This is a genomic window from Providencia sp. JUb39 (genome assembly GCF_012272845.1).
GTDB lineage: Bacteria > Pseudomonadota > Gammaproteobacteria > Enterobacterales > Enterobacteriaceae > Providencia > Providencia lanzhouensis.
The window spans coordinates 3,571,085-3,686,427 of record NZ_JAAWXD020000001.1; the positions used below are offsets into that span (position 1 = coordinate 3,571,085).

A 115,343-nucleotide genomic window follows, 5' to 3' on the forward strand; every position below is an offset into this window, starting at 1 on the left:
TAGTGTTATATTCCGGTTAAATTTGGCTTAATCCGAGGGAAACTCGGAAAATTCATCAATACCAAATTTTTCTCTTTGAAATTAAAAAATCGGTTACAGATCACTCTGCTGTTAGAATAGCGTGCAACATGCACCATGAAATGGATCAAAACAACATGAGACTTACCATCATCCCTCTGGTCAATCCTACTGAGCAACAATACATCGACTTATCGAAGATCTGGCTAGACCAGAATCGAACTCAACTCGAACAAAACCTTGAGTCTGGTGTACGTTTTTATGGAGCGCGTTTTAATGAGCGATTATTAGCGGCGGCTAAAGTGGTTATTTATCAACAACAAGGTACGATCTGTGATTTTAATGTCCGTGAAATCACTCGTCGTCGCGGCGTTGGGTTGTATCTTTTACAGGAAATTTTCTGTCAACAACCTGAAATCCGCCATTGGATCTTTGACTTGCAGGGCGTGGAACCGCAAAACAAAATCGCTTTGGAGAAATTTCTTGTTGCTTGTGGTTTTCAACCCGCCGAAGAAACTCATCATTGGCAGCTAAATATTGAGTCATTAGTATGAAACTTAATAAAATTCATCACGTTGCTATTATTTGCTCCGATTTTGCTAAGAGTAAGCATTTTTACTGTCAGATCCTTGGATTGCAGCTTCTCTCAGAATATTACCGTCCAGAGAATGACTCATGGAAAGCAGATTTAGCTTTTGGAGAGCATTATCAGATTGAGCTGTTTAGTTTCGCCAATCCGCCCAAAAGACCCAGTTACCCTGAAGCGACTGGGTTACGTCATTTAGCGTTTGAAGTGGATAATATCGAGGAATGGATTGCCTATTTGGCACAAAATCAGGTGGTGTGTGAGGGGGTAAGAATCGATCCGTATACTCAGAAGCGTTTTACCTTCTTTGCGGATCCGGATGGGCTACCTTTAGAACTTTATTCCCGTTAATTACTAGGGGAACGAGGGGAAAGGAACAAGTTATCTGCATCTATTTTCCAATCAAAGGAAATAAATGCAGATAACGTTGACGGGCAAGAGACATTACATCTCGTCGTCTTCATCTTCCATAGCAAGACGCAGCTTTTTCATGGCATTCTTTTCAAGCTGACGAACACGCTCGGCAGAAACACCGTATTTGTCGGCAAGCTCTTGCAGCGTCGTTTTGTTGTCATCATCCAACCAACGAGCGCGAATGATATCTTGGCTGCGCTCATCTAATGAGGCTAACGCATCAGCTAAACGGTCAGTTGCATGACTTTCCCAATTATCATCTTCAATGGTATTGGCAAAATCAGAAGACTTATCTTGAAGAAAAAGCACGGGTGCAACGGGACCACCGAAATCACCGCTATCATCGTCATCAGACATATCAAATGCCATGTCTTGCGCCGCCATTCGGGATTCCATTTCCAGCACGTCTTTGGTGCTCACGCCTAGCTCTTGCGCAACCATATCCACTTCTTCTTGGTTAAACCAACCAAGGCGTTTTTTATTCTTTCTTAAATTAAAGAATAACTTACGCTGGGATTTTGTTGTTGCGACTTTAACGATACGCCAGTTACGTAAAACGTATTCATGAATTTCCGCTTTGATCCAATGCACTGCGAAAGACACCAGACGCACACCCACCTCAGGATTAAAGCGACGCACAGCCTTCATCAGGCCGATATTGCCTTCCTGAATTAAGTCAGCTTGTGGTAAACCATAGCCTGCATAGCTACGCGCGATGTGAATAACAAAGCGCAAATGGGATAGAATCAGTTGCTTAGCAGCTTCGAGGTCACCATCGTAATGCAGCCTTTCTGCCAGTTCCTTTTCTTCCTCTGCGGTCAGCATCGGGTAAGCATTGGCAGCTCGCATGTAAGCTTCAATACTTCCTTGTGGAACAAGCGCTAATGATTGCATGTCTTTGGTCATTAAGATCCTCTATGAGTTGTACTGAAATGGGAGAAATTCGATACAGACAAACCGTAGTCTATCAGCTTAGCCGCGTTAAATAAATTATATACAAGAATAGTTAACCGCAGGTCAATATCTGACACATAATTAGAAAAGAAGTTCGCAGAAATTTATTTTTCCCATCGGTGCCAATAAGTTAGCACCGATGAGATCAATTAAATTATTCTGGTCTGAAATGGCGTAAATGTTGTAATGTTGCCAGCCATGCTGCTACCCAGCCCACAATTGCAGACATTAGAATAATCAACAGAGCCTCTTCCCACAACAGCCCTTCAATGTGGAATTGCGTACCAAATACGCTTGCTACTTGCGCCACTAAATCGGACAGCTGCCACACAAGTAAGAATGTCATAATGAGGGCGATCACCGCACCCAATGCGCCTAACACAACCCCGCCATTTAAGAACGGCCGCATGATAAAGCCATCTGTGGCACCAATCAGCTTCATCACATTGATGGTATCGCGACGGGCAAAGATATTTAACCGCACACTATTACCAATCACTAAGAACAATGAAACAATCATCAAAATGCCAATCACTGATGCCACTTGCCCTACCAACCGCGTTAATGCCGCTAGGCGTGAAAACCAGCTATCATCCATTCGAACTTCTTCAATGCCGTTAACTTGGCTAACACGGTCGCGCAGTGTTGCTAGAGCATTCGAACCTTCAAAATCCAGTTTCGGGGTGATAATTGCCACCGCTGGCAGTGGATTCTCTTCTAGCATATCTAATGCGGTGCTAAAGCCAGACCAGCTACGGAATTCAGATATCGCTTGGTCGCGAGATAAGTAATTCACATGAGCAACGCCATCAAGGGCTTCAAGCTGGGTCACCACATTTTGTCCACCTTGCTCATCGAGAGACTTATCCAGATAGACCGTCAACTGAGGCGTCGGGTACCACTGTTCAGCTGCTTGGGAAACGTTCTTCCAAACGATATAACACAGGCTTGGTAACGCTAATGAAATGGCAATGACCATCACGGTTAAAAAAGTTGCCAGCGGTTGACGTAGCATGTCAGCCAGCGCATTTAACCAAGAGTAGCGCCACTGCTCACGCCAGCCGCCTTTGAGTGCTTTGCTTTTTGATTGCATGGCACGTTCTGGCTTCGCTTTGCGGACATTCTTAGCCATGTTGACCTCCAAGCATCCGACCTTCGCTTAAGGTCAATACACGCAAATTACGGCGTTCAATCAACGCAATATCGTGGGTTGCCATTAATACAGTCACACCCACGCGGTTAAACTCTTCAAATAAACGCATAATGCCTTCAGATAACTCGTTATCAAGGTTACCTGTCGGCTCATCCGCGAGAAGCATCGTTGGCTTATTCACCACTGCGCGTGCAATTCCCACACGCTGCTGTTCACCACCAGACAGTTGGATTGGGAAGTTTCTCGCTTTATCCAACAAACCGACTTTATCCAATGCTGCGCTCACGCGTCGGCGAATATCTTCGCTACTTGCACCAGAAATAATCAGTGGCATCGCCACGTTGTCATAAACTGTGCGGTCAAATAACAGATGGTGATCTTGGAAAATCATGCCGATCTGTCTGCGCAGAAAAGGGATCTCTCTGTCTTTTAGTCGGCTGATATCGTGACCATTAAACAGAATATGACCCGCACTTGGGCGCTCAATACCACAAATCAGTTTAAGTAATGTACTTTTACCTGCGCCTGAGTGACCCGTTAAAAATGCCATTTCTCCAGGGCGTAGATGGAAATCTACCCCTTGGAGCGCTTGGCGGCCACCGCGATAAGCTTTACTCACATGTTCAAAGCGGATCATCGAAAATTATTCCTCTCGGGCAAATAGAGCCTCGATAAAGTCATCGGCTTTAAATGGGCGTAAATCTTCAATACCTTCACCAATCCCGATATAACGGATTGGAATACCGAATTGATCAGCGATTGAGAAGATTACGCCACCTTTTGCTGTACCATCGAGTTTTGTCAATGTAATACCAGTTAAACCTACGGCGTCATTGAAAATTTTAGCCTGACTAACCGCATTTTGTCCCGTGCTCGCATCGAGGGTCAGCATAATTTCATGAGGGGCTGACTCATCAAGCTTTTTCATCACGCGGACGATTTTTTTCAATTCTTCCATTAAGTGCGCTTTATTTTGTAAGCGCCCTGCGGTATCGGCGATCAACACATCGACACCTTTTGCTTGAGCTGATTGAATCGCATCAAAAATCACGGAAGCAGGATCAGCGCCAGTATGCTGAGCAACAACTGAAATATTGTTACGATCGCCCCACACTTGCAGTTGTTCAACTGCCGCGGCACGGAATGTATCACCCGCAGCCAACATGACGGACTTACCTTCTGATTGATACTGACGTGCTAATTTACCAATCGTTGTGGTTTTACCCACGCCATTAACACCAACCATCAGAATAACATAAGGTTTTTTACCTTCGATCTCTAATGGTTTGTCTACCGTGGCTAAAATATCAGACATTTCTTCACGCAGCTTACCGTACAACGCTTCGGCATCTTTTAGCTCTTTACGGGAAGCGTGCTGAGTCAAGTTATCAATGATTTTACGGGTAGTTTCAACACCGACATCTGCAATTAATAACTGTTCTTCTAACTCTTCAAAAAGGTCGTCATCGATTTTTTTACCCTTGAATAGACCAAGGAAACCCGAACCTAGATTTTGACGTGTTTTTAATAAGCCTTTCTTTAAACGGCTAAAAAAGCCTTCTTTTTTCGGTTTTTCTTGCTCAACTGGCTGAGCTTTAGCTGCTTCTTCCTCTGCTAAACGTGCCGCCTCGGCCTCTTCTTCTGCTATACGAGCAGCTTCTTCTTCCGCTAAGCGAGCCGCTTCCGCCTCTTGGCGTTCGCGTTCGGCTTTCTCTTCCGCTTCTTTGATAGCGGCGAGTTCAGCTTGGCGTTGACGCTCAGCTTCTTCTTCCGCTAAACGAGCAGCTTCCGCCTCTTGGCGTTCGCGTTCGGCTTTCTCTTCCGCTTCTTTGATAGCAGCGAGTTCAGCTTGGCGTTGACGCTCAGCCTCTTCTTCCGCCAGACGGGTGATTTCCGCCTCTTTGCGCTCTCGATCAGCTTGCTCTTGCGCTAAACGAGCTGCTTCCGCTGCTTGGTATTCACGTTCCGCTTTTTCTTCTGCGGCTTTGATAACGGCTAACTCAGCTTGATGCTGGCGTTCAACTTCTTCTTCGGCAGCTTTAATCGCAGCCTGCTCGATTTGATGTTGGCGTTCCGCTGCTTCTTCAGCTTGGCGTAAAGCCTGCGCTTCTAACGCTTCTCTAGCCGCTTTTTCTTCTGCTATACGCTTTTCTTCTGCCGCTTGACGCTCTTGCTCTGCATTTTCTGCCGCAATGCGCATCGCCTCTAATTGCGCTTTATGCTGGCGTTCAGCTTCTTCAGCAGCAGCCGTAATCGCATCTTGTTCAGCTTGATATTGGCGCTCTGCTTCATCTTCCGCCGCTTTAATTGCATCAAGCTCTGACTGATGTTGACGCTCAGCTTCTGCTGTGGCGGCATCCTGTTGCTCAGTATCATGAACAACATCATTTTTCAGTTCGACATCAGGTTGCTGAGTTTCTTCTTCATTCTTACGACCAAATCCCAACCATGAGAAAAAGCCTTTTTTCTTATCTTTAGCCATCAGCCACTACACTCCTCGCGGTAAAAACATGGCGTTTAAAAATTAAATCGCAATAAAATTACATGCAGTCTATCATTTCATCGCGCAGCAACACATATCTGAAAGAAAAATCGTGACAATTTATTCTTATTTTTCTGTTAAAACCGTGAAACCGAAGCGCTACAATAGTCCCCAATAATTTATACATTCCTCAATGAACTAAGCAACTATACATATTATGGCAAAAAAACCACAAACAGCCTCCTTGGGGCAAATTCGTATCATTGGTGGTAAGTGGCGTGGGCGAAAACTGCCTGTACGCGATAGTGAGGGCTTACGTCCCACCACAGATCGCATCAAAGAAACGCTCTTTAATTGGCTAATGCCAGTGATCCGTGATGCTCGCTGTCTTGATTGCTTCGCAGGTAGCGGTGCTTTAGGTTTTGAAGCCTTATCTCGCTTTGCCGAGCACGTCACGTTTATTGAACTTGATAAACAAAATGCCAAGCTTCTTAGTGAGAACAAAGTTCGCTTAGAAGCTGATAATGCGACCGTTATTAATAACAGCAGCCTCAGCGTTTTCAGCCAAATAGGAACGCCTTATGATGTGGTATTTATCGACCCTCCTTTTCGTAAAGGGCTACTTGGAGAAACCATCACGCTCCTAGAAAAAAATCAGTGGTTAGCTGATGAAAGCTGGATTTATGTAGAGTCAGAAGCGGAGTTACCACTTACTGACATTCCCGCCAACTGGCAGCTACACCGTGAAAAAGTCGCTGGTCAAGTTGCGTATCGTCTGTTTATTCGTCAATCTGTTCATTCATCAAGTATGCAGGGAGAAAAAGATGCTGATTAATATCGGACGTCTGCTTATGATTTGTGTTTGGGGCTTTATGATCTTTAATATTGTGCATCCATTCCCTAAGCCATTGAAATATTTTATGGATGTCGCAATGGTGTTTATGATTTTCATGCATGCATTACAAACTATCTTCCTAAAAGCTAGCTTACCGAAAGATCAAAAGCTAACAGGGCTCCAACAAACAAAAATTTTCTTTTTTGGCGTATTTGAAATGCTCGCGATGCATAAGAAAACAAAAGCGGCTATTGAAGCCGCTAAAAAGAAATAACCGTTTATTCAGAGGGTTCGAAGCGAATAAATCGCGTACCTTGTAGGGTTAGCTTACCTTTAGCACCCAATTCAACACCTTGGTACTGCTCTTCGCTGACGATCACCTTAATCGTTTCTCCTGAAGCTTGAGTCTGAAAATAAAGTTCATAGCGAAAAGTTTCAGGGGATACCACATCGCGCTCCCGAGAACGCATATTTGGATAAGGGTAATCTTTTTTCTCTTTCACGAACACTAACTGGCTGACAGGCAATGAATTATCGTTAATTTCATTCTGTTTCTTTTGGTCAAAAAAACGCTTAGTGGCTAACACGGCGATAATCGCGAGAACAATAATTAAGAGAATTGGCTTATTCATAATTTATATATTTAGCTTAGAATTATCATAAGTATATACCCTCTATCGCTCAAATTGCAGATAAACGCCATACAATTTATGCGAGACGCGGTATAGTTCATTTATATTTAATCGCTCTTAGTGATTTCTCTTTTCCAGAAACTCTTAAGGATATGTGTATGATTAGTTGGCCATTCCTCGCTGTTTTATTTTCTGGCTGGCTGTACGTTGATGCAGCCTATCGTGGCCCTGAGTGGCAACGTTGGTTATTCCGCCCTATCACTTTACTTCTTCTACTATTCTGGGGATGGAGTTCTGACGACTTAAATGCGCAAACCTACCTAATTTTAGGCGGTTTGGTGCTTTCCTTAGTTGCCGACCTTTCGAGAATGTTTTCTAGTGAGCACTTGCTTACTTCTTTAGGGCTGATGTTCTTAAGCTATTTGGTCTACACCATTAGCTTTGGAATGCAATTCAACTTTGGTCTGTATCTGCCTTGGCTTATCGTCCCTATTGCTATCGCAGCCGTCACCTTGGTGCTGATTTGGGGAAAACTGGAAAGCCAACAGCCTGTAGTTTTCGCCTCTATTATTATGAGCATGATTATGATGTGGGTAGCTGGAGACCAATACTTTGGCTTAGGTCGAGAATTTAATTTCTCGATTATGGTGGGCGCTTCTATGCTGTTTTTATCTCACTGTATCTGGTTAATTGCTCATTTCCGCTTCCCATTCAAAGCCTCTAAAGCCGTCGTGGCAGCATTCTACTTCCTCGGTCAGTTCTTTATTGTTCGCGCCATTTACTTGTAATTCCCCGCCAATTGATAAAACGTGCTATTTGAGAATTTTATCAATTGGCTTCCCCTTTTTCATTTGACTCTAGAGTCTACTCCAAAGTGTAGACTTAACCTTAATTAGAGAACATGGTTAAAAACGCATCAAGAAAAAGGGGGCGCTTATGCACTCACACTCTCATAAAGATACCCATGCACACAGCACGTCTTGCTGCTCAGGAAACACTTGCTCATCCGCAGCTGTAGAGAATAGCAAAGCTGTGAGCCATGACGCATCATCCCATGAACATCATCATGGCGATGACAAAAATCATGCTCATGATGATGACGATGAAAAATCCCATCAACATGGTAGCTGCTGCAGCTCAACATCCGCTGCAAATGATGATGTAGAGCCTACCCAAACCGCTAAACAGCGTTTTAGCTGGATTGTACGCGGGATGGACTGCCCAAGCTGCGCGGCTAAAATCGAAAACGCGATTTCCCAAATTCGCGAAGTCGCTCAAGCCAAAGTCCTCTTTGCCACTGAAAAACTCGTCGTGGACGCTGACAAAGACGTTACTGCCGTCGTTCGTTCAACTGTCGAAGCCGCAGGTTACGAACTACATGATGTGGGTAGCGCGAGTGCAACATCAGCACCGCCACCCAGCTTATTGAGTGAAGCAAAACCCGTCATTATTTTAGCTATCCTGATGGCAATCAGCTGGGGACTTGAATTTGTTAATCCACAGTTAGGTAACGTGGCGTTTATCCTAACTACATTATTTGGGCTATACCCTATCGCGCGTAAATCATTACGTTTGATTCGTACCGGTACACCATTTGCAATTGAAACCTTGATGACCGTTGCCGCTGTAGGGGCGATTTTTATCCAAGCAACTGAAGAAGCCGCCATGGTTATCTTGCTGTTTATGCTGGGTGAAATGCTTGAATCCTACTCTGCGGGACGCGCTCGCCGAGGTGTTAGCGCACTCATGGCTTTAGTCCCTGAAGATGCCGTGCTTATCAAGGATGGACAAAAAACGTCAGTTCCTGTGGCACAGTTACGCCCTGGTGACATCATTGAAATTGCACCAGGTGGTCGATTACCAACCGATGCGGTGCTGGTTGCAGGATTTGCGAGTTTTGATGAAAGCGCATTAACCGGTGAATCCGTCCCTGTAGAACGCAGTGCTGGGGAAAAAGTGGCTGCGGGCTGTTTGTCTGTCGATAAAGCCGTACAAATGGAAGTGGTATCAGAGCAAGGTCAAAATGCTATCGACCGCATCTTGCAACTGATTGAAGAAGCAGAAGAGCGTCGTGCGCCAATTGAACGATTTATTGACCGCTTCAGCCGCATCTATACTCCAATTATCATGCTGATTTCGGCCTTAGTGATAGTGATCCCGCCAATGTTCTTCGGTGCAGCATGGGATACTTGGATTTACCGTGGTTTGACTCTGTTGTTAATTGGTTGCCCTTGCGCATTGGTTATCTCAACCCCTGCTGCAATCACCTCAGCACTGGCAACCGCCACTCGCCGTGGAGCTTTAATTAAAGGTGGTGCTGCATTAGAACAATTGGGAACTGTCACGACAATTGCACTGGATAAAACAGGCACACTAACGGAAGGTAAACCACACGTCACCGATATCGTCGCTGTTGAAGGTCTGAGTGAAAGCGAGTTAATTCGTATCACGGCATCGGTTGAAGTCGGCTCTCATCACCCACTGGCTAAAGCTATTGTCAACAAAGCTGAAGAGCTATCTATCACTGTTGAAGAAGCGTTAGAGCGTAAAGCACTCGCAGGTAAAGGGGTCGAAGGTTCTTTTAACGGTAAGCAAGTGTTAGTTAGCGCACCATCAAGGGTTGAGCCTCCATTAAGCAGCCAATGGCAAGCGAAAGTGGAAGCGCTAGAGGCGCAAGGTAAAACGGTTGTCGTCACGTTAGAAGATGACCAAGTTATCGGCTTAACCGCCCTGCAAGATACCTTACGTGGCGATGCTGCTGATGCAATGGCTATGTTGAAATCACTGAATGTTAATGCCGTGATGCTAACAGGCGATAACCCACGTGCCGCCAGCGCCATCGCAAATCAGCTAGGCATGGAGTTCCGTGCAGGATTATTACCGGAAGATAAAGTCACCGCGGTGATGGAGCTTAATCGCGATCACAACACCATGATGGTAGGTGACGGTATCAACGATGCCCCAGCCATGAAAGCGTCAAGCATTGGTGTTGCAATGGGTGGCGGTACTGACGTTGCTTTAGAAACTGCGGATGCCGCTTTAACCCATAACCGTTTGACTGGATTACCTGAAATCGTCGCATTATCCAGAGCCACACGGAAGATCATCCGCGAGAACATCACTATCGCCTTGGGCTTAAAAGCCGTTTTCTTGGTGACGAGTTTGTTAGGTATCACTGGTTTATGGGTTGCCGTGTTAGCGGATTCTGGCGCCACGGCATTAGTCACCGCCAACGCGGTTCGCTTACTGCGCGTTAAGCTACCCGAAATCAAAAAATAGCCTTTCTTTAGTTTGATATCTCAACGCCGTAATGGTCATCATTACGGCGTTTTTTTATGCGAAAGAAATCTAAAATAATCAGTTATAGCAAAGAGTTACACAAACCATTCACCAACTGAATTTAAGACTAACTTTTCTCCCGCACACAGAAATATTGGGTAATATCTCGGTCATCGACAACATTTGCTGAGCGTGGATATGGCTAATAATGCAAGTTCAATACCCCATGATGCCGCCTTTAAAGGCTTTATGACAAAGCAGAGTAATGCCCGAGATTTCTTTGAGCTTCATTTACCTGAACACATTGAACGCTTGTGTGATTTCGATACGCTTACCCTCATTAATTCAGCTTTTATTGATAGCAAATTGAGAACCCGGTTTTCCGATGTTCTCTATTCTGTTCAAACAAAAACGAGGGGTAGTTATATCTATCTGTTAGTCAAACATCAATCGACACCTGACAAACTTATGGGCTGGCGTTTAATGCACTACGCATTTATGGCAATGAATCAACATCTACAGCAAGGGCATAAAACCTTACCGCTCGTTGTCCCCATTTTGTTTTATCACGGGGAAACATCCCCCTATCCTTATGAAGGTACATGGACACAATGCTTGCCCCACGCTGAAATAGCTCATGATCTGTATAGCAGCCCTTTCCCGTTGGTGGACATCACCGTAGTTGAGGATACCGAAATAGTTAGTCACCGCAAAATCGCTGTGATGGAACTCGCAATGAAACACAAAAAACTACGAAATGACCACCAGAGAGTCACTGAGCACTTCGTTCAAATATTAAACAGCCACTATAATGACAAAGATGATGTGATCACTATCTTGAATTACTTATTTATCATCATGGATTCACCTTATTACACATACATTGTCGAGACATTAATCGACCAAGCCGAAAACCATCGAGGAACTATTATGAATATTGCACAGCGGTTAAAAAATGAAGGAATAGAGGAAGGAATAGAGAAAGGAGAAAAAAAGAATCAACTCAAAGTGGCATTGATGAGCTTACAACTTGGTTTAAGCATTGACGTTATCCGCAAACTCACTGGGTTATCAGACAGTGAAATTCAAGCCCTTAATTAAACAACAAATTATGTAAGTATCGGGATAAATAATTATGAATATTGCCACACGTTTAAGATATGAAGGATATAAGAAAGGATTTGCACAAGGATTTGTAGAAGGATTTGAGGAAGAATTCACAGTGGGACTACAAACAGCGCTCAAAGTAGGTAAAGCCATCTGCCAACAAGAGATAACCTTAAATGCACTACAACTTGGCTTAAACATAGAAACTATCAGTAAAATCACTGAATTATCACTCAATGAAATTCAAGCACTTATGGATCGCCCATCAACAATAGCCTCCTGCGAAGCAAAAAGGCTATCTATTATCAATACCGCTGGCTAGGCATTACAAGCCGCTGGATTTTTTGCGCAATAAATAACGATATGGCGCATTTTCCGCTTCAACCGCCAGCAGTTCGTGCTCCATAAAACGGCAAAAACCGGGAATATCGCGGGTGGTTGCGGGGTCATCTGCAATGATTAACAAAGTATCTCCGTCCGCCATATTACGCACGGTTTTACGCACCAGCATCACAGGTTCAGGGCAGCGTAGCCCTAACGTATCAAGGGTTTTCGTTGGATTAGAAAATAAGTCAGACATAACACCACATTCTCTTGGTCATCAATGCGCTTATTGTAAAGCTACGCGCAGTGGATGAACAGTTTTGATTTTGTTGCGCAACGAGAGTATGATGCGCTCTTCCCAATTTAGGGATGTTATTCATGGGTTCCCTCACCCCATTGCCACTAAAAAGGTACAATATGTTTACGTTTACTCCGCAGCAAAAAGCCACTGCGTTAATTTGGCTATCGTTGTTTCATATTTTAATTATTACATCCAGCAACTACTTGGTTCAGTTACCCATTAATATTTTTGGGTTTCATACCACTTGGGGTGCGTTTACCTTTCCCTTTATTTTCCTTGCTACGGACTTAACAGTTCGCATCTATGGTGCGCCATTAGCTCGTCGAATTATCACTGCGGTCATGTTACCGGCATTATTAATTTCGTATGTGATTTCTGCTCTGTTCTTCCAAGGAGAATGGCAAGGTTTCGCAGCTATCATGACATTTAACCTGTTTGTTGCGCGTATCGCGGCAGCAAGTTTTATGGCATATGTCCTCGGCCAAATCTTGGATGTCAGCGTATTTAACCGCCTGCGCCAAAACAAACGTTGGTTTGTGGCACCCGCCTGCGCCATGTTTTTTGGTAACTTGATTGATACTATCGCGTTCTTCTTTATCGCGTTTTATCAAAGCAGCGATCCGTTTATGGCAGCAAATTGGATGGAAATCGCTCTCGTTGATTATGTCTTCAAGCTATTAATTTGCATGCTGTTCTTCTTGCCAGCTTATGGTTTATTACTGAACTTTATTTTGAAGACGTTCTTCGCTACCGCCAGTAAGAAACAATTATCCCCGCAGCACTGAGATAAAAAAGGGAGATAAGCCATCACTTATCTCCCAAGGGGTTAACTTGATTAATACCTAACTACTTTTCACATTACTCAACACAACAATTGATTATTCGAGCGCGCGAGCCAGTAGTGAAATTGGGTGTTCACATTTCTTACTGGTGGACATTTCAATTTGCCATTTACAGGTTTCACAGTCAGTGATCACCATATCCGCGCCGCTCTCTTCAATTTGACGGAACAGCCCAGCCCCAATACCTTGGGAAACTTCGTAGTTCTCTTTTTTGAACCCGTAAGTTCCTGCAATACCACAACATTGTGAATCTAAAACAATCAGCTCAACACCCGGTACACGCTTAATCAGCTCAAGGGTGTAGGACGTCCACCCCATTTTTTCCATATGGCATGGTGTGTGATAAGCCACTTTTAATGGTGTGTGTTTCAGTTTCAGCTCTCGCCCTTCTTCCAGCAGACGATAAATATAGCGGGTCGCTAATTCAATGTTATCGCGCATCTCAGAGGTATCGACATCCAATACATGGGTATACTCATCACGAATGGTAAATGTACAGGTCGATGAGGTCGCCACGACAGGAATATGTTTCTCCAGAATCGTCTCTTGGAGTGACTCCAAATTCACATTCGCTTGGCGTTTCGCTTGCTTCATAAATCCGTTTGCGATCAGTGCCACACCGCAACATTTTTCACGTTTTAACAGCTGAACACCGATGTTCATCCCGTTGAAAACTTTGATTAAATCTTTACCCAGCTGTGGATGGTTATAGTTCACATAGCAGCCGTGGAAGAATGCTACCTGCTCCTCAAACTTCGCCTGCTCTGCGGCTTGTTTACTGTACCAACGACGGAAAGTCCCGAATGAGTATTTCGGCAGTTCACGACGATGGTCAATTTTCAGGGCTTTATCCAGAATTTGGCGAACGGGTTTTAAACCCGTAATCGTGTTGACTACAGGGGCAAATGGAGTCGATAAAGAACCCATAATGTCTGTATGGCTTAAGATCGCATCACGCAGTTTCGGTTTTTGCTGGCTATAGGTATTACGAGCGCGCGCGATAATGTCGCCAATCTTCACATCGGACGGGCACGCTACTTCACAACGCTTACAGTTGGTACAGAATTTCAATGCATCATCGTACATCATCGGGTCTTTTAAGCGTAAACGCTCACCATCAGGACCTGCTTGTTTTGGCCCCGGATACAGCGGGTTTGCCTTTGCCACTGGGCAATAGGTGGTACAAACGGTGCACTTTATACAGCTTTCAAAGCTTGCATCTTGAATACTCATTGCGCCACCTCCGCCTGCATGGCTTTATCTTTAGCAAATTCATTCACGATTTCATTCGCGGCATATAAGCCACTGACCAGTGAAACCCCTGCACCACAACCTTGAGTGAGCGGATCAAACCCGCTTAATACTGCACCCGCAACATACAGGTTTTCGATGGTTTCACCGTGCTTTTTACCGCGTAAATTTTCGTCGGTTTGTACACCAAATGCCATGTATGGCTGAGATGCGAAGAACTCTTTATTTGTCCATTTGGCGCGGTCGCCGATTTCGCCTAAATCCAAATGCATCAAGGGTTCATACACTTGGTCAAATTTCGCTACTAAGCCGTTATTAAAGAAACTTCCCGTCGCCAACACAAAATGTTTAGCTTTCAATGAAATATTGCCGTGATTACGGGTTTGCACAGATTCAATACGTGACCCCACAAAATTGACGGAAGTGACTTTATCACCCGGCATCATGATCCCACCTTGACGGCGGAACTGGCGTAATAGCATTTCATGAAGGCGAATACCTAATAAAGATGGCGGTAATGTTGGCAGTAAAAATAGCGGCTTACCTAAGCGTTTCTGTAGCTCTAACATTGGCTCTTCACTGTCGAGACCAATACACGCAGGCATAAACACCGCATCCGCATTGGCGACTAACGGTGCAATTTCTTCCACGATTTGCGCCATATTTTCAGGTCTATCTAACCAGCGTGCTACGTTAATCGCTCGGAACTCGCTTGGGTTTTCTCTTAAACGATCAAGCAGCGGCAAGTGAACATAGCACGCCTCAGCTTCTAATCCTTGACGATCCAACTCATCCGCCACCATTTGCGGTTGAAAATCGAGGAAACCTTCAATACCTACAACAGCAATTTTGCCTAATTCCATCGGTTGATGAAGTGCAGTTGTTGGCACCGACTCAGGGCTAAGCCATGTCATTCGCTTATGACCTAACGGCGTAATACGGTAATGGTTTTCTTCGCAAGAACCTTTTAGATGTAGCCCTGCTTGCTGTAGTGTAGTCTGTGCCAATTTAGCCAGCTCAGCGACTTTTTCTGCCCCAATCAAACTGTACGGATGACTCGGTGCTTGTTGTTTTAGCGCTTCCAACATGGATAGCGGTTGATCGACTTGAGTACCATCAGGAAGATGCGTTAATAAATCCAATGAACCCGACGAGAAATGCAGTGCGTTCTGCCCTGCACTCACGATGGCACAAGAAAGCCCTGATTGAGTCAGACGAATTCCACAGATAAGACCGGCAAGGCCTCCGCCCATCACTACTGCATCATATTTCATTCTCTGCCTCCTTTTGAGCAGGCTGGCTCAATGTACTTTCATTCATGCCACATAATCCGTGATACACCCAACTGGTAAACTCGCTTTCACGCAAAGCATCCCCCCAAGCAATTGGTCTCACCCCTTTCCAACGCTCATTTAAGAAGTGCCCCAGCTGCTGCTCGGTTTCATGTGGTGTAGTGACGTTAAAACGATTGAGTAATCCCGCCGCGCGGCAAGCGCAAAGTTCACCTTGGCACGTACCCATACCCACACGGGTACGACGACGTAAATCAAGTAAGTTGTTGACGGTTAAAGATTCCACTGCATAACGAACCTCACCCGCCGTCACCGCTTCGCACTCACACACTAAGCTTTTATCTAAACGATTAGCGCTGAGGATCGCAGACGCCCTATCACCATGTCGATAAACCGCAGAGCCACGAATAGGTGCAGGGATAGAGACCACATTACGCAGCGCTTCTTCTGCACTGTGTTGAGAGCCCGGCAGTGGTGCTTCCGCCGTCGTGCATGGGGTTGTGACACCCAATTTTTCACAGACTTTATTGGTCGCCCATTCTGCCATTAAGCGATAAGTCATTAACTTACCGCCCGTAATAGTAATGAAACCATCTAAACCATCGCGTTTTGCGTGGTCGAGTAACACGATACCGCGGCTTACGTTACGACCAGAAGGGTCATCATCGCTCGCCACTAATGGGCGAACACCCGCATACGCGCGTAAAATGCGCGTTGTCGCTAATGCTGGTGACAACATAGAACCTTCGCGGATCAAAATATCCACTTCTTCTGGTGTCACATACATATTATCGATTTGGTCATATTCGATATGCGTTGACGTAGTACCAATCAGAGAAATGGTATCCCCCGGAACCAGAATGTCCGCATCTGCTGGTTTACGGCAGCGGTTGATCACCATATTGTTAAGACGGTGACCTAAAATAAGTAATGCCCCTTTCGCTGGGAACATTTTGATTTTCAGATCGGCGTATTCGGCAATTTTCTGTCCCCAAATTCCGCCAGCATTCACCACGATTTGCGCATGAATATCATATTGGCGTTTAGCTTGATGGTCATAAACCGTCACACCGCGGACTTTATCCCCTTGGCGGATCAAGCCAATCACTTCATGGTAAGTCAGCACTTTAGCGCCATGTTCGCGCGCATCGAGCATATTTGCAGCGGTTAGACGGAATGGGTCGACAGTACCATCAGGCACGCGAACCGCACCAATTAAACGCGGGTTAACTGAAGGCTCTAAGCGAATAGCTTCCGCGGGATCAATCGCTTGAGCATCAATGCCAGCGGATTGGCAAGCGGTGATAAATTGCTGCTGATATTCGAGACTATCTTCAGGTAGGGTAATAAAGAGCCCATCGGTTTTTTCAACACAATGATGAGCAATACGCTTAAGAATTTTGTTTTCTTCTATACACTCTCTTGCCGATTCACTATCTGTCACGGCATAACGAGCACCACTGTGTAGCAAGCCATGGTTACGCCCTGTTGCACCTGTCGCAATATCATGCCGTTCTAGCAAAACTGCTTTTAATCCACGGCGAGCGCAGTCACGAGCGACACCTGCACCTGTTGCGCCACCACCGATAATGATGACATCCGTTTCAGTCACAGATGAGCCATTCATGTCGCATTCCTCACGTTAATCAATCTTCACTATTCGATAAGTATAGTTTCTATTTTTATAGTCTATAGTTAATATAAGCTCAAAAAAGCGCTCAATGTTTGATAAGGAACAAAAACGAAAGTCAAAAGTACAAATTAGGTACATCAAAGCGCGGAAGCGTGATAATCATCACAAAATAATTCACAATTTTAGTTCCATTCCATTCACAAATCGCATTAACTATGCAGCCAGATAAACAAAATCAATAATTGTGCGTTAGATTACAGATAAAATGTTTTTTAACGATTAAGATTTAGCGCAATTAGAAAATAAAAGCGCTTAAAGAAACTCGATTGTTTTCGTTTTTGTTACTTCTCCCATAATAAACGCTCAACAACTTCACAACATATGTGAAATGAAGAGCATATAACTACTGACATGCCATCGGAGGCTTTATGTTACGCATGTTTAAACCCGCCGCTCATATCGAGAGGCTGCCAGCGGATAAAATAGACCCCGTCTATCGTAAATTACGTTGGCAGATTTTCCTGGGGATTTTCTTCGGTTACGCAGCATACTACTTAGTTAGAAAGAACTTCGCCCTTGCAATGCCTTATCTTGTTGAACAAGGTTTCTCTAAAGGTGACCTTGGTTTCGCATTATCTGGGATTTCAATCGCCTATGGTTTCTCCAAATTTATCATGGGCTCATTTTCCGACCGTGCTAACCCTCGGTACTTCTTACCGGCAGGTTTGATCCTCGCTTCACTTGTCATGATATTCATGGGCTTCGTGCCATGGGCAACGTCTAGCATCATGATCATGTTCGTGTTGTTATTCTTATGTGGTTGGTTCCAAGGTATGGGTTGGCCTCCTTGCGGACGTACCATGGTTCACTGGTGGTCACAAAAAGAACGTGGCGGTATCGTCTCCGTTTGGAACTGTGCGCATAACGTCGGCGGTGGTCTGCCTCCATTACTGTTCCTGTTAGGTATGGCATGGTTTAACGACTGGAAAGCTGCGCTATATATGCCAGCATTCGCGGCTATTTTAGTGGCAATGATTGCCTTCGCATTAATGCGTGATACCCCGCAATCTTGTGGTCTGCCACCAATTGAAGAGTACAAAAACGACTATCCAACAGACTATAAAGCCTCTGATGAAGAAGAATTAACCGCTAAAGCTATCTTCATGAAGTATGTATTCCCTAACAAACTTCTGTGGATGATTGCTATCGCTAACGTGTTCGTATACTTACTGCGTTACGGTGTTCTGGACTGGTCACCAACTTACCTGCGTGAAGTTAAACACTTCACAATGGATAAATCTTCATGGGCTTACTTCCTGTATGAATATGCGGGTATTCCAGGAACGCTGCTGTGCGGTTGGATGTCGGATAAAGTCTTCCGTGGTAACCGTGGCGCGACAGGCGTGTTCTTCATGACCTTAGTGACTATTGCAACTATCGTCTTCTGGATGAACCCAGCGGGTAACCCAGGCGTTGATATGGCATGTATGTTGATTATCGGTTTCTTAATCTATGGCCCTGTCATGCTGATTGGTCTGCACGCTCTTGAACTTGCACCTAAGAAAGCAGCGGGTACCGCCGCAGGCTTCACCGGTTTATTCGGTTATCTTGGTGGTTCTGTTGCCGCAAGTGCTATCGTCGGTTATACCGTTGACTACTTCGGTTGGAACGGCGGTTTTGCTGTGATGATCGGTGGTTCTGCACTGGCCGTTGTTTTACTGTTCATCGTTATGCTGAGCGAAAGTAAACACAAACGCGAACTCGCTAAAAACCAATAAGCTACCGCTTATGTTGAGTTGATTCGCTAGATTGATGGGTTATATCAAGAAAAGGATATAGCCCATTTTTTTACCCAAAATTTGTTATCGGCACCATTTTTTATCTGTAAAAGTATTCATTTATAAATTTATTTACCTATAAAGCTTTTTACCTACAAGGTTTTTACCTACAAACAATGAGTACCAAGGAGATTTACTGATGAATTTTCAATTAAAAACATTAGTCGCAAGTATGGTCTTAGTGATGTCAGTCTCTGCCGCTGCCGAAACGGCAGGTAAAGTGGTGATTGCCCATCGTGGTGCAAGTGGTTATTTACCTGAACATACCCTCCCAGCGAAAGCGATGGCGTATGCGCAAGGCGCGGATTTCTTAGAACAAGATTTAGTGATGACCAAAGATAATGAACTGGTTGTTCTTCATGACCACTATCTGGATCGCGTCACTGACGTAGCGGATAAGTTTCCAAATCGCGCACGTAAAGATGGTCGCTACTATGCCATCGACTTTACCCTACCAGAAATTAAGTCTCTGAAATTCACGGAAGGTTTCGACATTGTTGATGGCAAAAAAGTCCAAAGCTATCCAAACCGTTTCCCTATGGGTAAATCTGATTTCCGCGTCCATACCTTCCAAGAAGAAATTGAATTTATTCAAGGTTTGAACAAATCAACGGGTAAAAATATCGGTATCTACCCTGAAATTAAAGCCCCTTGGTTCCATCAACAAGAAGGTAAGGACATCACCAAGAAAACCTTAGAAGTCCTGAAAGAGTATGGCTATACCAACAAAGATTCTAACGTTTATCTGCAATCTTTCGACCCAATTGACCTAAAACGCATCAAAACGAAACTGATGCCAGAAATGGGAATGGATTTAAAACTGATCCAATTAATCGCTTATACCGATTGGGAAGAAACGCAAGAGCAGAAGCCAGACGGTACTTGGGTGAACTATAACTATGATTGGATGATGAAGCCAGGTGCGATGAAAGAAATTGCAACCTACGCAGATGGTATTGGCCCTGACTATCATATGCTCATTAGCGAAGATTCTACGCCAACCAATATCAAAGTGAACGGTATGGTGAAGGAAGCTCACGCGAACCATATGGCGGTGCATCCATTTACTATCCGTGTGGACAAACTGCCTAAGTACGCGAAAGATGGTCAGCAGTTATATGACATTATTTATAACCAAGCGGACGTTGATGGTGCCTTTACAGACTTCCCAGATTTAGGAGTTAAGTTCTTAGAGCAGCAAAAGCAGAAGTAACTCTCCCTCACTCTCTCGAGTCAATTGCAAGTCAATGACTCGAGAGAGTCTTTTCAATCAGAATAACGACTCTCTTACTTAGACTTTAAACCTGAATTTGCTGCAATAAAAGTTGCGTTTCATGTTGCTGAGCGATCAGACTGTGGTGCGAATATTCACACGCTAGTGACAACGCCACTACATGACGCGCGATACCACCTTTACCTAAAAATGAATCGATATCATAAAGGTGTTCAGATAATTGAGGTACATTCTGTAGCGCATAACTTTCGATGTATTTCCCTTTATCACTCTCTTTCACGCCACTGTGCCAAACCCTATCCAGCTGCTCTCCTGAATATTGAAATTCACACTGTGTTTTTAATGCTTCAGGAAATGACGCTAAATCCGTGGATATTGGACGTAAAAGTTTCGCTTGAACTGGCGCTCGTAAACTCTCATAAACCCCTTGAGGGGCAAGTAACATACTGGCGGCTTCTTCACTCGCGGTCGAATCTAACTGAAACGCCAAAATAGCGTATAGCTTGGGTTCAAAGGCATTTTCATACAATGTTAATAACCATTGACTGAACGATTCTGAGGGTAATATCTCAACGGATTCCAGCGTCAATGACAAACGCGCAGCTTCCTGCTCAATCAGTTCCTGCCAATTAGACTCATTGTCTTCAGCTTGCCAATATAGGGTAATCGGCTGGGAGAGAGAATGTTGATGGTAATACTCAGCAATGGGTGCGAATAATTTTTGCACCACTATTTCTTGTTTTTCCCATGACGAAAGCGATTTCAATGATCTTAGCGTCAATACATTATCTTTATTGGGTGGCAATGAAGATAAAGAAATACCGTTTTGCTGCTCTTCATCGATTTGCGTTAATCGAGTATGCGTTAGCACCCCAAGGTGCTTGCCTGCCCAGTAACGCCATTCTCTGCGAGCATCATCTAACATATTGGTAAAAAGTTGATGGCGATAAGCAGCTATTGAGTAGATAAAAAAACGAATAAACCCCACCAACAGTGCGGGGCAAATAACGAATACAATCATCAGCATGGTGTTGCTGGTAGTTGGCGATAGCATTTCATTTGTGGATAAATAGAGGCTCAGCCCAAACCCAAGAGCCCCCACAATCAGCATAATCAAAAACCAAAGCATCCAACGGGGTACTTTAGGGGCTGAAGGGTGCTCTAATGATGGAGCTCTCCAGCTCATCATGATTGTTCACCCGACGATGATAAGCTCGCAATAAGCGTACAACCACATTCAGTTTGAAAACCATTGAGTGCCGCCTGACGACCGGATATTAAAATGCGCGTTGAACCGGGTAAAATGGCATTAACACCATGTCCTTTTTTAGGGCAATTCACTTTGTCTCCCACTAAAGCAATAGGTTTGCCATACATGACAGAACCAGATGCAGTAATCACTTCACCGCCATGAGTGGTTTTGTCACCTAAACGAACAAGTGCGCGCATATTAAGATCCTTTTATTGGTTATCCGGTTGTTTTGAATATTCAAACGTGCCATCCCATTCAGGGAGTTCAGCAGGTGGGAGCGGGACGATTTTATCGATATCGGGGAATTTAGCTGTTTCATCAGAAGCATCCATTTCTTTGACGATTGCATAATAACGTAATGAACGTTCTTTATCAGGTTTTACGCCAAGATAATCAATACTTCCTAATATTGTTTTTGGGTCAAAAGCACCAGTTAAAGTTGACGCTGAATGTCGATACCCATTTTTTGTAGATAGCTGATAATATTTTAATGTTCCACCAGTATCTTCTTCAACATTCCATAAGTAATTTGCCAGACGATATGCGGCTTCTCCATTACCTTGATTTGCAGAGCAATCCAACATTTTTTTCCCAATATCAGGGCGATAAGCTGGATTATCTCTATCCGATAAACGTTGAGATACAAAAATATCGCCAATTACATATTGGGCTTCGGGGCTACCTAAATCAGCCGCTTGACGAAAGTAAGTTAACGCTTTCGTTCTGTCAGCAGCTACGCCATAACCCGTGTCTAGATAATGCCCCATTTGGTAATAACCGTAGCTGATGTTCAACTTTGCCATTTTTTGGATAATGTCCCACACCTCTTGGGCGGGGCCTTTACCTTCAACCGGGGGGACTTTTCCATAACTGATTAAGTTACTGAGATTCAACATGGCTTTGGGGTGATTACGCTCTGCAGCTTTGCGGTAGAAATCACCGATTTGCTTATAATCTCGTTGATGTTTATTCACTTTTTCAAGTTCACGCGCCTGTTTAAACCAAATATCCGCTTCTGGATCAACTGGGGGTAGCGTGTCTTTTTCATACACACAAGTGAAGGCTAAGTCGGGTTCTGTTTTTTGAGCCGGCGGCGACTCTTCTTTTTTATCCATCGGGTTGCAAGCACTCAGTATCAACATGCTACAAGTCAATGCACCACATTTAAATATGCCGCGAGCAATGGATTGATGATGAAATAAAAAGGAGAGATTCATCTTGGTTATTGCCCCTCCGCCTGTTTTTTATATTCAAACGTACCATCCCATTCAGGGAGCTCTGCGGGTGGGAGTGGGACTATTTTATCGATATCGGGGAATTTAGCTGTTTCATCAGAAGCATCCATTTCTTTGACTATTGCATAATAACGTAATGAACGTTCTTTATCAGGTTTTACGCCAAGATAATCAATACTTCCTAATATTGTTTTTGGGTCAAAAGCGCCAGTTAAAGTTGATGCAGCATGTCGATACCCATTTTTCGTTGATAATTGATAATATTTTAATGAACCATGTAAGTCCTCATTTACATTTTTCAAATAACTTGCTAATCGGTACGCCGCTTCCCCATTACCTTGATTTGCTGCACAATCTAACATCTTTACCCCAATTTCAGGGCGATAGGCTGGGTTATCTCTATCCGATAAGCGTTGAGCAACAAAAATTCTCCCAAGGACATATTGGGCTTCAGGGCTACCTAAATCAGCTGCTTGACGAAAATAAGCTAAGGCTATGGTGCGGTCTGCAATAACTCCATAGCCCGTATCGAGATAGTGCCCCATCTGGTAATAACCGTAACTGATATTCAATTTAGCCATTTTTTGAATAATATCCCACACCTCTTGGGCTGGACCTTTACCTTCAATGGGGGAGACCTTGCCATAACTGATTAAGTTACTTAAGTTAAGCATGGCTTTGGGGTGATTACGCTCTGCCGCTTTACGGTAGAGAACACCAATTTGAGCATAATCCCGTTGAGATTTATTGACCTTTTCAAGTTCTCGCGCCTGCTTGAACCAAATGTCGGCTTCAGGATCAACGGGAGGTAGCGTGTCTTTTTCATACACACAGGTGAAGGCTAAATCGGATTCTATTTTTTGAGTCATTGCTTTCTCTTTTTCTTCTACAGGTTTGCAGCTAGCAAGTAGCACTAGAGCACACAGTAATAAACAAGGTTTAATTAGTGACATAATTTAATCCGAATTTTCTAACCCAATTGTTTTATCCTCAAAGGGAATTAAAGCACCTTGGGGCATTTTTTTATCTTCTTTATAACCAGAATTATCAGTTATAATTTTTTTCCAACTTTTAAATTCTTCTGCCAAATCATCAGAAACACTCCCCGTTCCTTTATGCATTCCCCACAATTTTTCGCGCAGTGGCTTCACGATAGGAAATATATCCGTATCTTGCAGTATCACCGCAATTTCAGTGTCAAATGCCATACTGCGTAAATTGATATTGGCAGAGCCTTGAATTAAAAAGGTGTCATCCACTAAGGTTAGCTTGCTGTGGACATACACCGACTGCCAGAGATCAGAATCAGGCGAAACCAAGGTACAAATCACGCTCTTAAACCCCTCAATGGTTTCTTCCTGAATATCATCAGGGTTAACGACATCAATGGGGGCTGACACCTGACCGTTTCGGGTCGATGCCATGACATTATTTACCGTATCTCGATACGCAGCATGCTCCCGCATCAAATCACGGCGCCCTAAGGTTTCCAGCATCTTGTAGGTTTGATATCCACCGACTTCATTCGAGTCACCCACCTCTGCTTTTGTGGTTGAATTTGTTAGCACAAATAAATAGAACGGTGGAATTTTTTGCCCTTGCAGTTTAGGGTCAGTGGCTGCCGCTTCTGCAAAACATTGATTGCGCACTTCCACCATATTGCGCACATCCTTAGCAATGGACGATAAACGAAAATATTGATTTTCAAAGTAGAGATAATTACGGGCATGTTTAACACCGTGGTCATAGGACTTTAAAATATCGTATTCATCATGCTCAGGATGGGTGCGACAAATTTTTCCCGCCGTCGGTGTTAATGGGTGTCGAGCTAAAAATGTATAGCGCTCATTTAAGGCTTCAACATGCTCTAAAGTGGGCGTGTATTGGCTGCGTGAAATTGCTTTACGTCTTTCTGTCAGCTGGACACCTTCACTACCGTGTGTAAACAAGCCTTCAGTTTCCTTCCAGGCCGTGACAAAATTATCGCTTAAATCACACAACACTTCGCCATACACACAGTTAGAGGTATCTTGCCATGCGGTGGGTCCATCACGTCCTAGCCATGACATCTCTTTATGTTGAATAATTGAGTGTTTATCATCATCCCAATACTGCGAATGCATGTTATGCCCCATCACAAAGCCAACCGCGAGAGTGGGTTCTTCATAATCAATCAACACCGCTTTTTGGTGATGGGTGGGAACCATCGCCAGAGCCGCCAAACGTAAACTGAGTTCGACATCATCACTGCCAAACTGGTGTTTGGTTAACTTCGCCACCTGACTCAAACGAGATGAGGGGCTATTTATTGCCATTGAGCGGGTACGCACCGACAAGTTTTTAATTTGATTGGTTTTTGCGCGATGTAACCACTCTTTATCAAATTGGTATTGTTTATCGGATTCATACTCTAATTTAGCCCCTGCCGCGAGAGCCTTCTCCATCGGCAGTTCAATTTTTTGCCTCGGCGTGTAATGGGTTGATAATCGCCAACCTGGCAAACTGGTTTCACCGAGTTTAGCTAGTTCATCAAACCATACTAGAATACGGACTTTCACCCCTTCTTTCGCTTTCTGTTCAAGAAGCTCTGCAATCGTCGGAAATGTTCCTTCATTAATCCCCCTTGAACGTTCAAAATACATGGAAGGCTGGAAACCCCATGTAATAATTTCAACGCTGTGCTTGGCATGCCGAATTGCCTCCGCAACTGCGGCAAAGGTTTGTTTCCCATTCACCAGTGGGGCATACACAAATAAGCTCATCGGGTATTTGGTACTCTCAGGGATCCAACTGGGTGTCATTTGCAGTACCATACACGTCGAGACGGGTAAACGTATTTTCTGCTCGGTTGCTGGTATGGGTAACTGCACAGAAGCGGGGAATCCCCCAGATTGATTTCCTGACATATTATTTTCTCTTATTCCATTCAGTAATAAACTGGGAAAGCCCTTCCCCCCACGCTTGGCCTATTCGCGAGCTTTCTCGCTCTTGGCTAGGCGCACTGGTTCGAAAACCAACATTAACGGGTTCGACGTTTTCTGCTTCTTGCGACTCCGCAGAAGGAACATCGATATCGTAACGATCCCCATTCAATAGACGCAGTTGGTAGCTGTCCGTCGGAATATCATGGTCAATTTGGATATTTCCTTGCGCATCACTCATGCCTTTTAGGATAAGCGCCCCATTGGCATACAATTCATACGGCTCAAACGCACGCGCCTTCATCGGGCTTTGCGGTGAGGAACTCAGTTGAAAACGCAAGGTTTGTTTTGGCATTGATTGTGGAAATTGTGGATGCGTGACATCCATAGACGCAGGGCCTTCAACCACCCAGTTGGTCGCTTTCACCATTTGGTTGCTGGGGCTGCCGTACTCAATTTGCCCGCCTTTTAAACGAATATAGGCGCCACCACAGGTCAGCAATAACTCATCTTTAGCGGCGACAACAGTTCTACCGCCTGTACTGGTGACCGTCATGTCCTTGAGTGAGGTAAGGTGCATTTCATCGCTTTGGGCTTGAATTTCTACCTTGCCTTTTGCCGCAAAGGCTTTGATACCTAAACTTTGGGCAAATAAACTAATTGCTTGGCCTGCCGCTAAGGTGATTTTTTTCCCCACTGAAATATCTGCCTGTTTATTAGCCGTCAGGGTAATGTTTTCACCGCTGTTCGCCTGTACGGTTTTGGGGGAGGTTAATGCGATACCCGCAGGGGAACTGAGTAACATTGCCGCTTGTTGCAGTTCTTGAATCGATTGGGTGAGTAAGGTTTGTTGGGCGTTTAAATCGGCCAGTTCGGCTTTCGCCACTTCGGCAGCCTCCCGTAAAGAACTCACCAAATTCAGCGCATCATCCAATTGCTGCTTGGCTTCGCGCATATCCAGTTGTTCAGAAGCGGCTTTCGTGCGCAAGTCGGTGCTGATAAACAGCCCTTTGCCTGCGCGTATTGCCCCCCAACTGTCGGTACGCAGTTCAAAACCATCACCGCGTTTTTCACGCCCTTGGTTAACCAAATGCCCTAAATTAAGTTGGGATTTACCGCCGTATTCGGTGCTGAGCTTGATGTGTTCTTCCCCGCGCTTATCTTCCATACGAAGCTTATTATTTGCCGGAGTCCGAATGACGTTGCGAGTATTATTTTTGTCAGTGATGTGGTCGGGGCGATGGGAATCATGCAAGGCATGGGCGATATACGGTCGGTCAGGATCCCCTTCATGGAAGGCAATCGCGACTTCAGCCCCTTGAATCAACGGGAAGTGTATTCCGTAGGTATCTCCTGCATAGGGTTTTGCCAGCCGCACGGGCATGCTTTCATACCCCGTCGGTTTTTCATCACGGTCTGCATCGAATTTCACCCAATAGAAACCGTGCTCATTTTGGTGGGCATAGATATCATGGGATTTAGCACTAGTGATGCGCGCCATTAATGTGCCTGCGATCACAGGGCGAGGCTTTAGAACAGGCCGCCAGCACAGTGCTTCGGTGTACGGCGCGGCATCAAACTGAATAGTTAATGCGCTACTGCGACTGCCTGAAAATCGTAATCGAGTGATTAAAATTTCGGATTGAAAATCCGTGGGTAAGGTGGACGATAATTGGTTATCGATGACTTTAAAAATCATCAACGGCGTTAAGCGCGGTGAATTGCTTTTGCCTCGCAGCAGTGTTTGACGTGCGAGAAAGCGTTCATGGTCTAGCCGTGACCAAAAATGGGCGGTTTCCGTTTCAGGTTGGTATTTCTCACCGCGCTCAAGATGGCGGGCTTTGTAGTGGTAAACGTCGCCATAGTTTATATCGTCCCCATCTCCGCGAGTCATGTCCGTTTCAATGGATAGCAACGTTTGCATCGCTTGCCGGTGATTATAATCTTTAGTCACGACGCTGCGTTCCACCACTTGGTGACGTAGCGATAGCCCCCACACGCTTTCAACGCCATTGTCATTCATGCCAGAAGGGCTATTGAGTGGCAGTTGTAAATCATACACATAGGCGCGCTGGCTATCCCCAAAGTGAATAATTTCCGTCTTCGTGTCGGTCTGGAGACTAAAGGAATAGAAAATGCCCACTTCACTGAGCAAACGCTCAATAAATTGCCAGTCACTCTCATTGATTTGGTTTATTTGCTCCCGCTTGGGATATTGTCGTTGCAGGTGAAACTCAAACTCCCAGCCCTGAATTTTGTGTTCACGCAAGATAAACTCAATCACTTCCGGTACAGATTTATTGAGGAAAAAGCGATGGGAACGCATCTGATGACGCAGCAACGAGACAAACGGCTCAATCACAATTTGGTACTGGGCTTCATCTGCTGAACCAGATAACCGCTTAAAATGTGTGACGACCCCATGAATTCGCTTTTGCGGTTCACTCAGTGAATCTAATGCCGCCAGCGGAATAGTGGGAGATGAAAAGGTAAAATGGGCGGTACGACGAAGAAACTGTTGGGCTAGTAGGTTTTGGGCTGAGGAGGTGAATGTTATCTGATAGCGATAGGTTTCACTAATGGCTTCTCGCCCAATGAAAGATTCAACATCCAATGGAACACTACAACCTTGAACGCCTAATTGATAGCGATTATGGAGTGGAGCGATTTTTAAAGCGAGATCCTGTAAGCCCATTCTATTCATGCTCCTTTTCTGCTTATTCCATAGCAACCTGTCATAGAAGCAAAGGCAGAAAGGTCACCAATCCAAATTCATTTTATTTAGCTTAAGTCAAACAGAAGACCAGCAAATGAACTTGAAATCAACCATAATTTTCAGGAATGGGACTTATAGAAGAATTATCCGAAAGCATTTAATCCGTTTTTGGTAGAACGGGCAGGAAAGAAAAAGCACCTTCGTCAATCAATGATCAACGTTCAAGGTGCTTTTTAATGTCATAGATAGAAACTGAGTTTTAAGCAATCGTCACAGGGAATGCAATCACATCACTGATTCGTTCGGCATTCAGTGCCAGCATGATTAAGCGATCAACACCAACAGCCACACCGGAACATGCCGGTAAACCGTGCTCAAGCGCTGCAAGCAAGTTTTCATCAATCGGCTGAACGGGTAAACCCATTGCAGCACGCTTGCGGTTATCTTGCTCAAAACGTTGGCGCTGTTCGCCCACATCAGTCAGTTCATGGAAGCCATTCGCCAGCTCCATGCCCTTAAAATAGACTTCAAAACGCTCTGCCACACGGTGATCTTCTGTGCTAATCACCGCTAATGACGCTTGCGTTGCAGGGAAGTGGTAAACCACCGCAGGCTTCTCTTTACCAATATGTGGCTCCACGCCCATGGTAAACAGTAGTTGTAACAAGGTGTCGCGGTCTTCTTCATTGTCCGCCACATTGCTTAAATCTAAGCGGGCAGCCACTTCGCGTAGCTCGCTTTTTTCCGCAGAAAGCGGGTCAATATCTAAGTGGCGTAAAAATGCTTGCTGATAAGAGAGTAGCTCAGCACTTTCGCATTCCAGCACTTGCTGTAGAAGGTCATCCACTTCATTGATTAAGCGATACATATCAAAGTGTGGGCGGTACCATTCCAGCATCGTAAATTCAGGGTTATGGTGTCTTCCCGCTTCTTCATTACGGAAACTGCGGCACATTTGATAGATAGGCCCACTTCCCGCTGCCAGTAAGCGCTTCATATGGTATTCAGGGCTAGTCATCAAATATAAATTGATGCCCTGAGCCGCGCCAGGTCCCACAAAGCGAGTTTCAAATGGAACAAGATGAATGTCAGTCACCGTGGCCTGACTCATTGCGGGTGTATCTACCTCAAGTACACAGCGATCAGCGAAAAAACGTCTGATTTCCGCAACAATTTTTGCGCGCTGTAACAGGTTAGCGATGGGGGCTGTAGGCAGCCAATTCGCTACTTCACTCATTAAAATAACTCCAAAATAAACTTAGTCGTGCAGTGTACTCACCTCCCCCTTAACACACAATGGAATATTGTGGATATTATGCGCTATCTGAGTATCGATAGGGGATATGATTCAAGGCGAGAAAAGATGATGTGATTATCTCCTGCTTTATACGATTAGGCAAAAAAGCTTTATTATTAACTTTTAACATTTGGTTAAAAAAAAACAAAAACATGATTTTTTCTTATCGCTTGTGATGCAAATGTTAAAACCAAACTTCACTACTCACCTTATTGATACAATTTAAATCTGTTTTTTAGCATTAAAAATTAAGCGACTTTCTAAACAGTGAACTCTTTCGCAATTTTATCTTCGATATGATTCTAGAATTTCCTCGAGGAACACCAGATTATCCACTGTTAGAAAGAAAAACCTGACGATTTTAGTTGGTTTTAAATGCTAGGAATTCCGTTAAATTTAATGATAATTATTTGAAATTCCTTTTTATTATTTTCGGTTTCTCTGCAATTTCTTGACACCCAAAAACAATTTACAAAAAGAAGACGCAGATCACACTTTAGGGGTAATATCACCCAAAACACCTTTCTATATCAAATTTATCCCCGCCACTATTCGTTATAATTCCCAACATAATAAGTCGTTATTAGCTATTATATATTTACGATTAAAAAAGATTCTTTGCAGATTTGCCTAAAGGCAAACCGAAACTGAAATAGCTAAGCACTAAAAGTATTTAAAAGAATTTATTAATTTAACACTTTACACTTGAACAATGGAGAAGCGCAGTGCAAACCTTCAATGCCGATTTAGCGATTATCGGGGCCGGGGGCGCAGGCTTACGTGCAGCAATTGCTGCTGCTGAAGCAAATCCCAATATCAAGATTGCTCTGGTCTCAAAAGTTTACCCAATGCGTAGTCACACCGTGGCCGCAGAGGGGGGATCAGCAGCAGTTACTCAAGCCCATGATTCCTATGACTATCATTTTAATGATACCGTTTCTGGTGGTGACTGGCTGTGTGAGCAAGATGTCGTCGATTATTTCGTCGAACACTGCCCAACAGAAATGACCCAACTGGAACAATGGGGATGCCCTTGGAGCCGTAAACCAGATGGTTCAGTTAACGTTCGCCGTTTCGGTGGGATGAAAATTGAACGTACTTGGTTCGCAGCCGATAAGACTGGCTTCCACATGCTGCATACCCTGTTCCAAACTTCATTAAAATATCCTCAAATCCAACGTTTCGACGAGCACTTTGTTCTCGACATCATTGTGGACGAAGGTCAGGTGCGTGGTCTGGTTGCTCTGAACATGATGGAAGGGACGAAAGTTCAAATTCGTGCCAATGCTATCGTTATGGCCACGGGTGGTGCGGGTCGAGTTTACCGCTATAACACCAACGGCGGTATCGTAACCGGTGACGGTATGGGTATGGCGCTGCGTCATGGTGTGCCATTACGTGATATGGAATTTGTTCAGTATCACCCTACTGGTCTGCCAGGTTCCGGTATCCTGATGACTGAAGGTTGTCGTGGTGAAGGCGGTATCTTAGTCAACAAAGATGGCTATCGCTATCTGCAAGACTACGGTATGGGTCCTGAAACGCCACTGGGCAAACCAGAAAACAAATATATGGAACTGGGTCCTCGTGACAAAGTTTCACAAGCATTCTGGCACGAATGGCGTGCAGGTCGCACTATCAGCACTCACCGTGGTGATGTTGTGTATCTGGATTTACGTCACTTAGGTGCTGAAAAACTGCATGAACGTCTACCATTTATCTGTGAGCTGGCAAAAGCTTACGTGGGTGTTGACCCTGTAAACGAACCAATTCCTGTTCGTCCAACAGCTCACTACACCATGGGTGGTATTGAAACTGACCAACGCACCGAAACTCGTATTAAAGGTCTGTTCGCGGTGGGTGAATGTTCATCTGTTGGCTTACACGGCGCAAACCGTTTAGGTTCTAACTCACTGGCAGAATTAGTGGTATTTGGTCGCTTAGCAGGTGAAGAAGCGGCACGTCATGCTGCTGAAGCTACCCCTGCAAATGCAAGCGCTATCGAAGCACGTACTCGTGATATCGAAAATGACCTGCAAAAACTTCTGAACCAAAAAGGTAAAGAAAGCTGGTCGAAAATCCGTGATGAAATGGGTATTTCGATGGAAGAAGGTTGCGGTATCTACCGTACACCTGAATTAATGCAGAAAACTGTTGATAAACTGGCAGAGCTGAAAGAGCGCTTCAAGCATGTTGAAATCACTGACCATAGCAGCGTCTTCAACACTGACTTACTGTACACCATCGAATTAGGCTTTGGCTTAGACGTGGCGGAATGTATGGCTCACTCTGCGATTAACCGTAAAGAGTCTCGCGGTGCGCACCAACGTCTTGACGAAGGTTGCACTGAGCGTGATGACGTCAACTTCCTGAAACATACTCTGGCGTTCTATAACCCAGAAGGTGCACCACGCCTTGAGTACTCTGATGTGAAAATCACTAAATCACAACCAGCGAAACGTGTGTATGGTGCTGAAGGGGCAGCTCAAGATAAGGCGAATAAGGAGCAAGCTAATGGATGATATGAAACACTTAAAAATGGAGATCATGCGTTTCAACCCAGAAACGGACAATGAACCCCATTTAGTGACTTATGATGTCCCTTATGACGAGCAAACCTCTTTGTTAGATGCTTTGGGCTACATCAAAGATAACCTCGCGCCAGACCTGTCTTACCGTTGGTCTTGCCGTATGGCTATCTGCGGCTCTTGCGGCATGATGGTGGACAATGTTCCTAAACTGGCTTGTAAAACATTCCTGCGTGATTATCCGCAAGGAATTAAAATTGAGCCACTGGGTAACTTCCCTATCGAGCGTGACCTTGTTGTTGATATGACAAGCTTTATCGAGCGTTTAGAAGCTATCAAACCTTACATTATTGGTAATGATCGCAAACCTTCTGACGGTCCGAACAAGCAAACTCCAGCTCAGATGGAGAAATATCATCAGTTCTCTGGCTGTATTAACTGCGGTCTGTGCTATGCAGCGTGTCCACAGTTTGGTCTGAACCCTGAGTTCTTAGGCCCTGCGGCAATCACCTTAGCAGAGCGCTACAACCTCGATAACCGTGACCACGGCGCGAAAGAGCGTATGCCATTATTAAATGGTGACAACGGTGTATGGAGCTGTACGTTTGTAGGTTACTGCTCTGAAGTCTGTCCTAAGCATGTCGACCCGGCGGCGGCTATCCAACAAGGTAAAGTTGCGAGTGCGCAAGACTTTGTTATCGCCATGCTGAAGCCACGATAAGGAGAATTGAAGTCATGACAACTAAACGTAAACCCTATGTCAGGGAAATGAAAGGCGACTGGTGGCAAAAGCTGGGTTTCTACCGCTTTTACATCATGCGTGAAAGTACTTCCGTGCTTCAGGTTTGGTTCAGTATTTTAGTCCTGTACGGCGTATTTGCTCTGAAAAATGGACCTGAATCATGGGCGGGCTTTGTTGGGTTCTTAAGTAACCCAATCATTCTGATCATTAACATTGTGACACTGGCGGCGACGCTGCTGCATACCACAACGTGGTTCAAACTGGCGCCAAAAGCTGTCGCTATCATTGTTAAAGATAAGAAACTGCCAGATGAGCCAATTGTAAAAGGCTTCTGGGCACTCACGATAGTCGTGACAGCGGCTATTTTAGCAATCGCATTACTATTTTAATCGAAGGAGAATCTGATGAATCTAACGCCTAAACGTTCCGATGAGCCGATTTTCTGGGGATTATTTGGTGCAGGTGGTATGTGGAGCGCCGTTATTGGCCCTGCAATCATTCTTTTACTGGGTATTTTAATCCCATTAGGTGTCGCACCAGAAATGCTGAGCTATGAGCGCATCATGGCATTTAGCCAAAGCTTTATTGGACGCATTTTCTTATTACTGATGATTATTCTGCCTGTATGGTGCGGTATGCACCGTATTCACCACACCCTGCACGATTTTAAAGTGCATGTTCCAGCTACAAAATGGGTGTTCTACGGCAGCTCAGCAATCATTAGCGTTATCGCAATCATCGGTGTATTCACACTGTAATTGTTGATTAACTAAGTAAATTGATAGCAAGTACCCCGTCAATGCACTGCATGATGGGGTATTTTTTTGCATTACTTATGGCTTTCCAAGCCTGAAATCAGCGCGGTTAAACCGTATAAAAATGCCGATTCCCCTTCATCGCCATCCATAATTTCTAATGCATCTTTCAATAATGGTGGCACATTTTCATCGGTACTAGGCTCGACATCCCGCTGAGCAGCTACATGCTCTTGCTGTTCCAGCACCGCCCCTAGCGTAAAATGCCCTACTGCACTCAAAGCATACAATCCTGCTTTTAGCGAAAAACCATTGTCCAACATAAACTGTAATTGGGTTTCAATCGTGGTGTATTGGCTTTGTGTTGGGCGAGTGCCTAGATGTACTTTGGCACCATCTCGATGGCTTAATAGCGCTCGGCGAAAACTCATCGCGTTATGGCGTAGAAACTGCTGCCATGTTTCCCCTTCTCGCGGTAATCCATGGTCATGATGACGAACAAGCATTTCCACCGCCAGCGCATCCAATAACGCACGTTTATTTTTCACATGCCAGTATAACGTTGGTTGTTCAACCCCCAACTTTTGCGCGAGCTTACGCGTGGTCAGCCCTTCCATGCCCACTTCATTCAACAAATCCAGGGCGGCGCTAATAATGGTATCTCTGTCTAATCGAGCCATTAAATTCTCCTCATCATTTCTGTTGACACTCTATCACTGATAGGTATACATTCCAACTCTATCATTGATAGAGGAAATGTATTATGAACAAAACCGCTGTTATTGCTTTAGTCATCACCGCCCTCGATGCTATGGGAATTGGGCTGATCATGCCTGTCTTACCCACACTATTACGGGAATATGTCACGCTGGAGCAGCTCGCTAACCACTATGGGATCTTGCTGGCACTGTATGCCGTGATGCAGGTCTTCTTTGCGCCACTGCTAGGAAAATGGTCGGATAAATGGGGACGCAGCCCGATTTTGCTACTCTCCCTTGCCGGAGCCGCGATGGATTACACCTTACTCGCGCTTTCTAGCACACTTTGGATGCTCTATTTAGGGCGCTTAATTTCAGGGATCACCGGAGCAACGGGGGCTGTGGCTGCATCGGTTATCGCCGATTCCACAAAACCGGAAGAGCGCACCGCATGGTTTGGTCGCTTAGGCGGCGCGTTTGGTATTGGCTTGATTGCAGGCCCTGTGATTGGCGGATTTGCGGGGAATTATTCCGCACATTTGCCGTTTATTATTGCGGCGATATTGAACGCGTTCACTTTCCTCATGGTTTTCGTTCTGTTTAAAGAGCCAAAGAAAAACGTAGAATCCGAAAATCATGTAGATGCGCCACAAAACAGTCTCTCATTTATGCAGGTTGCTAAACCTATTTTGCTGCTACTTTCGGCGTTTTTTACCGCACAGTTGATTGGACAAATTCCAGCAACAACGTGGGTTCTGTTTACCGAAAGCCGCTTTCAGTGGAGTAGTATTGAGGTAGGTATGTCCCTTGCTGGGTTGGGCTTGATGCACGCCATTTTTCAGGCATTTATTGCAGGAACCATCGCCAAACGATTCAGTGAAAAAGTCACCATCATTGTGGGCTTTATTGCGGATGGCTGCGCATTTATGGTGCTAGCATTTATCACCCAAGGATGGATGATTTACCCGACATTGATTTTACTGGCCGGTGGCAGCATCGCCCTTCCAGCTTTGCAGGGGTTAATGTCTTCCCAAGTTAGCCAAGAAAATCAGGGTAAGCTGCAAGGAATGCTAGTCAGCTTAACTAATGCCACAGGGATTATTGGTCCGCTGATGTTCAGCATTATTTTCGGTCAAACACTCGGTATTTGGGATGGCTGGGTCTGGATGATTGGCACGCTACTTTATCTCGCTCTGATTAGCTGTTTTTTACTGTTTTATCGCCCTCACCACATATTGAAAGGACATTCCGGTATTTCGGACGTAAAATGTTATTAAGTCTTCAATGAAAATAACGCGATAAGAGCCCTATTTATGTTAACGCCACCGAAAAAGCCAAGAACCAAGCCAGCAGAAGAGCGTTTGAACGACCTGATGAATGCCGCTGAAAACCTCTTTCTTTCCAAAGGATTTCTCGCCACAACCGTGAGTGAAATTGTGGCCGTCGCGGATGTGGCAAAAGGGACGTTTTATCATTATTTTGAATCAAAAAACGAAATTATGGATGCCTTGCGCACCCGTTATATGGATTGGTATTTAGGGCATATTGCAGATGCGCTTTCACCGCATCAATCGGCGTCTTCACAGTTAAAATCATGGTGCGAAAACAGCGTTAAATACTATGTTGAAAAGCAGACACTGCACGACATGCTCTTTCACGACGAATACCATGGTCACACTAACAGCCATGAACAACGTGCCGTTGAACAAATTAAACAGATTTTATCCCTTGGTGAACAGCAGCAAGCTTGGCATGCCGCACCACCAGAGCTTATCGCCACGATGATCTATCATTCAATGCATGCGGCAGTAGATAACCTCGCCACAACCCATGAATACAACCAAAGCAATTTGGGTGAATTGCTGTATGGGCGTTTTGTACGTCTTTTGGCGCAATAAATTGCAGTAGAGTTCCCCACGACTCAGTGGGGATTCACGACTTAATTTTGATCACTTCAGTCTCATTTGGCGATAACGTTTTTCCATCGTGTGAAAGCGGGTACATCCCCGGAATGGGGCTTTGAGTCTGTTTATCTATCAAAATAGAGTGTGGTTCTCCCTCTCGAAATAGATTCACTTCCCCCCATTGTCTTAATGCAACCACGATAGGAAAAAGGCTTTCCCCCGCCTCGGTTAACACATATTCTTGGTAAGCAGTGCCATCTGATGCATCCTTCAGTTCGAGAATATTTGCATCGACTAATTTACGTAATCTGTCTGACAGAATATTACGCGCTACCCCTAAACTTCGTTGAAAATCACCGAAACGTCGTACGCCATCAAAAGCATCACGCACAATTAATAACGACCAGCGATCCCCAATTAAATTTACGCTTCGAGCCACAGGGCATGGGGATCCTTCCATTACTGTATTCGACGACATGACTCCCCCTCTATTTAATATCAAAGAATTAATACCCCAAAAATCTAGTTGCATTTTAAAACCAAGTGACCTAGCATTCAACTAGTTTCAAATTAAAACCAATCTCAAATTAAAACTAGATGAGTGTGCAAAATGAAAAATTCCCTTTCATTACCCCATTCGGCTATTGAGCAAAATAGCCTTCAAAATTCATTACCGAAAGGGTTAGTTTATCTCTTCGCAGTTGCCAGTGGATTAAGTGTCGCCAATGTTTACTATGCGCAACCATTACTAGATTCACTTTCTCGTGACTTTCATATTAGTGATGCCGCTATTGGTGGCGTTATCACCGCCACTCAAGTTGGCAGTATTCTCGCTCTGTTATTGTTAGTTCCTCTGGGCGATAAAATGAAACGTCGCCACTTGATGGGATGGCAGCTCAGCGCACTTGTTCTGTCTTTACTCATTGTTGCGATAGCAGAAACACCCGCCATGCTACTTATAGGAATGCTCGCGGTTGGCATGCTCGGAACCGCCATGACACAAGGATTGATTTCCTACGCAGCGAGTTCTGCAGGTGTTCATGAGCAAGGGCGCGTGATCGGTACTGCACAAGGTGGCGTATTTATTGGGCTTTTACTTGCAAGAGTCTTTTCTGGTGCAATAAGTGACCTAACCAGCTGGCGTGGTGTTTATCTCTCTTCTGCACTGCTGATGCTCACTATTGCCTACCCGCTTTGGCGATATCTACCGCAGATTGATCCGCCAAAGAATGCCATGAATTACTCAACATTGTTGCGCTCAATGGCAACGTTATTTAAACGCCAAAAAGTCTTACAGGTACGAGGCTTCTTAGCATTACTGATGTTTGCCACATTTAATATTTTCTGGAGTGCCTTAGTCATTCCTTTAAGTGATGCACCCCATTATTTTTCTCACACTCAGATTGGTGCGCTTGGTCTTGTCGGTGTAGTCGGTGCGTTGATTGCTTCAAGAACTGGGCGTTTAGCGGATTATGGATACGGGCAAATAGTCAGTTTTATTGCTCTGCTATTATTAACGTTATCTTGGTTACCCATTGCGTTTATGGATAGCTCACTATGGGCGTTGATCATTGGGATTATTTTGCTCGATGTGGGCGGGCAATCGTTACATGTGACGAATCAAAGTATGATTTATTGCTCAGAGCCTGAAGCCCATAGCCGCCTAGTGGGGCTGTATATGATGTTTTATGCGGTCGGGAGTGGTTTTGGTGCGGTCAGTTCAACGTGGATTTATGCCCATGCGGGCTGGAATGGTGTTTGTCTATTAGGGGTCGGTGTGAGTGCTTTTGCGCTTATTTTCTGGTGGCTGACTCGCCACATTAGATAGGTAATTTAAAATGAAACGGGTAAGCCATCACTCACCCGTTTTTTATTCTCAGAAGCTTAACTAGAAAGTTTTAACCCAATTAACCCCATCACAATCAAGCCAAGGCTCAATAAGCGGAACATGTTGGCGGATTCACCAAGGAAAATAATCCCGAAAATTGCGGTGCCAATTGCACCAATTCCTGTCCAAATCGCGTAAGCGGTTCCGGCAGGCAAATCACGCATCGCATAAGCGAGTAAGCCCATACTGGCGATAATGGCGGTGATAGTGATAATGCTAGGGGTTAGGCGCGTAAAACCATGGGTATACTTTAAACCCACTGCCCAAACAACTTCTAATAAACCTGCGAATAATAAAATGATCCAAGCCATGGTGGATGTACTCCGTCAACTTCTCGGGGTCGTCCCCATTACTTAAACGTGATGATTTCAGGTCGTCCTGAACACGCGAAATGAAACCGTATTATAAACGTTCAATTTCAGAGACTCAAGTCACTTAAAATAATAATTAACACTAAATTAACACCCATATTTATCCTATTCATGCTGAATTTGAGTCCTGACATGCAATATCGTCGCACAAATCCCAAAGCACAGGTAAAGTAGAGATCCTCCGCCAATTCTGTACCGAGAAAACACCATGCGTATCAAAGATATATTACTTGCCCTGTGTGTCGTGATTATTTGGGGTGTCAACTTTGTGATCATCAAACTTGGCGTAACCGCCTTACCGCCACTACTCCTCGGTGCCTTACGTTTTGTGTTTGTGGCCTTCCCTGCCATTTTCCTATTCAAGCGTCCCAAAATTCCGCTGAAGCTCTTACTGATTTACGGGCTAACCATTAGCTTTGGACAGTTTGCGTTTCTATTTTGTGCCTTGCGTGTGGGCATGCCAGCAGGCATTGCCTCGGTGATTTTACAGTCGCAAGCTTTCTTCACTATCTTGCTCGGTGCCGTGATCCTTAAAGAATCCCTACAGCCAACCCACTTTATCGGTATGTTTATCGCCATCGCGGGTCTCGGGATTTTAGCTAATGGTGCAACCTCTGGCGGAATCGATGATATCCCTCTGTTGGGCTTGATCTTTATTTTGGTCGCGGGGCTATCTTGGGCGTTCGGTAATATCACCAACCGTATCATTATGCAGCATCAAGGCGAAGAAAAATGCAGTGCCCTTTCCTTGGTCAGTTGGAGCGCCCTAATCCCAATTATTCCTTTCTTATTAAGCTCTTGGATTTTCGAAGGCGAAGATGCCATTGTACAAGGCTTAGCAGGGTTTGATTGGTCTGTACTCGGTGTGATTTTGTATCTTGCCTACCTTTCCACTTTTGTAGGTTATGGATTGTGGGGTGTGCTGCTTGGACGCTATGAGGCATGGCGCGTCGCACCATTCTCTTTATTGGTGCCCGTTTTTGGGTTAAGTAGCAGCGCTTTATTCCTTGGCGAGCACATTAACGGCATACAAATTGCTGGATTAATTATGATTATGTTAGGGCTAATCACGACATTGTTTGGTAAAAAAATTATTCAGGTGATTCGAAAGTAACCGCCAACGCATTCAAATACCGGAAATTTTCTTCCGGTATTTTTTTGTCTGTTTTATTATTTTCAGTAAAAACCCCACACACCCACGCGGATTTATAATCTAAAATTAAAATATTAATTAGGATATAAAACCAATCAATGAATTAACGCTAGACCAAAACAAGATAAAATCCAATATTAACTTCAATTTTAGTGATGCGAATTCCAATATTGGAATTTATCTACAATTTCAATTAAGTGTCTCGATTTAGCTACTTTTTCTTTCCCCCAACTCTCGCTATATCTGTTTGAGTTTTTACTTACATAAATAACTAATAAAGCTCGTTAACGAAATGGATGGGGAAAGGCTATGGGTAAACAATTGATTTGGATTGTTCTCGCTCTGCTCGGCGCGTTTTCGCTCGGTTATATTGCATTAAATCGAGGTGAACAGATCAACGCCCTGTGGATCGTGGTCGCCGCGGTCTGTATTTATTTGATCGCATATCGTTACTATGGACTGTTTATTGCGAAAAAAGTCCTGCAAGTGGACTCCACACGTATGACGCCAGCCATTCGTCATAACGATGGTCTGGATTATGTACCAACCGACAAAAAAGTGTTATTTGGTCACCACTTCGCCGCCATTGCTGGCGCAGGTCCATTAGTCGGTCCTGTACTTGCTGCACAAATGGGCTATTTACCGGGTATGCTGTGGTTGCTCGCAGGGGTGGTATTGGCAGGGGCTGTACAAGATTTTATGGTGCTGTTCGTTTCCACTCGCCGTGATGGCCGCTCTTTGGGTGAACTCGTTAAAGAAGAAATGGGCAATACAGCGGGCGTCATTGCGTTGATTGCTTGCTTTATGATCATGGTGATCATCCTTGCTGTGCTCGCGATGATTGTCGTGAAAGCGTTAACACACAGCCCATGGGGAACTTATACCGTTGCCTTCACCATCCCACTGGCTATTTTCATGGGGATTTATACCCGTTATATTCGCCCAGGTCGTATTGGTGAAGTTTCAGTTATTGGTCTGATTTTCTTAGTTTTTGCGATTATTTCAGGCGGCTGGGTCGCAGAGAGTGAAACATGGGCACCTTACTTTGACTACACTGGCGTACAGTTAACATGGATGCTGGTTGGCTATGGTTTTGTGGCTGCGGTTCTACCAGTTTGGCTGTTATTAGCCCCTCGTGATTATCTTTCTACTTTCTTGAAAATTGGGACAATTATCGGTTTGGCGATTGGTATTTTGATTTTAAATCCCAATCTACAAATGCCGTCATTAACTAAATATATTGATGGAACTGGTCCTGTGTGGGCTGGGGATTTATTCCCATTCTTATTTATTACTATCGCTTGCGGTGCCGTTTCTGGCTTCCACGCCTTAATCTCTTCCGGTACCACGCCGAAAATGCTCGCCAATGAAAACCAAGCTTGTTTTATCGGTTATGGCGGGATGTTGATGGAGTCATTCGTGGCAATCATGGCGTTAGTCGCAGCTTGTGTGATTGACCCAGGCGTTTATTTCGCGATGAACAGCCCAATGGCGATGTTAGCACCAGCAGGAACGACGGATGTTGTGGCTTCCGCGGCGCAAGTTGTCAGCGGTTGGGGCTTCCAAATTACCCCTGAACAATTAACGCAAATTGCCAACGAAGTCGGTGAAACCAGCATTATTTCCCGTGCAGGGGGCGCTCCAACACTGGCAGTCGGTATGGCGTATATTCTTCATGGCGCACTAGGCGGGTTGATGAATGTGGCATTCTGGTACCACTTCGCTATTCTGTTTGAAGCACTGTTTATCCTGACGGCGGTGGATGCCGGAACCCGAGCGGCGCGCTTTATGCTGCAAGATTTACTGGGTGTGGTTTCACCATCATTGAAAAGAACGGATTCCCTACCCGCTAACCTGATCGCCACTGCATTGTGTGTGCTGGCTTGGGGTTATTTCTTGCATCAAGGCGTCGTTGACCCACTCGGTGGTATTAACACCTTATGGCCGCTGTTCGGTATCGCTAACCAGATGCTGGCAGGTATGGCGCTGATGTTATGTGCGGTCGTTCTGTTCAAGATGAAGCGCCAAGCCTACGCATGGGTCGCTCTATTACCAACAGCATGGTTATTGGTGTGTACGATGACCGCAGGCTGGGAAAAAACCTTCAGTGAAGATGCCCGCGTTGGTTTCTTAGCGGTCGCGAATAAGTTCCAAGCGATGTTAGATAGCGGCAACTTGCCGCCGCAATATACAGAATCTCAGTTGACTCAGTTGGTTTTCAATAACCGTTTAGATGCTGGCTTAACGATTTTCTTTATGATTGTGGTTGTCGTTCTCGCCCTATTCTCTATCCGTACCGCATTGAAAGCACTGAAATCTAAGGAACCAACCGCCAACGAAGTTCCTTACGAGCCAATGCCAGCCAACTACGAAGAGATTGTGGCAAACACCCGCCATCATTAATACACCGGAGATTGAGAGCTGAGCAGTTTTGTTTTGAATATGTGTTTGTTTTAAGTCTGTATTTAAATATTTTTCAAAACTCACTCTCTTTCTCCAAAATAGTTCGAGTTACAGCTAGGCGACAAACGAGGATATCCCTAGGAGCATAGATAACTATGTGACTAGGGTAGCCGAGAGCAGACAACAACGCTGTAGCGCGAAATATGAAGGAGAAAAAAATGTTTGGAAACTTAGGGAAAGCGGCCCGTTACTTAGGCCAAGCCGCCAAAATGATGGTCGGCGTCCCCGACTACGACAACTACGTCGCTCACATGCAGCGTACCCATCCAGACCAAACGCCGATGACTTATGAAGAGTTTTTCAAAGAACGGCAGGATGCTCGCTACGGTGGTAAGGGTAAAGGCGGGTTTAAATGTTGTTAATCATTGCTCTTATTGAGCACCGCAAATAAAAAAGCCGAATACAGTACGAAACTGCATTCGGCTCTTCTTGATCTCACTTCGCCACTCACTATAATGGCTGGCTTGATCTGTCGACGATTATTTCACGCGTGAAACGTATTCGCCTGAACGAGTGTCAACTTTGATCACTTCGCCGATCTGAACAAACAGAGGAACTTTAACCACTGCACCAGTGCTTAACGTTGCTGGCTTACCACCAGTACCTGCTGTGTCACCTTTCAGACCTGGATCTGTTTCGACAACTTCTAATTCAACGAAGTTCGGCGGAGTTACCGCGATTGGACGACCGTTCCACAGCGTTAAGATACAATCAGCTTGGTCGATCAGCCATTTTTCGTTGTCACCGATAGCTTTCGCATCTGCTGCCAGTTGTTCGAAAGTTTCGTTGTTCATGAAGTGCCAGAACTCACCGTCGTTGTACAGGTAAGTTAAGTTCATATCCATGACATCTGCGCCTTCAACAGAATCAGTAGATTTAAAAGTTTTTTCCAACAGTTTGTTAGAAATCAGTTTACGCAGACGAACGCGTGCGAACGCTTGACCTTTACCCGGTTTAACGAATTCACTTTCAAGAATTGCACACGGCTCACCATCTAACATGATTTTAAGACCTGAGCGGAATTCATTGGTACTATAAGTAGCCATGGAGATCCTCTATTTATAAACTAAAAATGGCATAGCCAAAAAATGGTCGATATTATAACTCAAAATACCTCATCCAGAGAAGTCTGGATACAACAACTTGCCGAAGCAGTCACTAATCCGGATGAATTGCTGCAATTACTAAACTTAGAAGACCATCAACCATCGCGAGAAGGTCATGAAGCACGTAAGTTATTTCCTTTACGTGTTCCGCGTCCTTTTATTTCGCGAATGAAAAAAGGTGATCCACTAGACCCTCTGTTATTGCAGGTATTAACCGCAAAAGCAGAGTTCGATATACATCCAGGTTTTTCTACTGATCCACTAGAAGAGCAGGATAACGCGATCCCGAGTTTACTCCACAAGTACCGTAACCGCGCATTAATGCTGGTTAAAGGGGGTTGTGCAGTGAACTGTCGATACTGCTTTCGCCGGCATTTTCCTTATGAAGATAACAAAGGAAATAAAAATAACTGGTTGATGGCTGTGGATTATATAAAAAACCACAGTGAACTCAATGAAATCATCTTCTCTGGCGGTGATCCTTTAATGGCAAAAGACCACGAACTTGACTGGTTAATTAGCCAACTTGAGGAAATTCCACATATTACTCGCTTGCGAATTCATTCTCGCTTGCCAGTGGTAATTCCAGAAAGAATTACAGATACCCTTTGCCAGCGTTTATCTCAGTCACGTTTGCAGGTCATTATGGTGAGCCACGTTAACCACGCTAACGAGATTGATGATGAATTTACGAAAGCGATGCAGAAATTAAAACGTGCAGGCGTCACATTGCTCAACCAAAGCGTATTACTCCGCCAAGTTAATGACAATGTCACTGCTTTGGCAAACCTGAGCAATGCCCTATTTGATGCAGGAATTTTACCGTATTACTTGCATGTGCTCGATAAAGTCCAAGGCGCTGCACACTTCTTAGTGAGTGATATTGAAGCTCGACAATTAATTCGTGAATTGTTAAGTCAGGTCTCGGGGTATTTAGTGCCGAAGTTAGCGAGAGAAATTGGCGGGGAGCCAAGCAAAACCTTACTCGATTTAAACTTGCGCCAAAGCTAGTCTGAGTTAATAAACATCAAAACTAATAGGCATAAAAAAACCCGCTTAACTGATTAAGCGGGTCTTATTGATACATGATTATTGGCACTTATAAACTTGGCCAACCATTTTGCTATCAACAGGAACAAAGCTAGATAGGACAGTTTCGCTTGGGCTTGAAGCACCAAAAATCACGTTACCACCCATTGCTGCAGCTTTGTTACGTAAATCATTTGCTGCGCCGCGCATGGAGCTAGATTCGTTATTAACGCCGCTCAACCAGTTGCTTTGAGTTCCAGTGACTTGACCAAGAAGTTGGCATTCACTTCCCGGTTGATTTTCAACAAAACGAACTTGTGAGCCTGCCGCAGTCAGATCATTGGTTGATGTACAACCTGCTAAAGTTAGTAATGCAGCAGCACCAAGCAAGACTTTAATTCGCATGTTTTCCCTCATTTTTTATTGTGTTTTTGCAGCTGGTTGTTGAACCTTTATAGCTCCAATCACTCAAAATTCTGTTTTATGACAGTAAATTAACGTACTAGATATCCAAGTAGGCTTGATAAAAACTGTCAATCGCTCAGAGTTTATCACAAAACAATCAATACGCTTGTGATGTTCTTTACTTATTTAAACTATTTTTTACCTTGGGTTAAATATAACCCGATGAGTTACCTTAACGCAAAAATAAGTAATAAACCTCACAAATACAAAGCACGAAAGCATTAATTTGATTACCTATAAAAAAAACCGGCACCACTCGATAATTCATGGTGCCGGTCTTATTTTGGCTGGTAGCTACTAGTTAATGGCTACTGGCGCACAATGTTTGCCTGTTGGCTTACATCATGCCGCCCATTCCGCCCATGCCACCCATACCCGCTGCGCCTAAATCAGGAGCGTCAGATGCTGGCATATCAGTGATCATCGCTTCAGTCGTAATCATCAGACCTGCGATTGATGCTGCGAATTGCAGAGCAGAACGAGTAACTTTAGTTGGATCCAGAATACCCATTTCGATCATGTCGCCATAAGTATCTGTTGCTGCGTTGTAACCGTCATTGCCAGTTGCTGCTTTAACGTTGTTAACAACAACAGAAGCTTCTTCACCTGCGTTAGTGACGATTTGACGCATTGGCGCTTCCATCGCACGCAGAGCAACACGGATACCTACGTTTTGTTCTTCGTTATCGCCTTTCAGTGCTTCCAGTTTAGCCGCAACGCGAACTAACGCAGTACCACCACCAGCAACAACACCTTCTTCAACCGCTGCGCGAGTTGCGTGCAGAGCATCGTCAACACGAGCGCGTTTTTCTTTCATTTCAACTTCAGTTGCTGCACCCACTTTAATTACCGCAACACCGCCAGCTAATTTCGCTACGCGTTCTTGCAGTTTTTCACGGTCGTAATCAGAAGAAGACTCTTCGATTTGTTGACGGATTTGAGTCACACGACCTGCGATTGCAGTTTCGTCACCGATACCATCGATGATGATAGTGGTGTCTTTGTTGATAACGATACGTTTAGCTTGACCTAAATCTTCTAACGTTGCTTTTTCCAGCTCCATACCGATCTCTTCAGAGATAACAGTACCGTTAGTCAGGATAGCGATATCTTGCAGCATTGCTTTACGGCGGTCACCGAAACCAGGTGCTTTAACCGCAGCCACTTTCACGATACCACGCATGGTATTCACGACTAATGTAGCCAGTGCTTCACCTTCAACATCTTCAGCGATGATCAGCAGTGGTTTATTCGCTTTAGCAACGCCTTCTAATACTGGCAGTAATTCACGAATGTTAGACACTTTTTTGTCGACTAACAGGATGAATGGGTTTTCCAGTTCAACAACGCCAGTTTCTGGTTTGTTGATGAAGTAAGGAGATAAATAACCGCGGTCAAACTGCATACCTTCAACCACGTCTAATTCGTCTTCCAGACCAGTACCTTCTTCAACGGTGATAACGCCTTCTTTACCGACTTTCTCCATTGCTTCTGCAATTAATTTACCAACAGTTTCGTCGGAGTTTGCAGAAATAGTACCAACCTGTGCGATTGATTTAGTATCTGAACATGGAACTGACAGAGTTTTCAGTTCTTCAACAGCAGCAACTACTGCTTTATCGATACCACGTTTCAGATCCATTGGGTTCATACCCGCAGCAACTGCTTTCAGACCTTCGGTGATAATTGCTTGAGCTAAAACGGTAGCGGTTGTTGTACCGTCACCCGCTGCATCGTTAGCTTTAGAAGCAACTTCTTTCACCATTTGTGCACCCATGTTTTCGAATTTATCTTCTAATTCGATTTCACGAGCAACAGAAACACCATCTTTAGTGATAACTGGTGATCCAAAAGATTTGTCTAAAACAACGTTACGGCCTTTAGGACCTAAAGTTACTTTAACTGCATCAGCAAGAACATTGACACCACGAAGCATTTTTGTACGAGCGTCATTACCAAATCTAACGTCTTTAGCTGCCATTATCTCTTTCCTTTAAATTCTTTTCGTTTGATGAAAGTTTTAAGTGAAAATTCTTATTCAACGATTGCTAAGATGTCGCTTTCGGACATGATTAACACTTCTTCGTTGTCGATTTTTTCAGCTTTTACGCCATAACCGTCGTTAAAAATTACGATATCGCCAACTTTCACATCCAGCGCTTTAACGTCGCCATTTTCGAGGATGCGGCCTTGGCCCACAGCGATAACTTCACCACGAGTTGATTTGCCCGCAGCACTGCCAGTTAACACGATACCACCAGCAGATTTAGATTCGATTTCTTTACGTTTAACGATAACACGGTCATGCAATGGACGAATTTTCATTAATAGTTCTCCTACAAATAAAGTCCATACGGGTAAAAGGTCGATACCAAGGTGATCTTCACCAGTACCATGTTTCAGGAGATTGGGATGAATAACTAAGACTTCAAGGGGTGGGAGATAAATTTTTTTATTATTTATCTCCCTACAGTTCAAAGGGAATTAAGGTTTAGGCGGGTTATCTTGGTTGGAATCTGAAGATTTATCGTCAGGAACACGATGGCTTTCACCATCAATAGTTCTTTCGCGATCAATAGTATAAGAAGGGTCATCTTGCTTGCGTTGGTACTCGCCTTCAAAAGTATTGCCATTTTGATAGCCACCACCCTGAAAACCATTTCCAGGTTGGTAAAACTTGATGTGCGGGATTAAACGCATCACAAATAATTTTTGTACTGGTGGTAGTAATAAAAGTAGTCCAATAAAGTCCGTAAAGAATCCAGGAACAATAAGTAAAAATCCTGCTAACACTAACGCCACACTTTTAATCATTTCAGCGGCAGGACTTTCACCACTCATTAATTTTTGTTGTATTTGCATGACATTTTTCATCCCTTGGTTCTTCACAAGTGAAACCCCCAAACAGGATGTGAGCACCACTAAAATTAATGTCATCAACACACCAATTTCAGCCGCAACTCGGACAAAAATGACCGACTCTATATACACCAAAATACATATCAGAATTAGTGGTAACCAGCGCACAAGTACTCCTTAATATCAATAAGCTACTGCATTTTTCGGGGCTAAATGAAAACCTTTGTGAACTATCTCTAAGAGACTACTATTCATATTCGCTTTTTTCATCAGTATAGCCATAATAATTGGGTCTCTGATCGTGATTTTCAACTCATGGACTAAGATCATTAACAAGGCTTATCTGTGATTTAAATCACACAATATAAATTCTATTGCACTAATCAATCCATAAAATGATCTAGGTTCAAGGTATGGGGTGATAAAGGGCATATGATCACCCCATAAGTCAGTAGAACATAATACTGATAAAGGAGTAATAGGTGGTAATCACCTAGAAGTTTAGTTTTAGGATATATTTTTAAAAGCGCATAAACGGACAGTAACTGTAATCTAATTAAGAAGGTTCTCATGTCAAACAATACTCGTATCGAAGAAGACCTGTTAGGTAAAAAAGAAGTTCCAGCTGATGCCTATTATGGTGTTCATACTCTGCGTGCGATTGAAAACTTTTATATCAGCGACCGCACCATTAACGATGTCCCAGAATTTATTCGCGGCATGGTAATGGTAAAAAAAGCAGCCGCACTAGCTAACAAAGAACTGCACACTATTCCTCGTAATATCGCAGATACCATCATCAAAGCGTGTGACGTTGTTTTGAATGAAGGCAAATGCATGGATCAGTTCCCAGTTGACGTATTCCAAGGTGGTGCGGGCACATCACTGAACATGAATACCAACGAAGTTCTGGCAAACATCGGTCTTGAACTGATGGGTCATAAAAAAGGTGAATATGAATTCTTAAACCCAAATGACCATCTGAACAAAAGCCAATCTACCAACGATGCATACCCTACCGGTTTCCGTATCGCGGTTTATAACTCTGTTCTGAAATTAATCGATTCTGTTACTTACCTGAAAAAAGGTTTTGAAAGCAAAGCAGAAGAGTACAAAGACATCCTGAAAATGGGTCGTACTCAATTACAAGACGCAGTACCAATGACTGTTGGTCAGGAATTCCATGCTTTCGCAACTCTTCTTAAAGAAGAAGAAAAAAATCTGAAACGTAGCATCGATTTACTGCTCGAAGTTAACTTAGGTGCAACTGCTATCGGTACTGGCCTGAACACAGCCCCTGGTTACCAAGAACTGGCTGTTAAAAAATTAGCAGAAGTAACAGGTTTAGCATGCGTACCATCAGAAGACCTAATCGAAGCAACTTCTGACTGTGGTGCTTACATCACTGTTCACGCTAGCCTGAAACGTTTAGCAGTTAAACTGTCTAAAATCTGTAACGACTTACGTTTACTTTCCTCTGGTCCTCGCGCAGGATTGAAAGAAATTAATCTGCCAGAATTACAAGCAGGTTCTTCTATCATGCCAGCAAAAGTTAACCCAGTAATTCCTGAAGTTGTTAACCAAGCATGCTTCAAAGTTATGGGTAACGACATCTGTGTAACGATGGCTGCTGAAGCAGGTCAATTACAATTAAACGTAATGGAACCAGCAATCGGTCAAGCGATGTTCGAATCCATTTCTCTGATGAGCAATGCATGCCGCAACTTAGTAGAAAAATGCGTTAACGGCATCACTGTTAACAAAGAAATCTGCGAAGCGTTTGTATTCAACTCTATCGGTATCGTAACTTATCTGAACCCATTCATCGGTCACCACAACGGTGATATCGTGGGTAAAATCTGTGCAGAAACAGGTAAGAGCGTACGTGAAGTTGTCCTAGAACGCGGACTGCTGACCGAAGCGCAACTGGATGATATCTTCTCTGTTGAGAACCTAAAACATCCAGCATATAAAGCAAAAAGATTTGACGACTAATTATTTATGTTTAGCATAAATAATTCTTAAGAATAAGGGCACGACTTTCCACCGGATAGCGTGCCTTTTTTCATGAATGCACACACAAATAATTAACATAACAGTTTCATAATTTTCATTTTTGTCGAGGAGTAAACACTATGTTAGCCGTAGAATTTGTCATTGTTCTGCTGGCCATTTTTTTAGGGGCCCGTCTTGGAGGGATAGGTATCGGTTTTGCCGGTGGCCTTGGTGTTCTGGTACTCGCTGCAATTGGCGTGAAACCGGGAACCATTCCTTTTGACGTAATCTCTATCATCATGGCAGTTATTGCCGCCATCTCTGCAATGCAAATTGCGGGTGGTTTGGATTACTTGGTTGCTCAAACAGAAAAACTACTGCGTCGCAATCCAAAATACATCACTATCCTTGCCCCTATCGTGACCTATTTCCTGACTCTGTTCGCAGGTACAGGTAATATCTCATTAGCAACTCTGCCAGTTATCGCAGAAGTGGCGAAAGAACAAGGCGTGAAACCATGTCGCCCACTGTCTACGGCGGTTGTTGCAGCTCAGATTGGTATCACAGCATCTCCAATTTCTGCGGCGGTTGTTTACATGGCATCTGTCATGGAAAACCCAGCAATGGTTGGCGCTGGTAACACCGTTAGCTATATCACGCTGTTAGGTATTTTATTACCAGCAACGTTCTTAGCTATCATCCTGATGTCTTTCATTATCTCTTGGACATTTAACTCTAAACTGTCTGATGACCCAATCTACCAAAAACGTTTAGCTGAAGGCTTAGTTGAACTGCGCGGTAGCCAAGTTAAAGAGATCAAACCAGGTGCTAAAGCGTCTGTTCTGCTGTTCTTACTCGGCGTTGTTGGTGTAGTTTGCTACGCAATCATCAACAGCCCAAGCTTAGGCATTGTGGCAACCCCACTGATGAATACCACTAACGCTATCCTGATTATCATGCTGACTGTGGCTACGTTAATCACTGTACTGTGCCGTGTAAACACTGATGCAATCCTGAACTCTAGTACCTTCAAAGCCGGTATGAGCGCATGTATCTGTATCTTAGGTGTTGCATGGTTAGGTGATACTTTCGTACAGCACAACATTGATTGGATCAAAGAAACTGCGGGTGACTTAATCCACGAACACTCATGGATGTTAGCGGTTATCTTCTTCTTCTGTTCTGCACTTCTGTACTCTCAAGCAGCAACAGCGAAAGCTCTGATGCCGATGGCTCTGGCACTGAACGTTAGCCCATTAACCGCTATCGCTTCATTCTCAGCCGTATCTGGTCTGTTCATCCTGCCTACTTACCCAACTCTGGTTGCGGCAGTACAAATGGATGACACCGGTACAACTCGCATCGGTAAATTCGTCTTTAACCACCCATTCTTTATTCCGGGTACCATCGCTGTGGCACTGGCCGTTACCTTCGGCTTCCTGTTCGGCGGTATGATCCTGTAGTCATCAATGCAATGACTTAGGAACAGAGAAACCGTGGCTTTCTAGTCACGGTTTTTTTATATCTGCACTAAATCTCCCACCCATTTAGAATATCTAAAATAGATAATAATTAAACTGGCTGTATTCTATTACAGAAAAAACGACCTAATCACGCTTAAATTTAAGTACTTATAACTAAGTAAATAGACCGATTCAAAATAGAACAATTCTTTTCATTTAAACAAACTGAAACAGTTTGTCATATTTAAAATTAAATAAAACGTTAAAAACAAATCACATAACACAATGAAAAATAACAATTAATAGATAAAAAAAGATGATTTTGAGCGCAAGAAAGGATTGATGCGTCACAATTTAGTGACCAGTTGTTAATAAATGTAAAAATCAGAATTATATTCTTTATTATATGCCAATAATGAATCAAACAAGATTATATCACTATTTAATAAAGATGCTCTCAAAGAGCCTACTCCCCTTATCACCACCTAACGCTAGCTTCATTACTTTATATTACTCACTATATGAGTTTAATTTAAAATTTTCGACTATTTCACTATAGTTGCATTATTTGATTTTATAAAAAACGTCACGTAAATTAGTTAGAAGAAAACGCAGTGAAATAGTTTCCTCACACAACGTTTTCATCAATCCTTCGTATTCACCTAAATACGATTTTTATTAAGTGATGCTGTTTGGAAGGAATGCATACAATGAAAGAAACAGACGGTAATACCCCTTCGCCCAAGAAGGGTATAACTATTTATACAAAAGCAGTGGGTTATGAGATTTATTTATTACGAAAACGTCGCTCACTAAGTGGAAAAGATTTAGCGAATCTATTGAATATCTCCCAACAGCAAGTTTCTCGTTATGAACGAGGTATCTGCAATATTACGATAGATATGCTAGTACAGGTTTTAAATGTACTAAAAATGCCTATTCAGGACTTTTTGGATAGAGCTGTTATTCGAGTTTCCATAATGAAATTTAAACTAAACGGTGTTGGCAGTAAAGATATCTCATTATTAAGTAGTTCATTTATAAAGTAGGAATATATTTTCTCAACATATTTAATTAATTATATCTTAACAATAAAGAATTATTTTTATTATTGTAATATTCCACTAATTTAATGGCGTTTTACCAATAAGAACATAACCCTATAAATAGAAACACCTTTAAACGTTCTATTTATCGTATTAATGATAATTATATTAAACAGTTAAATGACTTCAGCACAGCTGAGAACTTTAACCTAAAAGTCTTAATAGTTATTTATACTTAAACATTAAATGCATGTGAAAAATTAATCTATTGAATATAGAGAAATCAAATCCTCTAATAAATTCAGGGAGCGCCATTCTATTCATATGGCGCCCGACTTTTCATGCTTATTTATTATAAATAAATGAATAATAAATCGAGACTCAGAATAAAGGTAATGTTCTCTTTTTTTAAATAAGAGAATATCCCCTTTATATCTAAGGAATGGAATAAAGGAAATTAGCGAAACTTTAAATTGAATGTTTATAACTGATTCAACCTAAATTTAGCCTAGGTAAATAGATAATATCGGCATCATACATATATATCTATAACGAAATAAGTCATGGAATACGACCTTTATACCAATCAATTTAATTATTTAACTTTGGACAAATAGGAATACTAATTATGTCATTTAAAACAACGGCACTTTCTACTGCTTTATTTATGAGCCTGTCAGCTTTAAGCCTGAACGCAATGGCAGCACCTTCTGCAGAAGTCACTCTGCAAGGGATCCTGACCAACACAACCTGTGATGTCACCATCAATGGCGGTAAATCAGTCTTAAACGTAGGTGTTTTAAAAACGTCTGTGGGTGAAGCAGATTCAGACTTTGCCGCTGTCAATGCAATGTCCTCTACAACCGTTGATATGCCAGTGACTTTAGTGGGTTGTGCTGAGGGTGAGGAAGGTAACTTAATCATTCAAGGGATCACTTCTGTAGGCAACAACCAACAGGACATCTTTGTAGCGACAGACTCACAAACTGTTGGTTTTATGATTGAAGATGAAGCCAACAAGCGCATCACCAACGGTAGTGGTACAAAAGTTGAAATTGGCGCAGGTGAAACAGCAGCCCAATACACATTCAAAGTTGGTATGGCAACAACCACGACCACTCCGAAAGCAGATTCCTACAGTGCACCAATCTTAGTGGCTTATATCGTTGACTAATTCGATTTAATTAACTCAGTCAATGGAGGTAAGGCGGGCTCCGTCTTACCTATATTCTGCCACGAAAACTATGAGGATAGACAAATGCGAAATAACCGATTTATGCAAGGGATCTGCGGTGGCTTGCTATTGCTATCAGGTTCATCGATAGCCGGGATCGCTATCGACACCACTCGAATTATTTTTTCAGAAAGTGATAACGCCACCGGAAAAAGTGTGGGTATCACTAGCTCTAGCCAATCACTTACGCCTTATTTGGTCAAAGCACAGATTTTGAGAACCCCCTATGGCGACAATGGTGAAACTCCCTTTGTAGTGACGCCTTCGTTATTCCGATTAGAGTCTGGTTCCACGAATCAAGTCCGCATAATGAAAAAAAATGTGGCGCTCCCACAAGATAAAGAATCTGTTTTTTATTTTCGTACCGTCGCCATGCCGACCAGCGAAAAAGGGCTAAATACCCCACAAAATCATATTGATGGTGCCGTACAAGTGTCGACGGGAAACATCATTAAGCTGTTTTATCGCCCGAATCAGTTAGGCATGACCCAGCCACAAGCGATGAAATCACTGAAATTTTCGAGTGTAAATAATGGGGTTCAAGTGTCCAATCCGTCCCCGTACTACATCACCTTAGACAGCGTAAAAATTGCCAATAAGCCCGTTTCTCTGAGTACCAAAAAGGGAAATAACATGATTGCGCCGTTTAGCAGCATCACCTATTCCCATGTTCAACGACAAGGCTCGGTTGAATGGAAAGCCATTAATGACTATGGCGGAAAGGACGAGTTTCATGCGCAAATTCAATAAATTATGCATGTTTTTTTTCGCCGTGTTACTTAACGGATGGCACATGGCACTGGCCGAAAATACCGAGATTAGAGCGCTCATTACCGATGATGTTGGGTGCGAAATTCGCATTCCTAACTCATTGCAATTTACACCAATGCGCACATCCGATTTTCAAGGCGCAGTGACCACGCATCAAATTAAGCCCTTGAAAGCGCAATTTATCTGTGTGGATAAAACGGGAAATCTCACCCCAAAAATTACGTTACAGGGAAATACCCCCTATAACGAAAGCTCAATTTTCTTGGATGGAACCCCAAATAGCACAGGGTTTATGTTACGCCTCAGTGATGGCACGCCGCTCTCCCTGAGTGATTTTTATGACACAAGCAAAGCCTTTAAACGCGGTGAACAGATTGCCTTAACACCACTGACCAAAGAGAACCATCACCAAACGGAAGAGACTTTTCTCGTGGGTTTAGTGGGGCCCGTGGATGGGGAAGCCATCCCCGGTGAATTCTCAGCCTCATTGACGTTTAACCTTATTTTTCAGTAAGACCTAAAAATAGGAAATCATCATGACACTGACTCAAAAGTCACTCTATTCCCTGTTCATTCCCACCGCATTGTATGCGGCAAGTCTGGGGCAATCCGCGATGGCGGCTACCACAGCCTCCACCAAAATCAGTGCCAGCATTGTCGGTGGTGGCTGCCAAATTACCGCCCCCCCGACGGTTTCGATCCGTAACGGGGATCTTATTCCTGCTGAAGATATCACCACCACCAGTGATATCAGCGAAACCTTTGATCTCACCATTCTGGGCTGTAAAGGTTACGGGTTAACCCCCTCGATAACCATCCAAGGAGATACCGATAATGCCTCCGGTGAAGCGCTGTTTGTGAGTCCCGGCAGCACCAGTACAGGCTATGGCATTTTATTATCCACAGACGGTAACAGTAATTTTAATCAAAGTGACAACCTGGCAACGGATAAAGAAATTAAGGCACTCACCACCACAAACTGGGGTAAAACCTTTGCCAGCACATTGGATGGAAAAATTCCCCTGAAAGCAACCGTCAGTTGTGGAACCTGTACCGCCGATGGCTTACAAGGTGGCGAGTTAACCGCCTCACTAACGTTTAATTTTATCTATCACTGATTTTGAAGGCTGTTAATAACAATGATACGAAAACTGTCTTTCTTCAGCGTGATTGTAGGGTTGCTATTACCAGCCAGTGAATTACAGGCAGGCAGTGCCTCAACCACCCTCTCATTTTCCGCTTTTTTTTATGGCGGTAGCTGCGATGTGACGGTGCCAAGTACCGTCACGTATAACAATGGCGCACCACTGCCCTACGATGAAATTCTGAAAAGTCCGCAACGTAGCGGATTCACGTTAACCCTCTCAGGGTGCCAGGGCTATTTTTTAACACCCAGAATTGCGGTCAAAGGGAACACGTTCACCGCGGATAACAATGAACCGCTGTATGCCGATGCATCCAGCACCGCAAAAGGCTATGGCGTCAGGCTATCCACCCCCGGAAATACGCTTTTTAATGCCAATGACAATACCGCAAAACCCGGCAATGAGGTGATCACCATCAAGACATGGCCATCGGATGGAACCAGCGATGTCGCAAGATTAAACAGCTCGCTTGATTTTACTGCCGTGCTGGCCTGCGGCACCTGCACGGCCAGTGACAATTTGCAAAACGGTGAACTTATCGCAACCGTCACGTTTAGCTTCGTATATGACTAATTGGGTAATCAGCATGTTTTCGAATCGTTTTTCTTACTCTCACACGCTTATTATTGTATTGATATGGGGTGTTTTTTCAGCCTTGGCTTCCGCTACTGAAGGCGGTTTACGCTTGGCCCAAACTCGTGTCGTCTTTGATGCTGCCAATCCAAATACAAAACTTGCCATCAAAAACAGCAGTTCGCAGGTTTACTTAATCAAAGCTGACGTCCTCAATACGCCAGAGGGGAATGCCCACAAACCCGCGCCCCCGTTTATTGTGACACCACCGATGTCTCGCTTAGAAAAAGAGAGCCAAAGCACACTGCTTATTGTACGTAATGGTACCGCGGAGCTGCCGACAGACCGAGAATCCGTGTTTTATTTAAGCTTATTAGCGATCCCTTCCACCACAAAAGCGAGTGCCCCCGAAGGTGAGATGACCAGTGCGCAAGTTTCGGTGGGGATCCGCAACGTTATCAAGCTGTTTTATCGCCCGAAAGGGTTCCCCATGAGCGTCGAAACCGCCTCAAGCCAACTGGTTTTTCGCCAGCAAGGTCAACAGCTTGAAGTCCGTAACTCAACGCCGTATTACATCACGTTGGCGCAATTGAGTGTGGATCAGCACCCCATTGATGTACGAGAGCTGGGCCCTATGATTGCGCCCTTCTCCACCCAAACGTACCCCGTCAACGGCGGTGCCACACACGCAGAGTGGAGAGTGATTACCGATTATGGGGATATGAGCACCGCGTATCAGGGGAAGATTCAATCAGGAGATATTCGCGATGAAAAACATTAAGTTATTGAAGATGATAAAACCTGTGTTGTATCGCCTGATGAGTGGAGTTGCCCTATTGGCGGCACTTTTTACCCAACCTGTGTTGGCAAATAACATCCAAGACCAAATTAATGGGCTGACACTGCATTCAACCCGTGTGATTTACCCCCATGATGCCAAAAACGGGGTGACGTACACTATCACCAATAATACGGCGATACCGTATTTATTACAGGCGCGCCTCTTGCCGTGGGAAGGGAATTCATCAAGCAAAACGGCGAACGAGAATACCGAAACCGTGGATGAAAACCTGACGGCATTTATTGCCTTACCGCCGTTACAGCGCTTCGAACCGGGCGAAACGCTCACATTGCGTATTCTTCAAAAGCATCATTTACTCGCGCAAGATAAAGAGTCGATTGCGCAGTTATCATTGACTGCCATCCCCGCCCAGTCAAAAGAGGCGGCTGAAGGCGCGCAAATGATCCTGGCGGTACAAAACAATCTGAAGCTGTTTTATCGCCCCGCGGGATTACCGGAACATCATCTCGACAATATCGCCGAACAGCTGCAATTTCAGCGCACAAAAAATACGCTAACCCTGAAAAACCCGACGCCCTTTTATGTCACGTTAGCGTCACTGTCGGTGGGGAAAAACGCCCTGAATTTAAGTTCCTCACGCATGATCCCTCCCTTTGGGGAGGCGCAGTGGCCCCTTGATGCCAGCCATGTCGCAAACGACATTCATTGGCAGCTCATGGAAGACGATGGCGGAACCGACACAATGAGAACACGCCAACTCTCAGCAATGTAACCACAACCGACAGATAAACACATTCACCCGATGCGCATTGGCAACGGGGGGATTCTTGCATTCGCAAGATAAAGGAAGATCATGAAAAAAGCCCATAAAATTGCTGAACACCAGCCAAAAAATCCTTTTTTCCGTTATCACCCGCTGGCGTGTCTATTGCTATTGGCGGTCGCGCCAACACAGGCCGAAGATTACTTTGACCCCAGTTTTTTAGGGGTGGTGGGTGAAAACACAGACGTGGATTTATCCGCGTTCTCACAAGCCGGTGGCGTTGCCGAAGGGGAATACACCGTTTCCGTATTTGTGAACCAACAGGACGTGGGACAATTCACGCTTAATTTTATCAAAAATGCCCACGGTGAAATCGCACCGGAATTAACCCCTGAGCAACTCGACACCTTTGGGGTCAATGTGCCGCAAATTCCTGTCCTGAAAGACTTACCTAACGGCGAGTTTATTTCAGATTTAGGCGCACTGATCCCACAAGCGACAACCCGATTAGATTTGTCACGCTTGCGATTAAACATCAGCGTGCCGCAAGTAGCGATGCAATCTCAAGTCAACCGTAATGCGGATCCGTCATTATGGGACGATGGCATTCCGGCACTCATGGCGAACTATAACGTCAGCGCCGGTCGCACCACGAGCCGCTATGACCACGGCAAAAAAAATCAAAATACCAACGTATTTGCGTCCGCACGATTGGGTGCCAATGCAGGGCCGTGGCGTCTGCGCAGTAACCTCACCCACTCTCGCTTTGAATACAGCGGGAGCGAGAACCAATCGGCCACGACCAACACCCAAACCTACTTTTCCAATACCACCCTATCACGGGATATTCGGGCATTGCGCTCAACATTGTTAGTGGGTGAAAGCAGCACGGGCAGCGATGTGTTTGATGGTGTGCCTTTTAAGGGCGTGCAGCTGACTTCCAACGAGCAGATGCTGCCAAGCCAATTACGCGGCTATGCGCCGGCGATCAGTGGTGTCGCCAACAGCAATGCCCGCGTCACTATCCGCCAAAATGGCAATATCGTGTATGAAGCCTATGTGGCTCCAGGGCCTTTTTATATCAATGATATCCAGCAAGCGGGGTTATCCGGGGATTATGACGTCACGGTCACCGAAGCCGATGGCGCTGAACGCCAGTTTGTGGTGCCCTATTCATCCTTACCCGTGATGCTGCGCCCCGGCGGCTGGAAATACGAAGTGGCCTCCGGTCGTTATAACGGTAACTTGACCACCAGCTCGCGTCGTTCTGACTTTATTCTCGGTACCGCTGTTTATGGGCTGCATAACGATGTCACGGTGTATGGCGGCGCCTTGCTGGCAAAAGATTATCAATCACTGAGTGCGGGAGCCGGGGTCTCGTTAGGGGATTTCGGTGCCGTCTCCACGGACGTCACTCACTCATCGGCTAAATTTACTTATTCCAACCCTGTGTCTAGCTCTAGCGAGCGAAAAACGGGGCAATCTTACCGTATCCGTTACTCAAAAAGCTTAATGGCAACAGGCACGTCAGTGGATTTAACCGCATTACGTTACTCCACTGAACATTTCTATAATTTCAGCGAATTTAACAGCCAAGGTTATCGCCTTGAAGAGGGTCTTAGCCCGTGGACGTTGCAACGTCGTCGCAGCAGCTTCCAAACCCAACTCAGCCAACAGATGCAACAGTATGGCTCACTGCATTTTCGCGCTAACCGCGATGATTACTGGGGCAGCAGCCGAACCTTAACGGGTTTATCCATGGGCTACAGCAACAGCTTTAAAGGGGTCAGTTACGGTGTGAACTACAATATCGACCGCGTAAAAGACAGCCGCAATAACTGGCCGGAAAACCGCCAGCTCTCTTTTAACTTAAGCGTGCCGTTCAGTGTGTTTACCCAAGACCGTGATTTGCAGTCCATTTATGCCACTTACTCCATGAGCCATGACCAAAATGGGCGCACGCAAAATAATAGCGGCCTGAGCGGCAACATGCTGGATGGCAAGCTGTCTTATGGCGCATCACAAAGCTGGGGAAATAAAGGGCAAATTGCCAACACCAACCTGAATGCGGGCTACCAAGGCGATAAAGGCAGCATCAGCACGGGTTATAGCTACAGCAATAATTCCCAGTCAATCAATATGAACGCCAGCGGCGGTGCATTACTGCACGCCGAAGGGCTGACATTAAGCCGCTCTATGGGGGATTCAGTTGCGCTTATCAGCGCGCCGGGCGCCGAAGGGGTCAGTGTTAATGGCGGTTCTGCTGTCACGGATTGGCGAGGCTATGCCGTGGCACCTTATCTTTCCGACTATAACAAAAACAGCATTGGCTTAGACCCAAGCACACTGCCTGAAAATGTCGATTTACCGCAATCCAATACCAACGTTTACCCCACCAAAGGCGCAGTGGTGAAAGCCAGTTTCCGCACCCGTATCGGCTATCAAGTGTTAATGACCTTAAAACAGGGGGCCAAATATGTGCCCTTTGGGGCGATTGCGACCTTAACCTCCGATAGCAGCGCTGACAACATTAGCAGCATTGTGGGGGATGCCGGGCAGGTGTACCTGACGGGATTACCAGAAACCGGGGAATTGTTAGTGAAGTGGGGAGAGACAGCCGCACAGCAATGTCAGGTGAAATTCGATTTACGCCATGTTGATGTCTCCGCGGATATGCCAATCCGTCAAGTCTCTTATCGCTGTGTGAGTGGGCAACAGCACGCACAGCCTGTGGAATTGAGTACACCAGCAACGACTCAGCAGATATCCACTCCAATGGAAAACATCGAACCTTTACATCAAACACCCAATAAAACACGTTGGTTACAGTCACCAGCAGGAGAAAAATAATGAAATTGAACAACCAAAAACGCTGGGGAAAAATGTGGTTAGCCACGGTAGGATTTGTCATTTATAGCGTTAACACTACTTTTAGCCACAGTATTGGTATTAACGGAATGGAATTTAAGAAATCAGGGCAAATAGTATGGGAAGGCGAACCTGTGAATAAGACAGAAAGCCAACAAGAAAATACTTATTCTTATTTAAGTTCTATCCATGGAAAAGTTTTATCCAGTATACAGGGGAGTTCCTGGGGCTCAGTTGACGGATATTATGGAGTAGTTTTAGAACCTGGCATAGTATTCGTTTTTTCTGGAGATTCTAATGCAAAATCAAGCGGAACCTATTTAAACGTTACATATCAGTATCGAAGTGACCCTAAAGCAACCAGTTCCGTAGGGGTTAAATATTCAGAGAATAATGGGCTGTATAAATATTCATCTACAATGCCTAGTGGTCAGGCTTATCTTGACAGGCCAAGCTACTACACACAAGTTTATCAAGCGGCTAATTTACGTGGTGCGTTATACATAAGCGAGTCAGTAAAGCCCAAAAAGTATGCATATAGCGGAAATATATGGTTAGAAGTTGGTTTAATGCGTATTACTTTAACTGAAGGTATCTCATTTACTTTTGCTCCATCAATCCAATGCACTATCAATACCCCTCCTAAAATTGATTTCGGCAAAGTGAATATTTGGGATTGGAAAGGCAATACATCCGGTACACCAGGAGGAAATCGTAAGGATGTTTTAGGGGTAGTTGATGGGAATTTTACGATCAACTGTACTGGAGATAATGGTGCTCATACTCCAGCTAAATTAACACTTAAAGGTACAATTCAAACATACACAAACGACTTAAAAATGACGATGGATGCCACAGGTGATCTTGCGCCTGCTACTGTCCGCGCATCCATAAAATCGATTTTTGCACCCTGTAACAATGGAGGTACCCAGTTTGGACCTGGTACTAAGACCCCACCAGGAAATGAAGTTGATTTAGGTGAGCTCACCGTCGGTCCACATCAAGTCCCTTACCGTTTTAGCCTTTGCGCTCTAGGGCAAGGTTTTAAATCTGGTGCCGCTTCTGCCACCGCCACCGTCACCATTGACTGGGAATAACCTGCCTAACCGCTTAGTGGTTTTCTTCACAAACCACTAAGCCTTTATCATTCAACGATGAGAATGCCATGATAGCCATTCACCGCCACCGTTTATTCACATTATTGCTCATGGGAATGTCGCTTCTGTTGTGCAGCCCTGCGCTGTCAGCAGTATCTCCAACATCCCTTGAGCAAATTCACGACCTGGGTGTGCAATCCATCAATGGAGATGGCGTCCCTGTAGACCTCGCCAAAGGGCGTTACTATATTCAGCAATCCGCATTGCAGGGCTACCCCCTCGGTCAGTACCATTTAGGGATTCTGTTTTTCACGGGTGAAGGTGGCCCTCAAAACTCAGCCTGTGCAATTTGGTGGCTGGAAAAAGCCATCGCCGCAAATAATGAAGTGCGTGAAAGAGCTCAACAGGCATTGAATGACATTCAAGAAGATATCGTTGTCACCACAGAAGCGGTTGATAAACAACGTTGCCAGCAATATTCGTACAACTTAATCAGCCTACCGATGACCGAGCCCGTTCACGCTGAACCGCAAGTTAATGCTATCGAGCTCTCTGCCAAGGGAAATCAGGTGCTACTGGAGGTTTTAAACAACCATCAACCACACCGGATTTATGCCACATTGCGCCTATTGCAAAAGGAACTGACTAAAATATGGCAACCTATTGCCGAGCACCGTGAACGCTTAATGCTCGCCGCTGCACATAAAGCCCATATTCAGCAACAAACAGCACCAGCGGTAAATGAAACCGTTTCTGACGAACCGACTGAAGTGATCATTACCCTTGTATTGCCGCCGTCAGAACAAAAAGGTGAAACTGAACAAGTAGAATTAATGCCAATCAACACGCCTAGCAAGCCAATAGAGGTGACGATTCCGGTGGCGAAACACACCTCAGTGAGCACGAATTTAGGTGGTGATATTCATTCAGCTTCCCCTCGCCATTACACATTACAGTTAGGCAGTGCGGGCAGTGCGGAAGGGCTTTATGAACGCGCTCGTCGACATAAATTACGTAATTATTTGGTCTATGAAACGGTAAGAAATAACCGCCAATGGTATGTCTTAGTGTATGGCGAATACCCAACGCTCCGAGCCGCAAGACACGCTATACAAGGCTTACCGTCTGCATTTCAACGGGATAAACCGTGGGTGCGCAGCTTACAGCAAGTTCAATCTGAGCTAAACTAACCCACAGTTAGGTAGGCGACTATCGCTTACCTAACCCCTTCCCCTGTCCCCATTCGCTTTAAAAACCGCTGCTGATAACGCCACAAGGTTTTGGCATCAACACAGTGATAATCCATGCCAAATTGCGCGGCAGTTTGCTGAATAATACGAGCAAGCGCAGGGTAATGTCGGTGGTGCCAATTGGGGAATAAATGATGAGTCAGATGCAAATTCAACCCGCCGAGCCAGTAAGTTAGGCACTTCGGCGTGGTTTGCCAATCATAGGTGGTTGAGAACGTATGAGTATAAAACCCTTGCTCCATACGCCCTGAATCTGGTGCCGTATAAAAGGTGGCTTTTGCCCAATGAGTACCCAAAATCAGCACCACGAAAATAAATGACGCGAACATTTGGCTAAGCAGATAAACACCCAACAATGTGCCAATACCGATACCATATGGGGATAGCACCCAATACGGTAATAATAATGCCAATGCAAGATGAAGCATTTTACTCAGCAAAAATACCCCAATACCTTTCACACCCTGATGGCGCATTTTTGGGGCGACGCGGGTGAAATGAAAACGGTCAAACCAATCGTAGCCCCAAATCAGCGCGGGAAAGGTCATTGCCGCGATCAGCGGCCAATACAAATGCTGCCAACGCATAAACGGATACCAGCGCTGGTAAGGGGTTTGGCGCAGTAAAAAATTCTCTTCAATATCCAGATCATAATCACGAACATTAGTATGGGAATGGTGAAAAACAATGTGCCGCACGCGCCAACAATCGGGGTCTAACCCTAAAGGAATAGTCACCCAAAAGTTCACAATCCGGTTAAGCGCTCCTCGCTGAAAAACGGCGTTATGGGAGGCATCGTGCACCATATTAATCGCCAACAATAAGGCAAAGAAAATAAATAGCGGATAACCCACAAAAAACAGTATTCCACCTTGGGAGTTGAACATCAGCCCGTAGCTGCCTAAGCACACCAAAATCAGCGTCAAACTCTTGAGATAAACCCAGCCATCGGCAAAGCGGTGGTCGCCTTTTTCTTGCAGATATCCCCTCGCCGCTTGCTGCAATGCACGGTGAAAAGCCAAGTCATCCCGCTGGCGAAAAGCGAGGGGCGGTAATGGCTTAGGCTTGTACATCACGTCTATCCACAAGCGTTGTTCCTACGCCCATTAGCACAGCAGCGCTGTGCAACCATAATAGCGCCCCAACCACCAGCCAGAATGGCGTCAACCAGCCTGCAATGATGATCAATAACAGCATCATGCTGGCAACCGCGAACCAACTCCATTTTCCCCAACCATAACCGCTCGATAAGCCCGACAGCGCGACAGTCCCCGCCGCCAACAGCAGAAATAACCCAATTTGCTCAAGGGTCGTTCCATTAAAACCGTACCCATAGCGATACACATAGCCAATCACCAACGTGAACAGCAGCAAAGTTCCACCTACTAGCCCCATTTTTCCGATGTGATAACGAGGGGAATGCGTTGGTTTATTCGCTTTTTTCACACCCAGAATACGCAAGAATGGACGGTTGCTGTCAATCAGCGGGTTTTCCGTCGCTGCCTCACCGCCGATACCATATTGATGCGGCATTTCAGGGGATTGTGAAAATGTCCCAAACAGCTTGTCCCAAATAATAAAGCTACCGCCAAAGTTACGATTGGCGTACCCACCCGTTTTAATATGGTGAACTCGATGATGATGCGGCGTCACCATCCATGATTCCAGCCATTTAAAACGGGGAATTAACCCACTGTGGTTAAAAAATTGAATGGTGTAATGAAGCACGGATATCGTCATAAAGATGGTAAGCGGCACGCCCATCAACGCCAATAACAGAAAGAACGGAATCGAAGTGAGTGAGGAATACCACGAATTACGTACCCCTAATGAGAGATTAAAATGCTCCCCTTGATGGTGCACCACATGCACGGCCCACAAAAGACGGTAACGATGGTGCAAACGATGCAGCCAATAAAATCCTAAATCCCAAGCAATTAACGTAAACAACCACACCAACCACGTTGGCCAGCTATCGGTAAGACCAAAAGAAAAATGCGTGACCACAAAACCGTAGCAAAATAGTTCTAATCCACGGAACAGCCACAGCATGATATGCCCGGAATTAAGGTTAAAAACCACATCTTGCCAACTGAATGAAACGCGCTTTTGGCGAGCAATAATCAGCGCTTCCACCATCACAATCGCCACCATAAAGATAATGGGAAATGTCAGTTCATTCATCGCACTCTCCGTGACGGATAAGCCGCCCATAAGCGAACAACCGTTATCGCTATCCACGCACAAGCCGCGCCGCCAACCACATCAATAAACAGGTGCCGCTTCAGCATTAAGACAGAAAAAATAATCATCAGCGCCCACAATAGCCACAAGAGGTTTCTCAAAAGTTGGCCTTTTCGACACAGAGCCCACCACGCAATTAATGTTAACGACACGTGGAGCGAAGGCAGCATATTTTGCGACGTATCCACCTGCAATAACCCGGCAAGTGCCTGCTGAGTCAATCCACTCCCTATATTTTGAGGGAATTCTGCCGTGGTTGGATAAATCAAATACACCATGCCAGATAGCACCGCACAGAGGATCATCTGCCACATTAACGGCTTCACTTTTTCTGCGTGACTCAGCAGATAACCGCAAGGAATAAAAAGGAAAAAAGAGAGATAAAGCCATATCGCATTTGGCGAATAACCGATGGCATCATCAATTATCGAGGGGGAAATAACGTGCGCGGAGGAATAAATATGCCCCGTCAAAGAGTAGATAACCCCAACACATCCCCAACCTAATAGTAAATACCCCACGCGCTGCCACACTGACATCGACATTGTCATACCGCCTCCCGCGTGATCCGTCGGCGCTTAATTGCCATCACTGTCACAGGCAAGTCGGTGTTGAGTTGCCATTGAAGGTGCTCAGTCACCGCGCCTTGCAGTTCAAAGTAGTCAGTTAGTGCTTGCTTACATCCTAATAGCACTGCTTCCTCACAGTCCGCGGATAAAGTGAATAACTGCCCTTGTTGATGAAGTCGATAATCTGTTTCTGTCGGTAAAGTATTACACATCACTCGGTTACAGGCGTCCGCAAACAGGGTTATTGGCTCACCTTGTTGATTGGTTAACACCAATTGGTCATCACTACGCCCTTCGATGCGTTCAATGGCTATTTGCGCATCACCACAGGGGCATGGGGTCTCCCTAACGACCAAGATATCATCCAGTTGATAGCGCACAATGGGCTGAGTTTGCCGCGTAAAATCGGTGATAATCGGTGAAAAACGGCGTTCATCAATCCACTGTTTTTCAATATGCAAAAAAGCTTCATTCAGATGCAATGTGCCATGAGGGCAGGTGCAGCCAAGAAAACCTTCCGTCGCTTGGTACACTTCGCCCACATCTGCAAAAACGGTTTTTAGCCGAGCTTTATCATCTGCATTTAGCACTTCCGCCACTGATATCACCCTTTTTGGGGTTAGTGAGCACTCATTTCGCTGCTGGCGCTTTGCAATTTCTACCAGCACCTGTGCAGGAGCAACAATAATAGTTGGCTGCCATTGATTAAGCGCAGCAAGATGCTCATCGAAATCTCCTAGCAAATCGTAAAACTGAAATGAGAGCCAGCGGTTATTCACACTTTCATATAAGTTATTGTTTGCACGTAAAAACAGTGCCACCCGCTCTCCGGCAAATAATCCATCCGGCAGCATTTTAGCGAGCATGGTTCCCGACCAGCGCGCTTGCTCGTCAGGGCTGACCACAAACACCCCACGCTTTCCTGATGTCCCTGACGATAACCCCACACTGAATTTCCCCACTGTCGGGGAAAAATCTCGGGAAGATTCACTCTGTTTTGCACAGGCAAGCAGCTCATCCACTTTCAGCCCTTGGGTGTTCATGCGGTCAAAATGCTGCATCATCAAGGCTTTATTCATCACAGGCCACTGAGTAAGTGCTTGCTCACAATATGCCGCAAAATAGGGACTGCGCCGTAAAAAACGTTGCGTGAATGCCGACAGTTTTCGCTGTTGATATCGTTCTAGCACTACGCTATCCGTAAAACGCAGTCGGCGAGCCTGCCAGTAATACCACAGAATTTTCAGCAGTTTCACAACTCGCCCTCATGACACAGTTGGATCGGTATCTGGCGTTTATCAATCTGATGCAATTTATTGAGCGTATCGTAATAGGCTTGACTGTCATCCATAATTAAATTCGCCACCGCCATTGGTCCGCGCAATTCTCGGTAATTCGTTGGTGACCATGCCGCATCTCCCGCCAGCAAAATCCAGCCATCATCCGTTGCCACGCATAACCCAGTATGCCCCGCGGCATGACCCGGTAATGGCACCGCAATTAAGGTTTTTTCTGGGTTTATTGCGTAGCCAAATCCTAATTCGGCTAAGGCTTCGGGCAGCTCAATACGCTCAAAGCCTTCATAAAACCGTGCTCTTTCTTCGAAATCTTCAGGGATCAACCCACGCACAAAGGCTTTACGTAATGCGGAAAATCCGGTTAGGTCACGCGTTTTTTTCCACCCTTCCCCCGAACAGATTAACGGCACAGAAGGAAAATCCCGTAGCCCCGCAATATGGTCACCATGGAAATGGGAAATAATGACGCCTGTAATATCCGCGGGCGTGATGCCATCCGCCTTGAGCTGAGAAACGAGAGCATCTTTGGTATCAAAATAAACCGGCGTAACCGCTCGATACAACCGAATGATCCCCTCACGGGTATGGTCATAAAAGTGGTCGGCATACCCCGTATCAAACAGCCAGCGCTGGTCATGCCCTTCAATCAGCCATGCCCGCGCGGGGAATTTACACGCTTTCATACTGGCACCTTTGAGGGCAACACAGCCGGGATGGGTGCAATATCCCACTTCAAAGACCCGAATGTTCATCATGGTTTGCCCTCTTGATTTTCGTTAAGCCATTTTGCTGTGCGTGCAATGCCCTCAGCCATGGAATAGCGTGGGATGTAACCGAGTTCCTGCTGAGCGCGCTCATTATTTAAAATCATCGTGAAATAAGCGGCACCGAGGCTATAACGAGTTAATAATGGCTCTTTTCGCTGCACAATCGCTAATTTTTCTAAGCAGAATGCGACGGCATATAATAGCGAATAGGGAGCGGATTTAATCTGGCACTCAGTGCCTGTTTGCTCAAATAGCATTTTTAATGTGGTGGCTAACGGCTGAGGATCTTGGTTGGTAATATTGTATATCGACCCGCTTTTTAGTGGTTTTTGGGTTGCCAACATCATCGCATCCACCACATTTTCAACGTAGGTCAAATCGAAGGCGTTTTTTCCCCCTGCCGGCAGCACCAATTTTCCATGGCGGGCGCGGACTTGCGCCATCAAACGCGGCAATAAAACCCGGTCATGCTCGCCAAATAATCCTCGAGGGCGCAAAATCACAAACGTAGTTGAGGGATGATTCGGTACTATCTTGGCAATTTCTTGCTCGGCAAGGAACTTCGTTCGCGCATAATCATTGGCAAATTGCGTGTTATTCGTTGATTCGAAAATATTGTGCTGGTGAGTAAAATTAAAATAGATTGCAGGGGTAGAGATATGCACAAACCGCTCGATACCTTGCACTGCCGCAGTTTGTGCTAAGGTTTTGGTGGCATGCCAATTAATGGCTTCAAATGCGTCACGCGCGCCCCATGGTGCCGACAATGCGGCGCAGTGCCAAACTGCCTGACACCCTGACATCAATTCGCGCGCGGTTTCTGGGGTCAATTGTGCTAATTCCACAGGAATGAACACCGCCCCCGCATCCGTTAATTTCTGACCAATGGCTAAATCACGCCCGCAAGCCACCACTTGATACCCTTCACGTAGCAAAATTTCTGTGGCATTGCGCCCAAGGCCGCTGGTCGCGCCTGTGACTAAAATTCTCATGGTATAAGAACCAGTGCGGATAACGCCAAACCAGCTGCGGTGCCTATCAGCATTACGTGGGATTTACCATAAAAACGGTCGGTAATAATGGCTTCATGTAGCGCGGAAGGAATTGATGCCGCGACTTGGTTGCCGTGTGTGGCATAGATATCGACTAACTGCTCAGCGGTGACTCCAAGGCGTTTACGCATATGTTCCAAGGATAAGTGACTCGCTTGATGGGGAACCACCGTATCTATCTGCGCTAAGCTCACTCCCGCTTGAGACAGTATTCTCTCCATAAAATCCTCAACCATGGCGGATGCCATCTTGAATAGCGGTTTGCCTTTCATGTGGAATAAGAAATCACTCGGCTCCATCCCTGAGCGTGGATTACGACGAGTACCACCCGCTCTAATCTCACAAAGATCCAGCCCTTCAGGATAGGTTTCCAGACGAAATGCCAAAATACCACTATTCCCATCACCACGCTCAACCAGAGTACAAGCCGCACCATCCCCAAAAATAAGCGAGGATTCTTCATGCTCCCAATCGATCCCCCGAGAGGCAATATCCGCAGAGACAATCGCAATTCGGCGATACTGATGGGTAGTGAGTAGCCCACCCGCGATTTGCAACGCCGATAAGTAACTCACACAGCTCGCATTCACATCAAAGCAGGCAATACCCGAATGAAGTGCTGAACTTGCGAGAATATGAGCTGCACTACAAGGTAGGGCTTGAACGGGAATAGCCGATGCACAAATCAAGGCATCCACTGAAGCAGGGTCAATATTGTGGCGAGTTAATGCATCGTGAATTGCTGAAGCAGCTAATTCAGCTTGGCTATCGGTATTTGATGCATGGTAGCGCCAGCTAATCCCCGAACGTTTTTCAACGTAACCGTTCGGTTTATTCAGCTGCTTATCCAAATCCATCGACAATACTTTATGTGTGGGTAGTGCGATGCCAGAAGCAATAATTTTCAGTGGCACAAACGTGTTGGGGTTAAGCATTTTTTACCTATTCTTGTAGTTTATTGCTTTATTACCCTTCATTTACCAAATAACCCGCCATCATGGTATCGGAAAAAGTGCATATAACATAAATATTGGATAAGTCAGATTATTTTTCATCAAATAAATAGGTTCGCTTTTATTTCAAAGGTGGCGACCCATATTTAATACTCGAGCCACATTGCATGCTGTATTTTCTAGGTTTTTAGCGCCCTGATTGAGCGCCTCACTAAGGGAAGACAATCTTGGCAGAATGCTAAATACCGCCGTTACACCCTCTTGGTGCAATCCTTCTACCCCATCCCCTAACACACCGCTTAATGCAATAACCGGAATCTGATGTTTTGCCGCGAGTCTCGCAATGCCGATGGGCGCTTTTCCTCCTGCGGTCTGCCCATCCATACTACCTTCCCCGATGATCACCAAGTTAGCATCTTGTAAGTGTTGCTCAAACGCTAAAGCGTCCATCACAATCTCAATACCAGATTTAAGCTCACCGCCGAGTAGTGCAGCAGCTGCAACGGCGATCCCCCCCGCCGCGCCGCCACCGGCAAGATAACGATAGTCAGTCCCCGTTAACTGTTGAAGAAGCGCCGCAAACTGGTTTAATCCATTATCCAACTCAGCCACCATTTCTGGCGTTGCCCCTTTTTGTGGACCAAAAACCGCCGCTGAGCCGTGTTCCCCTACCAATGGGTTACTCACATCGCAAGCAATGTCGATTTTGCACTGAGATAACCGCGGGTCAAGTTGCTGAATATCGATATGCGATATCTGTGAAAGGATATTCCCCGCGATCCCTAGTAATTGATGATTTCCATCATAAAATCGCACGCCCAGCGCCTGCAACATACCGACACCACCATCCACTGTGGCACTGCCGCCAATCCCTAGAATAATCCGCTCAACCCCTTGAGCTAGCGCATTGGCTATCAGCTCTCCCGTACCATAGCTGTTCGTCAGCATCGGGTTTCGCTTGGCAATAGGCACTAGCATCAACCCACTGGCTTGTGCCATTTCAATCACCGCCGTCTTACTTTCAGCTAATAGCCCATAGTAAGCCATGACAGGGAGACCCAATGGATCTGCCACGGTAACCGATATTTTTTCACCGTGCAGTGCCGCAACAAGCGCATCCACGGTTCCCTCTCCACCATCAGCCACTGGCAGTGAAATATATACCGCGTCAGGAAACACACGTTGAAAGCCTTTTATGACTGATTGAGCCGCAAGCTCGGCGCTCATACTCTCTTTAAAAGAATCAGGTGCAATGATAATTTTCATTAATCCGCATTCCTTATTTGCACAATGTCATATTTATTTTTATTTCTATAAACTATTTAAAATAATGCTGATAATCAATAAACAAATCTGTATCTTTATGACGAAGTAAATATAAATCTTTCTCTCGAAACATATTTATGAATAATATATATATAAGTGTAACAGCCCATTACCCAATTCATACTTCATTATTATTTTTTGCGTTATTTTTATAAAAAATAAGTCAGTAATTATCGCCATAAAAAACCAATTAAAACCCAAAAATCCAGATTATCAGACTAATCAAACCAGAATATTCAAACATAAAACCCATAAATCTTTATATCCTTACTCACTAACTGAGTGATCGACATAGCTATTAACTATCGAAAATAGCCTATCAATCCGTCATAAATATTGGTAATTAATTTAACTTAGCGATTAAATACTCCTAAATTGAACCAGTCAATTTTAGATTACTCTCGCCAATTAAAGATAATAATATTTAATTATCTTTGAATACTATTATCTCAATAAAACTCGCATGGAGGGATCATGCTAGCTAATCAACAATTTGATAACCATGAAGTATCCAATTACATTGGTTCATTTCTTAAACGACGACGTAAAGTCGTTGGGCTCACGGGCGCTGAGCTCGCTTCTCGTTTAAGCATCAGCCAACAACAGATTTCTCGCTATGAGCGAGGTGTCAATGCGATTACTATTCAAAATCTTTTGGGAATTTTGCATGCTTTAGAATTAAAAAAGCACGATATTGATGAGTTCCTGCAAAATATTTTTAATTTTTATCATATCGATATTGATATGGAGACAAAGTTGTTTAACTAGAAATTAATTTTTACTAAACAACTCGTTAGGTATAGAGAGGGTAATGCCTCTCTACCTCTTCTCTCTTTGACTTCCCCGTAATTCCCCTCTATCACCCTCATACTTGTGACAAAATCAACGCCTATAAATCAACTTTGAACATTGCTATGATGGAAAAATTAGCAAATCTTGTGATGGAGATAACGATGAGTATCCAGCGCGACACTATTTTGAGCCATGCGTTAAACCAGTTAGAGCAACAGGGGTTATCTGCCTCGACAGAAAGTTTACTCACTGAAATTGAATCCGACTTTACGACCTTACGCCAATTTTGGCCTGATGATGAAGCCCTCGTTTATGATTCTCTACGCTATCACGGGCAGCAAATTGAAGTGTGGCAGCGCCAAACCTTATTAGATGAGCGACTCAGCCCACAACTAAAACTCATGGCTCGTTATCAACAATTGGCAGAGAAAGTCCGCGAAGGGCGTTTCCCTGGCTGTCTGTTTATTTCTGCCTGCAACTATTACCCAGACCCAGAACACCCTATCCACCAATTAAGCCGCCTGCAAAAATCCAACTCATTCAGCTTTACTAAGCAGCTGCTCGATGAGCTAGATATTGAAGATGCAGAACTCGTCGCCAATCAGATGGAGTTGGTTTTAGAAGGTTGTTTAAATCGCTTGTTGGTTAATCGCGATATCCGTGATGTGGAAATTGCTCAACAGCTTTCTGAGGATATTTTGACTATCGCTCTGTGCCGTAAAAAAGGCGCATTAAGTTAAAATTCGTACACTCGCGCGTTAAACAGGCGTTTTTTGTCGAAAAAGAAAACACTCAGTCAGAAAATGGTTTTTTTTATAAAAAATGCATTGACGAGAACAGCCTAATACGGTTTAATGCGCCCCGTTGCCCGGATAGCTCAGTCGGTAGAGCAGGGGATTGAAAATCCCCGTGTCCTTGGTTCGATTCCGAGTCCGGGCACCACTATTTAAAGAACCCGCCCTAGTGGCGGGTTTTTACTTTCTAGCGAATCACCTCAGTCTTTACTTCTCAAAAACCACTTTCTTCATTCACCACAACCCCCCTAGAAAATTGCGTGAAATCGTGACTACAGGCTTTTGAGTAAATCTTGACGATATGGCAATGCGGTCATTGCTCCCTTCGCCGTGGTGGCTAATGCGCCACAAATTTGTGCTTGTCCAATAATCATGCCCAGCGTATTTTCATCACACGGCAGACCATAAACCGCCAGCCCTGCTAATAGACCTGCGACAAAGGCATCTCCCGCACCTGTCGTATCAACCACCACCACGGGTCTAGCTGAATAATGCAGAATATCTCCCTGCCAACACACCATCACCCCATTTTTACCTAGAGTCACCAGTAGCAAATCAAAAGAATACTGTGTGGAAAGTTGTGCAATACCTTGCTGAATATCGGTTTTGCCGCTTAAGAAAAATAATTCTTCTTCGGATAACTTCACCACCGAAGCGAAAGTTAACGCTTTATGTAAACATTCACGCAATAGATTTTCATCCTGCCAAAGATCCGTTCGGATATTAGGATCAAAACTAACGCGCCCACCTGCACGACGAATTTTTTCCATGGCATAAAATGTGGTACTACGGCTCGGTTCGGCACTCAGCGCGATAGAGCACGCATGTAGCCATTCATTTTCCTGAAATACCGGTAAATCCTCTATTTCTAAAAAAAGATCCGCTGCGGGACGAACCATAAACGTAAAAGTCCGTTCTCCCTCTTCATCCAGTTCAACCACCACCGTTGATGTACGATGTTGCGGATCCAACTTCATATAGTCAGTGTCCACTCTCTCTTGATCTAGCGTGCGGCACATAAAGCGACCAAAAGGATCATTCCCAACACGACCAATAAACCCACTTCGTCCATCAAGGCGAGCAACCCCAGCCGCCACATTCGCAGGCGCACCACCCGGCATCTGAAGTAAGCATCCTTCTCTTTCGGGGATCAAATCAACAACAGCATCACCGAGAACCCACACTTTATCGGTCATAAATAACTCCACAAGCAATATTGAAAATATTCAGTATGATTAAATTGAATCCCTTGGTAACCAAGGCGATGAAATATAGACAGTTTCTCGATGCGTCTCCCCATTAATGATATGTAACGCGCTGCGCTTACCAATTTCATAATGCGGAAGTTGTACCGTCGAAAGCGGTGGAATAAATAATTCACCGATCCCAACCATATTGTCGTAGCCCACAACGGCGACATCTTTTGGGATCTTCAATCCACTCTCTAACAAGATCTGATAAACGATGAATGCGATCCGATCGTTTCCACAAATAACTGAATCAAAACCCGCTTTTCCATGGTGGATCTGCTTGCGTACAATCTCAGGAATATCTGCATAATTTTCTGTATTTAAAAAATGATGAGATAACGCATCGGCATTGATTCCATGTTCTTCACAAGCGCGCTTAACACCAAGAGCTCGACGGAGAGTCGCCGGGTGGTTAGCTGGGAGATATAAACATAGCGGTTGGCGGTATCCCGCATTTAATAGCGCTTTCACCGCGTTATATTGACCATCTTCATCATCGGGTACATAGCTGGCTGTTGGTACATTTAGGCTTTCACAGTTAGCGAGTACTAGTGGTACCTTCATCATGTGCTTGGTAATTTCAACCTGCCTAAGCCCCATTGCCGTGTAGATAATGCCATCTGGGCGATGAGAAAAAAGTAAACTCGCGATGGCTTCAGGATCATCACCTTCTAGCATATTCACCACATAGCTATTCCAACCGTGTGAACGCGCGGTTTCTTCAATAGACAGCGTAATATCGACAGAAAAAGGAGACGTTGCCGTATCTAGCGCTAATACCCCAATCGTTCGAGGTTTTTGCCCTGACCGTGTACCGCGGATCATCCGAGCTGAAAGATCAGGCGTATAACCCGTTTCATTAATGGCTTTTTGAATGCGCTCTAATGTCTCTTTTTTTAGCTTTTCAGGATTATTGATAGCCCTTGAGACCGTCATCATTGAAACACCAGCCAGCTTTGCGACATCTTTTAAGAGTACCATTTTGCCCTCTTTACTCTGTTTTCAACGTCTTTGTTTTCAACGTCTTTTCGTCGGAGTATATCAACCAATAAATCGCCACATGATTGCGAGAATAAGAAACCTGTGACATCCCTCACATACCGCCAATGTTAATGTTAACATTGGTGATTAACATCATATTTATGCACTATGCCGTCTTTTATAAAGTGAATGTTAACATTAACAATATAGACATTCTGACAGTAGGAGAATATCTATGGGCAAAAAAACACGCGCTAACATGCATGCCTATCTCACATTAAGTGGTTTGTTATTTACTTTCTTTTGGACATGGTCATCCGTGTTTTCCTTGGTATCTCTGTGGCTCAGCCAAAAAATTGGTCTAAAGGGCACCGATACGGGCATTATTTTTTCTGTTATCAGCCTAACCGCATTTTGTGCCCAACCTCTTTATGGGTTTATTCAAGACAGGCTTGGCTTACGCAAAAATCTATTATGGTTTCTGGGGGGATTGCTATTAATCAGCGGACCTTGGTTTATTTTTGTCTGTACCCCCTTATTAAAATGGAACATTTTTGCGGGAGCGTCCGCGTTGGGCATTTATGTTGGCGCGACTTTCTTTGCCGGTATTGGCGCACTTGAATCCTATACTGAACGCGTCAGTCGTATCGCCAGTTTTGAATATGGTCGTGCCCGTATGTGGGGCTCACTGGGCTGGGCGGGCGCCACCTTTTTTGCTGGGTTATTATTTAATATCGATCCCAACTTAAATTTTGCCATGGGTTCTGCCAGCGCACTTCTGTTCATCATTTTGTTATGGCGTTTACGCAACGTTCGCCCTCATACCATGAATGAACTTGAGTTCGGAAAAACTCAGTCGCTGACTATCACTGATGCGCTGGGGTTATTACGCATGCGCTCATTTTGGTCTTTGGTGATATTTGTCTGCGGGGTAAGTGTTTATAACGTCTACGACCAACAATTTCCGGTCTATTTTGCCTCGTTGTTTGCAAGCCAAAACGAAGGCAACGAGATGTTTGGCTACTTAAACTCGCTTCAGGTTTTCTTAGAGGCGGGAGGGATGTTCTTAGCACCTTTCCTCGTCAATCGCATTGGCGCAAAGCGAGGCCTGCTTTTGAGCGGCGTGATCATGGCGCTGCGCATTTTAGGTTCGGGGCTTGCCGACGATGCAATCACGATTTCATTTATGAAGCTGCTACATGCGGTTGAACTTCCTATCCTATTAATTTCATTATTTAAATACATTACATCCGTATTTGATAAACGTTTATCTGCAACCATCTACTTAGTGGGTTTCCAGTTTGTAGCGTCGCTCTGCGCCTCGTTCTTATCCCCACTCGCGGGATACAGCTATGACACATTAGGCTTTGCAGATACCTATATGATCCTCGCCGCTATCGTCATTTTCATGACAATAATTTCAAGTGTCCTTCTGCAATCAGAGGACGCATCAACCGTCAATCGTATGACAACATCGAAAAAAACGGTGGAACTATGAAACAAAAACTTCAGCAAGCACAATTTGCTCTTGAGCAACTTAAAGCTCAACGTGGAAATACCTATTACCCTGACTTCCATCTTGCTCCACCCGCTGGCTGGATGAATGATCCCAATGGCTTGATCTACTTTGATGGGTTATATCACGCATTTTATCAGCATCACCCAATGAGTGCTGACTGGGGACCAATGCATTGGGGTCACGCCACCAGCCACGACATGATCCATTGGCAACATCAGCCTATCGCCCTAGCACCCGGTGATGATTATGACCGTGATGGCTGTTTTTCAGGTTGTGCCGTAAATGATAATGGAACCCTTTCACTCATTTATACGGGGCATGTGTGGCTAAAAGAAGCTGGTGACGATAGCGCTATCCGTGAAGTTCAATGTTTAGCAACCAGCACTGACGGTATTCACTTTGAAAAACAAGGTATTGTGCTAACGCCTCCCGATGGCATTATGCATTTCCGTGATCCTAAAATCTGGCAAGAAAACGGCACTTGGTGGATGGTGATAGGTGCACGAGACGCGGCAAATTGTGGGCAAACGTTGCTTTATAAGGGAAATTCACTACGCGAATGGCAACTTGATCGAATCCTCGCTAACGCTGATGTTGATGGTGGCTATATGTGGGAATGCCCAGATTTCTTCCCGTGTGGCGACCACCACTATTTGATGTTTTCACCACAAGGCATCCAACAAAATACAGGTTATCAGTATCGTAATCGCTTCCAATCCGGCGTGATCCAAGGTCACTGGCAAGAAGGAAGCGCTTTTATACAAAGTCAAAAATTTACTGAACTGGATAATGGGCACGATTTCTACGCGCCACAATCATTCACGACAGCTGATGGGCGACGTGTCATTATGGCTTGGATGGATATGTGGGAATCTGCTATGCCATCCAAACAAGAAGGCTGGGCAGGCTGCTTAACCCTACCACGCGAGTTATTTGTACAAGATGGGCATTTATGCCAACGTCCAGTGATTGAAGCCAAATCACTGCGCCAGCAGAGCCAACTCATTGAGCCTCACTCGGTTAGTCAAACAGAAGTGCTACTCGACCATTCGAGCGCCATCGAATTAGAGCTCGTTTGGGATATAAACCAAAGTAATGCTGAACGATATGGCATAGCGCTAGGTAATAAAGTGGGCGATGGGTTAGAGCTGTATATTGATAGCCAATCTCAGCGCTTAGTGCTCTGGCGGCACTACCCAGAATATGAGCTGGACGGTTATCGCAGCATTCCATTACCCGCAAGCGATAAACTTTCATTGCGTATTTTTATTGACCGCTCCTCCGTTGAAGTCTTTGTCAACGATGGTGACGCCGCAATGTCTAGCCGCATTTATCCCCAACCTAATGAACGCAAGCTAATGTTATTTGCTTCTCATGGTAGCGCGGTTATTTCTGAAGGAACGCTTTGGCAGCTCAAATAATGATTGAGCCGGAATTGGGATAAACAAAATCGCCTTGTGATGTGCTTTATCACAAGGCGTTTTTAATCCTTTAGACTCTGGTTGAGGTTCGTCTCACTTTTATATTCTTAGCTTAAATAGATAAGTATTATTATCGACCTTATAAGTTATTCACATCAAAAAAACTCCCGGAAAACCTGCATAAAATACGGCTTTAACGTATAATCAACGCTGTTGAGCTTTTGCTCACTTCACACAGTGTCGATATCATCATAAATAACACGCGAACCCAGACTAAAATGGGCTTTTGATACTCTATTGATCAGGTGAGATATGCTGGATTTTCTAAAGAATTATGACAACTTAACCGTCAGTGAAAAAAAAGTATTAAAATATCTTACCGATAATATTGCCGATATTCCCTACTTGAATATTAATGAATTAGTCGCCAAAACGTTTGTCTCTAAGACTGTCATTATTAATCTGTCCCAGAAATTAGGCTTTAGTGGGTTTAAAGAACTCAAGTTTCAAATTAATAACCATATCCTTTCGCAAAATAAAGCGGAAAAAAATAACCCGGCATCGTATAAAAAGCAGCTTGAAAATAATATCCATAAAACCTTCACGTTGATTAATGAAGAGCAAATTCGCGACTGTGCGAAAACATTACGCGGCTCGCGTAATATCTTTTTAGTGGCACGTGGCACCAGTAAAGCCGTCGGTTATTATCTTGAACACTTGCTATTCTCTCTTGGATTACACTGCTTTTTTATCAACGATTACAATCTCTCCGACTCGTTTACTCGCCTAGTTAACCAAAATGATACGGTGATTTTTATCTCGCTATCCGGCGGAACTAAAAAAATCATTGAAACCGCTAAAATTGTGCAATTGAAAGAGGCCAACATCATCAGTATGACCGCCTTTCACACAAACGAACTCACAGCCTACGCCAATAACACCCTTTTCTGCTTCGCGGATAGCTATGACACTAAACGGGATGATTCAAAATCCAGAACCGGATTTTTCATTCTGGTGGACTTGTTAATTAATGAATTGGAAAATCTGCTGTAAATAAACGCCTCCCTCACCTTATTTAGCTTAAAGTTAATTAAATACTTTTCATTCAATTATTTTTGTTATTCTTCAAATAATTATTTATTTAAAAAATCATCAACACATTGATGACAAAATTATTATTTGTATGATTTTAAAAGCTTTATTTAATAATAATGACCTAGGTCTTAATCTATGACCTGAGATAATATTTAAAACCGTAACATCATTTCATTTAAAAAACCCAGTGCTAGTATTCCAGTTAATTTCAATAATTCTTCGTCATTAGGAAAAAATATGGCTAAAAGAAAATTCGGTGAGTCAATCCAGCGCTTTGGTAGGACACTGCTCCTGCCAATCGGGGTTCTGGCTCCAATTGGTATGATACTGGGGATCAGTGGTGCATTAGTTCAAACCTACATGATTGCTCGATTCCCTTTCCTCGGCAATGAAACCGTTAACGCATTACTTGTCAGCATCCGTTCTATTGCGGGCGTTATCTTCGACAACATCCCATTACTGTTCGCCATGGGAGTTGCCTATGGCATGAGCCAGCGTGATAAGGGGATCGCGGTCTTCGCCTCCGTTGTGGGTTACCTTTCGTTGATCATCACCATGAATATTTGGTTGGTGCTCACTGGTAAACTGGCGGATCCCGCGATTATGGGTCAAGTGGGACAGATTAAAGTTTTAGGTATTCAAACCTTAAACATCAGTGCCGCTGGGGGAATTATTACAGGGTTAATTGGTGCATGGGCCACCGATAAATTCTACAACCTCGAGCTACCGACTGCCTTCGCCTTCTTCTCAGGTAAAAAATCGGTTGCGATCATCATGGTCGGTTTAATGATCATGGTCGGTGGAACATTACCGTTTATCTGGGAAGTCTTAGTACAAGGCTTGATGAAGCTTTCTGCCGTCTTCCTAAGTCCTGTCGGTCCATTCTTTACCGCAGGGGGTGAACGTCTGTTTATTCCATTCGGGTTACACCATGTTTGGAACGTTCTGTTTAGATTTACCGAAGCCGGTGGTACCTATGTTATTGATGGACAAACCTTTGTTGGTGTCGTTCCAGCCTTAACGGAAGTGTTATTTAAGCAAGGTCCAAGTAGTGAATACTGGGCAATGATGCCAAGCCTGACGCGCTTTATGGCGCAGCAACAAATGCTGGTGACGCTGTTCCTGTTCCCTGCGATTGCATTAGCTATCTATAAAACATCGAAAAAAGAGAACCGCGCTGAAGTTAAATCGATGTTGGTAACCATGGTATTGACCGCGATGCTCGGTAACGTGACCGAACCGCTCGAATTTACCTTCGTGTTTATCGCACCGCTGCTGTACTTAATCTATGCCATCATCGTCGGTATTGGTGCAGTGTTGTTGTCATTCGCTGGGGTTGCTATCGGGTATATCCGTGGAACCGTGTTTGACTTCACTATCTTCGGTCTGCTGTACGAGCACACTAACTGGATATTCTTAGTCCTGATTGGTGGCGGTTTAGCAGTAGTGACTTACTTCATCTTCTACTGGGCGATTATCAAATTTGATATCAAAACCCCAGGTCGTGAAGAGTCGAGCAACCTGAAAAATACCTTAATTAAAGAAAAACGTTATGGCGAAATCGCTGAGATCCTTGTTGAAGCCTTAGGCGGTAAAGAGAACATTCGTAACGTAGATAACTGTATTACCCGTATGCGTATTGATGTCGCAGAAGTGAATAAAATTGATAAAGATTTAATGTTGGAATCAGGATGTACCGCATTCTTCTTTCCATCGGCAAACCACGTCCACGTCGTTTATGGACCGAAAGTTGAATTTGTTCGCAACGCTGTTGATGAGTTCATGAAGAAATAAAAGGATATATGATGAGAGCCTTATATGATTCTAAGAGTAAAACCATCGATGACCGCGGTATAAAAGCCCTGTTATCGGATGAAGCCAAATACAATACTTGGCTGATGTTTGAATCCATGTTAGCTCAAGCGCAGGCTGAAGCGGGGTTCATTCCCCAATCAGCGGCCGATGAAATTAAAGAAAAAGCGGTTATTGAGAACATTGATTTTGAAGAGATGAGCCGCATTTACCAAAAAATTGGGCACGGTTTCGTTCCCTTCTTAAAAGTCTTGGTGAATGCGTGTTCTGAAGAGAGTGGTAAATACATCCATTACGGAATTACCACCCAAAATATTCAGCAAAGCTCGCAGCTGTACATGATGAAAACGGTACATAATAAATTTATGTTGCTGTTAGGTGAGATCATCGAAAACCTGTCGGGTCTCGCTGAAAAAACTAAGCATATGGTGATGCCAGGCAGAACCCATGGACGCCACGCTATCCCAATTACTTACGGTTACAAAGTGTCCGTGTGGATCAGCGATTTCATCGACTGCTACCAGCGTATGAAAGAGTGCGAAAAGCGCGTATTTACCATCATGATGGGTGGCGCTGTGGGTGCATTTAACTCCATGCCGGGGATTGGTTTAGAAGTGCAAAAACGCGTTGCTGAGCTGACGGGCATGCATGCGATGGAAGTTCCATCGCGTAACCTAAGCACCCATAAATTAGAGTACATGGCGAACTTAGCGCTGATGGCGAATATCTGTCATAAAATCGGGGAAGAAGTTTACAGCACGACGCTGGAAGAAATAGCGGAAGTGTCTGAAGGCTTCACCAAAGGCACAGTGGGCAGCAGCACCATGCCACACAAAATCAACCCAAAACTGGCGAAAGGGATTATTGCTAACTCCCAAAAACTGTATTCGTTACCGAGTGTTGGGATGTATTCTGCCGTCAGACCGTATGAAGGTGATAGCAGCTCTTATATGTTATTCGATGGGCTTATCGAAGAAGCGTTGGAACTGACTACTGAAATTTTATTAAGAACCGAAGAGCTTTCGAGAACTCTGGTACCTCACGAAGAGAGAATGCTGCATAACGTTCTGAGAAATAAAGGGTTAGATAATACCGAATACGTGATGATGAAAATGGCCGAGAAGCTGGGCAAAGATAAGGCGCACTCATTACTGTATGAAGAAGCCATCAAAACCGCAGCGGATGGCGAGGATTTCTACACCAACCTCACCAAGAACGAAACCATTACAGCGGCATTTAGCAATGATGAAATCAAAGCGATGCTAGACCCACGTTCGTATATTGGTTTGTCCGTGGAAATCGCAGAGAAAGAAGCGAAACGTGGTTTAGCCGCAGCCCAAGAAATTAAACAGATTTATCAGTAATTATTCGCTTAATAATTTAACTTAAATCTGTTATTTGAAGCCGCCATTTTAAAACAATGGCGGCTTTTTTTGGTTATAAAAATATGAATACTGCTAAATAATAGAAAAATAATTCATTACTTTAAATTAGTCATTAATACTTAAAAAATAATTAGCAAGAATGACTGTTAATAAATAATGTAAATTTGTTACCACAACTGATTTATTCTCAATAAATTTATCTAAATTTTAATTCCTGTATTCAAAAGCAAAAATTAATTTAATTCCCCACGTAGAACTATCATTTAATTTGTTCTGTTCACGTTCTATTCATCTGCATTTGATGTGATTAGCTAGTCAATAAATCTACTTTTTCGATAAATAAAAAGATTTTGAGATAGCGCTCAAGTATTTATTTTTATAAAACACAGATTATCTCTGCGATTCTGTTTTTGATTCTTAATGATGTTTTTTGATTGATAACAAAGGTATCAGAATGAACAAAGCACATAAATTTGCGTCATCTTCTCGTTATAAAAATAAAGCTGCAATAAATAAAAATATTTTTCAGCTTTCTATTATTACTTCTGCGCTATTATTTTCCGGCTATACGCTGGCTTACTCTGAAACAGGGCAACTCGGTGATAAAAATAGTTGGGAAAGCCAAGAATATAAAAATGACTGGGGTTTAGCCGCCATGAATGCCTCCAGTGCTTATGCGCTGGGATATCATGGGCAAGGCGCTAAAATCGGCGTAATGGATTCAGGCGCATTGTTATCTCACCAAGAGCTAAGTGGCTCTCGCTTCCACGCGGTCAAAGCCAAAGGTGAATACGGCTCCACGGGGATGCGTTATCCTCAAGAGTTAGGCGGCCACTATGAAAAAGGCCAAGCTTTCGATGTGACTGGAGACTGGATCAAAGGCGTGAATGATACTCACGGTACCCACGTGACAGGCACCGTTGGCGCTAACCGTGATGGCGAAGGTATGCACGGCGTTGCCTGGGGTTCCGATGTGTATGTGGGTAACACAGGAGCCACCGACAGCAATAACTATGGTCCTTATCAAGATTACCAATATTTCTATACTGGCTGGAAAGCCATGGTGGATGCTGGTGCCCAAGTGATCAATAACAGTTGGGGCACCAACCCAAGAATTATTGATGCAGGGAAAACGGTCGGTCCTGATGGTGGTAACACCACGGTACATTTACCCGTTGATACCACCCAACAAACTGAGTACGAATATTTCTATTTCAAAAAAATCTACGGGGATAACCCATCCTTTGTAGATGCCGCCTATGATGCCGTGAAAGGCACCAATGTTGTTCAAGTCTTCACCACAGGTAACCGCGATTTTAAAAACCCGTACTACCGCCCTCTTTACCCTTATTTCAATCCACAAGCAGAGAAACATTGGATTGCGGTTGCTGGGTTAAAACAGACGGCAGATAAAACAGGCTATGAAATTGAGGGTATGTTTAACGAGGCGGGAAATGCCAAATGGTGGACCGTCGTTGCCCCTAGCCGCTATATCTACTCCAGCGTCGTAGATGCTGACGGCAATCCGGGTTGGGATACCTTTAGCGGAACATCAATGGCAGCACCACACGTCACTGGTGCCATGGGCGTTTTAATGTCTCGTTATCAATCCATGAATGCCCTGCAAGTTCGTGATGTGATGTTCACGACTGCCAACCGTTATAACCCAGATGGCAGCCTCTATAAAGGCTGGACATCCACGGATGGCGTACCTGATGAGCGCTATGGTTGGGGTACACCAGATCTTGAAAAAGGTATGTATGGTCCAGGTCAATTCTTAGGTAAATTCGAATACCAACTGGATGCTGTCCCACTTGATGTCTGGACAAATGACATTAGCCAAGCGGCGTTAGATCAGCGTGAAACCGAAGATTTGGCATGGTTAGCCGATTATAAAGCCCACGGTATCGATGCCGGTGGCGATTACAATCTTGGTACCGATTTTGTGGTCAATGATGGCAATCCAGACCCAACTTCTCATATTGTCGATAAAGAAGATGCTAAAAAATGGCGTCAGGAATATTACCAAAAACGCGCTGAGGCCATTCAAGCCAAAATCGATGCAGGTTTGTATGATGGCGCGTTAGTCAAAGCGGGTGAAGGCACATTGGTGATGACGGGGGATAACACCTACCGAGGCGGTACAACCGTCGAACAAGGCTCTCTGTACGGTTTTACTGAATCCTTTGGTACTGCGGACGTGAATGTTAACGGCGGCACAATTAGCGTGCTTAATCGTTATAACGACAAATTTACTCAAAAAGGTCAGTTAGTCTCCAATGAAAGCCATAAAGCCAATATCAACATCAACGATAAAGGTACCTATTTAGTTACCGCAGGTCATGATGTGAATGTCGGTAATATGACCTTAAATCAAGGCGCTAAACTGGATGTTGCTGCCGATAATATTGGGCAACTGAAAGACGTTTATCTTAATGATAATTCAATCCAAGGTACGGTTAACGCTGATAATTTAGCTGACAACCGCGCAAAAACCAAAATGCTGGCGGCAAATGCCAATAATGCTGCCGCAGATGATTATGCGTTATTCCAAAAAGACGTTTCTGTAAAAGATAACACCATTACGGGCACTCTGAGCAAAAAAGCGGATGCCTCATTTGCTTCATTTGCTAATAATGAAAATGGTCGTTCGATTGCTAATTCATTAGAAAGTAACGCTAAAGGTCAGCTATTTGATGCAACACTACCGATGAGCGAACGTGACCTTCGTAATACTTATCAATCACTCGGTAGTGATATGTACCTTAATGCGAATAATGCCAGTGTGGTGAATATATTAGGTCTAACTCGTACCGTGAAAGATCAGGCTATCGGCGTGGGTCATGGTCGCTATGCTAACCTTGAAAATAGCAATGCACGCATTTGGATGACAGGTGTTGGTCAATGGGGCAACCTTGACTATGGCTACAGCAATATGGATACCGATTTCTATGCAGCATTAGTGGGTGCAGAAATTGATGTCGCTGAGCATACCAAAGCGGGACTGTTCTTTGGTGCGGGTTCATCCAAATATAAAGCTCATGAGTACGGTAAAATTGACAGTAATGACCTACATGTTGGCGCCTACGGCGTATCCAATATCAAGGATGTGGCTGCGGTTAACTATGGTGTAACTCATACAAACCAAGACCGAGATGCAAAACGCACGCTGTGGGTAGGTCAAGAGTCTGGTTATAACTCCACCAGCTATGATGCAAAAATCACGCAATTCTTCGTAGAAGGTGCTTATACCCAGCTGAATAATGACCGATATTCTGTTGAGCCTTATGCTGGATTTAACTGGCTGCATGTCACCAGCGATAATCTGCATGAGCAAGTCGGCAATATGCAATTCACCACCAAAACAGATAACCAAGATATCCAAGTTGGTACCGTTGGTTTACGTGGTGGCTATCCATTCAGCGCGGGTAATGTGAACCTCACACTGAAAGGTGACGTATCTGCGAGCCATTTATTTGGCGATACTCGCCCAGAAGCGATATTGTTCCTGTCAGACACTGGCGAAGCCAAAATTCGTGGTGGCAAGTTAGATAACTTATTCGGTGTAGGCTTAGGGGTTGATGCTCAACTGAATAAATCCACGACTTTCGGAATCTCTTACCAAGGTCAATATAACAGTGATGTCAGTTCAAGCGGTGTGAATGCCACATTAAAAATTAACTTCTAATTCAGTTAATTAAAAAAGGGTGGAATCAATTTTATGTTGATTCCGCCCTTCGCAGTTTTTTATCAATACAGTTTTTCGATAAATACAGCGTATGTTAATTAGCTCATATCTTGAATTTCAGAATGAGATAAGCCTGTAATTTTGCTAATGATATCAATGTCTAACCCTAGGCTTAAACTGGTCAAAACTTGGGTGTAAGTGCGTTGTTTGGCCTTCTCCTGCTCTTCTTGTCGAGCTTCTTCTCTTCCTTTGACTAACCCTCTTTTTACTCCTCTCTTTAATCCTTTTTTTAACCCCTCATTTCGTAAACGATCGGCAATGGTCATAACAGTCTCCTGATATCCTTCGGTTTTTTCTATTAATGTTTTGACTATCTTCTTGTATGTCGGCGTATCCATCACACTAAACAGATAGTTGATGATTAAAATAACGTCATCGCGGTGGTTTTCGTTCTCCTTGATCACCTGCGCTAAGCGCTTTGACAGCACCATAAGGTCATCTTTCAGGGATGAGTGTTTGAGAACTAACTCCAACGCGGCAACTTTTCGGTGATTCACAAGTTCATCGTCACTTGCCACCGTGACATCCACTAACGGCAGTGGATTGCAATACAAACTACGAGCTAAATCAGACCACTCAAAACAATCCGTCCATGACTGGGAATAGGGATAAGGGGATTGGTTCCCATGATAAAACAGGATGGGAACCACCAACGGCAAGGTTTGGTGCCCCTGCTGCAAATGCTGATTCATCGCGCAGAATGCATAATGCATCAACCGCCAGCCCATTAGCTTATCGGGAGAGGATTGGTGCTCAACCAAGAAATAAAAATACCCCTTACCCCTGAGTGTTTGAACGGAATAGAGCATGTCCGAGAAACGAGAGCGCAATGTTTTATCCACAAATGAAGCACTGGCTAACTTCAAGGTATCAAAATTACAGAGGTGCTTAATGCGATTAGGAAGATGGACTTCAAAAAAATCCCGCGCATTATCCACTTTGCTCATAAAGCCTTTAAAGGTTGAATCATGAGGAGCTACAATTGATTGGGTCGCCATCTCGGTCTCGTCTTGGTTCATAAGATGACGAGATACTAACCAATATTTTCGGGAGAGTGAGAAAAAGTTAGTCCTAATTAACGAGAATTACTTGACAGATTAACTCATTGCTTTTAATCGAATTATTTACTTATTTCATTCATAAAAAAGCCCCTTAACCCGCATATTGCAGCGCTAAGAGACTCTTCATAAATTAGCGTATTTTTTAATTTACTCTGCGGGGAAATTTGGACCGATTAAATCAATACGATCAGTACAAATGGCATCAACGCCCCATGCTAATAATAATTTTGCGCGTTCAGGGTCATTCACTGTATACACCAGAATATATAAGCCTGCTTGCTTCAATAGTTCGACCCGAGCTTTATCCAATAAGAGATGGTCTAAATGGATAGAGACACAGCCTAAACGCGTTGTCAGTTCACGCCAATCCTCGCGCCACTCCTCCAGCAATAAACCCCGAGGCAATTCAGGTGCTGCGGCTTGAGCCGCTTCAAGGGACTCAATGGAAAATGAAGAGAGTAACGGTGCAGTTTGTCCTTCCCATAATTGTCGAGCCGCTAATGCCACCACGGTTCCTGTTTCTCTCTCCAAGCCGGTGGTTGGCTTAATTTCAATATTCGCCATCATGCGATGTTGTTGGCAACGCTCAGCCACTTGCGATAATAGCGGCAAATGTTCGTTAGCAAATTCTTGGCTATACCAGCTTCCAGCATCAATATTGACTAACTGGCTCCAGTCAAAATCCCCTGCAACCCCATGCCCATTACTCGTGCGCTCGAGGGTATCATCATGCAGAAGGAATATTTGACCGTCACGGGATAACTTGGCATCAAACTCAATCATGGTATGACCATATTTCGCCCCAACATCGATAGCTGCGAGCGTATTTTCAGGGGCTAATTTACCGCCACCGCGATGGGCGACAATTTTAGGATAAGGCCAAAGATTCATAAACGATGTCCATATTGAGTATCAAAAAAATGCTGGTGAGCTTCAGGAAGATGAAGCCATAATGTGGAGCCAATCTGAGGGCGATGCTCATGCCCGAGGCGCACAATCACTTTTTGCCCAGCCCACTGACCATGTACTAAATTATCAGCGCCTAACATTTCGAGGGTCTCGACGATCAGCGGGATCCCCCCTGTCGATTCAGAGCCTAATTGTAAATGTTCCGGTCGGATACCTAACGTTAGCGCATGCCCTACCCACTGTAAATACGTTCTACCCAACGGTAATTGCATTCCGCCACCAAGTTCAAAGCGGGAGCCATCCACACTCAGTTTTCCTTCCAGCAAATTCATGGCAGGAGAGCCAATAAAACTCGCCACAAAACGGCTGGCAGGACGCTCGTACACTTCAACTGGGGAGCCAATTTGTTCCGCAACACCTTTATTCATCACCATCACTCGCTGCGCCAAGGTCATCGCTTCCACCTGATCGTGTGTCACATACAAGCTGGTGGTTTTTAAACGACGATGGAGCTGTTGCAGTTCAAGGCGCATTTGTACCCGCAACTTTGCATCGAGGTTAGAAAGCGGTTCATCAAATAAGAATACGGCGGGGTCACGCACAATGGCACGCCCCATTGCCACGCGCTGACGTTGACCACCGGAAAGCTCTCTCGGTTGACGCTTTAATAATCCATCAAGCTCTAAAATCCGTGCGGCATCCGCCACTTTTTGGCGAATGATCTCTTTTCCTAGCCCACGAATTTTTAGCCCCCATGCCATATTCTCTTCAACGCTCATATGAGGGTAAAGCGCGTAATTTTGGAATACCATCGCAATGCCACGCTCTTTGGGTTCTAGATGCGTGACTCGCTTTCGGTCAATCCAAATATCCCCGCTCGTCACTTGCTCTAACCCTGCCACCATACGTAATAGCGTGGATTTACCACACCCAGAAGGCCCTACCATCACGATAAATTCGCCATCTGCCACATCCACTGTCAGCGGCTTGATCACTTGATTTTTTCCGTCCCAACTTTTGGTGACGGCTTGAAGTTTTAATTCTGCCATGCTTATTTCTCACTATCGACCAAGCCACGCACAAATGCCCTCTGCATAGCTAATACCACAAGAACGGGTGGAATCAGCGTGAGCAACATTGCCGCCATCACTTGATTCCATTGAGTCGTACCTTCACCCGATGCGATCATGCCTTTGATCCCCGCAACTGCTGTTCCTAAACTGGGATCTGCAACGATCAAGATTGGCCACAAATATTGGTTCCAACCATAAATAAACGTGATCACAAACAACGCGGCTAAGTTTGTTTTGGACAACGGCAACACAATGTCGATGAAAAACCGCATTGGTGAAGCTCCATCAATACGTGCCGCCTCTATCAGTTCATCCGGTAACGTCATAAAAAATTGGCGAAATAAAAAAGTCGCCGTCGCGGAAGCCATCAACGGCAAAGTTAGCCCGGCGTAGCTATCCACCATGTTTAAGTTAGAAATCACCTCTACTGTGGGGAAAATTCGCACTTCGACAGGCAACATTAATGTGATGAAAATCATCCAAAAAAATAGGCTACGGCACGGAAAACGGAACCAAACGATGGCAAATGCCGATAACATCGAAATCGTAATTTTTCCAATCGCTATCACCAGCGCCATAACGGTGCTGTTCACCAGCATCAACCAAAATGGGGCGCTGTTCGCTGCCACGCCGTTATTCCAAATATGCAGAATGTTCTCCCATAAATGAGAGCCAGGTATTAGGGTAATAGGGGTATCGAAGACCGCTTTATCATCGAGTGTCGCGGCAACAAAGGCCACATACAGCGGGAATAAAATCACTAAAATCCCAATTACCAACATGGAATGACTGAATACGCTCAGTCCACGATTTTTCTCTATCATTGGTAACGTACCTTACGCTCGATAAAACGGAATTGAATCACCGTTAGGACGATCACCAAGCCCATCAAAATCACAGATTGAGCTGCGGATGAAGAGAGATCTAGCCCTGAAAAACCTTCACGATAAATCTTATAAATTAGTGTCGTCGTCGCTTGTACTGGCCCCCCGCCCGTTGCCGCATCAATCACAGGGAAAGTATCAAAGAAGGCATACACCAAATTCACCACCAATAAAAAGAAACTCACCGGGGTGATTAATGGTAAGGATATTTTAAAGAAACGGCGGATAGGTCCTGCTCCATCGATAGCAGCCGCTTCCATCAAAGAGCGTGGAATAGATTGCAAGGCGGCGAAGAAAAACAAAAAGTTATAACTGATTTGCTTCCAAACTGAGGCTAAAACGACTAAAAACATCGCCTGACCGCTATTTTGCGCATGGTTCCAGTCATAGCCAATGGATTCCAAACCATAGGTTATCAGTCCTCTGCCGGGACTAAACAAAAACATCCATAAAACCGCCGCAACAGCAGGTGCAACGGCGTAGGGTAGTAGCATTAATGTTTGGTAAAAACGGCTTCCTCTTACCACATAATCAACCAAAGCCGCGAAAAACAGCGAGACTACAAGCCCACTTCCTGCGACCCAGCCACTAAAAATCATCGTGGTATAGAAAGAGTCTACATAGTAGCTATCGCTAAAGAGTTGAGTGAAGTTTTCTAACCCCACAAATTCACTGGATAATCCAAAAGGATCAATACGTTGTAATGAATACCAAAGCGCTTGTCCGGCTGGCAAAATAAAGAAAATCACCGTAATGATTAGCTGTGGTAATACTAACGCATAAGGCAACCAGCGGGAGCGAAATACGGGACGAGATGATGACATAAGCAACCCAATAAATCAGATGTGATGCAGCGCCCCTCTTAATTCCATCAAGAGGGGCGAAAGAACTCATTACTGAGTGGATTTTTCGAAACGGCGCAGTAATTGGTTACCACGCTCAACAGAAGCATCGAGGGCTTGTTGTGGCGTCTTTTTGCCTGACCACACGGATTCCAGCTCTTCGTCCACGATGGTACGAATTTGTGGCATATTGCCTAAGCGTAATCCTTTGGTATAAGGTAACGGCGCTTTGTTTAACATTTGGCGAGTCGCAATATCCGCTCCCGGATTTTTGTCATAAAAGCCGGATTTTTGGGTTAACTCATACGCTGCCGTTGTAATCGGTAAATATCCTGTATTTTGATGCCATTTTGCGGCATTTTCAGGCTCAGCTAAGAATTTCATAAATTCCGCAACACCTTTATAGGTCTCAGAATCTTTACCCCCCATTACCCACAAGCTTGCACCACCAATGATGGCATTTTGTGGTGCCGTTGGAATTTGTGCATCGTAAGGCATCATGCCAACACCAAAATCAAACTTAGCATGCTTGCGAATATTCGCCAGAGAACCGGAGGAACCAGTAATAATGGCACAATCCCCGTTATAGAATTTCTCAGTTGGCTCGTCTTTACGCCCTAAATAGCTGAAGGTGCCTTTTTTATTCATATCTTGCAGCTGCTCGATATGCCTAACGTGATCTGGGGTGTTAAACTCCAGTACTGCATCAGTGCCGTCAAAGCCATTATTCTTCGATGCGACAGGCAACCCGTTCCATGCACTGAAGTTTTCAATTTGTATCCAGCCCTGCCAACCACTGGCGTAGCCACACTTCATTCCTGATTCACGAAGCTTTTCAGTATATTGGGCAAGATCCTGCCATGTTTTTGGTGGGATATCTGGATTTAAACCGGCTTTTTTGAAGGCTTCTTTATTGTAATAAAGCACCGGAGTGGAGCTATTGAAAGGCTGGGATAGCAGATGTCCCGTTTTCGCATCGCTGTAATAACCCGAAACGGTAGGCACAAACTGAGATTCATCAAAATCAATTCCAGCTTCTTGGAAAACTTCGTAGACAGGTTTGATGGCTTTGGATGACATCATCGTCGCAGTACCAACTTCATAAACCTGTAGTATCGCAGGTGCATTACCAGAACGAAATGCCGCAATCCCCGCAGCAAGGCTTTGCTCGTAGTTCCCTTTATAAGTGGGAATCACGTTGTAATCTGGGTGAGTTTCATTAAAGCGGGTGACGAGGTCATTCACTTCTTCACCAAGCTGACCTTCCATTGAATGCCAGAATGGGATTGTGGTGACTGCCATTCCTTGACTGCTAAAAGCCAAGCCTAACATCATTGCTAAAGCGGACTGTTTGATCGATGCCATGCCAATTCTCTCTTTTATTATGACTGAAGTTTATCCGCAGAGATTTACACTAAAATGTGCGAATTCACGCAGTTTATGTTCGAGAGAGAATTTATCACCGAGAAATGACAGATTAATGACTGCCATATCTCTAGCAAATGACGCTTACATGACAATCGATGTGTTTTATTTTCCCGGTATATCGAAAATAAACACTCAATTTAATGTAAATAATGAATTTCTGATTATTGAATAATGATTAAATAACAAAAAATAGGAAACATAAATAAAAAAGTAAAAAAAGATGCCAGAAATAATTTTGCAGAAATTGTCATTCTATACATATTATTCACCTTACTTTCATTAAAAATAACAAATAAAAAGAAAATTGAGAATAAGTCTATTATTGACATAGCCATAAAAGCAAACTGACCTTCTAAATTAACTTTAGGATAATATGAATAGAACAACAAATATTTAATACCATAAATCCAACAAACTAATAATAACCCATAAAATAAGCTATCTTATGATTATCACTTTATAGCCAATTTAAGATTCACATTCGAAAACAATAAAGAGCAAATAAAAATCTATTTGCCCTTATAAATTAATTATTAGATTAACTTCCAGGAGTAAAATAAATTGGTGATCCAGGTCCTACCGGTAATCCCAAAATAAATACCCAGATAATAAAGAACAGAGACCAACCAATAAAGAAAATAATCGAGTATGGCAGCATCATTGAAACCAGAGTACCAATCCCTGCATCTTTCTTATACTTGACGACAATGGCCATAATTAAGCCAAAATAGCTCATCATCGGCGTAATAATATTGGTCACTGAATCACCAATACGATAAGCCGCTTGGATAGTTTCAGGGGAATAGCCAGCCAACATTAACATTGGCACAAATATCGGAGCCGTCACAGCCCATTGAGCCGATGCAGAGCCGATCATCAGGTTAATAAAGGCACAAATCAGAATAAAGCCAACAAATAGTATTCCACCATGTAAATCAATGCTATTTAAGAAATTAGCGCCTTTGACCGCAATCACTTGCCCGATGTTGGTCCAGCCAAAAAATGCAACGAACTGTGCCGCAAAGAAAATAATGACTAAATAGAGACCCAAAGTGCTCATTGCGCTTGCCATCGCATCAACCACATCTTTGTCGCTACGCATGGTTTTTGCAATATAGCCGTAAACAACTCCCGGAATCGCAAAGAAAATAAAGATAAACACCACGATTGCTTTTAAGAAAGGTGAATTACTCACTAACCCAGTTTCTTGGTTACGTAAAATCCCACTTTCAGGCACCACCATTAAGGCTAATACTGCCGCTAATCCCCAGAAAGTCACCGATGCCCAAAACAATGCTTTTTTCTCAAGCGATGTCACTTCAGCTGAGGCACGGAGTTTATCCTCATCTTCATCGACACCACCGCCCTGATAAGGACCTAACTGTGGCTCCACAATTTTCTCTGTGATGAAATAACCCAAAATAGTGATCAAGAAGGTACTAGCAAACATAAAGTACCAGTTTGCTTCTGCCCCGACGATATAGGTGGGGTCAATAATTCGAGCCGCTTGCTGAGTGATCCCTGACAATAACGGATCCACTGTTCCTAATAGTAAGTTCGCTGAATATCCACCGGATACCCCTGCAAATGCAGCAGCAAGCCCAGCTAATGGATGGCGACCTAATGAATGGAAAATAATCGCAGCCAGTGGAATCAGTACCACATAGCCGAGTTCTGCCGCGGTATTAGACATAATCCCAGCAAAAACAATCGCAACGGTGGTTAATTTACGAGGTGCTTTGATAACAATCAGACGCATCGCCGCAGATAATAAACCGGCACGTTCCGCGATCCCAACCCCTAAAAGGGCAACTAATACCGTGCCAAGAGGCGCGAATCCAGTAAAATTGGTGACCACATTAGACAGAATTTTACGGATGCCTTCCGCATCTAACAGGCTAACAATATGAATGATCCCGTCTTCAGCGCGACCTTTCGCACCTTCAGGGCGAGGATCCGGCACACTAATACCAAAATACTGACCAACGGCGGAAGAGACTAATAAAATCCCAATTAAGATAATGAATAGAATAACAGGATGTGGCAGAGCATTTCCCAGCCACTCAACCGTTCGTAAAAAACGGCTACCCTCTTGTCTTTTTTGTTCCATGTATTCTCCTTATAAACAAGAGAAATGAACATTACACAATGTTTTTCTCTTCACCTAATTACAAGCATATAAATTCAAACCAACAAATTTGATACAAATCGAATACATTAACTAACAATAAACGTGCTGATAGTAAAAATAGAATATTTACTTTGTTAAATTTTATTTATGTTAAAAATTAAAACCATAAAAATTAAATATCATAAAAATACAAAAATGTGGTCAAGCTAACATTTTAATAATATTAACCAGCCATTTCTTATTATTTTTAACCAAATAGATATCAAATTTCGTCGGTTTTATTCCATTTAATTCGATTAATACCTATTTTTACAGTTACAATAAATTTGAGTTAGATAAAACAAAGTAAAACACCAATTAGCCTGATTAATGTACGTTTTTAATCTAGATTAATCAGCGTTATAATCGAAGCCTATTCACTACAGGGCGAGCCATAATGTCTGTCATTGATCTTTGGGCAGAGCGTCATATTCAAGACGCTTTAAATAAAGGGGAGTTATCCAATCTCAATGGTGAAGGGAAACCTTTGCAGCTTGATGATGACAGCCAAGTTCCTGAAGAATTAAGGGCGAGTTATCGTATTCTTAAAAATTCTGGGTATCTGCCGCCTGAACTGCAACAGAAAAAAGAAGCGTTGAATTTATGCCATATGCTGCAGCAACTCTCTGCTGATGACCCCAATTATGTTGCCATCAGCAAGCAATTGGCATTACTCGAACTAAAACTCAAGCAAGCAAATATCAATACCGACTTTTTATATGGCGAATACGCCGTGACAATTTCAGAACACTTAGAGTCTAAATAGCGAAGAATTAACGTTTGGGTAGGGATTGTAGGCGATATTCCTGAGGAGTTTTACCGTAAAACTTACGAAATGCTTGGCTAAAAGCAGAGTGAGAATCATACCCCACCAAGGTAGCAATATGTTCAATGGTTTGGTGAGTTAATAATAGACTTCCCGCGGCTTCCATCCGTTTTTGCAATAAAAATTGCATGACGGTGATCCCCATTTCAGCTTTCACCTTACGTTGTAAGGTACTGACTGACATATAAAACGCGCAGGCAATGTCTTCGCAGCTTATAGGTAAATGCAGACGTAACTCCACCCAATGAACTAGCTCATCAACCCAACGGTTTTCTGGTTTTAACTGGGCTAATAACAGGCGAGCAACGGCAAAGTTTTGTTCCGGTGCTTGCGGAAAGCGTTGCAACCAATTTAATAACCCCGCCGCCGCTGGCGTCAGCGTGAAATGCGTCATTTTTTCATTTAATGACCATTGCGCCGTTGCAGGCATTTCCAATACATAATTTTGATTCCCATCTTGTCCACTAAAAGCATGGCTAACACTCGGCGGGATTACGACACCCTGACCTGCATTTAGCAGCCAGTGTTGACGATGCATATTGATTTCCATCGCCCCTGATAACGCAAATACCACCTGCCATTGCCCATCATGTTGATGAGAAATAACCTCTTGAGAATATTGGCGATAGTGCAATTCAGGTAATAACAAGGCAAGCTCCTACTGGGTGGCATACAGTAGGAGTATACGGTTTTAATCAAAAAAATGCAGCCTGACAGCTTAGGTTGATGACAAAGAGGGATAAAAGCGTGTTTTTTCCCTCTTTGTGTTATTAGGCGAAAATCAATAACTTGATTTTCCTCATTAATTTTACAACCCAAACGAGCCATTTCCAAACCTGATGGGTTTGTCTATGGTCTGCGCCTTACGGCTTAAGCTAGGCGAGAACCATTCGGCACCGGTAGATTAAATTCAGCTAATACAATTGCACCTGTTTCATCAGGAGCACCTGTAATTAACACTTCAGATTTTATGCCAGCAATACGTTTAACTTCAAAATTACACACACATAAAACCTGTTTACCAATTAAACTTTCAGGGGTGTAATGCACGGTAATTTGTGCGCTTGAACACTTAACTCCCAATTCCCCTAAATCCACTTCCATCACATAAGCGGGCTTTTTTGCTTTACTGTTTACTTCTGCACGAATAATCGTACCAACACGCATTTCCACTTTCGTAAAGTCGTCCCACTCAATAATTTGCATATCTTTATTCCTAAATTAAACGATGGTAATGGCTTAAATTAACATAGGATAGATAGAGGCTCTTAGCGTCAAACATTCATTTTATGTTGTGAAACAGTCATTGATTATCACCTGATAATGGCAGGCAATAATCAATGGGTACAAGAGAGATAAAACGTGAAGTTACATATTTGAAAAAGTATTCATAATGATGCCGCCGGAGATAATTAATCCCATCGCGAAGACGGCTGGTACGTCTGGTTTTTGTTTATATAAAATCATCGAAACTAACGTCACACCGACAATACCAAACCCACACCATAGAGAATACGCAACCCCAACAGGGATATACCCCATTGCACGTGTTAACGCGAAATAGCACAGGCAATAAGCCACAATCACTAAAATTGATGGGCCTAATTTGCTAAAGCTATTGGTTTTTTTGATCATCGATGTACCCGTGATTTCTGAACCAATTGATAATGCCAACCATAAAAATCCAGTAAACATAATATTTCTCTCTTCTTATTAATGAGCAACTTTGTTGGTTGAAGACAGTGACGCATCCGAATTTTCAGCCGGTTCCGCCTCATCCGAGCCCATTTTAGAAAACAGGTTCATAATCACGATCCCAGAGGCAATAACCCCCATCCCAATCATTGCCGCCATATCGGGGTGCTGCCCATAAAACAACATACCTAAAGTTGAAACCATCAAAATACCGGTACCCGACCAAGTCGCATATGCTAACCCAACTGGAATATATTTTACTGCGCGGGAAAGAGAGTAATAACAGATAACATAAAGAATCACTATCAGACCTAATAATAATGATTTAGTTGTTCCTTCACTATTATCGAACATTTTCAATGTGGATGTTGCTGAGGTTTCAGAAATAATAACCGCTAGCATCCAAAGCCATGATTTTGCTTTAGAAGACATAGATAATACTCCTACATAGATAGACGTTTAAAATATTAAATTGAAATAAAATTTATTTTTTTAGAGACTTTAAATAATCCATTGCCGAATCTGTTAATTTATTTTTATTTAGGGAATATTCCTTTGGGTCATTCATTACTTCTCTCAAAGTAATATAGCGATTCTGGTCTATTTTATTTTCACTCGATATCTCATTATTTTTAATGAGCATTTTATTTTCAATATTATTAAATGTATCGAATTGAATACCTAATGAGATAGCCTTATTTATATTCTCTTTAATAAGGCGGTTATAATGTTCATTTTTATTCAAACCTAATATTTGGTTCAAATCACTGTCAGGGCAGCAATGATATTTCAATGCCATAATAGGAATATTTCGAGAAAGTGTTTGGATGATAATTTCGCTCTCTTCGCTAATTGCCAACCCATTCACGACTTCATTCAGTACTTTAGTTCCTATAAAAGGGAGAAAAACCCCATGAAGCTCTGCGAGTTTTTCCATATTAAAGGTATGAATATCAAAACATTGCCCAATTTCTTTCCATTGATTTATCGTCGATTGCGTTAGCATCTCCTTGGTGGCATAGAAAGAAAAAGACATTGAAGGTAACTGCAATAAACGCTGATAAACCGCCTGTTGATAGTCTTGGCTTGGGGACAATAACACCAATACTCGCCGTTTCAGCTGTTGCAGTACCTGTAACACTATCTGCTCAATCATTTTTTCGTTCATATTGCCACCGCTCGTTTAGTCCTTAGCTGACAACAAACACGCTGTCACTGTTACGTAACCCTGCCGCATTTGCTTCATCTGTATCAATATGAAATTCCAGAGAAAACCTTGCATCCACTCGAACAACTACCTCATCAAATACGAGGCTACGTTCCCCTTCAGTGCGAACACATACTCTCTGTCCATTGGAAACATTTAGCGACCTAGCATCCATTAAATTCATGTGAATATGGCGCTGAGCGCAAATGACTTGTTCACAAAGATTAACGTGCCCTGCGGGGCCAATTAACAACGCACTCCCCGATTGATTTAAATCTCCAGATTCACGTACTGGCGCTTTAATACCTAATGCAAAACAGTCTGCTTTCGAGACTTCCAGTTGAGTGGTTGGTCGTGTTGGCCCTAGCACTCGCACTTTACTGATCGACCCTTTAGGTCCAACCACCATCACACACTCTTTTGCCGCAAATTGACCTGGTTGCTTCAAATCTTTAAATGGCGTCAGTTGATAACCTTCACCAAAAAGCGCGGTAACATCTTCTTGCGAAAGATGGACATGACGGTTCGAAACCCCCACAGGGATAGCAATGGGGCTATCAATCATTGAGGCTGGGTTTGACATAGCTAAGCGAGACAGAATTTTTCCCATCAGCTGCTGGTTTATCATGATTTTTTCCCTTTACGCACGTCAGCTTTTGGCTCCACCGCGGCAGTCTCGACAGTCATCGTCACAGGCGCCTCAACTGCCGGTTTTTCAACACTGTTCTCTTCTTCGCTCGCTTTATTCTTAGTGGATAACAGCTGGGTGATCACTCGCTCTTCTGGGCGAGCAATGACTAATGTGCCTTTTAATAGGTCTTGATGGCTGATAACCGATGCACCATGATCAACGGCGGTTCTTACTGCACTAATTTCCCCCTGAAAACAGACAGAAACTAAACCAGAACCGATTTTACGATAGCCAACAATCTCGACACTCGCCGCTTTGCATGCAGCATCTGCAGCTTGTATTGCTGATGTCAGCCCGTAAGTCTCAATGACGCCTAAACTTTTCATTTTTCTCTCCTACTTAGTGACGAACCAGTCGAATATCGAAATCGAATTTTTTAAAGAAAGCCTCTAATTGATCTAACTCTTCCACGCTGTAGGTTGGATCTTTCTTGATGGGATAAATCATGTCGAGCTTGTCGTATTTTCCACGACCAAGCTGGTGATAAGGCAGAATATCAATTCGACTTAAATTGCCGCGTTTCGACAATTCCATGGCGTATTCAATTGCGCCTGTTATTGCATCAAAAGAATCGTTATATCCGCGAACTAAAGGCATGCGCATCACCACATTTGCCCCTAGTTCCATTAATCTTTCGAGGTTACGACGCACATTTTCATTACCAATACCAAACAGGTTTTTGTGCTCAACGGTATCGATATGTTTAACATCAAACAAGAATAGGTCGACAACTTCGGCTAACTTTTCATAATTCGCTAATGACGTTGTACCTTGTGTTTCAATCGCAGTATTGATCATCATTTTTTTGCATTCACGCAAAAGCTCAACGGCAAAATCTGTCTGTAAACTCATTTCACCGCCACCAATCGTGACACCACCACCAGAGGAAATATAAAAATCGTAGTCCTGCATGATGATCTCCATCATTTCAGAAACCGTGACATCTTTTCCCATAATGTCTAGCGCATCAGAAATGCACACTTCCTCACATTTACGGCAACCGATGCAGTCAATACTACGATTCACGCGGTGGACGGCTTCCCCTTGTTCATTGGTGGTCATGTAATGGATCCCCGCAGGGCAAACATCCACACACTTCCCACACCCAACGCATTTATCGTGGGAAAACATCACTTGGAACTGGCTACTTAGCCCTTCAGGGTTAGCGCACCAAGGGCAACGAATATTGCATCCTTTAAGAAAAATCAGGGTTCGAATGCCATCACCGTCATAAATTGAGTATTTCTGGATATTAAATATCCGCCCTCTGATTTCTGCCGCTGTGTTCATCATTGCATCTCCAAAACAGTTTCAAACTTATTGTTTTTATTATGTACGGTGGGAATAGCAGCCTATCCCCACCCAGATTTGGTTTAGAATTTCTCAATCACGGTACGGCTGATGATTTCGTCCTGAACCTCTTTACATAACTCAACGAAGTAAGCACTGTAGCCAGCAACACGAACGATTAAGTCACGATATTTCTCAGGTTCTTGCTGTGCTTTTTTCAGCATTTCGTTATCAACGTAGCTGAACTGCATTTGACCGTTACCCAAAATAGATGCTGTTCTTAACAACGTGATTAACCCATTGCGACCTTCTGGTGTATCCAATAAGCCTTTTAAGAACTTAAAGTTATGCACCATACCGATGTTCATCGTTTCCACGTTCATCTTACTGATGGATTTAATAATTGCCGTTGGGCCTTGTTTATCTGCCCCTTGAGTTGGGCTGATCCCATCTGACAACGGCATCCACGCTAAACGACCATTCGCAGTCGCGGCGGTTAGCTCGCCAATCGGTGTGTTGTTAGAAATGGATAATGTGCCGTGACTCAATGTGGAATACAGCATGTCGTACTTACGGCACTCGCGTTCAGTCCATTCAGTAATATCCAATGCATATTGGTCGACATAGTTGTCATCATTACCGAACTTAGGTGCATTCAGGCAATCACGACGTAACTCTTCATAACCTTCAAAGTTGGCAAGCAGACCATCACGCACTTGCTCTAAGGTATAGCGCCCCTCTTCATAAACCACTTTGCGAATAGCCGCCATTGAGTCAACGTAAGTTGCTAGACCAGAGAAAATCAGCCCCGGACCGTGGTTAATCATTGCACCACCAGCCGCAACATCTTTCCCTTTCTCCATACAACCTTCCACCAGCAAAGACATCAATGGTTTTGGCGCGACATCACGGTGAACACGCTGACTGATGACCGTACCAATCGCCGACAGGCGAACAATATGGGCAATTTGCGCTTTCACGGCATTATCGAAATCTTCAAAGGTTTTCAGGTTACGCAGATCCCCGGTATCTAAACCTTGGTGGCTATCAAACAGCACCATCCGACCACGGTTCAGAACAAACTCAATGGCGATTGGCCACTGGGTGTAACCCGTTGATGTCCACTGATAAATTCGACCTGATTTTTGTGGTTCCACGCAGCCCATTAAGCAATAGTCGCGAGCATCTTCAAAATCAAAGCCTTTACGCAGCATCATTTTGATATGGGAATCGTCAAAGTGACAGGCAGGGAAGCCCATACCGGCTTTCACTACATCCACGATTTTTTCCATATATTTTTGTGGAGATTGGTTATGAATACGGCATGCTAATGATGGCTGATAAACTTTCACAAAGCGGACTGCATCCATAATTAAGTACGTTAAATCATTACACGCATCACCACCCGAGCGTTTTTGTCCACCCACAGTTAAGTTGATAAATGGCTGATATCCAGCGAAATATTTAGCGCCCAGCTCACTGGACATCCACATTAATTCCGCACATTTGATGATAAACGCCTGCATCATTTCCAGTGCTTGGTCTTGAGTTAAACGACCAGATTGAATATCGCTTTCATACATTGGGAAACAGTATTGGTCTAAACGACCTAATGATAATCCTGTTTGGTTTTCTTCAATTTCAAACAAGGATTCCACAGTCCAAATGCTTTGCAGTGCTTCTTGCAATGTTTTTGGTGGATTCGCCGGTACATTTTCGTTCACTTGAGCAATTGTCAGTAACTCTTCACGACGTTTCTGATCTGTCTCTTGTGAAGCCAGTTCACGAGCGTGCTCAGCGATACGATGCGCATAAGCCACTACACCTTCACAGGTTTCAATCGAAGCTTTATAGAAATAGATGCGGTCGATATCATCTGGATTTTGCATGCTTAACTCAGCCAGTTTTGCCTGAGCATCCGCTTTAATCCCATTCATACCTTTGGTGAAAAGTAATACGTCATAACCAGGGCAAGTGTCGCCGCCGCCATTGATTTGATGATAAGACAAGTCACTCACAAAGGTTTCGCCGCTGAATTCCCAAACCCCAGCTTCACGATATTGCGCTTCACAAATTTCATCCAGAGAACGACCTTCCCAGAATGGCGCGATTTCTTCACGAATCACTTTTTTATCTTCTTCGGAGATCACAAATGGATCTTGTGGGCGGGTGCTCATCGTATCGAGTTCATCTACCACCCAACGCCATGCAATATCAGGTGAAAATGCACCTGCACGCGCTTTACCACATGGGTGACCGACAATCAGCTCTTCAGGCTGAATCAAGATAGGCGCAGTTTCACACGCACGACGGAACGCTTTTGCACGTAATAAAATCGGCGGTAAACCAGGGTTATTCTTCACCACTTCGGTAAAAGCTAATGCGCGATAGATAGACACGCTTGGACGCGCCTCTAGATAACGGTTACGCAAACGCTGTAAGCGAGGCGTTAGCCCTTCCATCACTTTGAATTCATTATCTTGTTGAGCCGATGGTGTCACATAACTGGCTGAAGCCGCAGAATATTGAGGCTGCGTGCTTGCTTGACCGCAATATAAACGGACTTTTAACCCAGCATTAATTGCACTGATATTTTCATGAGCAGAAAGCATCATCGCGGAAAGTTCGTTGATGCAGACTTGCGGATCATTAAGGTAGACTCCGCCTTTAAGTGCATCAAACATTGGATAACCATCAATGGCACGCGTTGCACGCACTTCTGACAACTCAGCCAGTTTTAGCCATAAGCTTTCAACAATCTCGTAAGCCTGTTGTTGAGTTAATCGACCTTGTTCAATATCGCGCTGATAGAATGGATAAACGGCTTTGTCGAAGCCCATTGGGTTCACGGCATAGCTGCCATTTTCTAAATGCAAAATCAGTTGTAATAGGTAGAACGCTTGGCAAGCTTCTTTAAAGGTTTGTGCTGGTTTTGCAGGCACTTGGCGTAATACTTCCGCGCTTTCTTGTAATTCAGCACGACGATATGGGTTAGCTTCTGTGGCCGCAAGATTTTCTGCTCTTACTGCTAAGGCGTTTGCAAAATGGATAGCAGCATCACAGGCATAAATTGCCGCACGGCAGTTATTTGCCTCATCGATACTATTACGGCTAACGGCACTGCCAATATTTCTGACGCGGTTTTCTAGCTGGTTTTTAATTTCGGCAAACCCGACATTCAGGACGACTAAATAATCCGGTGCGGCGATTGTGCTATCACCCGCTAAAAACTCATAAATACTCTGGCTGTGTACTTCATCTTCCGTATGGAAGATTGCACCACGAGGTGTTGAAGATTGGCTACCAATAATCAATTCATCTTGTGCAATAAAAGCGGGGAAATTACGAATAAACTCATAAAAACGCTGAGCGGGTTTAATCGCTTGAGGCGCCCCTGTTAATTGATTTCTGACAGTTTCAAGAATGTTGGCACGTTCGGTAATGATTGAGCAATTGCGAGCACTTAAACGTTCAGCCAGTGTTTTTACACGTGGGGTCAAAGCATATTTGGCCATGTTAGCCTCTCCTGATGTTCTTTCTAGTTCGTTATTCATCACATAAAAAGCGTTAACTATTAAAAAGACTGTCTGTACAGTGCTTCTAGCTGCTTTTCATTTACGTCCCGTGGATTAGTCGGAGTGCAACTATCGCGTAACGCCTGTCCAACCATTTCCCCTAAACGGGCATTAAAATCAGTTTCATTGACGCCTGTAGCGTGAATGCCTTTCGGCATATTCATTTCATCTTTCAATACGTTGATTGCCATAATTAAGCTCTCAACGCCTTCACGTATATTTGAAGCAGGTAAATTAAGTTTTCTGGCTAAATCGGCATAACGCTTCGCCGCGTTGGTTTCACAGCACCCTTCCAGACCCGCGTTAAACGCCACCACTTGAGCCATCAATAGCGCATTCGCGCGACCATGTGGAATGTGGAACACGCCGCCAAGTGCGTGCGCTAAGCTATGAGTGATCCCAAGGGATGCGTTGGTAAATGCCATTCCTGCAATACACGATGCGTTATGCATTTTTTCACGAGCCACTAAGTTACTGCCGTCGCGATAGCAATCTATTAAGTGAGCAAACACCAACTGAACGGCTTTTTCGGCAAGCGCATCTGAAAAGTCAGAGGCACTGCGTGAAACATAAGCTTCTAGGGCATGGCATAGCACATCCATTCCCGTATCTGCCGTGATAGCGGCAGGGACTGACTTCACTAAAACAGGGTCTAAAATCGCCACATCGGGCAACATAAACTCATCAACCAATACCAACTTCTCAGAATTAGACTTGATCACTGAAAAAGACGTGACTTCAGAGCCTGTTCCGCTGGTTGTCGGAATAGCCACAAAATGAGGTTTGGCTCTATGGCTGTCTTGGCGGGTATGCCATAGGGAGTAAATAACCGCTTTTGCCGCATCAATCACCGAACCACCGCCCAGTGCAATCACTAAATCTGGATATTGGCTATCCATGATTTTCATGCCTTTTACGATGGATGAGATTTCTGGATCCGGTACTACATCGTCATACAGAGAAAACGAAATTCCCTGTTGAGATAATCGATGAATCACTTCGTCAGCTAACCCAAATTTCACCATTGCTTTATCGGTTACGATAAACGCGTGCTGGGCGTTAACCTGAGATAAATAATCCAAAGCATTCGCACCAAATTGCACCCTTGGTTTAATCAAAAACTGGTTCATGCGTTATTTACTCCCTACCGTCTCGATACACTTTTTCAACAATGGCAACCACGGACATAGCTTTGTATTTGTCTTTATTCAATGCGAAGTACTCTTCCGCCAGAACAAGGTCATTAATACCTGCGCCTACACTGTCCACCGCAACATACGTTTTGTCCTTCAACGGTTTGAGATCATCGCCAAGCGCCGTGATCATCAGTAAATTACTGCCACTAAGCTCTTGGCATTTCTGCGTTGCGACAACATGCCCTATTACCTTTGCCAAAATCATGATTTACCCGCCTTATCTCAATGAATTACTTATTTAGGCGTCCGAGAACGGCCTTAATAATCTGCTCGACATTCTCTTCCGTGATATCCCCATGAGTGGCAACCGCTTCAACAACATCAGCATGACTCACTGCATTAGCAAATCGGTTATCTGCAGCGCTATTACTCTGAGCTTTTACTGGTTGAGCCTGACGAAAACGGTCATCATCGAGAATGCTGACAGACGCTTGATTTCCATGCCCAGTAGGTGCAATTGGCGATGTTGAGTAAGCCGGAGCACTCACTGGTGCGGGTTGTCTCAAATCATCAATGGAACGCACGCCATAACCGACTTTACGGATATTGAGCAAGTTCATCGGACCGACGTTGTCAGAACTAGAACCACCTCCAATCGCTCCACATCCTAATGTCAGCGCTGGCGTAATATTGGTGGTTGCACCAATTCCACCCAGTGCAGCTGGTGTATTAATCAAAATACGGTTAACCGGTTTTTCGAGAGAAAACTGACGAATAACATCTTCATTTTGCGTGTGGATCACCAGCGTGTGTCCTAAGCCTTCGTTAGTCAGCAAATCAACAACGCGATGGCATGCAGAGCGCCAATCCTCTTCAACATACATGCCTAAGATTGGGCACAGTTTTTCCCGTGAATACGGGTTTTTCGGTGAGACGGTGTCTTGTAATGCAATTAATACTCGCGTGTTAGCAGGAACACTAAAGCCTGCACGTTGGCTCAACGTAATCGCATCTTTTCCGACGACTTCAGGGTTAATCGTGCCATTCGCTCTCAGTAGCATGGAAGCCATACGTTTCGCTTCATCTTCATTCATGAAGTAAGCGCCTTGAGCTAATAATTCGCGGTGAACGTCGTTGTAAATACAGCGTTCTACAATGATGGATTGCTCTGATGCGCAAATCACACCGTTATCAAACGTTTTGCTGGTAATAATGTCACTGACTGCTTTTTTGATATCCGCGCTACGTTCAATGAAAGCAGGACCGTTGCCAGGACCACCACTGATTGTTGGTGTGCCAGATGCATAAGCGGCGCGTACCATGCCTTCCCCACCCGTTGCCAGAATGAGAGAAACATCTTTGCTGTGCATTAATTCTTTTGTCGCTTCCAGTGTCAGCATCGTCACGCCATCGACGATACCTGCTGGCGCACCCGCTTCAAGAGCCGCTTTTTTTACGATATCAAGCGTTCTAAAACTACATGCTTTCGCGTTTGGGTGGGGGGAGAAGACGATTGCGTTACCGGCTTTCAAGGCAATCAATGTTTTATAGATAATGGTTGAGGTTGGGTTAGTCGAAGGCACCAGTGCCGTGATCACCCCTAACGGAACACCCACATCCATAACTTTATTGATTTTGTCATCATTAATGATGCCAACTGTTTTCAGATCTTTAATATGTTCATACACACGCACTGAAGCGAACGTATTTTTCAGGACCTTGTCTTGCCACTTCCCAAAACCCGTCTCTTCATTCGCCATTTTTGCTAACTCTTCTGCATGACGAGCAGATTCTGTCGCAATGTGTTTAACAATACTGTCGATTTTCTCCTGCGAAAAAGTCGCAAAGATTTTTTGTGCTTGTTTCGCATTTCTAACCAGCTCTCTAGCCAGTTGTCTGGATTGCAGATCTTTATCTAATGCAACCATGTCTTCCCCCGTACCGGAGTCAAAAGATTAAACTTACTAATTTATTGTTTTATCTAATACTTCTAATGATTAAGCTTTGTGCTGCTGCGCAATTTTGCCGATATCATTGTGTGGTCTTGCTATCACACGAGAAGTCACCACGGTGCCAACACGCTTCGCAGCTTCGACACCGGATTCGACCGCAGCATTAACGGCACCCACATCGCCTTTTACCATGGCAGTGACGAGTCCAGAGCCCACATTTTCATAGCCGATTAGCTCGACGTTAGCGGCTTTGCACATTGCATCAGCAGCTTCGATACACGCCACTAAACCTTTGGTTTCAATTAAGCCAAGAGCTTCTTTCATAAGTAAATTTCCTATTTATTCTGCGACTTTATACTGAGAGACAATTTTTTGGATGTCGCTGTGTGGACGAGCGATAACCAGAGAGGTCACGACGGTGCCAATGCGAGATGCAGATTCAACGCCAGAATCAACTGCCGCTTTAACTGCGCCAACATCCCCTTTCACCATGGCGGTGACTAACCCAGAACCCACATTTTCATAGCCAATCAGCACCACGTTAGCGGCTTTACACATCGCATCAGCTGCTTCGATACAAGCAACGAGTCCTTGTGTTTCAATAAGACCTAATGCATCACCCATATTTCCCCCGCAAACGCTATGCTTTATGTTTAATCACGATTTTGTTGATATCGTTATGTGGACGGGCGATGACTAACGATGTCACCACTTCACCAACACGCTGTGCAGATTCAACACCGGAATCTACTGCCGCTTTTACTGCGCCAACATCACCTTTCACCATGGCAGTCACGAGACCAGAACCCACGTTTTCATAGCCGATTAGCTCGACGTTAGCGGCTTTGCACATTGCATCAGCTGCTTCAATACAAGCCACCAAACCTTTTGTTTCAATAAGTCCTAATGCATCACCCATTGTTGTTTCCTCCAAGGAAGCCGTTACGTTTTTCTCTACCCGCAGCACCTAAGAGCCATGTTCCAGAACGTTGATGCCTCTTAACTGTGAGTAAACATTTATGCCAATTGAGTCTGCGTGGTGATTAATTGAACGCAGCTTTTGGCTTCAAAATCACTATAACCCCCAAAAAATAAAACAAAATATAAATCCATGAAGTGTCGATAATTAGAATAAAAATCCATGATTTATAATTAATAGGCAGTCAATTCACACCTCTATGCTGATAAACTGAAAAATTCACGTATCTATCTGGTGGAAGAACAAACCATAAATGCGGATAACAGGTTTATTGGAGGAATGGTTAACAAGATGTGATTGAGCTGATGCGAGAAGGTAATTTGGTCAATAATAAGTGTGGTTTGCCTCACGCCCGAGCCATAAGCTAATGAGAGATGGGAAGATAACAATATAAGAAGAAAGGAAATTGCTGTGTTTTATGAGGCACGCCGCGCGATAGCACTGATTGCCAGGCAGTAAAAGCCGCATCAACTTGCTAGTTAAAGTTGTGCCGTAAATCAATAGGAATGAATGTGTGGATAAGCCCCCAAGCGGTATGGACTATCAATCAAGTCCACGCGCTTATTTAGGCGTACAGATAAATAAAGGGGAATTAATGGAACTCAAGAGTAGCGCTTTATCATTGAGTTTTTGGGCATTGATAAATAAGCCGTCATGGCTATCTGACATTTCCCGCATAAAATAATCAAAAATTACATTAGGGGATTCATCAATTGAGGAAGCACTGGCTTCCCAGTGGCTAATATTATAGTGCTGTTCCGTTGGCGAAATACGTTTGCTGGTGTATTTGAATTTGACATATCGTTGTAAATAAAGCCATCCGGCGCTGGAGGTGGTATATCCCTCGACAACAATAGAGCCTTCGCCTTTCGCCCCAAAATTAAAGTGAATATTACCGTTAACGTTTTCATCCTTCATATTCTCAAAACGCATAATCCCCTTGGTTGAACACGCCATTTGACCGGAATTTTTATTGGCCAATACAACTGACTGTGTATAAATCACAACACACGCAAAGATCAGCGCACTCACGAGACATAATAGCTTTCCCGATATTTTCATTGTGGCTTCCAAGAATAATAAAAATAATTATCACAATAACTAAATGGATTAGATTCATTGGCAGCGCAATGAGCGAGAAAGACGCGCCCTAAACCATTTTTTTGTAATTTATCCCCATAAAAGAAGACAAAACGCTCTTTATCATTACACGCCAAATTTAAATTCTTTCTAACTTTATCAAAGTTTTGCACGTAGTTATCAGCCACAAAAGCATTAATCATTTTTTCATTAGATAACACATCGCAGCTGGTATGTTCTAACGTTGGCAAAATCATTGGCGCGGAGGGCTGAGATGAAAAATAGCTCATCGCTGCCAATAAAATGGAGCAACATAAAAAAGCCGCACTGGCTAGATACCAGCAAATTTCACGTTTCTGTTTTGGTAATGAATGCGGTAATTTTTCGGAAGGAGATTCGGTAGGTTTAGTCTCTAAGGAAGGCGCCAGAACCACTTCGGCTTTTTGTATTTCACTCAGGCTGTTTAATAAGCGTGTGGTATTGAGCGTCTCTTCATCGAGTAATTCCAATAAAATCTCAGAATTAAACTCTAAACGCCCACGTGCAACGGTGACAATAATATTTTCAATGCCATATTGTCGAAATGTTTTCCTTAGCAAACTGAGATACTGGTTTAAATTACTGTTTGATGAGACCAGACCATTATCATCCCAAACCGCCTTAAGTACTTCATCACGAGAAACTACGCCTTTTTTTTGAATCAAATAGAATAAGAGTGCATTAGCCGTAATAGACAGCCGAGTATCCACCTCATCTTTTTTTAAAGATAAAGTGCCATCAACAGCATCATAAATAATGAAGGCATTGATTTTATATTTCATTATCGCCTCATTGTATGTTTAGACGTATTTTCCCTTGGAAAACTAACCCATTTCTTCAAACGAAATTTGTGTTAACCGCTGAATGATGGCATTACGTTCTTGGCTCGATAATGTAGGACCTTCCGTTAACGCAGATAACCACAGTCCGTCGGCGGCATAGCGCACTAAAGCTCCCAAATAGCCATTATCAAATGCATCACCTTGGGCTAGGTGCCCTAACATCCAATCACGCCAGCATTTACGCAACACGGGCTCTGTGGGCATAGCCAATGATAAAAGTGCGAGCTGAAAACTTTCATCGGAGTCTTTAAGCTCGCCAACGTAGTGCAAATAGGCGCGAGAAAATCGCCCATAAGGATCGGAATCATTCGCCATAATGGCGGCAATACGCACGTCCATAATGTCTAATAGCTGGATAAACAATGCATGAATAAGTTCTTGTTTACTGGGGAAATGGTGCATTAATCCCCCTTTGCTCACACCCGCCTCTCTGGCAACAGCATTCAGCGAAAGCGCCGCAATACCTTCTCGACCAGCGATTATCCTAGCTGCCTTTAGCAACTCTTCTTGTCGTTTGATTGGATCTTTTTTTCTTGGATGCGCGAGTGTGTTCATGGGGATGAATAATACCGACCAGTCGGTATGTTCTATTTTGACTCGAATCAATGAAGAGAATATTGAGAGGAATTAAATACGAATAGTGTAATTGAGGTCACAGTATTCTTTTTTAGCCACCCTAAATCACAAAGTTAATTTGAAAATATAAACAAATAACGCAATGAATTTCCTGCAATTTACAATTGGATAAAATTAAATTTAACTTAATTTATTTTTAATGAATTTTATTATGCTAAATTATTAAAGAAATTCCTATTCCAAAGAAAATATGCGAACTCGTTGTATTTTCACAACATAAGAAGAGGTTTTGATTATGTCCAATCAGTATAATATCGGTGTGGTTGTGGGTAGTTTACGTGCTGACTCTTATAATCTAAAAGTCGCTAAAGCCATCACTAAATTATTCCCATCTAATTTCACCTTTAAATTTATCAACATTGCCGATTTACCTCTCTATAACCAAGAAGCCGACCAAAATGTTCCTACGGTAGTCGCTAATTTTAAGAGCCAAATCAAAGCGTCAGACGGTATTATCTTCGCAACACCGGAATATAACCGCTCAATGCCAGGTGTATTAAAGAATGCGATTGACCAAGGCTCTCGCCCTTGGGGAGATAACTCATGGGATGGTATTCCTGCGGGAGTATTAGGGGTTTCGATTGGTAATATTAGCACCGCAATTGCCCAACAACATTTACGCAATAGCCTCGCATTCCTCAATATGCCGACAATGAATCAACCTGAGTGTTATTTAAAATGGTATGACGGCATGGTGGATGAGCAAGACACTATTTCCCCAAAAAGTAAGGATTTCTTGCAGCCTTGGGCAGATAACTTTGCCAAATTTGTTATCCATAATCGCGCGCGTTAATTACTGATTTAACATACAAAAAAGGCATCACCAAGGTGATGCCTTATATAATATATTCGTCAAACAAAACCGATATTAGCGCCCTGCTTTTAGCTTTTGGAAATACTCTTCATACAGGATATTGGTATTCCCCACATCGCTTTGCCATTCCCCTTTTTTCAATACCTCTTCCGATGGATACAGAGATGGGTCATTGGCGATTTCCGTAGGCAGTAATTTTTTCGCTTCTAAGTTTGGTGTCGGATAACCGATAGACTCTGCCACTTGCGCCGCAATTTCAGGGCGTAATAAGAAATCAATAAGCTTGTGCGCCCCTTCCACGTTCTTCGCATTGGCAGGGATAGCTAAGCTGTCCATCCAGAAAATACCGCCCTCTTTTGGCCATACAACTTCAATCGGTAAGCCCGCTTGTCTTGCCACAAATGCCGAGCCGTTCCACAGCATACCGACATCCACCTCACCTTCAATATACGGAGTGGCAGGGTTGTCTGAGTTAAATGCCAGAATATTTGGACGCAATTTTTGCAGTTCGTTATAAGCTTCTTCAATCTGCTTTGGATCCGTAGTATTGCCAGAATAACCCAGCTTTGTCAGCGCCACTTGGAACACTTCGCGGGCATCATCCATCATCAGTAAGCTGTTTTTGTATTCCGGCTTCCAAAAATCTGCCCATGAAGTGACGGACTTAGGATCAACCGCGTCACCATTAATTCCAATCCCTGTTGCGCCCCAAATATAAGGCACTGAATAATCGTTATTTGGGTCAAATTCTTTATGAATAAGGTTTGGATCGAGGTTTTTAAAGTTAGGCAGTTTTGTCTTATCAATCTTTTGCAGCATGCCTTCTTTGCTCATTTTGTCGATAAAATAAGTTGATGGCACCACTAAATCGTAAGCCCCTTCTTTATAGGTTTTCAATTTAGTGTACATGCTTTCATTGGATTCATAGGTGGAGTAAATCACCTTGATCCCAGTCTCTTTAGTAAATTGCTCTAATAAACCGGGGGGAACATATTCTGTCCAGTTATAGAAATACAGTACGTTTTTATTATCGTCAGCGGCAGTTGCCGTGCCAATGCTTGCAGCCATTAAACCTGCGGCTAGCAGATAGGACCATTTTTTCATCACTGATTTTCCCTCAACAAAGTGCTTTTTATCTATCTTCATAGGCTCAGTTAAAGCCTACCCTCTCGCCTGATGGCATGGAAAGATGGGGTGCCCAAATGACACCCACCAAGTACAACTTAACGTTTTGATGACTTCGCGACGGCATTTTTACCGTGTTTATCGCGCATAACCCACTGGCTTAAACAGACCAAAACCAGCGACATCAGCAACAAGACCGTTGCCAGTGCATTCACTTCTGGGGAGACCCCTACTTTTACCATTGAGTAGATTTTCAATGGTAAGATTTCATAGCTTGGTCCCGTCACAAAGGAAGAAACCACCACATCATCCATTGATAAGGTAAAGCTCAGCAGCCACCCTGCGACAATCGCAGGCAGCGCTAATGGCAGAATGATTTTCCGTAAAATGGTAAATTCACCAGCCCCGAGATCCCGCGCCGCTTCCAACATTTTCACATCAAAGTCTTTCAATCTCGCGTATACCGTCACCACCACAAAAGGCAGGCAGAAGGTGATATGTGAAAATAACAGCGACCAGAAACCTAATGAAACGCCAAGGATCATAAACAGGACTAGCAATGAAATCGCCATCACAATATCAGGGGACATCATCACCACAAACAGCATTCCACCGACAAATGGCTTGCCTCTAAAACGATAACGAAAGAGAGCAACGGCGGTTAATGTGCCGATAATTGTCGCAAACGTCGCTGAAAGTACCGCCATGGTTAATGAATGCCCTGCCGCTTCAAGCAGGCTGTCATTATTGCTCAGTAACTCATACCATTTGGTCGAAAAACCTTGCCACTGAATACCAAAACGCGATTCATTGAATGAGTTCACAATCAAGATAATGATTGGAATATAAAGATACGCGTATATGGTGGTCATAAAGCCACCACGCAAAATACGTCCTATCATTCTTCATACGCCTTTTTATTCAAAAGCTTAGCAGCTCGGTAGTACACATACAGCAGCAGCCCCATCATCACCGTGAGGAAAATACTGGTTGCCGCCCCAAACGGCCAATCGCGAATGTTCAAGAATTGGCTCTTAATGACGTTACCAATCAGCAGGTTTTTCGCCCCACCCATTAAATCCGCCACGTAGAACAGCCCCATTGCTGGCAGCAACACTAATAAGCAGCCCGCAATAATTCCCGGCATGGTCAATGGAATAATAATCTTCACAAAAGTTTGGCATTTATTAGCGCCCAAGTCCCGCGCCGCTTCTAAGTAGGATTTATCCAGCTTTTCAATACTGGAATAGAGCGGCATCACCATAAATGGCAATAAGATATAGATTAAGCCCAATACCACCGCTTCTGGGGTGTACATCAATTTCAGCGGCTTATCGATAATGCCAATCCACAGCAAAAAGTCATTCAAATACCCTTTGGTACTTAAGAACACTTTTAAGCCATAAATACGGATCAATGAGTTGGTCCAAAATGGCACAATTAGCAGAAATAGCATCAGCGGTTGGATGCGCTTAGGCAGCTTCGCCAAAATAAACGCAAAGGGGTAGCCGATCACAAGGCAGAAGAAGGTGGCGATCAACGCCATATTCAACGAATGCAGCATCACTTGGGCATACATCGGGTCTGACAGACGGATGTAGTTGTCCCAAGTAAACACCAGATCCACCAGATTCGTATCACTGCGCGTGAAGAAACTGGTGCCAATGATCATTAAGTTTGGCAGAAAGACGAAGAGTAACAGCCAAGCGACGACACCCGTGATAATCACATTCTGCAAGATTTTATGCTTACGAATGATCATCCAGAACTACCTCCCAGCTTTCAACCCAAGTCACAGCAACTTTTTGGTTAAGGGAGTGGTCGACATCAGGGTCATCTTCGTTAAAGAACTCGCTGACCATAATAATTTTGCCATCTTCCATCTCAACCACTGAGTCTAACGTCATGCCTTTATAGTTACGTTCACGCACGTAACCGATCAGCCCAGGGTGATTGTCAGCGTCATTGACTTCTTCAACGCGTAAATCTTCAGGGCGCAATAAGACGTTTAAATGCTGACCTTCTGTGACCGGTAAATCGGTGAAAATATCACATTCATGCCCTTCAACGTTAGCACGAATACGTTGTTCATCAATACGATGTAATACTTTTGCATCAAAAATATTGATTTCACCGATAAATTGAGCAACAAACAGGTTTTTCGGCTCTTCGTAAATTTCACGCGGCGTACCATCTTGCTCAATTTTCCCTTCACGCATCACAATGATACGGTCAGACATGGCCAGTGCTTCTTCTTGGTCATGAGTCACAAAAATAAACGTAATACCTAGCTTGCGCTGTAAGGCTTTCAGCTCATTTTGCATCTGTTTACGCAGCTTATAATCCAGCGCAGATAAAGACTCATCCAATAACAGAACCTTGGGACGATTGACAACCGCACGCGCAATTGCCACACGTTGTTGTTGACCACCCGAAAGCTGGTTCGGCATACGCTCTGCAAAATCTGCCAATTGCACCATATGCAAGGCTTGCTCCACCCGTTTTTGAATGTCCGCTTTGGGTGTTTTTTGCATGCGCAAACCAAATGCTACATTTTCAAATACGGTCATATGTGGAAATAATGCATAGCTTTGGAAAACAGTATTCACGAAACGTTGTTCCGCAGGAATATCTGTAATGTCCTGACCATCAAGAATAATTTGACCGTCATCCACATCTTCTAATCCAGCAATCAGACGTAAAACCGTCGTTTTACCGCAACCAGAAGGCCCTAAAATGGTGAGAAACTCCCCATTTCGGATCGTGAGGTCAAGCTCAGAAATAATTTGTTTGCCATCAAAACCTTTATTTAAAGATTTTAATTCGACGAGTGGTGTGAGAGAAGTTGTCTCAGTCATTTATAATACACTCTATCCCTAGGAATAATGCAGATAGAACCGCCACCGTTAAAGACTGTTAAGCCCCCAGGAGAACCCCAGCAAAGCCCAAAACCAGTAGCGCCATTTTTAATAAAACAATAAGGGCTGCATAATAAACACTGTTAATGAAAATTGAAAGCCATTTTCAACACTTTGTTTGCCTTTCACTATGAATTTAAAACAAATAAAAGTGATTTATGATAAAAATAAGTGACATAGCCATATTTTTCATAGCTTTGTGCTTATCTATCATTTTTCATTATAGAACCAGAAATAAAAGAAACATTAAAAGAATATTAAATTCAATACGTTAAATAAAAAACCAAACCAAACTATCGATTAAGATAACTTACCCAAGTAATAATAAAAGTCCATTTTTCTTTTATTTTCACTCTGTATTTTATTTATTATCTCCAGAATGCTAACCAACCATAAATGATTAATTAATCCGCTAACCTATTAGAGTATTTATGGAAAAATTGAATGCATAAAATCTAAATTAACTGTCTCTCGATAACATGAATAACAAATAGTTAAACCCAATACCCACAATTAATTTATGTGATTAGCTTCATACTTTGAATTTGAATATTAGTTTCTTGGCAAAGTTTAACCAAAGTCATATTTTCTTTTACATCCC

General features: G+C 43.9%; 108 protein-coding genes and 1 tRNA gene. 46 read left to right on the forward strand and 63 right to left on the reverse strand.

The genetic code is table 11. The annotated features are described in order from the left end of the window. The first annotated feature begins 155 nt into the window (after nt 1-155). Together panM and gloA2 are read left to right on the forward strand one after the other, a co-directional pair. Nucleotides 156-572 (forward strand): aspartate 1-decarboxylase autocleavage activator PanM, encoded by a 417-nt coding sequence (gene panM, locus HFU86_RS16595; RefSeq protein WP_187129679.1) that lies wholly within the window; start codon nt 156-158, stop codon nt 570-572. After that, nucleotides 569-955, forward strand: coding sequence for an SMU1112c/YaeR family gloxylase I-like metalloprotein (gene gloA2, locus HFU86_RS16600; RefSeq protein WP_187129680.1), 387 nt, complete (start codon nt 569-571; stop codon nt 953-955). Before panM ends, gloA2 begins: the two co-directional genes overlap by 4 nt. Nucleotides 956-1,048: 93 nt before the next feature. On the opposite strand, the gene rpoH is transcribed toward gloA2, so the two are convergent. From rpoH to ftsY, 4 genes are all read right to left on the reverse strand, one after another. Further along, nucleotides 1,049-1,924: an RNA polymerase sigma factor RpoH gene (rpoH, locus tag HFU86_RS16605; protein ID WP_108478418.1), complete on the reverse strand. Its 876-nt coding sequence runs from the start codon at nt 1,922-1,924 to the stop codon at nt 1,049-1,051. A gap of 202 nt (nt 1,925-2,126) precedes the next feature. Beyond that, nucleotides 2,127-3,104, reverse strand: a complete 978-nt coding sequence (gene ftsX, locus HFU86_RS16610; RefSeq protein ID WP_132496629.1) for a permease-like cell division protein FtsX — start codon at nt 3,102-3,104, stop codon at nt 2,127-2,129. Continuing rightward, nucleotides 3,097-3,762 carry a cell division ATP-binding protein FtsE gene (ftsE, locus tag HFU86_RS16615; RefSeq protein WP_036956008.1) on the reverse strand — a complete coding sequence of 222 codons (666 nt, stop codon included), beginning with the start codon at nt 3,760-3,762 and terminating at the stop codon, nt 3,097-3,099. Before ftsE ends, ftsX begins: the two co-directional genes overlap by 8 nt. Nucleotides 3,763-3,768: 6 nt before the next feature. Then, a complete protein-coding gene (ftsY, locus tag HFU86_RS16620; protein WP_187129681.1) occupies nt 3,769-5,607 on the reverse strand; it encodes a signal recognition particle-docking protein FtsY in 1,839 nt (612 codons plus the stop codon). Between the two features lie 217 nt (nt 5,608-5,824). On the opposite strand from ftsY, the gene rsmD reads away from it, so the two are divergent. Both rsmD and HFU86_RS16630 read left to right on the forward strand, forming a co-directional pair. Then, complete coding sequence (rsmD, locus tag HFU86_RS16625) at nt 5,825-6,442, forward strand: 16S rRNA (guanine(966)-N(2))-methyltransferase (protein WP_132496631.1); 618 nt, start codon at nt 5,825-5,827, stop codon at nt 6,440-6,442. Further along, nucleotides 6,432-6,716, forward strand: coding sequence for a DUF1145 family protein (locus HFU86_RS16630; RefSeq protein WP_036956002.1), 285 nt, complete (start codon nt 6,432-6,434; stop codon nt 6,714-6,716). The genes rsmD and HFU86_RS16630 overlap by 11 nt, the downstream gene beginning before the upstream one ends. 4 nt (nt 6,717-6,720) lie before the next feature. Here HFU86_RS16630 and HFU86_RS16635 read toward each other — a convergent pair whose 3' ends face one another. After that, nucleotides 6,721-7,074, reverse strand: coding sequence for a DUF2500 family protein (locus tag HFU86_RS16635; RefSeq protein WP_108478415.1), 354 nt, complete (start codon nt 7,072-7,074; stop codon nt 6,721-6,723). 158 nt (nt 7,075-7,232) lie between these two features. Between HFU86_RS16635 and HFU86_RS16640 the strand changes: the two genes are divergently transcribed. From HFU86_RS16640 to HFU86_RS16655, 4 genes are all read left to right on the forward strand, one after another. After that, nucleotides 7,233-7,862 (forward strand): lysoplasmalogenase, encoded by a 630-nt coding sequence (locus HFU86_RS16640; RefSeq protein ID WP_108478414.1) that lies wholly within the window; start codon nt 7,233-7,235, stop codon nt 7,860-7,862. A 148-nt stretch (nt 7,863-8,010) separates the two neighbouring features. Beyond that, complete coding sequence (locus HFU86_RS16645; protein WP_187129682.1) at nt 8,011-10,353, forward strand: zinc/cadmium/mercury/lead-transporting ATPase; 2,343 nt, start codon at nt 8,011-8,013, stop codon at nt 10,351-10,353. A gap of 198 nt (nt 10,354-10,551) precedes the next feature. Continuing rightward, a complete protein-coding gene (locus HFU86_RS16650; protein ID WP_187129683.1) occupies nt 10,552-11,454 on the forward strand; it encodes an Rpn family recombination-promoting nuclease/putative transposase in 903 nt (300 codons plus the stop codon). A gap of 34 nt (nt 11,455-11,488) precedes the next feature. Next, entirely contained in the window at nt 11,489-11,782 is a 294-nt protein-coding gene (locus HFU86_RS16655) for a hypothetical protein (RefSeq protein ID WP_132496634.1), read from the forward strand. A 3-nt stretch (nt 11,783-11,785) separates the two neighbouring features. Here HFU86_RS16655 and tusA read toward each other — a convergent pair whose 3' ends face one another. Continuing rightward, on the reverse strand, nt 11,786-12,040 hold the full coding sequence (tusA, locus tag HFU86_RS16660) for a sulfurtransferase TusA (RefSeq protein ID WP_132496635.1): 255 nt from the start codon (nt 12,038-12,040) through the stop codon (nt 11,786-11,788). Nucleotides 12,041-12,201: 161 nt separating this feature from the next. Between tusA and HFU86_RS16665 the strand changes: the two genes are divergently transcribed. Further along, nucleotides 12,202-12,870, forward strand: coding sequence for a 7-cyano-7-deazaguanine/7-aminomethyl-7-deazaguanine transporter (locus tag HFU86_RS16665; protein WP_036955987.1), 669 nt, complete (start codon nt 12,202-12,204; stop codon nt 12,868-12,870). A 93-nt stretch (nt 12,871-12,963) separates the two neighbouring features. Here the strand turns inward: HFU86_RS16665 and glpC are convergent, their stop codons facing one another. The 3 genes from glpC to glpA are packed head-to-tail and all read right to left on the reverse strand — an operon-like array spanning nt 12,964 to nt 17,097. Beyond that, a complete protein-coding gene (gene glpC, locus HFU86_RS16670) occupies nt 12,964-14,160 on the reverse strand; it encodes an anaerobic glycerol-3-phosphate dehydrogenase subunit GlpC (RefSeq protein WP_132496636.1) in 1,197 nt (398 codons plus the stop codon). Beyond that, entirely contained in the window at nt 14,157-15,452 is a 1,296-nt protein-coding gene (glpB, locus tag HFU86_RS16675) for a glycerol-3-phosphate dehydrogenase subunit GlpB (protein ID WP_187129684.1), read from the reverse strand. The genes glpC and glpB overlap by 4 nt, the downstream gene beginning before the upstream one ends. Next, complete coding sequence (glpA, locus tag HFU86_RS16680) at nt 15,442-17,097, reverse strand: anaerobic glycerol-3-phosphate dehydrogenase subunit A (RefSeq protein ID WP_181477588.1); 1,656 nt, start codon at nt 17,095-17,097, stop codon at nt 15,442-15,444. Before glpA ends, glpB begins: the two co-directional genes overlap by 11 nt. A gap of 434 nt (nt 17,098-17,531) precedes the next feature. Between glpA and glpT the strand changes: the two genes are divergently transcribed. Beyond that, nucleotides 17,532-18,881: a glycerol-3-phosphate transporter gene (glpT, locus tag HFU86_RS16685; protein WP_036955981.1), complete on the forward strand. Its 1,350-nt coding sequence runs from the start codon at nt 17,532-17,534 to the stop codon at nt 18,879-18,881. A gap of 199 nt (nt 18,882-19,080) precedes the next feature. Next, entirely contained in the window at nt 19,081-20,154 is a 1,074-nt protein-coding gene (gene glpQ / locus HFU86_RS16690; protein ID WP_006659015.1) for a glycerophosphodiester phosphodiesterase, read from the forward strand. A gap of 85 nt (nt 20,155-20,239) precedes the next feature. Here the strand turns inward: glpQ and HFU86_RS16695 are convergent, their stop codons facing one another. The 7 genes from HFU86_RS16695 to epmA all read right to left on the reverse strand — a co-directional run bounded on the left by HFU86_RS16695 (nt 20,240) and on the right by epmA (nt 29,536). Further along, nucleotides 20,240-21,364, reverse strand: coding sequence for a hypothetical protein (locus HFU86_RS16695; protein WP_187129685.1), 1,125 nt, complete (start codon nt 21,362-21,364; stop codon nt 20,240-20,242). Next, entirely contained in the window at nt 21,361-21,624 is a 264-nt protein-coding gene (locus HFU86_RS16700; RefSeq protein WP_006814313.1) for a PAAR domain-containing protein, read from the reverse strand. The genes HFU86_RS16695 and HFU86_RS16700 overlap by 4 nt, the downstream gene beginning before the upstream one ends. A gap of 12 nt (nt 21,625-21,636) precedes the next feature. Further along, nucleotides 21,637-22,644 (reverse strand): SEL1-like repeat protein, encoded by a 1,008-nt coding sequence (locus HFU86_RS16705; protein WP_255425999.1) that lies wholly within the window; start codon nt 22,642-22,644, stop codon nt 21,637-21,639. Between the two features lie 5 nt (nt 22,645-22,649). Next, a complete protein-coding gene (locus tag HFU86_RS16710; protein WP_187129686.1) occupies nt 22,650-23,615 on the reverse strand; it encodes an SEL1-like repeat protein in 966 nt (321 codons plus the stop codon). A 3-nt stretch (nt 23,616-23,618) separates the two neighbouring features. After that, nucleotides 23,619-25,568: a phospholipase D-like domain-containing protein gene (locus HFU86_RS16715; RefSeq protein ID WP_187129687.1), complete on the reverse strand. Its 1,950-nt coding sequence runs from the start codon at nt 25,566-25,568 to the stop codon at nt 23,619-23,621. 1 nt (nt 25,569) lies between these two features. Next, on the reverse strand, nt 25,570-28,278 hold the full coding sequence (locus HFU86_RS16720; RefSeq protein WP_132496642.1) for a DUF2345 domain-containing protein: 2,709 nt from the start codon (nt 28,276-28,278) through the stop codon (nt 25,570-25,572). 280 nt (nt 28,279-28,558) lie between these two features. Next, nucleotides 28,559-29,536, reverse strand: coding sequence for an elongation factor P--(R)-beta-lysine ligase (epmA, locus tag HFU86_RS16725; protein WP_036955971.1), 978 nt, complete (start codon nt 29,534-29,536; stop codon nt 28,559-28,561). Nucleotides 29,537-30,321: 785 nt separating this feature from the next. On the opposite strand from epmA, the gene frdA reads away from it, so the two are divergent. Genes frdA through frdD form a run of 4 tightly spaced genes read left to right on the forward strand, consistent with a single transcriptional unit; the run spans nt 30,322 to nt 33,624 of the window. Further along, complete coding sequence (frdA, locus tag HFU86_RS16730) at nt 30,322-32,118, forward strand: fumarate reductase (quinol) flavoprotein subunit (protein WP_132496643.1); 1,797 nt, start codon at nt 30,322-30,324, stop codon at nt 32,116-32,118. Next, nucleotides 32,111-32,845, forward strand: a complete 735-nt coding sequence (locus HFU86_RS16735; protein WP_006659011.1) for a succinate dehydrogenase/fumarate reductase iron-sulfur subunit — start codon at nt 32,111-32,113, stop codon at nt 32,843-32,845. The genes frdA and HFU86_RS16735 overlap by 8 nt, the downstream gene beginning before the upstream one ends. A 14-nt stretch (nt 32,846-32,859) precedes the next feature. Further along, nucleotides 32,860-33,255, forward strand: coding sequence for a fumarate reductase subunit FrdC (gene frdC / locus HFU86_RS16740; RefSeq protein ID WP_006659010.1), 396 nt, complete (start codon nt 32,860-32,862; stop codon nt 33,253-33,255). 15 nt (nt 33,256-33,270) lie between these two features. Further along, entirely contained in the window at nt 33,271-33,624 is a 354-nt protein-coding gene (gene frdD / locus HFU86_RS16745; protein ID WP_006659009.1) for a fumarate reductase subunit FrdD, read from the forward strand. A gap of 71 nt (nt 33,625-33,695) precedes the next feature. Here the strand turns inward: frdD and tetR are convergent, their stop codons facing one another. After that, nucleotides 33,696-34,301 carry a tetracycline resistance transcriptional repressor TetR gene (gene tetR / locus HFU86_RS16750; protein WP_132496644.1) on the reverse strand — a complete coding sequence of 202 codons (606 nt, stop codon included), beginning with the start codon at nt 34,299-34,301 and terminating at the stop codon, nt 33,696-33,698. 83 nt (nt 34,302-34,384) lie between these two features. On the opposite strand from tetR, the gene tet reads away from it, so the two are divergent. Both tet and HFU86_RS16760 read left to right on the forward strand, forming a co-directional pair. Further along, nucleotides 34,385-35,596 (forward strand): Tet(A)/Tet(B)/Tet(C) family tetracycline efflux MFS transporter, encoded by a 1,212-nt coding sequence (gene tet / locus HFU86_RS16755; protein ID WP_132496645.1) that lies wholly within the window; start codon nt 34,385-34,387, stop codon nt 35,594-35,596. A gap of 36 nt (nt 35,597-35,632) precedes the next feature. Then, the gene (locus HFU86_RS16760; RefSeq protein WP_132496646.1) at nt 35,633-36,217 is read left to right on the forward strand and encodes a TetR/AcrR family transcriptional regulator; all 585 of its coding nucleotides are present in this window, start codon (nt 35,633-35,635) and stop codon (nt 36,215-36,217) included. 34 nt (nt 36,218-36,251) lie between these two features. Here HFU86_RS16760 and HFU86_RS16765 read toward each other — a convergent pair whose 3' ends face one another. After that, nucleotides 36,252-36,701: a winged helix-turn-helix transcriptional regulator gene (locus tag HFU86_RS16765; RefSeq protein WP_187129688.1), complete on the reverse strand. Its 450-nt coding sequence runs from the start codon at nt 36,699-36,701 to the stop codon at nt 36,252-36,254. 132 nt (nt 36,702-36,833) lie between these two features. On the opposite strand from HFU86_RS16765, the gene HFU86_RS16770 reads away from it, so the two are divergent. Further along, nucleotides 36,834-38,051, forward strand: coding sequence for an MFS transporter (locus HFU86_RS16770; RefSeq protein WP_187129689.1), 1,218 nt, complete (start codon nt 36,834-36,836; stop codon nt 38,049-38,051). Between the two features lie 56 nt (nt 38,052-38,107). Here the strand turns inward: HFU86_RS16770 and sugE are convergent, their stop codons facing one another. Further along, nucleotides 38,108-38,422, reverse strand: a complete 315-nt coding sequence (gene sugE / locus HFU86_RS16775) for a quaternary ammonium compound efflux SMR transporter SugE (RefSeq protein WP_006659000.1) — start codon at nt 38,420-38,422, stop codon at nt 38,108-38,110. Nucleotides 38,423-38,690: 268 nt separating this feature from the next. On the opposite strand from sugE, the gene HFU86_RS16780 reads away from it, so the two are divergent. From HFU86_RS16780 to HFU86_RS16790, 3 genes are all read left to right on the forward strand, one after another. Next, a complete protein-coding gene (locus tag HFU86_RS16780; protein ID WP_187129690.1) occupies nt 38,691-39,596 on the forward strand; it encodes an EamA family transporter in 906 nt (301 codons plus the stop codon). Nucleotides 39,597-39,944: 348 nt separating this feature from the next. Continuing rightward, entirely contained in the window at nt 39,945-42,038 is a 2,094-nt protein-coding gene (gene cstA, locus HFU86_RS16785) for a pyruvate/proton symporter CstA (RefSeq protein WP_036955955.1), read from the forward strand. 218 nt (nt 42,039-42,256) lie between these two features. Then, entirely contained in the window at nt 42,257-42,460 is a 204-nt protein-coding gene (locus HFU86_RS16790; RefSeq protein ID WP_006658997.1) for a YbdD/YjiX family protein, read from the forward strand. Between the two features lie 117 nt (nt 42,461-42,577). On the opposite strand, the gene efp is transcribed toward HFU86_RS16790, so the two are convergent. After that, nucleotides 42,578-43,144, reverse strand: a complete 567-nt coding sequence (gene efp, locus HFU86_RS16795; RefSeq protein WP_006658996.1) for an elongation factor P — start codon at nt 43,142-43,144, stop codon at nt 42,578-42,580. 42 nt (nt 43,145-43,186) lie between these two features. Here efp and epmB point away from each other — a divergent pair, with 42 nt between their 5' ends. Continuing rightward, complete coding sequence (gene epmB, locus HFU86_RS16800; protein WP_187129691.1) at nt 43,187-44,215, forward strand: EF-P beta-lysylation protein EpmB; 1,029 nt, start codon at nt 43,187-43,189, stop codon at nt 44,213-44,215. A gap of 78 nt (nt 44,216-44,293) precedes the next feature. On the opposite strand, the gene HFU86_RS16805 is transcribed toward epmB, so the two are convergent. The 4 genes from HFU86_RS16805 to HFU86_RS16820 form a co-directional block, all read right to left on the reverse strand. Next, entirely contained in the window at nt 44,294-44,638 is a 345-nt protein-coding gene (locus tag HFU86_RS16805) for a DUF4156 domain-containing protein (protein WP_036955950.1), read from the reverse strand. A 397-nt stretch (nt 44,639-45,035) separates the two neighbouring features. Continuing rightward, nucleotides 45,036-46,679 carry a chaperonin GroEL gene (gene groL / locus HFU86_RS16810; protein WP_036955948.1) on the reverse strand — a complete coding sequence of 548 codons (1,644 nt, stop codon included), beginning with the start codon at nt 46,677-46,679 and terminating at the stop codon, nt 45,036-45,038. A 53-nt stretch (nt 46,680-46,732) separates the two neighbouring features. Then, nucleotides 46,733-47,023: a co-chaperone GroES gene (locus HFU86_RS16815; RefSeq protein WP_108478399.1), complete on the reverse strand. Its 291-nt coding sequence runs from the start codon at nt 47,021-47,023 to the stop codon at nt 46,733-46,735. 159 nt (nt 47,024-47,182) lie between these two features. Continuing rightward, complete coding sequence (locus HFU86_RS16820) at nt 47,183-47,725, reverse strand: FxsA family protein (protein ID WP_036955943.1); 543 nt, start codon at nt 47,723-47,725, stop codon at nt 47,183-47,185. Nucleotides 47,726-48,127: 402 nt separating this feature from the next. Here HFU86_RS16820 and aspA point away from each other — a divergent pair, with 402 nt between their 5' ends. From aspA to HFU86_RS16885, 13 genes are all read left to right on the forward strand, one after another. After that, nucleotides 48,128-49,552, forward strand: coding sequence for an aspartate ammonia-lyase (gene aspA / locus HFU86_RS16825; protein ID WP_036955941.1), 1,425 nt, complete (start codon nt 48,128-48,130; stop codon nt 49,550-49,552). 140 nt (nt 49,553-49,692) lie between these two features. Beyond that, complete coding sequence (locus tag HFU86_RS16830; RefSeq protein ID WP_036955939.1) at nt 49,693-51,015, forward strand: anaerobic C4-dicarboxylate transporter; 1,323 nt, start codon at nt 49,693-49,695, stop codon at nt 51,013-51,015. A 710-nt stretch (nt 51,016-51,725) separates the two neighbouring features. After that, a complete protein-coding gene (locus HFU86_RS16835; protein WP_255426000.1) occupies nt 51,726-52,064 on the forward strand; it encodes a helix-turn-helix domain-containing protein in 339 nt (112 codons plus the stop codon). A gap of 625 nt (nt 52,065-52,689) precedes the next feature. Further along, nucleotides 52,690-53,235: a fimbrial protein gene (locus HFU86_RS16840; protein ID WP_036983844.1), complete on the forward strand. Its 546-nt coding sequence runs from the start codon at nt 52,690-52,692 to the stop codon at nt 53,233-53,235. A gap of 84 nt (nt 53,236-53,319) precedes the next feature. Beyond that, the gene (locus HFU86_RS16845; RefSeq protein WP_187129693.1) at nt 53,320-54,045 is read left to right on the forward strand and encodes a fimbrial biogenesis chaperone; all 726 of its coding nucleotides are present in this window, start codon (nt 53,320-53,322) and stop codon (nt 54,043-54,045) included. Between the two features lie 43 nt (nt 54,046-54,088). Further along, a complete protein-coding gene (locus tag HFU86_RS16850) occupies nt 54,089-54,580 on the forward strand; it encodes a fimbrial protein (protein ID WP_255425918.1) in 492 nt (163 codons plus the stop codon). A gap of 22 nt (nt 54,581-54,602) precedes the next feature. Next, nucleotides 54,603-55,184 carry a fimbrial-like protein gene (locus tag HFU86_RS20215; protein WP_187129694.1) on the forward strand — a complete coding sequence of 194 codons (582 nt, stop codon included), beginning with the start codon at nt 54,603-54,605 and terminating at the stop codon, nt 55,182-55,184. Nucleotides 55,185-55,205: 21 nt separating this feature from the next. Further along, complete coding sequence (locus HFU86_RS20220) at nt 55,206-55,784, forward strand: type 1 fimbrial protein (protein ID WP_187129695.1); 579 nt, start codon at nt 55,206-55,208, stop codon at nt 55,782-55,784. Between the two features lie 112 nt (nt 55,785-55,896). Further along, nucleotides 55,897-56,565: a fimbrial biogenesis chaperone gene (locus HFU86_RS16865; RefSeq protein ID WP_255426001.1), complete on the forward strand. Its 669-nt coding sequence runs from the start codon at nt 55,897-55,899 to the stop codon at nt 56,563-56,565. After that, the gene (locus HFU86_RS16870) at nt 56,552-57,358 is read left to right on the forward strand and encodes a fimbrial biogenesis chaperone (protein WP_187128557.1); all 807 of its coding nucleotides are present in this window, start codon (nt 56,552-56,554) and stop codon (nt 57,356-57,358) included. Before HFU86_RS16865 ends, HFU86_RS16870 begins: the two co-directional genes overlap by 14 nt. An 81-nt stretch (nt 57,359-57,439) precedes the next feature. Next, on the forward strand, nt 57,440-60,199 hold the full coding sequence (locus HFU86_RS16875) for a fimbria/pilus outer membrane usher protein (protein WP_255426002.1): 2,760 nt from the start codon (nt 57,440-57,442) through the stop codon (nt 60,197-60,199). Then, a complete protein-coding gene (locus tag HFU86_RS16880) occupies nt 60,199-61,314 on the forward strand; it encodes a hypothetical protein (protein ID WP_187129697.1) in 1,116 nt (371 codons plus the stop codon). Before HFU86_RS16875 ends, HFU86_RS16880 begins: the two co-directional genes overlap by 1 nt. A gap of 68 nt (nt 61,315-61,382) precedes the next feature. Next, complete coding sequence (locus HFU86_RS16885) at nt 61,383-62,504, forward strand: SPOR domain-containing protein (protein WP_255426003.1); 1,122 nt, start codon at nt 61,383-61,385, stop codon at nt 62,502-62,504. A 26-nt stretch (nt 62,505-62,530) separates the two neighbouring features. On the opposite strand, the gene HFU86_RS16890 is transcribed toward HFU86_RS16885, so the two are convergent. The 8 genes from HFU86_RS16890 to HFU86_RS16925 form a co-directional block, all read right to left on the reverse strand. Further along, a complete protein-coding gene (locus tag HFU86_RS16890; protein WP_187129698.1) occupies nt 62,531-63,637 on the reverse strand; it encodes a fatty acid desaturase family protein in 1,107 nt (368 codons plus the stop codon). Further along, nucleotides 63,624-64,748, reverse strand: coding sequence for a sterol desaturase family protein (locus tag HFU86_RS16895; RefSeq protein ID WP_187129699.1), 1,125 nt, complete (start codon nt 64,746-64,748; stop codon nt 63,624-63,626). Before HFU86_RS16895 ends, HFU86_RS16890 begins: the two co-directional genes overlap by 14 nt. Next, complete coding sequence (locus HFU86_RS16900) at nt 64,745-65,359, reverse strand: phosphatase PAP2 family protein (protein ID WP_187129700.1); 615 nt, start codon at nt 65,357-65,359, stop codon at nt 64,745-64,747. Before HFU86_RS16900 ends, HFU86_RS16895 begins: the two co-directional genes overlap by 4 nt. Next, nucleotides 65,356-66,633: a F390 synthetase-related protein gene (locus tag HFU86_RS16905; protein WP_132496476.1), complete on the reverse strand. Its 1,278-nt coding sequence runs from the start codon at nt 66,631-66,633 to the stop codon at nt 65,356-65,358. The genes HFU86_RS16900 and HFU86_RS16905 overlap by 4 nt, the downstream gene beginning before the upstream one ends. Then, nucleotides 66,630-67,430: an MBL fold metallo-hydrolase gene (locus HFU86_RS16910; protein WP_187129701.1), complete on the reverse strand. Its 801-nt coding sequence runs from the start codon at nt 67,428-67,430 to the stop codon at nt 66,630-66,632. The genes HFU86_RS16905 and HFU86_RS16910 overlap by 4 nt, the downstream gene beginning before the upstream one ends. After that, nucleotides 67,427-68,434: an NAD-dependent epimerase/dehydratase family protein gene (locus tag HFU86_RS16915; RefSeq protein ID WP_187129702.1), complete on the reverse strand. Its 1,008-nt coding sequence runs from the start codon at nt 68,432-68,434 to the stop codon at nt 67,427-67,429. The genes HFU86_RS16910 and HFU86_RS16915 overlap by 4 nt, the downstream gene beginning before the upstream one ends. Next, a complete protein-coding gene (locus HFU86_RS16920) occupies nt 68,431-69,429 on the reverse strand; it encodes a 3-oxoacyl-[acyl-carrier-protein] synthase III C-terminal domain-containing protein (RefSeq protein WP_187129703.1) in 999 nt (332 codons plus the stop codon). Before HFU86_RS16920 ends, HFU86_RS16915 begins: the two co-directional genes overlap by 4 nt. A 144-nt stretch (nt 69,430-69,573) precedes the next feature. Further along, entirely contained in the window at nt 69,574-70,713 is a 1,140-nt protein-coding gene (locus HFU86_RS16925) for a glycerate kinase family protein (protein ID WP_187129704.1), read from the reverse strand. Nucleotides 70,714-71,247: 534 nt separating this feature from the next. Here HFU86_RS16925 and HFU86_RS16930 point away from each other — a divergent pair. The 3 genes from HFU86_RS16930 (at nt 71,248) to HFU86_RS16940 (ending at nt 72,507) form a co-directional block, all read left to right on the forward strand. Further along, nucleotides 71,248-71,541, forward strand: coding sequence for a helix-turn-helix domain-containing protein (locus HFU86_RS16930; RefSeq protein ID WP_187129705.1), 294 nt, complete (start codon nt 71,248-71,250; stop codon nt 71,539-71,541). Between the two features lie 191 nt (nt 71,542-71,732). Then, nucleotides 71,733-72,305 (forward strand): division control transcriptional repressor DicD, encoded by a 573-nt coding sequence (gene dicD, locus HFU86_RS16935; RefSeq protein WP_432206743.1) that lies wholly within the window; start codon nt 71,733-71,735, stop codon nt 72,303-72,305. A 126-nt stretch (nt 72,306-72,431) separates the two neighbouring features. Next, nucleotides 72,432-72,507, forward strand: a tRNA-Phe gene (locus HFU86_RS16940). 124 nt (nt 72,508-72,631) lie between these two features. Here the strand turns inward: HFU86_RS16940 and HFU86_RS16945 are convergent. Both HFU86_RS16945 and HFU86_RS16950 read right to left on the reverse strand, forming a co-directional pair. Then, nucleotides 72,632-73,555, reverse strand: a complete 924-nt coding sequence (locus HFU86_RS16945) for an aminoimidazole riboside kinase (protein ID WP_187129706.1) — start codon at nt 73,553-73,555, stop codon at nt 72,632-72,634. 39 nt (nt 73,556-73,594) lie between these two features. Beyond that, complete coding sequence (locus tag HFU86_RS16950; RefSeq protein ID WP_036949589.1) at nt 73,595-74,590, reverse strand: LacI family DNA-binding transcriptional regulator; 996 nt, start codon at nt 74,588-74,590, stop codon at nt 73,595-73,597. Nucleotides 74,591-74,825: 235 nt separating this feature from the next. Here HFU86_RS16950 and HFU86_RS16955 point away from each other — a divergent pair, with 235 nt between their 5' ends. The 6 genes from HFU86_RS16955 (at nt 74,826) to pta (ending at nt 85,510) form a co-directional block, all read left to right on the forward strand. Then, nucleotides 74,826-76,088, forward strand: a complete 1,263-nt coding sequence (locus HFU86_RS16955; protein ID WP_187129707.1) for an MFS transporter — start codon at nt 74,826-74,828, stop codon at nt 76,086-76,088. Then, the gene (locus tag HFU86_RS16960) at nt 76,085-77,530 is read left to right on the forward strand and encodes a glycoside hydrolase family 32 protein (RefSeq protein WP_187129708.1); all 1,446 of its coding nucleotides are present in this window, start codon (nt 76,085-76,087) and stop codon (nt 77,528-77,530) included. The genes HFU86_RS16955 and HFU86_RS16960 overlap by 4 nt, the downstream gene beginning before the upstream one ends. Before the next feature lie 312 nt (nt 77,531-77,842). Beyond that, nucleotides 77,843-78,583, forward strand: a complete 741-nt coding sequence (locus tag HFU86_RS16965; RefSeq protein WP_036949583.1) for a MurR/RpiR family transcriptional regulator — start codon at nt 77,843-77,845, stop codon at nt 78,581-78,583. Between the two features lie 279 nt (nt 78,584-78,862). Continuing rightward, on the forward strand, nt 78,863-80,419 hold the full coding sequence (locus HFU86_RS16970) for a PTS transporter subunit EIIC (protein WP_006658525.1): 1,557 nt from the start codon (nt 78,863-78,865) through the stop codon (nt 80,417-80,419). An 11-nt stretch (nt 80,420-80,430) separates the two neighbouring features. Continuing rightward, on the forward strand, nt 80,431-81,801 hold the full coding sequence (locus tag HFU86_RS16975; RefSeq protein WP_036949581.1) for a class-II fumarase/aspartase family protein: 1,371 nt from the start codon (nt 80,431-80,433) through the stop codon (nt 81,799-81,801). Nucleotides 81,802-82,276: 475 nt separating this feature from the next. Then, nucleotides 82,277-85,510 carry an autotransporter Pta gene (gene pta, locus HFU86_RS16980; RefSeq protein ID WP_222717625.1) on the forward strand — a complete coding sequence of 1,078 codons (3,234 nt, stop codon included), beginning with the start codon at nt 82,277-82,279 and terminating at the stop codon, nt 85,508-85,510. 98 nt (nt 85,511-85,608) lie between these two features. On the opposite strand, the gene HFU86_RS16985 is transcribed toward pta, so the two are convergent. The 7 genes from HFU86_RS16985 to HFU86_RS17015 form a co-directional block, all read right to left on the reverse strand. Next, nucleotides 85,609-86,568: an Rpn family recombination-promoting nuclease/putative transposase gene (locus HFU86_RS16985; RefSeq protein WP_187129709.1), complete on the reverse strand. Its 960-nt coding sequence runs from the start codon at nt 86,566-86,568 to the stop codon at nt 85,609-85,611. Nucleotides 86,569-86,778: 210 nt separating this feature from the next. Further along, nucleotides 86,779-87,522: a glycerophosphodiester phosphodiesterase gene (gene ugpQ, locus HFU86_RS16990; RefSeq protein ID WP_187129710.1), complete on the reverse strand. Its 744-nt coding sequence runs from the start codon at nt 87,520-87,522 to the stop codon at nt 86,779-86,781. Beyond that, nucleotides 87,519-88,589 carry a sn-glycerol-3-phosphate import ATP-binding protein UgpC gene (locus HFU86_RS16995; protein ID WP_132496464.1) on the reverse strand — a complete coding sequence of 357 codons (1,071 nt, stop codon included), beginning with the start codon at nt 88,587-88,589 and terminating at the stop codon, nt 87,519-87,521. Before HFU86_RS16995 ends, ugpQ begins: the two co-directional genes overlap by 4 nt. Nucleotides 88,590-88,591: 2 nt before the next feature. Continuing rightward, entirely contained in the window at nt 88,592-89,437 is an 846-nt protein-coding gene (gene ugpE / locus HFU86_RS17000; protein WP_132496463.1) for a sn-glycerol-3-phosphate ABC transporter permease UgpE, read from the reverse strand. Beyond that, the gene (gene ugpA / locus HFU86_RS17005) at nt 89,434-90,321 is read right to left on the reverse strand and encodes a sn-glycerol-3-phosphate ABC transporter permease UgpA (protein WP_187129711.1); all 888 of its coding nucleotides are present in this window, start codon (nt 90,319-90,321) and stop codon (nt 89,434-89,436) included. The genes ugpE and ugpA overlap by 4 nt, the downstream gene beginning before the upstream one ends. A 69-nt stretch (nt 90,322-90,390) precedes the next feature. Further along, complete coding sequence (ugpB, locus tag HFU86_RS17010) at nt 90,391-91,704, reverse strand: sn-glycerol-3-phosphate ABC transporter substrate-binding protein UgpB (RefSeq protein ID WP_187129712.1); 1,314 nt, start codon at nt 91,702-91,704, stop codon at nt 90,391-90,393. Between the two features lie 601 nt (nt 91,705-92,305). After that, on the reverse strand, nt 92,306-93,877 hold the full coding sequence (locus tag HFU86_RS17015; protein WP_132496461.1) for an AbgT family transporter: 1,572 nt from the start codon (nt 93,875-93,877) through the stop codon (nt 92,306-92,308). A gap of 457 nt (nt 93,878-94,334) precedes the next feature. On the opposite strand from HFU86_RS17015, the gene HFU86_RS17020 reads away from it, so the two are divergent. Next, a complete protein-coding gene (locus tag HFU86_RS17020) occupies nt 94,335-94,703 on the forward strand; it encodes a DUF1992 domain-containing protein (protein ID WP_036949565.1) in 369 nt (122 codons plus the stop codon). A 7-nt stretch (nt 94,704-94,710) separates the two neighbouring features. Here the strand turns inward: HFU86_RS17020 and HFU86_RS17025 are convergent, their stop codons facing one another. The 18 genes from HFU86_RS17025 to HFU86_RS17110 all read right to left on the reverse strand — a co-directional run bounded on the left by HFU86_RS17025 (nt 94,711) and on the right by HFU86_RS17110 (nt 109,804). Continuing rightward, complete coding sequence (locus HFU86_RS17025) at nt 94,711-95,412, reverse strand: helix-turn-helix transcriptional regulator (protein ID WP_036949563.1); 702 nt, start codon at nt 95,410-95,412, stop codon at nt 94,711-94,713. A 221-nt stretch (nt 95,413-95,633) separates the two neighbouring features. Next, entirely contained in the window at nt 95,634-95,969 is a 336-nt protein-coding gene (locus HFU86_RS17030) for a tRNA-binding protein (RefSeq protein ID WP_036949256.1), read from the reverse strand. 162 nt (nt 95,970-96,131) lie between these two features. Continuing rightward, the gene (locus tag HFU86_RS17035) at nt 96,132-96,458 is read right to left on the reverse strand and encodes a DMT family transporter (RefSeq protein WP_036949254.1); all 327 of its coding nucleotides are present in this window, start codon (nt 96,456-96,458) and stop codon (nt 96,132-96,134) included. An 18-nt stretch (nt 96,459-96,476) separates the two neighbouring features. Beyond that, nucleotides 96,477-96,890 carry a DMT family transporter gene (locus HFU86_RS17040; RefSeq protein WP_036949253.1) on the reverse strand — a complete coding sequence of 138 codons (414 nt, stop codon included), beginning with the start codon at nt 96,888-96,890 and terminating at the stop codon, nt 96,477-96,479. A gap of 52 nt (nt 96,891-96,942) precedes the next feature. Beyond that, entirely contained in the window at nt 96,943-97,626 is a 684-nt protein-coding gene (locus HFU86_RS17045; RefSeq protein ID WP_132496459.1) for a hypothetical protein, read from the reverse strand. A gap of 22 nt (nt 97,627-97,648) precedes the next feature. Next, nucleotides 97,649-98,293 (reverse strand): phosphate propanoyltransferase, encoded by a 645-nt coding sequence (locus HFU86_RS17050; protein WP_036949251.1) that lies wholly within the window; start codon nt 98,291-98,293, stop codon nt 97,649-97,651. Beyond that, a complete protein-coding gene (locus HFU86_RS17055; RefSeq protein ID WP_132496458.1) occupies nt 98,290-98,682 on the reverse strand; it encodes a BMC domain-containing protein in 393 nt (130 codons plus the stop codon). The genes HFU86_RS17050 and HFU86_RS17055 overlap by 4 nt, the downstream gene beginning before the upstream one ends. A gap of 13 nt (nt 98,683-98,695) precedes the next feature. Further along, nucleotides 98,696-99,646, reverse strand: coding sequence for a choline TMA-lyase-activating enzyme (gene cutD / locus HFU86_RS17060; protein ID WP_132496489.1), 951 nt, complete (start codon nt 99,644-99,646; stop codon nt 98,696-98,698). Nucleotides 99,647-99,729: 83 nt separating this feature from the next. Beyond that, nucleotides 99,730-103,161 (reverse strand): choline trimethylamine-lyase, encoded by a 3,432-nt coding sequence (gene cutC / locus HFU86_RS17065; protein WP_187129713.1) that lies wholly within the window; start codon nt 103,159-103,161, stop codon nt 99,730-99,732. Nucleotides 103,162-103,220: 59 nt separating this feature from the next. Beyond that, entirely contained in the window at nt 103,221-104,351 is a 1,131-nt protein-coding gene (locus HFU86_RS17070) for a 1-propanol dehydrogenase PduQ (protein WP_187129714.1), read from the reverse strand. A gap of 7 nt (nt 104,352-104,358) precedes the next feature. Continuing rightward, a complete protein-coding gene (locus tag HFU86_RS17075) occupies nt 104,359-104,622 on the reverse strand; it encodes a EutN/CcmL family microcompartment protein (RefSeq protein ID WP_036949246.1) in 264 nt (87 codons plus the stop codon). A gap of 25 nt (nt 104,623-104,647) precedes the next feature. After that, nucleotides 104,648-106,285: an acetaldehyde dehydrogenase (acetylating) gene (locus HFU86_RS17080; RefSeq protein ID WP_187129715.1), complete on the reverse strand. Its 1,638-nt coding sequence runs from the start codon at nt 106,283-106,285 to the stop codon at nt 104,648-104,650. A gap of 69 nt (nt 106,286-106,354) precedes the next feature. Continuing rightward, a complete protein-coding gene (locus tag HFU86_RS17085; RefSeq protein WP_006658501.1) occupies nt 106,355-106,633 on the reverse strand; it encodes a BMC domain-containing protein in 279 nt (92 codons plus the stop codon). Nucleotides 106,634-106,648: 15 nt separating this feature from the next. Further along, on the reverse strand, nt 106,649-106,933 hold the full coding sequence (locus tag HFU86_RS17090; RefSeq protein ID WP_006658500.1) for a BMC domain-containing protein: 285 nt from the start codon (nt 106,931-106,933) through the stop codon (nt 106,649-106,651). A 16-nt stretch (nt 106,934-106,949) separates the two neighbouring features. Further along, a complete protein-coding gene (locus tag HFU86_RS17095) occupies nt 106,950-107,228 on the reverse strand; it encodes a BMC domain-containing protein (protein WP_004249182.1) in 279 nt (92 codons plus the stop codon). 621 nt (nt 107,229-107,849) lie between these two features. Beyond that, entirely contained in the window at nt 107,850-108,350 is a 501-nt protein-coding gene (locus HFU86_RS17100) for a FidL-like protein (RefSeq protein ID WP_132496455.1), read from the reverse strand. After that, nucleotides 108,347-109,189, reverse strand: a complete 843-nt coding sequence (locus HFU86_RS17105) for a transcriptional regulator (RefSeq protein WP_187129716.1) — start codon at nt 109,187-109,189, stop codon at nt 108,347-108,349. The genes HFU86_RS17100 and HFU86_RS17105 overlap by 4 nt, the downstream gene beginning before the upstream one ends. A gap of 42 nt (nt 109,190-109,231) precedes the next feature. After that, nucleotides 109,232-109,804 carry a TetR/AcrR family transcriptional regulator gene (locus HFU86_RS17110; protein ID WP_132496453.1) on the reverse strand — a complete coding sequence of 191 codons (573 nt, stop codon included), beginning with the start codon at nt 109,802-109,804 and terminating at the stop codon, nt 109,232-109,234. Nucleotides 109,805-110,120: 316 nt separating this feature from the next. Here HFU86_RS17110 and HFU86_RS17115 point away from each other — a divergent pair, with 316 nt between their 5' ends. After that, nucleotides 110,121-110,678 carry an NADPH-dependent FMN reductase gene (locus HFU86_RS17115; protein WP_132496452.1) on the forward strand — a complete coding sequence of 186 codons (558 nt, stop codon included), beginning with the start codon at nt 110,121-110,123 and terminating at the stop codon, nt 110,676-110,678. Between the two features lie 75 nt (nt 110,679-110,753). On the opposite strand, the gene potD is transcribed toward HFU86_RS17115, so the two are convergent. From potD to potA, 4 genes are all read right to left on the reverse strand, one after another. Then, on the reverse strand, nt 110,754-111,803 hold the full coding sequence (potD, locus tag HFU86_RS17120) for a spermidine/putrescine ABC transporter substrate-binding protein PotD (RefSeq protein ID WP_036949237.1): 1,050 nt from the start codon (nt 111,801-111,803) through the stop codon (nt 110,754-110,756). Nucleotides 111,804-111,922: 119 nt separating this feature from the next. Next, nucleotides 111,923-112,726: a spermidine/putrescine ABC transporter permease PotC gene (gene potC, locus HFU86_RS17125; RefSeq protein ID WP_036949236.1), complete on the reverse strand. Its 804-nt coding sequence runs from the start codon at nt 112,724-112,726 to the stop codon at nt 111,923-111,925. Beyond that, the gene (gene potB / locus HFU86_RS17130; protein WP_036949234.1) at nt 112,723-113,586 is read right to left on the reverse strand and encodes a spermidine/putrescine ABC transporter permease PotB; all 864 of its coding nucleotides are present in this window, start codon (nt 113,584-113,586) and stop codon (nt 112,723-112,725) included. The genes potC and potB overlap by 4 nt, the downstream gene beginning before the upstream one ends. After that, nucleotides 113,573-114,682: a spermidine/putrescine ABC transporter ATP-binding protein PotA gene (potA, locus tag HFU86_RS17135; RefSeq protein WP_108479516.1), complete on the reverse strand. Its 1,110-nt coding sequence runs from the start codon at nt 114,680-114,682 to the stop codon at nt 113,573-113,575. The genes potB and potA overlap by 14 nt, the downstream gene beginning before the upstream one ends. Nucleotides 114,683-115,343 lie beyond the last annotated feature (661 nt).

Excerpts from the sequence above, each read along its gene's own strand:
- panM (WP_187129679.1), top strand. The coding sequence starts at position 156 with ATGAGACTTACCATCATCCCTCTGGTCAATCCTACTGAGCAACAATAC.
- gloA2 (WP_187129680.1), top strand. The coding sequence starts at position 569 with ATGAAACTTAATAAAATTCATCACGTTGCTATTATTTGCTCCGATTTT.
- rpoH (WP_108478418.1), bottom strand. The coding sequence starts at position 1,924 with ATGACCAAAGACATGCAATCATTAGCGCTTGTTCCACAAGGAAGTATT.
- ftsX (WP_132496629.1), bottom strand. The coding sequence starts at position 3,104 with ATGGCTAAGAATGTCCGCAAAGCGAAGCCAGAACGTGCCATGCAATCA.
- ftsE (WP_036956008.1), bottom strand. The coding sequence starts at position 3,762 with ATGATCCGCTTTGAACATGTGAGTAAAGCTTATCGCGGTGGCCGCCAA.
- ftsY (WP_187129681.1), bottom strand. The coding sequence starts at position 5,607 with ATGGCTAAAGATAAGAAAAAAGGCTTTTTCTCATGGTTGGGATTTGGT.
- rsmD (WP_132496631.1), top strand. The coding sequence starts at position 5,825 with ATGGCAAAAAAACCACAAACAGCCTCCTTGGGGCAAATTCGTATCATT.
- HFU86_RS16630 (WP_036956002.1), top strand. The coding sequence starts at position 6,432 with ATGCTGATTAATATCGGACGTCTGCTTATGATTTGTGTTTGGGGCTTT.
- HFU86_RS16635 (WP_108478415.1), bottom strand. The coding sequence starts at position 7,074 with ATGAATAAGCCAATTCTCTTAATTATTGTTCTCGCGATTATCGCCGTG.
- HFU86_RS16640 (WP_108478414.1), top strand. The coding sequence starts at position 7,233 with ATGATTAGTTGGCCATTCCTCGCTGTTTTATTTTCTGGCTGGCTGTAC.
- HFU86_RS16645 (WP_187129682.1), top strand. The coding sequence starts at position 8,011 with ATGCACTCACACTCTCATAAAGATACCCATGCACACAGCACGTCTTGC.
- HFU86_RS16650 (WP_187129683.1), top strand. The coding sequence starts at position 10,552 with ATGGCTAATAATGCAAGTTCAATACCCCATGATGCCGCCTTTAAAGGC.
- HFU86_RS16655 (WP_132496634.1), top strand. The coding sequence starts at position 11,489 with ATGAATATTGCCACACGTTTAAGATATGAAGGATATAAGAAAGGATTT.
- tusA (WP_132496635.1), bottom strand. The coding sequence starts at position 12,040 with ATGTCTGACTTATTTTCTAATCCAACGAAAACCCTTGATACGTTAGGG.
- HFU86_RS16665 (WP_036955987.1), top strand. The coding sequence starts at position 12,202 with ATGTTTACGTTTACTCCGCAGCAAAAAGCCACTGCGTTAATTTGGCTA.
- glpC (WP_132496636.1), bottom strand. The coding sequence starts at position 14,160 with ATGAGTATTCAAGATGCAAGCTTTGAAAGCTGTATAAAGTGCACCGTT.
- glpB (WP_187129684.1), bottom strand. The coding sequence starts at position 15,452 with ATGAAATATGATGCAGTAGTGATGGGCGGAGGCCTTGCCGGTCTTATC.
- glpA (WP_181477588.1), bottom strand. The coding sequence starts at position 17,097 with ATGAATGGCTCATCTGTGACTGAAACGGATGTCATCATTATCGGTGGT.
- glpT (WP_036955981.1), top strand. The coding sequence starts at position 17,532 with ATGTTACGCATGTTTAAACCCGCCGCTCATATCGAGAGGCTGCCAGCG.
- glpQ (WP_006659015.1), top strand. The coding sequence starts at position 19,081 with ATGAATTTTCAATTAAAAACATTAGTCGCAAGTATGGTCTTAGTGATG.
- HFU86_RS16695 (WP_187129685.1), bottom strand. The coding sequence starts at position 21,364 with ATGATGAGCTGGAGAGCTCCATCATTAGAGCACCCTTCAGCCCCTAAA.
- HFU86_RS16700 (WP_006814313.1), bottom strand. The coding sequence starts at position 21,624 with ATGCGCGCACTTGTTCGTTTAGGTGACAAAACCACTCATGGCGGTGAA.
- HFU86_RS16705 (WP_255425999.1), bottom strand. The coding sequence starts at position 22,644 with ATGAATCTCTCCTTTTTATTTCATCATCAATCCATTGCTCGCGGCATA.
- HFU86_RS16710 (WP_187129686.1), bottom strand. The coding sequence starts at position 23,615 with ATGTCACTAATTAAACCTTGTTTATTACTGTGTGCTCTAGTGCTACTT.
- HFU86_RS16715 (WP_187129687.1), bottom strand. The coding sequence starts at position 25,568 with ATGTCAGGAAATCAATCTGGGGGATTCCCCGCTTCTGTGCAGTTACCC.
- HFU86_RS16720 (WP_132496642.1), bottom strand. The coding sequence starts at position 28,278 with ATGGGCTTACAGGATCTCGCTTTAAAAATCGCTCCACTCCATAATCGC.
- epmA (WP_036955971.1), bottom strand. The coding sequence starts at position 29,536 with ATGAGTGAAGTAGCGAATTGGCTGCCTACAGCCCCCATCGCTAACCTG.
- HFU86_RS16735 (WP_006659011.1), top strand. The coding sequence starts at position 32,111 with ATGGATGATATGAAACACTTAAAAATGGAGATCATGCGTTTCAACCCA.
- frdC (WP_006659010.1), top strand. The coding sequence starts at position 32,860 with ATGACAACTAAACGTAAACCCTATGTCAGGGAAATGAAAGGCGACTGG.
- frdD (WP_006659009.1), top strand. The coding sequence starts at position 33,271 with ATGAATCTAACGCCTAAACGTTCCGATGAGCCGATTTTCTGGGGATTA.
- tetR (WP_132496644.1), bottom strand. The coding sequence starts at position 34,301 with ATGGCTCGATTAGACAGAGATACCATTATTAGCGCCGCCCTGGATTTG.
- tet (WP_132496645.1), top strand. The coding sequence starts at position 34,385 with ATGAACAAAACCGCTGTTATTGCTTTAGTCATCACCGCCCTCGATGCT.
- HFU86_RS16760 (WP_132496646.1), top strand. The coding sequence starts at position 35,633 with ATGTTAACGCCACCGAAAAAGCCAAGAACCAAGCCAGCAGAAGAGCGT.
- HFU86_RS16765 (WP_187129688.1), bottom strand. The coding sequence starts at position 36,701 with ATGTCGTCGAATACAGTAATGGAAGGATCCCCATGCCCTGTGGCTCGA.
- HFU86_RS16770 (WP_187129689.1), top strand. The coding sequence starts at position 36,834 with ATGAAAAATTCCCTTTCATTACCCCATTCGGCTATTGAGCAAAATAGC.
- sugE (WP_006659000.1), bottom strand. The coding sequence starts at position 38,422 with ATGGCTTGGATCATTTTATTATTCGCAGGTTTATTAGAAGTTGTTTGG.
- HFU86_RS16780 (WP_187129690.1), top strand. The coding sequence starts at position 38,691 with ATGCGTATCAAAGATATATTACTTGCCCTGTGTGTCGTGATTATTTGG.
- cstA (WP_036955955.1), top strand. The coding sequence starts at position 39,945 with ATGGGTAAACAATTGATTTGGATTGTTCTCGCTCTGCTCGGCGCGTTT.
- HFU86_RS16790 (WP_006658997.1), top strand. The coding sequence starts at position 42,257 with ATGTTTGGAAACTTAGGGAAAGCGGCCCGTTACTTAGGCCAAGCCGCC.
- efp (WP_006658996.1), bottom strand. The coding sequence starts at position 43,144 with ATGGCTACTTATAGTACCAATGAATTCCGCTCAGGTCTTAAAATCATG.
- epmB (WP_187129691.1), top strand. The coding sequence starts at position 43,187 with ATGGTCGATATTATAACTCAAAATACCTCATCCAGAGAAGTCTGGATA.
- HFU86_RS16805 (WP_036955950.1), bottom strand. The coding sequence starts at position 44,638 with ATGCGAATTAAAGTCTTGCTTGGTGCTGCTGCATTACTAACTTTAGCA.
- groL (WP_036955948.1), bottom strand. The coding sequence starts at position 46,679 with ATGGCAGCTAAAGACGTTAGATTTGGTAATGACGCTCGTACAAAAATG.
- HFU86_RS16815 (WP_108478399.1), bottom strand. The coding sequence starts at position 47,023 with ATGAAAATTCGTCCATTGCATGACCGTGTTATCGTTAAACGTAAAGAA.
- aspA (WP_036955941.1), top strand. The coding sequence starts at position 48,128 with ATGTCAAACAATACTCGTATCGAAGAAGACCTGTTAGGTAAAAAAGAA.
- HFU86_RS16830 (WP_036955939.1), top strand. The coding sequence starts at position 49,693 with ATGTTAGCCGTAGAATTTGTCATTGTTCTGCTGGCCATTTTTTTAGGG.
- HFU86_RS16835 (WP_255426000.1), top strand. The coding sequence starts at position 51,726 with ATGAAAGAAACAGACGGTAATACCCCTTCGCCCAAGAAGGGTATAACT.
- HFU86_RS16840 (WP_036983844.1), top strand. The coding sequence starts at position 52,690 with ATGTCATTTAAAACAACGGCACTTTCTACTGCTTTATTTATGAGCCTG.
- HFU86_RS16845 (WP_187129693.1), top strand. The coding sequence starts at position 53,320 with ATGCGAAATAACCGATTTATGCAAGGGATCTGCGGTGGCTTGCTATTG.
- HFU86_RS16850 (WP_255425918.1), top strand. The coding sequence starts at position 54,089 with ATGGCACTGGCCGAAAATACCGAGATTAGAGCGCTCATTACCGATGAT.
- HFU86_RS20215 (WP_187129694.1), top strand. The coding sequence starts at position 54,603 with ATGACACTGACTCAAAAGTCACTCTATTCCCTGTTCATTCCCACCGCA.
- HFU86_RS20220 (WP_187129695.1), top strand. The coding sequence starts at position 55,206 with ATGATACGAAAACTGTCTTTCTTCAGCGTGATTGTAGGGTTGCTATTA.
- HFU86_RS16870 (WP_187128557.1), top strand. The coding sequence starts at position 56,552 with ATGAAAAACATTAAGTTATTGAAGATGATAAAACCTGTGTTGTATCGC.
- HFU86_RS16875 (WP_255426002.1), top strand. The coding sequence starts at position 57,440 with ATGAAAAAAGCCCATAAAATTGCTGAACACCAGCCAAAAAATCCTTTT.
- HFU86_RS16880 (WP_187129697.1), top strand. The coding sequence starts at position 60,199 with ATGAAATTGAACAACCAAAAACGCTGGGGAAAAATGTGGTTAGCCACG.
- HFU86_RS16885 (WP_255426003.1), top strand. The coding sequence starts at position 61,383 with ATGATAGCCATTCACCGCCACCGTTTATTCACATTATTGCTCATGGGA.
- HFU86_RS16890 (WP_187129698.1), bottom strand. The coding sequence starts at position 63,637 with ATGTACAAGCCTAAGCCATTACCGCCCCTCGCTTTTCGCCAGCGGGAT.
- HFU86_RS16895 (WP_187129699.1), bottom strand. The coding sequence starts at position 64,748 with ATGAATGAACTGACATTTCCCATTATCTTTATGGTGGCGATTGTGATG.
- HFU86_RS16900 (WP_187129700.1), bottom strand. The coding sequence starts at position 65,359 with ATGACAATGTCGATGTCAGTGTGGCAGCGCGTGGGGTATTTACTATTA.
- HFU86_RS16910 (WP_187129701.1), bottom strand. The coding sequence starts at position 67,430 with ATGATGAACATTCGGGTCTTTGAAGTGGGATATTGCACCCATCCCGGC.
- HFU86_RS16915 (WP_187129702.1), bottom strand. The coding sequence starts at position 68,434 with ATGAGAATTTTAGTCACAGGCGCGACCAGCGGCCTTGGGCGCAATGCC.
- HFU86_RS16920 (WP_187129703.1), bottom strand. The coding sequence starts at position 69,429 with ATGCTTAACCCCAACACGTTTGTGCCACTGAAAATTATTGCTTCTGGC.
- HFU86_RS16925 (WP_187129704.1), bottom strand. The coding sequence starts at position 70,713 with ATGAAAATTATCATTGCACCTGATTCTTTTAAAGAGAGTATGAGCGCC.
- HFU86_RS16930 (WP_187129705.1), top strand. The coding sequence starts at position 71,248 with ATGCTAGCTAATCAACAATTTGATAACCATGAAGTATCCAATTACATT.
- HFU86_RS16945 (WP_187129706.1), bottom strand. The coding sequence starts at position 73,555 with ATGACCGATAAAGTGTGGGTTCTCGGTGATGCTGTTGTTGATTTGATC.
- HFU86_RS16950 (WP_036949589.1), bottom strand. The coding sequence starts at position 74,590 with ATGGTACTCTTAAAAGATGTCGCAAAGCTGGCTGGTGTTTCAATGATG.
- HFU86_RS16955 (WP_187129707.1), top strand. The coding sequence starts at position 74,826 with ATGGGCAAAAAAACACGCGCTAACATGCATGCCTATCTCACATTAAGT.
- HFU86_RS16960 (WP_187129708.1), top strand. The coding sequence starts at position 76,085 with ATGAAACAAAAACTTCAGCAAGCACAATTTGCTCTTGAGCAACTTAAA.
- HFU86_RS16965 (WP_036949583.1), top strand. The coding sequence starts at position 77,843 with ATGCTGGATTTTCTAAAGAATTATGACAACTTAACCGTCAGTGAAAAA.
- HFU86_RS16970 (WP_006658525.1), top strand. The coding sequence starts at position 78,863 with ATGGCTAAAAGAAAATTCGGTGAGTCAATCCAGCGCTTTGGTAGGACA.
- HFU86_RS16975 (WP_036949581.1), top strand. The coding sequence starts at position 80,431 with ATGAGAGCCTTATATGATTCTAAGAGTAAAACCATCGATGACCGCGGT.
- pta (WP_222717625.1), top strand. The coding sequence starts at position 82,277 with ATGAACAAAGCACATAAATTTGCGTCATCTTCTCGTTATAAAAATAAA.
- HFU86_RS16985 (WP_187129709.1), bottom strand. The coding sequence starts at position 86,568 with ATGGCGACCCAATCAATTGTAGCTCCTCATGATTCAACCTTTAAAGGC.
- ugpQ (WP_187129710.1), bottom strand. The coding sequence starts at position 87,522 with ATGAATCTTTGGCCTTATCCTAAAATTGTCGCCCATCGCGGTGGCGGT.
- HFU86_RS16995 (WP_132496464.1), bottom strand. The coding sequence starts at position 88,589 with ATGGCAGAATTAAAACTTCAAGCCGTCACCAAAAGTTGGGACGGAAAA.
- ugpE (WP_132496463.1), bottom strand. The coding sequence starts at position 89,437 with ATGATAGAGAAAAATCGTGGACTGAGCGTATTCAGTCATTCCATGTTG.
- ugpA (WP_187129711.1), bottom strand. The coding sequence starts at position 90,321 with ATGTCATCATCTCGTCCCGTATTTCGCTCCCGCTGGTTGCCTTATGCG.
- ugpB (WP_187129712.1), bottom strand. The coding sequence starts at position 91,704 with ATGGCATCGATCAAACAGTCCGCTTTAGCAATGATGTTAGGCTTGGCT.
- HFU86_RS17015 (WP_132496461.1), bottom strand. The coding sequence starts at position 93,877 with ATGGAACAAAAAAGACAAGAGGGTAGCCGTTTTTTACGAACGGTTGAG.
- HFU86_RS17020 (WP_036949565.1), top strand. The coding sequence starts at position 94,335 with ATGTCTGTCATTGATCTTTGGGCAGAGCGTCATATTCAAGACGCTTTA.
- HFU86_RS17030 (WP_036949256.1), bottom strand. The coding sequence starts at position 95,969 with ATGCAAATTATTGAGTGGGACGACTTTACGAAAGTGGAAATGCGTGTT.
- HFU86_RS17035 (WP_036949254.1), bottom strand. The coding sequence starts at position 96,458 with ATGTTTACTGGATTTTTATGGTTGGCATTATCAATTGGTTCAGAAATC.
- HFU86_RS17040 (WP_036949253.1), bottom strand. The coding sequence starts at position 96,890 with ATGTCTTCTAAAGCAAAATCATGGCTTTGGATGCTAGCGGTTATTATT.
- HFU86_RS17045 (WP_132496459.1), bottom strand. The coding sequence starts at position 97,626 with ATGAACGAAAAAATGATTGAGCAGATAGTGTTACAGGTACTGCAACAG.
- HFU86_RS17050 (WP_036949251.1), bottom strand. The coding sequence starts at position 98,293 with ATGATAAACCAGCAGCTGATGGGAAAAATTCTGTCTCGCTTAGCTATG.
- HFU86_RS17055 (WP_132496458.1), bottom strand. The coding sequence starts at position 98,682 with ATGAAAAGTTTAGGCGTCATTGAGACTTACGGGCTGACATCAGCAATA.
- cutD (WP_132496489.1), bottom strand. The coding sequence starts at position 99,646 with ATGAACACAGCGGCAGAAATCAGAGGGCGGATATTTAATATCCAGAAA.
- cutC (WP_187129713.1), bottom strand. The coding sequence starts at position 103,161 with ATGGCCAAATATGCTTTGACCCCACGTGTAAAAACACTGGCTGAACGT.
- HFU86_RS17070 (WP_187129714.1), bottom strand. The coding sequence starts at position 104,351 with ATGAACCAGTTTTTGATTAAACCAAGGGTGCAATTTGGTGCGAATGCT.
- HFU86_RS17075 (WP_036949246.1), bottom strand. The coding sequence starts at position 104,622 with ATGATTTTGGCAAAGGTAATAGGGCATGTTGTCGCAACGCAGAAATGC.
- HFU86_RS17080 (WP_187129715.1), bottom strand. The coding sequence starts at position 106,285 with ATGGTTGCATTAGATAAAGATCTGCAATCCAGACAACTGGCTAGAGAG.
- HFU86_RS17085 (WP_006658501.1), bottom strand. The coding sequence starts at position 106,633 with ATGAAAGAAGCTCTTGGCTTAATTGAAACCAAAGGTTTAGTGGCGTGT.
- HFU86_RS17090 (WP_006658500.1), bottom strand. The coding sequence starts at position 106,933 with ATGGGTGATGCATTAGGTCTTATTGAAACACAAGGACTCGTTGCTTGT.
- HFU86_RS17095 (WP_004249182.1), bottom strand. The coding sequence starts at position 107,228 with ATGGGTGATGCATTAGGACTTATTGAAACAAAAGGTTTGGTGGCTTGT.
- HFU86_RS17100 (WP_132496455.1), bottom strand. The coding sequence starts at position 108,350 with ATGAAAATATCGGGAAAGCTATTATGTCTCGTGAGTGCGCTGATCTTT.
- HFU86_RS17105 (WP_187129716.1), bottom strand. The coding sequence starts at position 109,189 with ATGAAATATAAAATCAATGCCTTCATTATTTATGATGCTGTTGATGGC.
- HFU86_RS17110 (WP_132496453.1), bottom strand. The coding sequence starts at position 109,804 with ATGAACACACTCGCGCATCCAAGAAAAAAAGATCCAATCAAACGACAA.
- HFU86_RS17115 (WP_132496452.1), top strand. The coding sequence starts at position 110,121 with ATGTCCAATCAGTATAATATCGGTGTGGTTGTGGGTAGTTTACGTGCT.
- potD (WP_036949237.1), bottom strand. The coding sequence starts at position 111,803 with ATGAAAAAATGGTCCTATCTGCTAGCCGCAGGTTTAATGGCTGCAAGC.
- potC (WP_036949236.1), bottom strand. The coding sequence starts at position 112,726 with ATGATAGGACGTATTTTGCGTGGTGGCTTTATGACCACCATATACGCG.
- potB (WP_036949234.1), bottom strand. The coding sequence starts at position 113,586 with ATGATCATTCGTAAGCATAAAATCTTGCAGAATGTGATTATCACGGGT.
- potA (WP_108479516.1), bottom strand. The coding sequence starts at position 114,682 with ATGACTGAGACAACTTCTCTCACACCACTCGTCGAATTAAAATCTTTA.